Below are 115343 nucleotides of genomic sequence, written 5' to 3'. Positions count from 1 at the left end.
GCCGGCAGGTCGTGTGCGGGCGATTGCCCTCATAGCCCTTGGTCACCTCGACGAGGCCGGCGTCCTGGAGCACGGCGAGATGCCGGCTCAGATTGCCGTCGGTGAGGCCGCAGAGCTGCTTGAGGTCGGCGAAGGCCAGGCCCTTCGGATGCGCCATCAGCGAGGTCAGAAGCCCGAGCCTCGCCTTCTCGTGGATCACGCGGTCGAGTCCTTCGTAGGAGAACGGCGCGCTGTCAGTCTTCGACATCATGATCTCCGGAGGCGAAATACAGAATGCCCGCCATCACCGACTGCCCGATCACGAAGGGCAGGCCCATGGTCCACGGCGACAGCGTGTGAGTTTGGCTCGCGAGCACCACCACGGCAAAGCCGGACATGAAATACCAGGCGCCGGCGAGCGCAACAGTGCGCGGCAGCGAGCGGATGGACGCGAAGATGCCGAGCGAGACCAGGATCTGCCACAGGCCGGGTAGCAGCCACAGCGTCTCGGCCGCGAACTTCCACATCACCACTGCAAGCAGCACGCCGGCAATGCCTGCCGGCAGGAACTGCTCGACCGCCTGGTGGATCATGGCATCGCCAAGGCCCGAATGATGGCGGCGCGAGCGCGCGCGCATCTCGATGCCGATGATCAGGCCGGAGAGCGCGGCGGCCATGAACCAGCCGAAAAAGAAGCCGAGCGGCTCGCCGGTGGGATCGCCAAGCAGCCAGAATTGCAAGATCGCGGTGAGAAGCGCAATGGCACCGGTCGCAGCCATCGTCGCCGGGCCGTAGCCGCGGAACGCCGTGCCGGCCGCAATCTGGCTGCGGATCGCCACGATGTCGGCCAGTGCCTTGTCGAGATCGCGCATCGGCAACGCCAAACCCTTGCTCCGTCCAATTGCCCGGGATTGTTCGCCCGTCACTTTGTATCGCAAAGTATATCGCATCGCAAAGTAAAGGCAAGCCGGAAAGTCGCAGCAAACGGGCCCCGCCCCGAATCGACAACTGCCGGTTGCGCCCCACCTCCTCCCATGGATAAGATGGATCCAAAAGCATTCCGGGGGGAAGGAAGTATGTGGCTCAAGTCATTTATCGTTGCGTGTTTGTTGCAGGTGAGCGTCGCCGGAATCGCGCATGCGAAAGGACCATTCGGCAGCGTCAATGTCGGCAACTGGATCGGCGGCGCTTTCAGCAATGACGAGACAGACGCCTTCTCGCATTGCGCGGCCACGACGCCCTACGCGAACGGTGTCATCCTCGTGGTAAGCCAAAATGCCGCCGGCACATGGTCGCTGGCCTTTGCGAGTCCCAGCTACCGATTCAACAAGGGCGAGAACGCCGCGATCGACGTGACCTTTGACGGGCGGGAGCAGGCCAGACTGTACGCTACGGCGTATCAATCCAACATGCTCACGGCCGTCATGCCGGTCAATGTCGTGCGTACGTTTCAAAAGGCGAGCCTGATGGTCGCAACGGCCGGCCGCTCGGTCCTGAATTTCGACCTAACCTCGACCGGCCCGGTGATCGCGGCCTTGGCCAATTGCGTGGCCAAGGTGAAAGCCGACGGGCTCAACAAGGCTGGCGACTTCACCAAGGTTGCCGCCAAGCCGCAGCCTGCACCGGACAAGCAAGCGCCCCCGGCAGGCGGCAAACCCGCCAGGGCCAAGAGCGGAACCGGCTTCGTGGTCAGCGCGAACGGCCACGTCGTCACCAACAACCATGTCATCGATGGCTGCGTCGGCGACATCAAGGGCAATCTCACCGGCGAGGCCGCGATGGTGCTGCGTGTCGTGTCGAGCGATGCCAACAACGATCTCGCCTTGTTGCAGGCGCCGTCGACGACGACGTTCAAGGACTTTGCCCGGATCCGCGACCGCTCGATCCGCTCTGGCGATTCCATCGTCGCGATCGGCTTTCCCTACCATGGCTTGCTCACGTCGGATTTCACCGTGACCACGGGCATCGTCAGCTCACTCAGCGGCATGCACAATGATTCGCGCTTCCTGCAAATCAGTGCGCCGGTGCAGCCCGGCAATAGCGGCGGACCGCTGTTCGACACCACCGGGCAGATCGTGGGCGTGGTTACTGCGAAAATTCCCGTACTGCGCATCGCCGCCGCGACCGGCAACATTCCCGAGAACATCAACTTCGCCATCAAGACCGGCGCGCTGCGCGACTTCCTCGACAATTCCGTGGTGCCCTACCAGACGGCCGAACCGAAGAGCGAGCTCAAGACCACCGACATCGCCGGCAATGCGCGACCCTATACGATGCTGATCTCGTGCAACGGCACGGAGCGGGCTGCCGACGCGAAGAGGTAGGGCATCGGTACAAGGGCACGCTGTCGCGCCACCACTGCTGTCATTCCCCGCGATCCGGCTACGCCAAGGCTTCGCCGCGGCTGAGGTCAAGGGCCGCCGAAGCTTTAGCGTAGGCGGCAGGCGCGGAATCCAGTACACCGCAGCTTCTCGATTCAAACACTGCCGCCTCGGAATAGTGGACCACCCGGTCAAGCCGGACGATGACACCTTTGATTTGGGCCGCGCGTGGCCGCCCCCTCACCCGTGACAGCACGCTTCCCTCGCCGCCTGCGGTTCGTACTGGTCGCGCAGGCGGACCCAGTCCATCGGATAGGGCAGGCCGTCCTCATGGCGGCCGAGCGGGGTCAGGTCGAGATATTGATAGGCGGCGTTCATCATGTCGAGGCCCCGGGCGAAGCAGGAATAGGTGTGAAAAACCTCGCCGGCCTCGTTGCGGAAGAACACGCTGATGCCGGGCAGCTCGGGGCCGTAAAACGGCGTGGTGCCAAAATTATACCTTGGCACGCCCTTGTCGATCTGCTCATGCGTGAACGAGACCTCGTAATCATAGTTGAAGTCGTTACCGCCTGAAGAGACCCAATCGAACGTCCAGCCCATCCGCTTCTTGAAGGCCTCGAGCTTTGCGCTGGGGGCCAGCGAGATCGCAACCGTCGTGGTGTCTCGCGCGGCGAGATGCGGCACCATGCGATCAAGTCCGTCGGCCCAGAACGAACAGCTCTTGCAGGCAGCCTCCCAGTCGGGCGCGAACATCACGTGCTGCACGACGAGCTGCGAGCGCCCCCTGAAGAGATCGCCGAGCGTGACCTTGCCGTTCGGGGCGTCGAAGACATACGCCTTGTCGACCTTCACCCAGGGCAAGGCGCGCCGCTCCTCGGCGAGGCGCTCGCGCGCCTGGCTCAGCTCCTTCTCATGCGCCAGATGGGTTTTACGGGCGGCGATCCATTGCTCGCGCGAGACGATCTGATGTTGTTGCATGATGTCCTCCCTGAGGTCAGGCGACGAAGGCGTCGAGCTTGTCGAAGAACGAGGTCCAGCCGCGCTTGTGATTGTCGCGTGCGGCCTCGTCGAAGAACTGGGCGTGGTGGAAGACCATCAGCGTGCCGACGCCGTCCGGCTTCAGCGTGATCGTCACGAGCGATTCGCGTTCCGGCGTCGAATGCCAGGCCCATGTGAAGACCAGCCGCGCGTTCGGCACGACCTCGCGATAGACGCCGCCGGCCTCGAAATACTCGCCGTCATCGCGGGTGAAGCTGATGCGAAAGCTGCCGCCGGTGCGGACGTCGAGCTCGGCTTCGAGCGTCGCCGGGGTCATGTTCGGCGGCCCGAACCATCGCACTAGCTGCTCGGCTTGCGTCCAGGCGGCATAGACTTTTTCCGGCCGCGCGCGGAGCCGGCGCGTGAGCGTGAGGCTCGGCGGTTCGGCCGTGCGGGGATCGGTGTTGACGGCTGCGTTGGCCATGTCTCTTCCTCCACGAAGGCAGCAAGGCGGTCGAACCTGTCGGACCAGAACTGCGCATAGCGATTGAGCCAGTTCATCGCCTGCTCCATCGGCTGCGCGGTGAGCCGGCAGGAGACCGTTCGCCCGGTCTTCTCCCGCACGATCAGGCCGGCATCCGTGAGCACGTCGAGATGCTTCATGATCGCCGGCAGCGAGACCGGAAACGGTGCGGCGAGCTCGCTTACTGACAGGCTCTGCTGCTCGCCGAGGCGCGCAAGCAGCGCCCGCCGCGTCGGATCCGACAGCGCCGCAAACGTCCGGTCGAGCGTCTCGGTCTCATACTTAACCATTAGGTTTAGTATAGACGCGAACGGAATGACGTCAAGCCGGAGCCCGCAGGCGCGGGTCCGCACGACTGCGTGATCAGGCTGCGATCGCACGAGGCGCGATCAGTACGGCGCGACCGGCCGCGTGCGCCGGTGCGGTTGCGGGACCTGTTGCTGGCCGTAGGCCAAGCGAGGGTTGCGATCGCAGAATAGCAATCGGCCGGAGACGCTCGCCTGGCATTGCTCGTAGGTGCTGTAGGCGCATTCGCCGGGATAATCATACTCGCCGCCCTGGGCGCACCAGGGATAGTCGCGAGCCGCCGCAGGCGTGATGGTGGCGACGCCGGCAAGGACCGTCGCGCCCAGCGCCAGCAGCACCAATTGCGTGTTGCGCATGTCCCAACTCCTCTCTTCACGACGCAGATACGCGCCATGTATCATCAGGTTTCGTCGCGCCGCTTTATTCCAGACCAACGAGGCAGACCACGCAAGAAAAAAGCCCCGCCTCGCGGCAGGGCTTCGATCGCAGGGATCACAACACCGCTACTCGACCTTCAGGCCGGCGAACTCGACGACCTTTTTCCACTTCTCGGTCTCGGCCTTGATCTCCTCGCCGAACGCCTCGGGCGTCTGCACCCGCGGCTCGCCGCCGAGCTCAACCAGGCGCTTGGCCATGTCGGGCTCCTTTATCAGCGTGTTGACCTCGCTGTTGAGCTTGGCAATGATCTCCTTCGGCGTATTCTTCGGTGCCCCCATGCCGAACAGCGCGCTGGCCTCGTAGCCCTTCACGGTCTCGGCGATCGGCTGCACGTCAGGCAGTTGCGGCGAGCGCTCTGTGGTGGTGACGCCGATGGCGCGAAGCGAGCCGGAGCGGATGTGCTGGATGATCGAGGGCATGTTGTCGAAGATCACCTGCACCTGGCCGCCGAGCATGTCGGTGATCGCGGGCGCAGCGCCGCGATAGGGCACGTGCTGCATCTTGCAACCGGTCATCGCCATGAACATCTCGCCGGACAGATGTACCGAGGTGCCGTTGCCGGACGAGGCCATGTTCACCTTGCCGGGATTGGCCTTCACATATTCGATGAACTCGGCGACGGTCTTGGCCGGCACGTCCTTGTTGACGGTCATCACGTTCGGCACGCGCTGGAACGAGGCGACCGGCGCGATGTCGCGGACGAAGTTGAACTTCAGATTGGTATAGAGCGAGGCGTTGATGTAGTTGGCCGGGTTGATCAGCTGCAGCGTGTAGCCGTCCGGCTCGGCGTTGACGACCGATTCGGTAGCGATATTGTTGCCGGCGCCCGGCTTGTTCTCGATCACGAATTGCTGGCCGAGCTTTTCCGACAGGCGCTGGCCGATCAGCCGCGCCAGGATGTCAGTGGCCCCGCCCGGCGGATAGCCGACCACCCATTTCACCGGGCGGGCCGGATAATCGGCGGCAAGGGCCTTCGACAGCGGGGTGGCTGCAAGCGGACTGGCGGCGAGCAGGCCCAGCGCGGTACGGCGAGTGATCATCTCAAGGGTTCTCCCACGTGTTGTTCTTGAAAGCCGGACATCTGGCCGGACATCTTGAAAGCGTCGTCGGCGCGGTTGTAACAAAGCTTGCCGCGGGCGGAAAGTGCGTGCGGCGCATCACGACGAAAGGATAAGGCATGCCGGTCAAGGTCGAAGCCCTGGATCATCTCGTGATCAACGTCACGGACGTCGCAGCCACCGCCGAGTGGTACCGCAAGGTTCTCGGGATGGAAGTCAAGGTGTTCGACCCCGGCGGCGGCAAAGCGCCGCGGACTTCGTTGCAATTCGGTAACCAGAAGATCAACGTCCGGCAGCGCGACGCCGACAAGGCCGAGTGGTTCACCGCGGACCATGCGACCGCCGGCAGCGAGGATCTGTGTTTCCTCACCTCCGCCGCCCCCGACGAGGTGGTGGCGCATTTGCAGGCACATGGCGTCGCGATCGAGGAAGGCCCGGGGCCCAGGCAGGGCGCCCGCGGCACGCTGCGCTCGGTCTATTGCCGGGATCCCGACGGGAGCCTGATCGAGATATCGTCGTACGAAAGCTAGAGTCCCCCCGATTGCCCTCCGCGTCATCCGGTGGCAGGAAGACGCAATAAAGAAAATGCAGCCGCCATCAGGATGCAGACTGCGCGGGGAGGATCCATGCCACTTCAACAGACCGCAGCCGGAATCGTCGGCCCGTTCGACGGGCTCGATGTGCCCTGGCTGCTGAAGATGCGGGCCGAGGTGCGCAGCTCACATCCGTTCCTGATCTGGGCGCCGTTCGACGCGCCGGCGCGGCGCTGGAGCTATGGCGAGTTTCACGAGCGGGTCGGCGCGCTCGCGGCGGGGCTTGCCAGGCGCGGCATCAGGCCCGGCGAATATTTGCTCATTCATCTCGACAATTGCATCGAGGCGCTGCTGGCCTGGTTCGCCTGCGTCGAGCTCGGGGCGATCGCGGTCACCACCAACACCCGCTCGGCGCCGGCGGAGATCGAATATTTTGCCGATCATTGCGGCGCGGTCGCTGCGATCACGCAGCCGGCCTATGCGGAACTTGTCGCCCAGAACTGCCGCAACATTCGCTGGCTGGCGGTGACCTCGCATGATGCGGGCGCAGCGCCCGCGCAACCCGTCTCGCGCGGCGACAGTTTTGAATCATTGTTCGCCGACAGCGCCGACCGTCCCCGCCGACCGACCGACCCGCTGGCGCCGTGCAGCGTGCAGTACACGTCGGGCACGACCTCGCGGCCGAAGGCGGTGCTGTGGACCCACGCCAATGCGCTGTGGGGCGCCAGGATCAACGCTGCGCATGAGGACCTGCATGCGGGAGACGTGCACCAGGCCTATCTGCCGCTGTTCCACACCAATGCGCTGGCCTATTCGATGCTGGCGGCGCTGTGGGTCGGCGCCACCTGCGTGATCCAGCCGCGCTTCTCGGCGAGCCGGTTCTGGCGCGCCGCGCGCGAGCATGGCTCGACCTGGACCTCGACCATACCGTTCTGCATGAAGGCGCTGCTCGAGCAGGAGATCCCGAAGGATCACACATTCCGCCTGTGGGGCACCGCCATCAACGAGCCGCCGGCGTTTGCCGCCTTCGGGGTCAAGATCATCGGCTGGTGGGGCATGACCGAGACCATCACCCACGGCATCGTCGGCGAGGTCGACCAGCCCAACATCCCGATGTCGATCGGCCGCGCCGCGCCGGAGTACCAGATCCGGATCACCGACGACGACGGACGGCCGACCGGGGTCGGCGACACCGGCAATCTCGCGATCAAGGGCATTCGCGGCCTGTCGCTGTTTGCCGAATATCTGCACAACGAGAAAGCCACCCGCGAGAGTTTCGACGAGCACGGCTTCTTTCTCACCGGCGACCGCGTCGAGCGGCTGGAAAACGGCTTCATCAAGTTCGGCGACCGCGCCAAGGACATGCTGAAGGTCGGCGGCGAGAACGTCGCGGCCTCCGAGATCGAGCAGGTGATCGCAATGGTGCCCGGCGTGCGCGAGGCCGCCGTGGTGGCGAAGAAGCATCCGATGCTGGACGAGGTGCCGGTGGTCTTCATCATCCCGCACGGCGGTGTCGAAGGCGCGGCGCCCGATCTGCATGACCGCGTGATGGCGGCCTGCCGCAAAGGCCTCGCCGACTTCAAGGTGCCGCGCGAGATCAGGCTGGTCGACGACATGCCGCGCTCGACGCTGGAGAAGGTGGCGAAGGCGGAGCTGCGGAAGATGGTGGGGTAAGTTTTTTCTGTCGTTCCAGGGCGGTGCGAAGCACCGAGCCCGGAACCTCGAGATTCCGGGTTCGCGCTTCGCGCCCCGGAATGACTCCCAAATCAGAACGATCCCAGCGCCACGGGCCTGAACGCCTGCAGCAGCTGCTGATCCAGCTTGCCGCCCATGCCTTCCATCATCGCGAACGCGCGCGAATGGGTGAAGGGCATGCGGTAGGCGCGCTTCTCCACCAGCGCGGCGTAGATGTCGACGATCGTCGTGACCCGGACGATGTCGCTGATCTGGTTCGACGACAGGCCGTTCGGATAGCCCGAGCCGTCGAGGAATTCGTGGTGATGCAGCACGACATCGAGCATCTCCGGCGGGAAGCCGCCTTGCGCCGCAAGCGCGTCATAGCCGCGGCGCGGATGCTGGCGGACCTCGGCCATCTCCTCGTCGGTGAGCTTGCCGGGCTTGTCGAGCAGCACGGAGGGCACGAAGGCCTTGCCGACGTCGTGCAGCAGCGCGGCGCGGGTGAGCCGGCGCTGGTCGTCCTCGCGCATGCCGAGATGCTGCGCGAACGCGACGGCGAAGCCGGTGACGAACAGACAGTGCCGGTAGCTGCCGACATGGTGGCAACCCACCGTGGTGAGCCACTCGCGCAGCGAGGAGTGCTTGATCGCCTTGAGGATCTTGGTCTCGGCGGCGATGACGTCATCGAAGGTCAGGGGCACGCCGAGCGGCAGCTTCTCGAACATCCTCTTCAGAATCGCATGCGCCGCCTCGACGCCGCGGTTGAGCGTCTTGCCGCGATCGGTGGCGTCATAGGTGGCCGTGTCGGGGAACGCGGCGCGAATGCGCTGGAGGATGTCCTCGGGCTGAAGCGGGCGCGAGATCGTGTCGGTGGCGCCGAGCGCCCAGGCCTGCATGGTGCCGTGATGCAGCGCGTCGGCAAGCACGAACAGCCGCGGCATCGCGCGATAGGCGTCGCCGCGCAGCTTGTTGCGCACCCGCTGCACGCTCTCGGGCGAGCGCAGATTGATGTCGACGACGAGGCCTGAGAGATCGCGCGAGGGCTGCTCGGGAATCTTCTCGGTCGTCACCGTCGAGACATCGCCGACCGCCTTCAAAATGCTGGCGAGCTCGGTGCTCGCGTCGCTCCGGTCGGAGGCGAGCAGAAGCCGGCGTTTGGCGGCGGATTTGGCTGGCGCGTTCATGGCTTCCCCAAGAGCACGGGAGTGCAGTTGGCGTCAGCCTAGATCGGATCAGGTTCTCCGGCCCTTAAGAGGCGTGCTCAACGGAACCTTCCGCAATTGGGGACAATTTTATCGGCTCCCTAGCCTCTCATCAAAAACGGCGAAAACAACCCCATGCACAGTAGAATAGTCATTGAAAATAAAGGGAAATTTTTGACACAGTCCGTCCCTCCCACCGCCGTCGTCGCCCGGCTTGACCGGGCGATCCAGTACTCCGAGACGGCGCCGCTAGAACCGAGAAGCCGCGGCGTACTGGATGCCCCGCTTTCGCGGAGCATGACAGTGAATATGCGGATGTGGTGCATCACGCACAAACAAATCCGTCGGAGGTTGCCCTCCGACGGATCATCTCGCCTCGCGATCGCAGCCAGCTTACGCCTTCATCGCGCCCTTCACCGCTTCCGCCGTGATCGGCAGGGCCCGGACGCGGGCACCTGAGGCGTTGAAGATGGCGTTGCCGATGGCAGGGGCGACCACCGTCACGGCGGGCTCGCCGACACCGGTGGCTTTCTCGCCGTTGGCGATCACGGCGACCGCGACCTCCGGCATCTGGCTCATGCGCAAGGGCGTATAGCTGTCGAAATTGGTCTGCTCGATGCCACCGTCCTTCAGCGTCGCCTTCTCGTACATCGCCAGCGACAGGCCCCACAGCGCCGCGCCCTCGACCTGGGCGCGGATGTTGTCGGGATGCACCTGGGTGCCGACGTCGGTGGCAACCGTGAGCTTCTTCACGGTCACCTCGCCCGAGGGCGCGACGGCAACGTGCGCGACGCAAGCGGTCCAGCTTGCGGTAGCACGTTCCTGCGACGACACGCAGGCAACGCCCATGCCCTCGCCTTTCGGCAGTTGCCTTGTGCCGTAGCCGGACAGGCCCATCGCCGCGAGCAGCGTGTTGCGCAGCCGCTGCGCGCCGCCGTCGTTCTTGCCCTTGCCGTCGAGCAGCGCGATGCGGAACTGGGCCGGGTCCTTGCCGGTCGCGGCCGCGATCTCGTCGATCATGCTTTCGACCGCCCAGAATGTCCAGCCGGGTGCCACCGAGCGGAGCTGGCCGGACGGCGTCGCGTTGTGCGCGAGCTCGTTCTTGATCGCGCGCACATGATGGTTGGGCACGGTGTAGAAGAAGTCGGCGCCGTTCACCGTGAAGGAATCGAGCGGCCCCTTCTTGTCGACCGAGGGCGTCAGAAAATCGGGGATTCCCCAGCGCTGAGTCGGCCAGGCCGAGACCACGTCGTGGCTGAGCGCGACAAGCTTGCCGTCGCCGTCCACGCCCGCCTTCACTTTCTGGTAGGTGAGCGGCCGCGAAAAATCCATCGTCATGTCGTTCTCGCGCGTGTAGATCACCTTCACCGGCTTGCCGATCGCCTTCGCCGCCTGCACCGCCGGAATCATCATGTCGGCATCCAGCCTGCGGCCAAAGCCGCCGCCGAGCCACATCTGGTGCATGACGACGAATTTTGGATCGATCCCGGCCGCACCTGCGGCGATCGCGCCGGAGCGCGTCGCGAACTGGTTGCCGGAATAGATGTGCAGGATGTCGCCCTTGAACTCCGCGGTGGCGTTCATCGGCTCCAGCGGCGCATGGATGTTGATGCTGGTGGTGTATTCCGCCTCCACCACCTTGGCCGCCGTGCCGAACGCCGCTGAGGGATCGCCGTCCTTGACGAAGAACTGGCCGGAATCCTCCAGCTTCTGAAGCCGCATGGCCTCGTCGAGCAGCGACTGGCTCGAGACTTTCGCGTTCGGACCGCCGTCATAGGCGATCTTCAGCGCCTGCGCCGCCTTCTTGGCGTTGGCGTAGGTGCTCGCGACCGCGACCACCCAGCCGGTTGTCGTCTCGGTCTTGTCGTCGAGGGTGACGGCCTTGATGAAGCCCGGCACCTTCTTCGCAGCGGAGTCGTCGACTGATTTCACGGTAGCGCCATAGCGCACCGGCGGCGTCACCACCGCGCCATAGGCCATGCCCGGCAGCATCACGTCGATGCCATATTTGGCCGTGCCGTTGGTCTTGGAGGGGATGTCGAGCTGCGGCACCGACACGCCGATCATGGTGTATTGATCCGGGGTCTTCAGCTTGATCGCCTTCAGCTCATCCGGCGTGAAGGTTTTCGTCGCCTTGCCGCTCTTGACGACATCGGCGAACGACATCTGCTTCTTCGACTTGGGATGCACGATCATGGAATCGCGCACCACGAGCTCGGAAGCCGGCACGCCCATCGCGGCGGCCGCGCCTTCGGTCAACGCCATCCGGCCGGCGGCACCGGCCCGGCTCATGGCATCGAAGTTCATCATGGTCGACCAGCTTCCGCCGGTGATCTGCGCGCCCAGCACGGGGTCGTTGAACTTCGGGTCGTTGGAGGCAAGTGCGACGCGCATGTCGCTCCACTTCGCGCCCAGCTCCTCAGCCACGATCTGCGCCATGGTGGAGGCGATGTGCTGGCCCATGTCGGCCTTGCCGCAGGTCACGGTGACGAGACCGTCCGGCGAGATCGCATACCAGACGCTCGGCTCGAAATTCGAGGGCGCGGCGAGCGCCTCACTGACGCCGGGTACGCCGGCATAGCCGAGCACGAGGCCGGTCGCGGCGGTGCCGACCAGGAACGAGCGGCGGCTGAGATCGGTCGTCTCAGCTGTGACGGACTTGATGTGCTTGTTCATGTGGGCCTCCGTTCGTTGCCGGAGGCGGACGCGGTGCGCATCTCGGATGCGGCGCGCATGATCGCCTTCTGGATCCGCGAATAGGTCATGCAACGGCAGAGATTGCCGTCCATATGCGCGACGACCTCTTCCTTGGTCGGGTTGGGATTCTTCGCGAGCAGCGAGGCCGCCTGCATGATCTGCCCGGACTGGCAGTAGCCGCATTGCGGCACCTGCTCGGCGATCCACGCCTTCTGCAAGGGATGATCGCCCTTGGACGCAAGGCCTTCGATCGTGGTGATCTTCTTGCCGGCGACGTCACCGACCATGGTCTGGCACGAGCGCACGGCTTCGCCGTTGACGTGAACGGTACAGGCCCCGCACAGCCCGGCACCGCAGCCGAACTTGGTGCCGGTCATCTGCAATTGCTCGCGGATTGCCCAGAGGAGCGGCGTATCGTTCGCCGCATCCACGGACATACTCCGCCCGTTGATGGTGAGAGTTGGCATAGGCGTCTTCCCCTGCCGGTGCATGAAGCCGCTTACGGCGGCAACTTGTATTGGCGGACGCCCACCGGACTAGCGTCAGCCTTGGTGACAAGAATGATCGCGTTCAGTCGCAGAGGCAAATGCAATTTGGAATCGATCGAAACAAACGCGGCACGCTCATCTTGTGCGTTGCGAGAACAGCGGCGATGCAGCGGCTGAACGCAACAGAGTGCACACTAAGCATGCAGGCCATCGCGGCACGGCGGTTTCTTCGAGGTAACTTGGCGGGCTAGGATGCGCGAGGAGACAAGACAAACAATAAGGGTGGGCGGAATGCCGAAGATCGATCGCGACGGCGTCGGAATCTATTACGAGGTTCACGGCGAGGGTCCGCCATTGCTGCTCACCCACGGCTACTCATCGACCTCGGCGATGTGGCATGGGCAGATCGCTGCGCTGGCGAAAGAGCACAGGCTGATCCTGTGGGACATGCGCGGCCATGGCGAGTCGGACTACCCCGATGACCCCAACGCCTACAGCGAAGCGCTCACGGTCGGTGACATCGCGGCGATCCTCGATGCCGCCGGCGCCGAACGCGCCATCATCGGCGGTCTCTCGCTCGGCGGCTATATGTCGCTCGCGTTTTATCGCGCACATCCGGAGCGCGCCCGCGCGCTGCTGATCATCGACACCGGGCCGGGCTTCAAGAAGGACGATGCACGCGAAGCCTGGAACATTCGGGCGCTCGGCACGGCCGACAAGCTCGATCGCGAAGGTCTCGACATGCTGAAATCGGCGACGCGCGAGCGCGCCACCGCCAGCCATCGCAATGCCAGGGGACTGGCGCTTGCCGCGCGCGGCATGCTGACCCAGCGCGACGCACGCGTGATCGAGCTGCTGCCCGACATCAAGGTGCCCTGCCTGATCGTGGTCGGCGCCGACGACACGCCGTTCCTAGCCGCGCCCGACTACATGGCCGCAAAAATCCCCGGCGCACAAAAAATCGTGATTCCCGCCGCCGGGCACGCCGTCAACATCGATCAGCCCAAGGCTTTTGTTGACGCGGTGGTGCCTTTCCTGAAGAACTTGCCGGAATAGGACGGACAGGAACTCAGACAATGAAACGGGCATTGTTGGCTGCGGGTGCGGTGTTGCTGTCGATATCTGCGTCTGCGCAGGCCGAACCGTTCGGCATGGCGACACCGCGCCGCCCCTTCGTCGAGACCTTGTCGAACAACATTCCGCTCGCCTTCGGCATGGATGCCCGACAGACCGCACAAGCGCTGGGACAGCCCTTGCAATATGTGCGCGGACGTCCCGGCAACGAGATCTACCTCGCTTTGCGAAACATCGGCGGCAGCGGCCTGATTCCCTATCGCCATCGCCTGTTCCTGCAATTCCGCCATGGGCGGCTGGCGGGATGGAAGGAGGACTATGGCGAGAACTGGATGTGGGAGTGAGAGCGGTCGCCCATGGCGCAGACCAATCGCATCTGCGCCATCATGCGTCGAAGTTGCCACATCGTCATGGCCGGGCTTGTCCCGGCCATCCACGATCCTTCGTGCCGCGCCAAGAACGTGGATGCCCGGGACAAGCCCGGGCATGACGAGTTTTTGGGGGCGAGCGGAATTCAATCAACGACCAACAACAAGGACAACCCGCGTGGGACAAGACATCAAGCTGACGGCCTCCGACAATTTCCAGCTCGGCGCCTATCGCGCCGATCCCGCCGGCAGCCCGAAAGGCGCCGTGGTGGTGGTCCAGGAGATCTTTGGGGTCAATCATCACATCCGCTCGGTCTGCGACCGCCTCGCCGGGGAAGGCTATGTCGCGATTGCGCCGTCGATCTTCGACCGGACCTCGCCGGGCTTCCAGTCGGGCTACACGCCCGACGAGGTCGCCGAGGCGCGCAAGTTCGTCGCCAGTCCGGACTGGGAGGCGATGCTGCGCGATACGCAGGCCGCGATCGATGCAGTGAGAAGTGTCGGCCCGGTCGGCGTCATCGGCTTTTGTCTCGGCGGCAGCATTGCCTTCGTCGCGGCGACGCGGCTGTCGGGCCTGAAGGCCGCGATCGGCTATTACGGCGGCGCCGTCGTGCGCTTTGCCGACGAGAAGCCCAAGGTGCCGACGCAGCTGCATTTCGGCGAGAAGGATGCCGGCATTCCCCTGACCGACGTCGAGGCCGTCAAGGCGAAGCGGCCGGAGGTGGAGGTCCTCATCTATCCCGGCGCCCAGCACGGCTTCCATTGCGACGAGCGCGCGAGCTACGACAAGGCCAGCGCCGACATCGCCTGGCCACGCAGCATGGCGTTTTTCGCGAAGCACTTGAGGTAGCCAAATCCGTCATGCGCGGGCTTGACCCGCGCATTCATCAAGCGACGCGTTTTCGCCAAGTTGATGGATTGCCGGGTCAAGCCCGGCAATGACACATCGAGCAGGAATCGGGTGGCTGCTGCCTGGCGCCCGGCGATAGAGCTGGCCGATCAAGCAACCCACGCCGGAAGATCCGCCATGCAGCAGACCGATACGAACATCGTCATCCGCAATCCGTTCGGCGCCATGGACGTGCCCGCGCCCGACGATCGCGAAGTCATGGACTATGCCGCAATCGCCACGCTTGCCGGCGATGCAGCCGACGTCAACGCAGCGGCATGGGCCCCCATCGCCACGCCTTCCGATCCGCTCGACGGCATCTGGGCGAGCCGCTGGAACGGCGGCGCCGATCCGACCATTGCCGGCGATACGCCGGAAAAATGGAAGCAGGGTCGCGCGGAAGTTCGCGTCGCGGGGAACCGGATCTATCTGCGTTTCGACTGGGACAATGGGCGTCGGCACGGACTGATCGATGCTGCGCGGCAGGGAGAGCGTCTGGTCGGCAAATACATCAACCTGACCAACCCCGCGATCGCGCGGCCATGGGTCGGACGCGTGGTCGACGCGGCGCGGATCGACGGATGCTTTCCGAACGGACGGCTTGATTTCAGAAGGTGAGCTGGAGCTTCGGTTCTGATTGCATCAGAACCGAAGCTCTACATTCTTTTTTTGACGCGGTTTCTTCACGCGAACCGGTATCCACTTCGCTCGAAAACGCTTTAGAACCAGCGCTCGCCGACGAACACGGTGTCGCCCGGAGCCAGGGGCGTGCCCAGCGGCACGATGGCGCGCATGGCGCCGCCGGCTTCGGTGTGCGTGACGGTGACCACGTCGCGCTTGGCGCGGGGCGAGAAGCCGCCGGCGATCGCAACGGCGCTCTCGACCGTCATGTTCGGTACGTAAGGATACTGGCCGGGCGCCGTGACTTCGCCGAGAATGAAGAACGGGCGATAGGACTCGACTTCGACGGCGACCGAGGGCTCGCGGATATAGCCGTTGCGCAACCGTGCGGCGATCTCGCCCGCGAGACCCGCCGGAGTGCGGCCGCGCGCCGGCACGCCACCGATCAGCGGCATGGTGATCGAACCGCCGGCATCGATGGCGTAGCTGTTGGTGAGACCTTCCTGTCCGTAGACCACGACGCGCAGCTTGTCGCCGGCGTCGAGATGGTAGGAGGAGTCGTAGCGGGCCCGCGCCGCCATGGGTGCGGCGTAGCCGACCGGCATGGGCGCGGGCGAGGAGGCAAAGGAATTGCGCAGCGCGCCGATGGCGCCGCCACTGTCGGCGACGACGACCGGCTGCGGTGCGCTGTAGGGCTGGCCATAGGCCATGGAGTCGAGATCGGGGCGCGGCTGCACATAGGCGACGGGGCCGGCGGTCTGCATGCAGCCGCCAAGGGTCAGCGCGGCGGACGCTGCCAGGGACGCTGCCAAGATCGACCATCGAAACGCGCGTGCAACCGGCACCGGACCTATCCCTCGGAACGAGACGGCTCCAGTCATGCACCGGTTATGGTTAATAAAGCGTTGAGGGGGCTGGGCGTGACAATGTGAGCCGAACACTCCGTCATGCCCGGGCTTGTCCCGGGCATCCACGTTCTTGGTGCCGCACGAAAGATCGTGGATGGCCGGGACAAGCCCGGCCATGACGAGGGACCTGCTTACGCGCTCACGCCGACGCCGATCGGACAGGACACGCCGGTGCCCCCTAAGCCGCAATAGCCGGCGGGGTTCTTCGCCAGATATTGCTGATGGTAATCCTCGGCGAAATAGAACTCACCGGCGGGCGCGATCTCGGTGGTGATGGTTCCGAGCCCCTTGGCGGCGAGCGCCTTCTGATAGAGCGCCTTCGAGCCGTCGGCCGCTTTCTTCTGCGCATCCGAATAGGTGTAGATGGCGCTTCGGTATTGCGTGCCGACGTCGTTGCCCTGGCGCATGCCCTGCGTCGGGTTGTGGCTCTCCCAGAAAATCTTCAGCAGCTTCTCGTAGGAGATCTTGCGCGGGTCGAACACGACCAGCACCGCTTCGGTGTGGCCGGTGCGCCCCGAACAGGTCTCTTCATAAGTCGGGTTCGGTGTGCGGCCGCCGGCATAACCGACAGCGGTGGCGTAGATGCCGTCGCCGAGCTCCCAGAATTTTCGTTCGGCGCCCCAGAAGCAGCCGAGTCCGAACACGGCCTGCGCGAGGCCGGCCGGATAAGGCGGCTGCAGCTTGCTGCCGTTGACGAAATGAGTGGTTGCGGTGGGAATGGCCTGCGCACGGCCGGGCAGCGCTTCCGCGGCGCTCGGCAATGCGGTGGTCTTGCGCATGAACAGCATGATCGGGTCTCCGCAACGAGCGATCCGTCGCCCGAGCCAACTCGAAAAGCCAAGGGCTCAGGCGGCGTGCTCGCGATCAGGTGGGAATATAGGCGTCTACGCAGGGAACGGCAGCCCTGTTACGCAGGCGCCAGCGCGAGGTTCAATCGCGGGAATAGCCGATCAGCGGCTTGCGTGGCCGGAACAGGATCATCAGCAGGATGCCCAGAATGCCCAGGACGGCAAAAACCGGCTGGTCCAGCACCAGGCGGATCACCGAGGTCCAGAGCCAGGGGACCTTGGCCTCGACCCAGGTCCGGAACGCCGTCTGGCTGGCCTGATTGATGTCGTTCCAAAACTGGCCGAACCGGGTGAATTTGAGGGTCTGGTCGGCGACCCAGCGGGCACCGTCATAGACCATGAAAATGAAACCACCGGCGAGCAGCAACAGCCCGATCAGTCGGAAAAAGCCACGGATCATGCCTCACCTTATATGGTCGTCCGATCGGACGACCCCCGGAACGCCGCCAGCCAATAGCCGGGAGGCGGCAGAAATTCAACCTCTTCAGGGCGTTACGGCACGATCTCGAGCGCCCGCGCCTTGTTTTCCAGCCCTCGAAAGCGTTGACGGTGCCGCAGACCCTCTCTATAAGGGCGCCAACTGGCGGCGGGCGCAATCCTGCCGCCGCTGTTCTTTGAGCAGTTGCAGGCTCCTTGGAGCCTTAGAGACAGCCGCAAGGCGGTCGCTCATGTTCCGGGAATAACCTAGCAACCGAACACCCTAAATCCGAGCGTCGATTCAGCGGTCAAGCAGCCGGCGCTACCCGACCAAGACGCGACCGGTACCGCAAAGGATATTGAGACCATGGCCAATACCACTTCCGCCAAGAAAGCGACGCGCAAGATCGCCCGCCGCACCGCCGTCAACAAGTCGCGCCGCACCCAGATGCGCGGCGCCGTCCGCACCGTCGAAGAAGCCATCGCGACCGGCGATCGCGCCGCTGCCGTGAAGGCGCTGGCGAATGCCGAGCCCGCCTTGATGCGCGCCGCGCAGCGCAGCATCGTTCACAAGAACAACGCCAGCCGCAAAGTCTCGCGTCTCACCGCGCAGATCGCCAAGCTCGCCAAGTAAATTTCGAGGCGTAAGTTTCGCGAAGTAAATCTCGCGAAGTGATCTCGCAGTGTCATCCGATCGGTTGATCCGATCGGAACGTCAAATCAGCCCGGCCTCGTGCCGGGCTTTTTGTTGCCTGTCGTCATATTCCCGCAAGCAGTCACGCGACGTCCGATCTTCGGCCGGAGGATTTGCATCGTCGGCACGATGATGCATTCCGTAGTTTTACTGCGAGCGATTTTGCAACAGCGGAAACTTCCACCGCGGTGCAAAAAGTCGCTGCGACGCGGGCTCAACTTGAATTCGGGGCGCCGCGAGTTTTGCACACCGTAGATTCACCGGATCGCATCTACCGGTGGAGTTACCCTGCGAAACGAGACTCAAAAAACGATGTCTCGCTAATCACTTATCAACATAGCGCCGCCAAGCATTTGGAAAATTCGCTCGCGCATCGCGCGCGTGACGCTTTTGTAAAAAATTTTTGGCGGTGGGGGAGTCGTTGTCACATGACGCGCCGCATTTTCGAATCTGTGCACGAATCCAGAAACTTGCTCCCAAGCCTGTGAACAACTCCCGCGCGGCGTTAACGCTGGTCAAGTTTTTTGATGCCTCAAGTGTGAATCAATTCCGTTGCGAGTCTTTCCGCTTAGTGTATTCCTTAAGTCGTTCGCGGCGCCCACGATCTTGAGACCAGCGCGGTTTTGGAAACGGGGCGAGCGTGCAAATCGGCGGCGGTGTGCACGTTGGCGACGCTTCAACAAGCGATTGTCGGTTCAAAACCCACAGCAATGTGGGAATGGTAGCTCTTTGTCTGAATGTCTCCAAGCGGATTTATCCCGCTCGCGCCAGGCGCAAATGAGAGATGTCATCAAACTACCCCGACACCCGTGATGGCGAAGCCGAGCGGACGAAAAGTGCAGACGGGCAGGGCATCGGTGACTTCGGTCGCAGGTGTCTTCAGGACACGCAGGACCTTGCCGTGAGCAATCACGGCAGGACGGGGAGGTATCATGTCTTACGGACTCAACGCGGTATTGAAACAAGTCTCCTATTCCAACGATGCCGTTCCAAATCCGTCGGACGTCCAGCCTCCCGCGTGTAACGGAGCGCCGAGTACGCGCTGACCTCGCGACCCCTCAATCTCTGACATCGCTGATCCGACCCGCGGCGTTCGCGCCGAACGGCGAAGCTGTGTCCGACGATGGAATCGCTTGAGGTCGCGCCATCCAGGGTCCTGGCAGGAACCCTGCATGGCGCTCACAACGCAACTATATCTCTGAAGAAAAGTTCTCAAATGATGACAACACCGGAACAGGATCGCTGGTCACGCGTGAAGAGTCGGCTGCGCTCGAACGTTGGCGAAGACGTCTATACGAGCTGGTTTGCGCGGATGGATCTGGAAGGCGTACAGGACGAGAGCGTGCGGCTCTCGGTGCCGACCCGCTTCCTGAAGAGCTGGATCCAGGCTCATTATGCCGAGCGCGTGCTGTCGTGCTGGCAGGCCGAGATGCCCGAAGTGCATCGCATCGATCTCACCGTTCGCACCGCGGTGCGCCCGGTGGTGCAGTCGAAGGAAGCGCCCGCCGCGGTCGAGGCACGCCGTACCCCTGCGCCGGAGCTGCGCTCGACCGCGACCGCGCCGGTCTCGGCCAATCACGACGCGCTCGGCGGCTCGCCGCTCGATCCGCGCCTGACCTTCGCAAGCTTCGTCGTCGGCCGCTCCAACACGTTGGCGCATGCCGCGGCACGCCAGGTTGCCGAGGGACGCCGCGGCGACCCCGTCATGTTCAACCCGCTCTACATTCATGCGGGCGTCGGCCTCGGCAAGACGCATCTGCTCCAGGCCGTGACCTGGTCCGGCAATTCCGGCAACGAGCGCAAGGTGCTGTACCTCACGGCCGAAAAATTCATGTACGGCTTCGTCGCCGCGCTGAAGACGCAGACCGCGCTCGCCTTCAAGGAAGCGCTGCGCGGCATCGACGTGCTTGTGATCGACGACCTCCAGTTCCTGCAGGGCAAGTCGACCCAGGCCGAGTTCTGTCACACGCTGAACGCGCTGATCGATGCCGGCCGCCAAGTCGTGATCGCGGCCGACCGTCCGCCGTCCGATCTCGAAAGCCTCGACGATCGCGTACGCTCGCGTCTGGCCGGCGGCCTCGTGGTCGAGATGGGCTCGCTCGGCGAGGAGCTGCGGCATGGCATTCTCAAGTCGCGCGTCGCGGCGGCCCGCGCCCATCATGCGACGTTCGACGTGCCGGAGGAGGTGCTGCATTATCTGGCGCGCACCATCACCCATAACGGCCGCGACCTCGAAGGCGCGATCAACCGGCTTCTCGCTCACTCGAAGCTGAACAACCAGCCGGTGACGCTGGAGATGGCCGAGCGCGAGGTGCGCGACCTGATCCGCCCGCAGGAGCCGAAGCGGATCAAGATCGAGGACATCCAGCGCGTGGTGGCGCGGCAGTATAATGTCAGCCGCTCCGACTTGCTGTCCTCGCGCCGCACCGCCAACGTGGTCCGTCCGCGCCAGGTGGCGATGTACCTCGCCAAGACGCTGACCCTGCGTTCGCTCCCCGAGATCGGCCGCCGCTTTGGCGGACGCGACCACACCACGGTGCTGCATGCCGTGCGCAAGATCGAGGCGCTGGTTTCCAAGGACACCGCCTTGTCCGAGGAAGTGGAGTCGCTGAAGCGTCAGCTTCAGGAATAAACGCCTATTGAGCGCAACGATGCTGCCACAGCGTCATGGCCGGGCCTGTCCCGGCCATCCACGTCTGTCCCCGCAGCCAAGAACGTGGATGCGCGGGCCTTCGCCGCGCCGAAGCGGCTTCGGCCGCGCAGGCGGGACAAGCCCGGGCATGACGACCCCTTGGGCGACTTGGCTTTGGGCGATCTGGGCCTTGGGGCAAGGGAGCGCAGCCCCGCCGCGGCGGCCCCGAAACGTCGGTAAATCGTGGGGAACTGCCTCCGATCCCTTGAATCCGGGGGCCATCCGCGCCACCTTGCGCGACCCTGACAGCTTTGGTCATATCGGCTGGATGATCCGGCTTTTCGGGGTCTTCGGTGCCGTGGCGCGCGTCCCGCCGCCCGGCCTTCTCATCTTGGGGATCGGGCGAGTAGTGCAATGAAGGTTACGGTCGAACGCGCGCAACTCCTGAAGTCGCTGGGCCATGTCCACCGCGTGGTCGAACGCCGCAACACGATTCCGATCCTCGGCAACGTGCTGGTCCGCGCCGAGAACGCGAAATTGTCGTTGAAGGCGACCGACCTCGACCTCGAGGTGACGGAGACGCTGCCGGCGGAAACCGCCACCGCGGGATCCACCACGGTGCCGGCGCACATGTTCTACGACATCGTGCGCAAGCTGCCGGACGGCTCGCAGATCGTGCTGGAAGCCGATGGCGATCGCGCCGTGCTGGCGATCCGCGCCGGCCGCTCGCGCTTCACGCTGCAGACCCTGCCGGAGAATGATTTCCCGGATCTCGCCGCCGGCGACATGTCGCATTCGTTCAACCTCGCCGCCAAGGACGTCAAGCGGCTGATCGACCGCACCCAGTTCGCGATCTCCACGGAAGAGACGCGCTACTATCTCAACGGCATCTATCTGCACGCCGCCGGCACCGCCAAGGCCGCCACCCTGCGCGGCGTCGCCACCGACGGTCACCGCCTCGCCCAGCTCGATTTGGTCCAGCCCAAGGGCGCCGACGGCATGCCCGGCGTGATCGTGCCGCGCAAGACGGTCGGCGAGGTGCAGCGCCTGATCGAGGACGCCGACGCCGAGATGACGATCGAGCTGTCGCAGGCCAAGATCCGCTTCACCATCGGCAATGTGGTGCTGACCTCGAAGCTGATCGACGGCACCTTCCCCGACTACAGCCGCGTCATCCCGCAAGGCAACGACAAGGAACTCGTGGTCGACAAGAAGGATTTCGAGAGTGCGGTCGACCGCGTCTCGACGATTTCGAGCGAGCGCGGCCGCGCCGTAAAGCTGTCGCTGTCGCCGGGCAAGCTGGTGCTGTCCGTCACCAACCCGGATTCCGGCAGCGCGACCGAAGAGCTCGAGGTCGAGTACGCCTCCGACGCCCTCGATATCGGCTTCAACTCCCGCTATTTGCTCGACATCGCCGCCCAGATCGAAGGCGACGTCGCAACCTTGAGGCTCGCCGACCCCGGCTCCCCGACGCTGGTGCAAGACCGCGACGACAAGAGCGCGCTGTACGTGCTGATGCCGATGCGGGTGTGAGGGTATTTCCCCTCTTGTCATGGCCGGGCTTGACCCGGCCATCCATCAAACAACATGACCTATTGGGTGTACATCCTCGCCAGTAAGCCCGGTGGAACGCTCTATATCGGCGTCACCAACAATCTGATCCGACGCGTCTACGAACATCGCGAAGGTCTGGCGGACGGTTTCACCAAGCGCTACGGGGTGAAGACCCTGGTCTATTTTGAGGCTCACGACACGATCGCCGCTGCCCTCCAGCGCGAAAAGAACATGAAGCACTGGTCGCGCGAGTGGAAGATCGATCTGATCGTGAAGAACAATCCCGAGTGGCGCGACCTATATGATGAAATTGTCCGCTGAGGCGGATGATGGATTGCCGGGTCAAGCCCGGCAATGACAAGGCACATGACCCCGTCCCGCATTCATCGCCTGACGCTGACGCATTTTCGCAACTACCGGGCGGCGGGGCTCGAGACGGCGGCTGACATGGTGGCGCTGGTTGGCCCGAACGGGGCGGGCAAGACCAATTGCATCGAGGCGATCTCGTTCCTGTCGCCGGGACGCGGGCTGCGCCGCGCGACGCTCGAAGACGTCGCCGACAATCAGGGCGACGGTTCCTGGGCGGTCTCCGCGCAGGTCGAGGGCGCGCTGGGCCTTGCCACGCTCGGCACCGGCATCGACGCGCCGCTGCCCGACAGCGCGGTCAGCCGGCGCTGCCGCATCGACCGCGAGCCGGTCAATTCGGCCAACGCCTTCGGCGACCACATCCGCATGGTCTGGCTGACGCCGGCGATGGACGGGCTGTTCATGGGCGCGGCGTCCGAGCGGCGGCGTTTCTTCGACCGCCTGGTGCTGGCCATCGACAGCGAGCACTCCAGCCGCATCTCGGCACTGGAACGCTCGCTCCGTTCGCGCAACCGCCTGCTCGAGACGCGCAATTACGACGACCATTGGTGTGATGCGATCGAGCGCGAGACCGCCGAGCTTGCGGTCGCGGTCGCCGCCACGCGGGGCCAGACCGCGGCAAGGCTGACCGGCATGCTGAACGGACGCGCGCAGGCTTCCGCCTTTCCGTCGGCGCAGATCGCGCTCGACGGCTGGATGGAGAACGCGCTGCTCCAGGAGACCGCGACCTCGGTCGAGGACCGCTACCGCCAGATCCTGCGCGACAATCGTCCGCGCGATGCCATCGCCGGCCGCACCACTGACGGCCCGCACCTCACCGATCTCCGGGTCGTCTATGCACCCAAGAGCATGCCGGCGCGCGATGCCTCGACCGGCGAGCAGAAGGCGCTCCTGATCGGCCTCGTGCTGGCCCATGCGAGCCTGGTCGCCGAGATGACCGGCATCGTGCCGCTGCTGCTGCTCGACGAGGTCGTCGCGCATCTCGATCCTAACAGGCGCGCGGCGCTGTTCGACGAGCTGCGCAAGCTCGGCGCGCAGGTGTGGCTGACCGGCGCGGACCCCGCCGCCTTCGCCGAGATCGGCGCCGGGAGCGAAGTCTTTGACGTCGAAAGCGGACACGTCTCCGCCCGGCGATAGACCTCGCGGTTGAACCCCGCCGTTTCCCGCCGCGACTAGCTTTTTGAGGCCGCGCAACGAAGGTGACGCGCGAATTCCCTGGAGAGTGAGATGCGGACGGTGAGGATCGGGGCGCGAGTCCCGACACGATGGCTGGCGTTTGCCTGCGGCTTCTTCCTGCTCGCGAGCTGCATGCTCGCGGCAAGCCCGAGCGCCTGGGTGCCGCATCTGTCGCCGCTGTTCTCCGCCGCGCTCACGCCCGACCCGGATACCAAGCTGCCCGCGCCGACGCGCTACAGCTATCGCGAGATCGGTCTCACCACGATGCTCGGCGTCGAGGCTCCGCTCCGCACCAAGCTCATCGCCCGCATCCCCGCGGAGCTCAGCGACGTGCTCGCGTTCTACCGCGCGGAGCTTGGAAAGCTCGGCTGGCAGGAGCAGCACGATGGCGCGGTGATCTCAGCCGATCACGTCCAGCTCGCCTTCGTCTCCCCGCTGGGACCGGCGGCGCTGGAGCTTAGCCGGAGGGACAGCAACACCTCGGTCCATCTGGTGCAGAAAAACCAGGAGGCTGCGACCAGGGCGCAGATTATGCCGAGGCCCGGCCGCGCCGCGTTGATGTTCACCAATCTCGCCGACAAGGAAGCCGTCTTCATCATCGACAACCGGACCGTCCCACTCCCTGCCCGCGCCGGCAGAGAGCGCCCCGAGGCGCCGCTGTTCAATATGCCTCCCGGCAAATACCGTTACACGTTGAAGATGGAAGGCCGTCCGGACCGCGACACGGCGATCGACCTTGTGGCCGGCGATGCCTGGGACGTCACGGTCGGGCCCGATGGCAATCCGTGGTCGCCGATCCAGCTCTACTGACCTCCGAACCGCTTTGAACCTGCCCGGTTCCCGCCGCGACTTCTCGTCTGAGGCCGCGCCGATGGTGTCGCAGCCATTGCGATCGTGCGCGGGGCCTGACGCGGCGCGCGGCATCCTGGAGACCTGACGATGGCGATGATCCCGCACGGGGCCCAAGTCCCGGCACGATGGCGACTGCTTGCATGCGGCCTTGTCCTGATGGCGAGCAGCTCGATCGCGGCCGCCGCCGACGGAGGCGTCGTCGACGTCCATTCCCTCCCGCAGCTGGAGGGCGCGGTGGAAGACACTTCGCGCCCCGATCCCTACCGCGTCGAATACCGCATGCCGACGCCGGAAGCGGTGACATCGCCGGCGGTGAAAAAACTCCTGAGCGCTGACGGCTGGGTGCCCTATGTGCGGCCGCTGGAGGAGAAGAGCGCCACGCTGAATTTCAGGAAGGGCCGGCAGGGGCTTTTCGTCTATCTCACCCAGGCGCCCGGCCGACCCGACCAGTCGGTGGTCCACTACTCGACCGACCGGATCTATTCGAACGTGCCGTTTCCGGACGGGGCGAGCGACATCGTGTTCGATGGCACGAGGCCCTATCTCGGCTGCATCGCGCCCGGCGCGCTCGATGCGACATCGGATTTCTTTGGCCGCGAAATGGCTGCGATCGGCTGGCAGAAGCTCACGCCGGAAACCGCCGCGCGCTGGACGACCAGCCTGGACGAGACCGTTCCCAACGGCCTGCGCGCCTTCTACGCGCACCCGGACAGCAAGGAAGGCGGCTTCTACCAGCAGAAGCCGGTCATGCTGACGCTGACGCGGCGCGACGATGGCCGCGCCAATGTGGAGATCCGGGTCGCGCCCTTCGCCCTGCCCGGCGAGCTCAAGGCCGATGACGACCTTGCCGGCCTGCCGCGGCCGAGCCCGACCAAGACGGCCAGGGGCCTCGGCAGCGCGAGCTCAAACAAGCGCGAGATGTCGGCGGCCGCGATGGCCGAACTGCCGGCGGTGCTCGCCTTCTATCATCGCGAGCTCGCCGCCCGCGGCTGGCAGGAGGATGGCAGCGCCCCGCTCGCACCCGGTGACGAAGTCACAATCAAAATCTCCAACGCAGAGGAAACCGGCGTGCTGCGGCTCGGCCGCAAATATGATTTCACGATGGTCAGCATCAACGTGCAGGTAAAGGAGGCGGCGCTTGCCGCTCGCGCCAAGGCGAAGAAGGAAGCCGATGAGAAGTTTCTTGGTGATGCGCTGGGTGCGGCCAAGCAACTCATCACCGCCGACGAAGCGCGGCGCAAGGTGCAGGCCGCAGCCCTGTCCGACGCGCCGCTCAATGCGCTCGCCGACAGCAAGACGCCGGTGCCGCTGCCCGAGACCGCCGAGGGCGTGACGTTCGAAGGCGGCGACGGCCGGCTCGAATTCTCCTCCACCTCGAGCGTCAAGGCCATCGGCGCCTTCTACCGCGCATCGCTGAAGAACGCGGGCTGGAAGGAGCAGCCCTCCGTCATCAACCAGCCCAACATGGCGGTGATGTCGTTCTCCAAGAGCGGCAAGTCGATCTCGATGACCGTGATGCAGATGGGCCCGAAGGTGAATGTCAGCGCCAACGGCTCCGGTCTGGTCGTCGCCGCAGCGAAGCCGGTCGAGACCAAATCGTCGGAAGCAAAAACTGTGCAGGCCAAGGCGTCCGAGCCGCTCAAGCCCGATCCCGATGCCACCCTGCCGGTGCCGACGCAACACAGTTCGAGCGGCGTCAGCTCGACCAAATTTCCCGGCAGCAACCAGTCGTTCCGCACCGAGCTCGAAGCCAGCATCCCCGCAGATCTCCCGGATGTTCTCGCGTTCTATCGCGCGGAGCTGACCAGGCGGGGCTGGCAGGAAAAGGCCGACGGCGCGATGGTGACGACCGAGCGTGCAGAGCTCACGTTCACCTCGCCGGACGGACCGGCCATGCTGAAGCTCGGCCGCGCCAGGGGGGAGACAACGGTCAGCTTGGTGCAACGGAATCCGCAGGCCGCAATCAAGGCCGACATCATGCCTAGGGCGGGCCAGGCAAGGCTCGTGCTCGGCAATATGGGGGCGAAGGAGGCGTCGCTGACGATCAACAATCAGACCGTGAAGATCGCCGTCGGTGCCGGCGGCCCGCAATCGCCGAAAGGCCCGATGCTCGACCTGCCGCCGGGCAAGTACCAATACGCGCTGCGCCTGCCCGGGCGTCCCGCTCGCACCGAAACCCTGACGGTTGCCGCCGGCGATGCCTGGGGCCTTCTGGTAGGGCCGAGCGGCGACGTGCTGCCGCTCCAGATGTATTGAGCCGCGAGACAACAGGTGCGCTCCCTCTCCCGTTTGATTGTGGGAGAGGGCACTTCGGAACCAGCCTTCCGACCCGCAAAAACCACGCCCTTGCGAGCCCCAGAACAGCCTTTCGAATCGCGCTTTTCGCACCCCCTGAAATCGGCCTTCAACAGCCTTGAAAACCGGCCCAAAAGTCCTATCTGATCAAAGGGTTGCCGGAGGATACTTTGCGCTAGGCGCAAGCGGTCTTTCATGGCACAAATAGCCTGCAAATCAGCGCCTTTTGCGCGGCTGATTCGGGCGACATCTCGAAGGCCTCTCATGACAGAACCTGCTCGGCAGACGCCTGCCGAAAACGAGCCCTCAAATCCAAGCGATTACGGGGCGGAATCGATCCGCGTGCTCAAGGGTCTCGACGCCGTCCGCAAGCGCCCGGGCATGTATATCGGCGACACCGACGACGGCTCGGGCCTGCACCACATGGTCTACGAGGTCGTCGACAACGCCATCGACGAGGCGCTGGCGGGCCACGCCACGCGCGTCGACGTGATCCTCAACGCCGACAATTCCGTTACCGTGCGCGACGACGGCCGCGGCATTCCGGTCGACATCCACAAGGGCGAAGGCATCTCGGCGGCCGAGGTCATCATGACCCAGCTGCACGCCGGCGGAAAGTTCGACCAGAATTCCTACAAGGTTTCCGGCGGCCTGCACGGCGTCGGCGTCTCCGTGGTGAACGCGCTGTCCAGCAAGCTCGGCTTGCGGATCTGGCGCGACAACAAGGAGCACTACATCGAATTCGCCCATGGCGATGCGGTGGCACCGCTCAAGGTGGTCGGCGACGCGCCCGGCAAGCGCGGCACCGAGGTGACGTTCCAGGCCTCGACCGAAACCTTCAAGAACATCGAGTATGATTTCGCCACGCTGGAGCACCGGCTGCGCGAGCTCGCCTTCCTCAATTCCGGCGTCAACATCGCGCTCTCCGACATGCGCCACGCGGTCGAGAAGCGCGAGGAGATGTACTATTCCGGCGGCGTCGAGGAGTTCGTCAAATATCTCGACCGCAACAAGAAGGCGATCGTGCCGGCGCCGATCATGGTGCGCGCGGAAGCTAACGGCATCGGCGTCGAGGCCGCATTGTGGTGGAACGACAGCTACCACGAGAACGTGCTGTGCTTCACCAACAACATCCCGCAGCGTGACGGCGGCACCCATCTTGCCGGCTTCCGCGGCGCGCTGACGCGCCAGGTCAACGGCTATGCCGAGGCCAATGCGAAGAAGGAAAAAATCGCGCTGACCGGCGACGACTGCCGCGAAGGCCTCACCGCCGTGCTGTCGGTGAAGGTGCCGGATCCAAAATTCTCGTCGCAGACCAAGGACAAGCTGGTGTCCTCGGAAGTGCGCCCCGTGGTCGAGAACGTCCTCAACGAGGCGCTTCAGGCCTGGTTCGAGGAGCATCCGAGCGAAGCCAAGATGATCGTCGGCAAGGTGATCCAGGCTGCCGCCGCGCGTGAAGCTGCGCGAAAGGCGCGCGAGCTGACCCGCAAGAGCCCGCTCTCGGTCTCCTCGCTGCCCGGCAAGCTCGCCGACTGCCAGGAAAAGGATCCGGCCAAGTCCGAACTCTTCATCGTCGAGGGTGACTCGGCCGGCGGCAGTGCCAAGCAGGGCCGCAACCGCGAATTCCAGGCGGTGCTGCCACTGCGCGGCAAGATCCTCAACGTCGAGCGCGTCCGCCCGGACAAGATGCTGCACAGCGAGCAGATCGGCACGCTGATCACTGCGCTGGGCACCGGCATCAGCGACGAGTTCTCGATCGAGAAGCTGCGCTATCACAAGATCATCGTGATGACGGACGCCGACGTCGACGGCGCCCATATCCGCACGCTGCTGCTCACCTTCTTCTACCGGCAGATGCCCGCCATCATCGACGGCGGCTATCTCTATATCGCCCAGCCGCCGCTCTATAAGGTCAATCGCGGCAAGTCCGAGCAGTACCTGAAGGACGAACGGGCGCTGGAAGATTATCTGATCGATACCGGGCTCGACGACTGCGTCTACATCCCCGGCAACGGCGGCGATCGCACCGGCCGCGACCTGCGCTCGCTGGTCGACGACGCCCGCGCCGTCCGCGGCATCCTGCGCAGCCTGCACACCCGCTACAATCGCAAGGTGATCGAGCAGGCCGCCATCACCGGCGTGCTCAACAAGGCGATCTACGGCGATCCGGAGAAGGCCGCAGCAGCCGCGCAATACATCGCTGCACGTCTCGACACTCTCGCCGACGAGGTCGAGCGCGGCTGGATCGGTCAATATTTGGAAGGGCAGGGATTCCAGTTCGAGCGTACGGTCCGCGGCGTCAAGGAAGCCGCGATCATCGACGACGCCTTCTTAGGCTCAGTCGAAGCCCGCAAGCTCGACGAATATACGGTGAAGCTCCAGGACGTCTACGCCCGCCCCGGCAAGCTGCGCCGCAAGGACATCGAGCACATGGTCTACGGGCCGGTCGATCTGTTCGAGGCCGTCACCGACGCCGGCCGCAAGGGCGTCACGCTGCAGCGCTACAAAGGGCTGGGCGAGATGAACCCGGAGCAGCTCTGGGAGACGACGCTGGACACCAATGCGCGGTCACTGCTTCAGGTGAAGGTCAAGGAGGTCGACGAGGCCGACGACATCTTCACCAAGCTGATGGGCGACGTGGTCGAGCCGCGCCGCGACTTCATCCAGGAGCATTCGCTCAGCGCGACGATCGATATCTGAGGCCGCTTGGCTCTGGGCGGTCGTCATGGCCGGGTTTGTCCCGCCTGCGCGACCGAAGCCGCTTCGGCGAGGCGAAGGCCCGGGCATCTACGTTCTTCTGTGCATGCGGCAAAGCCGTGGATGGCCGGGTCAAGCCCGGCCATGACGCGGAGACAGCTCGGCTGAACCTCCCCACCCGGCATCGCGACGAAGAGGCATGAACCATTGGCCAGTTCCGGCCGGGAAATGTCACGCCATGACCAGCTCAACAGCGACCAGTTCCGCCGTGCCGTCCCGCAGGCTTGGCATCATCGGCAGCATTGTCGGCGTGCTGGCGCTGATGGCGGCTGTGTTGCCGCACTGGGTCGTGCCGATGGTGTTTCCGCCGCCACCGGCGGACCAGGTCGTCGTCGACACCGGGCATCGCATCAAGGACCGCGTCATCGCCCGTGTGAAGGGCGTCGAGTATCAGGCTCCCAAGCTCGAGAAATCGCCTGGACGCAGCTGGAGCGAAACCGCGTCAGCCACAGCGATCTCGCTCGGCCTGCTCGCGATCCTGCTCTCGGTCCTCTCGCTGATTTTCCGCGAGGAACGGCTCCTCGCTGGCGTCGCCGCCATCCTCGGCACCGGCGCCATCGCGATCGAGATCTCCTTCGTCATGATTGGCGCCCTGATCCTGATCGCAATCCTCTATGTGGTGGGGAATATCATCGGGCTGTTTTGACCGCCCGCTACAAGCACCAGGCCTCATCCTGAGGAGCCCGCGAAGCGGGGGCGTCTCGAAGGATGGCCGCGGGCGAGAGCCGGGCCTGCACGGTTCGAGACGCGCGTTCCGCGCTCCTCACCATGAGGGATTAGCAGCCTTCTCGGGCCGGCAGCCGCAGCCAGCACAATTGCTACCGCGCTCAAATCTCTGTAGTTTCCGCCCGAAACAGCCGCCCACCCAACAGGACAGCGAGAACTCAAGTGGCGCCCATCCAGTACATCGTCGAGGGCGGTCACCGGCTCTCGGGCTCGATCGAGCCGTCCGGCAACAAGAATTCGGCGCTGCCGATCATCGCCGCCGCCCTGCTCACCGAACACCCCGTGACGCTGGAGAACGTGCCGCGCATCCGCGACACCGAGACGCTGGTCGAGCTGATCCGCTCGGTCGGCGCGTCCGCGGAATGGACCGCCCGCAACACGCTTCATATCCACGCCAAGAGCGTCCGCGCCGCCGATCTCGACCCTGAGCTCTGCGTGCGGATCCGCGCCTCGATCCTGCTCGCCGGTCCCCTGCTCGCCCGCTGCGGCGAAGTGATGCTGCCGCCGCCCGGCGGCGACGTCATCGGCCGGCGGCGGCTCGACACGCATGTGCTCGCCCTCGAGCAGCTGGGGGCCAAGGTCACCGCGACCGACCGGCTCGAATTCCGCGCCGCACGGCTTGCCGGCGCCGACGTGTTTCTGGATGAGCCCAGCGTCACCGCAACCGAGAACGCGCTGGTGGCGGCGGTCGCCGCCGACGGCGTCACCTATTTGCGCAACGCGGCGTCCGAGCCGCATGTGCAGGACCTCGCCAACTTCCTGGTCGCGCTCGGCGCCAGGATCGAAGGCATCGGCACCAACACCATGATCGTGCATGGGCCGGCGACGCTCGGCGGCACCACCTACCGGATCCAGCCCGACCATATCGAGGTCGGCTCCCTGATCGGCCTTGCCGCCGTGACGCGCTCGCAGCTTCGCATCACCCGCGCCGGCGTCGAGCATCTGCGGTCGATTCGCATGGGGTTCGAGCGCCTCGGCATCGTCTGCCGCGTCGAGGGCGACGATCTGATCGTGCCCTCGAACCAGACGCTGAAGATCCAGGACGATTTCGGCGGCCACGTGCCGAAGCTGGAGGACCAGCCCTGGCCGGCCTTCCCGGCCGATCTGATGTCGATCGCGATCGTCACCGCCACGCAATGCGAGGGCGTGATCCTGATGTTCGAGAAGATGTTCGAATCGCGGATGTTCTTCGTCGACAAGCTGATCGCGATGGGCGCGCGTATCGTGCTGTGCGATCCCCACCGCGCCATCATCGCCGGCCCCAGCCGTCTGCGCGGGGCATCGATGATCTCGCCCGACATCCGCGCCGGCATGGCGATGCTGCTCGCGGCGGTCTGCGCCGAGGGCACCTCGACGATCAACAACGCCGACCAGATCGAGCGCGGCTACGAGCGCATCGACGAACGACTGAACGCGCTGGGTGCCAAGATCAAGCGCGTGCCGGAGCGGAAGGGCTGAGGCGTTCCGCCTCCCCATCCCAAAATGGTCTCGTGCCCCGGACGCAGCGCAGCACGTCAGTGATGCGCTGCTGAGCCGGGGCCCATGCGGCCCGAAGCCGTGCTCTCAACTTCTGGGTCCCGGCTCGCGCTTCGCGCGTCCGGGACACGAGAGCCATGTTTTCGTCGCCCGGCCGTGTTAATGAGCCCACCATGCTCGACACCGTCCAACGTCATTCGCAGCCGCAAGCCGGCGTGGCGCAAAACCATCTCGCCGAAGAGTTCGTCGAGACGCTGCGGCTGGCCGTGCCGATGATGCTGACGCAACTCGGGCAGATCGCGATGATCACGACCGATCTGGCGATGATCGGCCGGCTGGGCGAGGATGCGGTCGCCGCGGCCGCGCTGGCTCACACCGTCTATTTTGTCAGCTTCACCCTCGGACTGGGATTGATGTCGGCGGTGTCGCCGCTGGCTGCACAGGCATTCGGCGCCGGCGACGTCAAGCTGATCCGGCGCTCCCTGCGCGTCGGCCTGTGGGCCGCGCTGCTGATCTCGCTGCCGATGATGGCCTCGCCGCTCTATGGCGAGCGCATCCTGCTCGCGCTCGGCCAGGCATCGCAATCGGCCGCGCTCGCGCAGCACTATCTGAATGGCCTTGCCTGGGGTATCGCACCGGCGCTCGGCTTCATCGCGCTGCGCAGCATGATGAGCGCGGTGAACCGGCCGCAGGCGCCGCTGTGGATCACGCTCGCAGCGATTCCCGTCAACGCCGCACTGGTCTATGTGCTGATCCACGGCCTGTTCGGCTTGCCGGAGCTGGGCCTGTTCGGCGCCGGGCTTGCGACCACGCTGGTCAATCTCGGCACGTTCCTCGCCACGCTCGCCATCGTCGCGTGGCGAAAGCCATTCGCGGACTATCGCCCGCTCGCCCGGCTCTGGCGGATCGACTGGCCCCTGATGCGCGAGCTGATCGCGATCGGCGCTCCGATCTCGTTCTCGCTGCTGCTGGAATATGGCCTGTTCTCTTCGGCGGCGCTGCTGATGGGGCTGATCTCGACCGCCGCGATCGCCGCGCATCAAATCGCGCTCCAGATCACCGCGGTGTTGTTCATGGTGCCGCTCGGCATCGGCATGGCCGCGACGGTGCGGGTCGGCCACGCCTTCGGCCGCGGCGATCCGCTCGCGGTGAGACGCGCAGGGCTCGTCGCGGCCCTGCTCGGCGTCGCGCTGGTCTCCGCGCTGACGGTCGCCATCATCCTCGGCCGCTATGAGCTCGGACGAGTGTTCTTCGGCAGCGGTGCAGAGAGCGTCGCCACGGTCGAACTGACCGCAACGCTGCTGGTGGTCGGCGCGACCTTCTTCATCGCCGACGGCCTCCAGACCATCGTGGGCGGCGCGCTGCGCGGCATCAATGACACAAGGATGACATTGCTGTTCGCGGCGATCGGCTATTGGGGCGTTGCCTTTCCCGTCGCTTGGGTGCTGGCGTTCAACGCCGGGCTCGGCGCGGTCGGCGTCTGGGTCGGATTCTCGGTCGGGACGTTTGTCTATGCCGGCCTCCTGATCTTGCGCTTCCGGATGCTGACGCGCAAACTGGCGGGATGATCGGGACCGTCCGCGAAGTCACCCCCAATGTCGATGCCGGCGCGCTGCTATCGGGCGCCCAGTTCATCGATGCGTTTCGCGTGGAGGTCGGCGCGGCAGCGGTGAATGCCCGCGAGGCCTGCACGAGGATGGTGCTGCACGGGCCGCGCTGGATCGACGTGCTGCTGCGGCTGCGCAACATGCTGGTGACGCCATTCGGATTGAAGACGTCGGGCGAAGGCGCGCCGGCGCCGTACGGCCTGATCGGCCTGTTTCCCGTGCTCAGCGAGACGCCGGAGCGGCTGATCGCGGGCTTCGACGATTCCCACCTCGATTTTCGTCTCGTGGTCGATGTGACAGACGAAGGGACGGGACGGCAGGTGACCTCGACCACGCTGGTGCGGACGCATAATTTGCTCGGTCGGACCTACCTGGCCGTCAGCATGCCCTTCCACAAGCTCGTGGTCCGCAACATGATGGGGCGCATTGTGGGGCCGGCGCTTAACTAATCCGCCAATCGCGCGGGCTTGTCGCTTGCGGCCTCCGACCATTCGCCGACGACGCGATCGAGATCGCTGAGATTCTGGTGCATCTGCTCCAGCGAGAAGCCAATCGCGAAGAAACGCTCGGCGGTGTCGCCGGAATGGCCGCGGATCAGACCATCCTGGCGGACGGCGGCAACGGCCTCCGCGTAGTGCTGAAGCGCGACATGCACGGGATGGATCGGCGGCGCGCCGGCGCCGGCCCGCAGCGCTTCGGCCGCGGACTTCAGAAAGCGTGCGATTGCCGCACTGACCTCCGCGAGCGGCGCGGCGAGCCTGATCTGCACCTCCGCGGGCAGCGGCACCACGGTGGCGCGGCCGATCATCACGACGTCATGACGCAACCGCAAGATCGTGCGCAGCAGCGGGCCGGTGTCGGGACCGCTCGACAGCCGCGCGGCACGCTCACGCTCGGCTTCTGCGCCGATCGCATTCATGCCTACCATCGCGGTACCGATGCCGTCCTGGATCCGGTGCAGTGCGTCGTTGTCGCGGCCGCGCGTGAGACCCGCGAGCAGTTCTGCGAAAGCATCCGCGATCAGTTCGAGCAGTTTTGCCGCGCTGGCGCGGATCTGCCGCACCGCGCGCGAGGGCAGCACCAGGAAGGAGACGAGGAGCCCGGTGACGGCACCGACCCCGACCTCGCTGACGCGGTCGATGGCCGACGTCATGGGATCGGAGTGATGCATGGTCGGAACCAGCAGCACGATCACGGCCGTCACCGTTGCCGCGCTGAGGCTCGGATTGATCGCGGCGATGAAGGCGAGCGGGGCGACCGACAGCACCAGCAAACCCAATAGCCCGGCCTCACTGGAATAGGGAATCAGGATCGCGATGGCGCCGCCATAGATGGCGCCGCCGATGGTGCCGAGCACGTAGTCGCGCGTCGCCTTCAGCGAGCGCCCGACGCTCAGCTGGGTCACGATCAGCGAGGTCAGCACCGCCCAGAGCGGCAGCAGCAGATGCAGCGCGGTGGCAATGGCGTAGGCCGCTGTCGCGGCGACCGTGACCCGGATCGCGAGCCCCAGCTGCGTCCGGCGCGACCGGACCCGGTCGAACAGCTGTCTTGCGAGTGCCATGGTCAAATGTCCCGATCCTCGTGGCCGACCATAAGCATAGCTGATGCCCGCGGCTGCAAGGCCGCTTGAAAGGCCAAATCAGCCCGCCTAACTTGCGCGCCAAAACGAGGAAACACGATGGCCTTTGAAACCGCAACGCTCGCCGCCTATGTCTTCAACCTGAAATACCAGGATATTCCGGCGGAGGTGCTGGATCGCGCCAAGGTGCTGACGCTGGACTTCCTCGGCAGCGCCATCCGGGCCCGCAGCGAGGCGGAATCGACCCCGTCGATCCTGAAGATGCTGGAGGCGCTGGCGCTCGACACCAGGGGCGGGTCCACCGTGTTCGGCGACAGCAAGACCTGGACCCCGGCGGTGGCGGCGCTGCTCAACGGCGCGCTCGGCCACTCCCTCGATTTCGACGACACCCATGCCGATTCCTCGCTGCATCCGAGCGCGCCGGTGGTGCCGGCCGCCTTCGCCGTCGGCGAGATGGTCGGCGCGTCGGGCCGCGACGTGCTGACCGCGATCGTGGCGGGTTATGAAGTCTGCTGCCGGCTCGGCAACGCGCTCGATCCGACCTCGCATTATGCGCGCGGCTTCCATCCGACCGCGACGGCCGGCACCTATGGCGCGGCGGCGGCGGCCGGCAAGCTGTTCGGTCTCAGCGAAAAGCAGATCATCGCCGCTTTCGGCGTCTCCGGCAGCCAGGCCGCGGGCTCGCTGCAATTCCTGGTCAACGGCGCCTGGAACAAGCGTTACCAGGTCGGCGCCGCCGCCATGAACGGCGTGATCGCCGCGACGCTGGCGCGCAACGATTTCGTCGGCGCGACGGAGTCGGTCGAGGGCAAGCACGGCCTGCTCGCCGGCTATACCGACGATGCGCATCCGGACAAGGCGGTCGCCGAGCTCGGCAAGACCTATGAGACCATGAAGATCGGCGTAAAACCGTATCCGAGCTGCCGCTACACCCATGCCGCGATCGACGCGCTGATCGCGATGCGGCGCGAGCACAATCTGACGCCGGACCAAGTCAAGCGCGTCGAGATCGGTTTGCATCGGAACGGCATCACGCTGACCGGCGACGCCGCGACCAAGCGTCATCCGACCTCGATCGTCGGCGGCCAGTTCTCGATGTTCTTCACCGGCGCGCTCGCGCTCGACCAGGGCTCGTTCGGCTGGGACGATTACAACCGCCTCGGCGATGCCGCCATCGACGCGCTCGCCGACAAGTTCGACGTGGTGCAGGACGACCGGCTTGAGATCGGCCGCACCCATCCCTTTGGCGCGCGCGTCAGCATCACCACCGACGACGGCGTGCACGAGCGGCTTTATGCGGATCCTTCGGGAGAGCCGAATTCGTTCCCTGATGCGCAAGCCATGCAGCAGAAGTTTCTGACGCTGGCCCGCCCGGTGCTGAATGCGCGGGCAGAGAAGTTCGCCGACGCAATCATGACCCTGGAGCGGTTTGATCGCGTGGCGAAGGCGACGGAGCTGGGGCGGTAGTAGCCGCCTAATTCGCTCCCGCCAGCTTCCCCTGCTCGCGCGTTGTCGCCACGACATCGCGCACCAGATCGAACACGCCGTCCGCCTCAGCCGGCCAGTTCGGCGAGCGGCCCATCCGCACGATCACCAGACGCTCCGAGGGGATCACGATCATGTACTGCCCGATGGTGCCCTTGGCGAAGAAGGCATCGCGCGGCCAGCCGTGCTCAACGCGATAGGTTGCGCCAAAGCTGTCGCCCCGGTTGGTCCAGAAGCCGGCGCCGATGCCGACCCAGGCATTCGGCGTTGGTGAGGCCGAGTAGTTCGCCCAGCCCTCCGGCAGGATGCGCTTGCCGCCGGCGATACCGTCATTGAGATAGAGCTGGCCGAAGCGCGCCCAGTCGCGTGCGGAGGCCAGCATCTCGCTCGAGCCCTCGATCGTGCCGGCGCCGTCGAGCTGGAGCGTGGCATGGCGCATGCCGAGCGGGGCGAACAGCTCGCGGCGCGCGAAGCGCAGCGCCTCTGCGGGACTGCCGCCCGCGGCGTTGCGAATGAGATGCGAGAGAATGAGCGTGTTGCCATCGTGATAATTCCAAGCGGTGCCCGGCACGGTCGCAAGCGGAACGCTCTCCGCAAAGGCGGCCATGTCCCGCTCGACGAACTTCATGCGATTGACCGGCTCGAACGCCGAGCCGAGCGAGGCCTGCAACGAGCTTCCAAGGGCAAGGCCGGCAGTGTGGCGTAACAAATGATCGATGGTAATGGCATGACGCGGATCATCCGGATCCTGCCAAGCGCCAACCGGCGCGGGTCCGGCGAGCTTGAGCTTGCCCTGGCGCACGAGAATGCCGGTCAGCGCTGATATCACCGACTTGGTCATGGAGAAGCCGAGCAGCGGCGTTTCCGGTCCGATGCCGTCGGCATAGCGCTCGGCAATGATGCGGCCGGCCTTCATGACGACGATGGCGCGGGTGCGGCGGTATGGCGGGTGCGCGGGCTCGGTGAAGGCGCGGTCGACGGCGGCAGCGAGCTCAGGACTTTGCGGCGGCACGATCGCTGGGCCGGCGATCTCGGCGAGCAATGCGGGCTGCTCGTCATCCGGCGGCGACGCGACGTCGGCGATCCCCGCGCCATGTTCGAGCGTGCAGCCGAGGCCCTCGCGATAGACGGCATGGCTGCGGCCAATGCCGAACAGCGTCACCGTGACGTCCTTGCGCACGCGGTCGACCTGAAAATCCATCGCCCAAGTCAGAAGACCCACGCCCGGCATCGCGTCGGTGGTCTCGGCGAGGTTGCGCACGGGATCGAGGCCGGAGACGAACGTCTCCGAGCAGAGCGTGTCGGCGATGAAGCCGGTGGCAACCTTCGGCACGTCGCGAGCCCGCGCCGCGCCGAGGGCGAGGCCGGCAAGGGCGATGGCGGTAGTAGCGAGGATGATCTTGCGGCGGCGGGTCACGGGCTTTCTCCAGCTTCGGGGCGAGTGGCGGAGAAGGAGCCGGATGCGGGCGAAGCGTGCTCGCCGGATTTGAAATACGACCTCGTCGAAACTGACCGGGCCTAGTCGAATTTGAAATTATGCTGTGATTTCAACGAGCTAATAATCTAGGCCGCATTCACCTTGAGCCGCCGATACTCCGTCGGCGTCACGCCCGTCACCGCCTTGAACGCGCGATTGAACGGACCGAGCGACTGGAAGCCCGCGTCCATGGCGATGGTGATGACGGGGACTTCCGCCTGGGCGGGATCGGCGAGCGCGGCCTTGGCTTCCTCGATCCGATGGTTGTTCAGGAACACATTGAAGTTGCGATAGCCGAGCCGCTGGTTGATCAGCCGGCGCAGGCGGTATTCGGGAATTTTGAGCCGGCCCGCCAGGACGCCGATGGTGATGTTCTCCTGCCGATAGATCCGCTCGTCGGCCATCAGGCGCAGCAGCGCATCGATCAGACGCTGGTCGGCGGCATCTTCGGCGGGTAGCGGCTCGCTTGGCGCGGCTTCCGCGGCACCCGGAAACAGGTCGGCGCCATCCACGCGCATCACCGCGTAAGCAATGACCGCGACGACTGCGGCGAGCACACCGGAATTGATCGTGTTGGCGATGTCGCCGACGTCACTGCCCGCAAGGACGATCTGGAGCAGCGCATTCAATCCGCCATAGAGCGCGGCCGCGCAGACGATGAAGACGCGAACGCGGCGGCGGCGCTCGACCAGGTCGGCCGGCCACGAGGCGATCGTCTGCCACACCGCGAGCGCGATGAAGCCGAGCACGATCAGGTTGACCACAGTGACGGAGAACCGCACGTTGCCTCCAGGCGCGATCCAGACGCACCCGACGAAGCTGAAGGCGGTCACCAGCGCCCAGATCAATCCATGCCACGGGCGCAAGCGAAGCTCGTCGTCGAACAGCGCGCGCGTGAACAGCCAGAACACCACGATGTTGCCGGTCGACAGCGCAATCAGCGGTGCGTGCCAGCCCATGACCAGCGAAGAAACCCCGACCGAATAGCTCGCCGCATGCGCTGCAGAGCCGAGCGCGAAGGCGGCGCCGAGCCGGGCCGCCGGCACGTTGCGGAAGTCCGAGAGCAAGGACGCCGCGAGCATCAGCAGCAGCGCCACGGACGCGGCGCGAAAGACGAGTTCGGTTGCGGCAAGCGTCATCGGGCAATGCGATCGGGCGCGGTTGACATCAGCCGAACATCCTTCGTCAGGCCGCGCTTTTCAAGATGGATGATGCCGGATGACGCGGTCTCGATCCCGGGATCGTCGACCTCGATCAGGTTTGCGCTGGCTTGATCAGAGAAACCATCGCCCGCCCCTGTTTCCACATTAGGTATCGCCGATATCGCACGATGACGGCAAATAGACCATCGCGGCAATGCCGGCGGGGCGCCGCGACGGGGTCATCAAATCCTGTTAGGGTCGCCGCAACAAAGAAGGAGTCCACCATGAGCTGGCAGCCCTCGAACGATCCTGTGCTCGGCGATCCCATGTCCTGCGATGCGCTCGATCTCGTCATCGTGCCGCGCACGCGCGATCTCGGCGACGGATTCGCGGTGCGGCGCGCACTGCCGCACCGCAAACGGCAGATGGTCGGGCCCTTCATCTTCTTCGATCATTTCGGCCCGGTGCAGTTCGTCTCCGGCAAGGGCATGGACGTGCGGCCGCATCCGCATATCGGGCTTGCCACCGTCACCTATCTGTTCGACGGTGCGATCATGCATCGCGACAGCGAGGGCAACATTCAGGAGATCCAGCCCGGCGCGATGAATCTGATGACGGCCGGGCGCGGCATCGCGCATTCCGAGCGCACGCCGGACGTGCAGCGCGCCTCCGGGCAGAAGATGCTGGGCCTGCAAAGCTGGATTGCGCTGCCGGCCGGATCGGAAGAAATCGCGCCGTCGTTCCAGCATTATGGCGCCGGCGATCTGCCGATGATTTCCGAGCGCGACTTCACCGCGAAGGTGATCGCGGGCTCGGCCTTCGGCATCACCTCACCTGTAACGATGGTGTCGCCATGGTTCTACACCGAGGTCACGGCGGTTGCGGGCGCGAGCGTGCCGCTCGACCCCGACCATGAGGAGCGTGCGATCTATGTCGTAGATGGCGAGGTCGAGATCGCGAACGAGCGCTACGAGGGACCGCGGCTGCTGATCTTCCGCCCCGGCGACCGCATCACCGTGAAGGCACTCAAGGCCACGCGGATGATGTTTCTCGGCGGCGATGCGCTGGAGGGCCCGCGCCACATCTGGTGGAATTTCGTCTCCTCCAGCAAGGAGCGGATCGAGCAGGCCAAGCAGGACTGGAAAACCGGCCGCTTCGCCGCGGTTCCGCAGGAACATGAGTTCATTCCGCTGCCGGAATAGGCTAATCCGGTGTCCGGCCGTGCCATCGGGCGCGGCCGGATTTCCTGCGCGAAGGCCTGCCTGCGAAAGTTTTGCCGATGACCACCATGCTCTCCAGCGACCTGCCCCTGCCCAAGATCGGCCGCGGCAAGGTGCGCGACATCTACGCCGTCGACGACGACCGCCTGCTGCTCGTCACCACCGACCGCATCAGCGCCTTCGACGTCGTGATGGGCGAGACCATCCCGATGAAGGGCGCGGTGCTGACGCAAGTGAGCGCGTTCTGGTTCAATGAGCTCGAAGGCGTGGTGCCGCATCACATGATCAGTGCCGACACCGACGAGATCATCGCGGCCGTGCCGGCCTTGACGCCGCATCGCGCCGAGATTCTCGGCCGCGCCATGCTGTGCAAGCGCACCACCGTTTTTCCGATCGAATGCGTGATCCGCGGCTATCTCTCGGGCTCGGCCTGGAAGGAATACGCCGCCAGCGGCACGCTCGCGGGCGAGAAGCTGAAGCCAGGTCTGGTCGAGAGCGAGAAGCTGGAGCCTTCGATCTTCAGCCCGGCCACCAAGGCCGAGACAGGACATGACGAGAACATCACCATCGCGAAGATGCGCGAGGTCGTCGGCGACGAGACAGCCTATACGCTCGAGAGCATGAGTCGCGCCGTCTATACGCTCGGCGAGGAGCTGGCGCGCGAGCAGGGCATCATCATCGCCGACACCAAATTCGAGTTCGGCCGCGACAAGGACGGCCGCATCATCCTGATCGACGAAGTCATGACGCCGGACTCCTCGCGCTTCTGGGCGGTCGATGCCTACAAGCCCGGCCAGCCGCAGGCGAGCTTCGACAAGCAGCCCTTGCGCGACTATCTCGACGTCGAGCGCCGCGCCGGCCGCTGGAACGGTGACGCTCCGCCGCCGCCACTGCCGGCCAGCGTGGTGGATGCGACCAGCAAGCGGTATCTGGAAGCGTACCGGCGCGTGACGGGGAAAGAGCTGAAGATCTAGCCACGGTTATCGCCGCCAACTCCGTCATTGCGAGCGCAGCAAAGCGATCCAGCGTGTCTGCGCGGCGGGATTCTGGATTGCTTCGCTGCGCTCGCAATGACGTGGAGGGACCCGGCCCTCTAAATCGCTGCCGTCATCACCCGAAACTGTCGGATAACTCATACTTGCAAGAATCCTGTTGCGCTAGGCTCGCAGTCGTCTACGTCTCGAACAGGAATTTTCATGAGCGAGTGTCACGGCGTGACCGATCCCGCAATTGGCTTCACTCCGTCGGCCGGGCTCAATCCGGCCCTCAAGCGTGCGCTGAATGACATATTGGGCGGAAGCGCCGCCAGCGTCCTGACCGTCACCTTCGGGCTATCCTACGCGCTGCTGATCTTCGCCGGCCCACTGTCGCCTTTTCTGTCCTACGGCATTGCCGCGACCTTCATCAGTTCCGCCGTGCTCGCGGCTGTCATCGCGCTGGGAAGCTCCCTGCCCTTCGCAGTCGCCGGCCCCGACAGCTCGACCGCCGCAGTCACGGGCATTCTGGCCGCCTCGCTCGTTGAACGCATCGAAGCGGCTCATTTGCCCCTGCTCCCGCCCGTCCTGCTCACGCTTGGCTTGTCGACCGTGCTGACCGGGATCGTGCTGGGCGGATTGGGGCTGACCCGAATGGGCCGCGCCATCCGCTACGTACCCTACCCGGTGGTCGGCGGCTTCCTGGGCGCCACCGGCCTCTTGATTGTGTTGGGTGCGATCCGGGTGATCACGGATCATCCCGTGCAGCTGGCCACCCTGCTGCACCTCACCAACGGCGTCACGCTTTCGGAATTGGCGGCCGCTTGCGTGATGGCGCTGGTGCTGTATCTCACTTGGCACCGCTCGCGCAGCCCGTTCGGATTGCCGGTCATCCTGATCGCCGGCATGCTCACGGCACATCTGGCGTTCTGGATCACAGGCACCTCGCCGGAGCAGGCGCGAGCCATGGGCTGGACCTTCCAGCCCCCGCCGCCGGCGGCGTTCATGCTGCCCTGGCACGCCGAGGATCTGGCCCGCTATCCCTGGTCCGCGGTACCGGACCTGCTCGGCAATCTTGTCGCCGTCATCTTCGTCACGGCCTCCAGCACGTTGTTCAACACGACGGGAATTGAGGTTGCCGTGCATCGCGAGGCCAATCTGGAGCGCGAGCTGAACGTCACCGGCGTCGCCAACGTCCTGAGCGGCGCACTGGCCGGCTATGCCGGCTGCGTCTCGGTCAGCCGCTCAATCCTCAATTTCTCCAGCGGCGGCCGCGGGCGCCTGTCCGGCCTCACGGTTGCCGCGATTTCGCTGCTGCTGCTCGCGGTCGCACCGGAACTGCTCGGCTTCATGCCGAAATTCGTGCTCGGCGGCCTCCTGCTTTATCTCGGCGCCGACCAGCTGCACAAATGGATCATCGAGTCGCGCAAGCGGCTGTCGAAGCTCGAATATCTCTCGCTCATTGCCATCATCGTCATCATCGTCGGCTGGGGTTTCGTTCCGGGTATCCTGATCGGCGTCGTCATCGGCTGCGCGACCTTCGCGTTCAGCGCGGCGCGGGTCGAATCGATCAAATACAGTTTTGACGGCTCCGAATATCGCTCCTCGCTCGACCGCTCCCGCGACGACCAGCAGGTGCTGCTGGCCCATGGCGGCAAGATCCAGGGCCTCAACCTGCAGAGCTATCTGTTCTTCGGCTCGGCCAACCGGCTCTACCAGCACGTCAAGCATCTGCTCCAGGAGCGGCCGGAGTGCCGCTATCTGCTGTTCGATTTCAAGCTCGTCACCGGCGTGGATTCGTCGGCCGCCTACAGTTTCGCCCAGATCAAACGCAGCGCGGCCGATCTCGGCGTCGAGCTGATCCTGGTGCATCTGTCGGCTGCGGCCGAGAAGGTGCTGCGGTCCAGCGACTTCGTCGGCGAGGGCGTCGCCATTATCCCCGAGCTCGATCGTGCGCTGGAATGGTGCGAGAACGAGCTCATCTCGCAGCATCAGGAGCTGGCGCAGGAAGAAGCCAGCCTGCGCGACTGGTTCACGGGGATGCTCGACAGCGAAGACGACGCCGACGCGCTGATCCGCCGCTGCCACCGCATCGAGGTCGATGCCGGCGAGATCATCGTGCAGGCCGGCGACCCCGCCGATTCCATGCACTTCATCCTCGACGGCCGCGTCGGCATCATGGTCCCCGCCGACGAAGATCGCACCACGCGTGTGCGCAGCCTCGGCCGCTACACCACGATCGGCGAGATGGGCCTGGTGTCGAACACCCCGCGCAGCGCGACGATCCAGGCCGAAGTCGACAGCGTGCTCTACGTGCTCAACACCCACCAGTTCGACGCGATCAAGGCGGAGGATCCAGCGCTCAGCCACAAGCTGCTGACCTATTTCGTATCGGTGATGGCCGAACGGCTGACGTTCGCGAACCGGACGATTGCGGTGCTGCGGCGGTAGCTGACGCGACTGCGGCCTACACCCCCGCCATCATCACATATTTGATCTCGACATATTCTTCCATGCCGTGATGCGAGCCTTCACGGCCGAGGCCGCTTTCCTTGACGCCACCGAAGGGCGCGACTTCGGTGGTGATGAGGCCAGTGTTGACGCCGACCATGCCTGATTCCAGCGCCTCGGCGACGCGCCAGACGCGGCCGAGGTCGCGGGAGTAGAAGTACGACGCCAGACCAAATGGCGAGGCGTTGCACATCGCGATGACATCGGCCTCGTCCTTGAAGCGGATCACCGGGGCGAGCGGGCCAAATGTTTCCTCCTGCGCCACCAGCGAGTCCGGCTTGACGTCGGCAAGCACGGTCGGCTGGAAGAACGAGCGTCCGAGCTCGCTGCGCTTGCCGCCGGTGACGACCTTGGCGCCGCGCTTGACGGCATCCGCGATGTGGCGCTCGACCTTGTCGACCGCTTTCAAATTGATCAGGGGCCCCTGCGTGACGCCGCTCTCGGTGCCGTCGCCGATCTTCATCGTCGCGACCTTCTTCGACAGTTTCTGCACGAACTCGTCGTAGATCCCGTCCTGGGCGTAGAGGCGGTTGGCGCAGACGCAGGTCTGGCCCATGTTGCGGTATTTCGAGACGACGGCGCCTTCGACCGCAGCGTCAATATCGGCGTCGTCGAATACCACGAACGGGGCGTTGCCGCCGAGCTCGAGGCCGAGCCGCTTCACGCCGACGGAGGCCTGCTGGTAGAGGATCTTGCCGACCGCGGTCGAGCCGGTGAAGCCGACGAAACGCACCGCCGGATGCTCGCACAGCACCTTGCCGATCGGCGGCGCATCGCCGGTGACGATGTTGAACACACCCTTGGGCACGCCGGCCTTCTCGGCGAGCGCTGCCAGCGCCAGCGCCGACAGCGGTGTTTCATTCGCAGGCTTCAGCACCACGGTGCAGCCGGCGGCGAGCGCCGGCGAAACCTTGCGCGTGATCATCGAGTTCGGGAAATTCCACGGCGTGATCGCGCCGCAGACCCCGATCGGCTGCTTGATCGCGAGCAGGCGCGCATCGGGCCGCTGGGTCGGGATGGTCTCGCCATAGACGCGGCGGGCTTCCTCGGCGAAGAACTCGACATAGGCGCCGCCGATGTCGACCTCGCCAAGCGCTTCGGAGAGCGGCTTGCCCTGCTCGGAGGTGAGGATCAGCGCGAGATCCTCGCGGTTGGCGATGATCAGCTCGAACCATTTGCGCAAGATGTTGGAGCGCTGCTTGGCGGTGTGCTTGGCCCAGGCCGGGAATGCGCGCTCGGCGGCTTCGACCGCCTTGACCGTATCGTCGGCACCAAGCTGCGGGACCTTTGCAAGCTCGACGCCGGTCGCCGGATTGTTGACGGCAAAGACCGGCGTGCCGACCCAGGCGCCGTCGATATAGCAGGCCTCCTTCAGCAGCGACGGATCCTTCAGTCGGTCGCGCAGATTGGACGTGGCTTGCGGGGCGCGGGCGGCAGCGGTCGGGGTCATGGCGTTTACTCCCTGGGGCGATCCATTGGGGCGATCGGATCGGCCCGGAATATAGGGACAAGCTGCGCGCAATGCACCGTCCCGCAACGCACATCTGCCTATGACGAAATTGGGAGCCGCAGCGTCAGGCCGCGCCGCTCATATAGGTCTCGCGCCGGCCGATCATGCGCTCGGCGGCCGCCTTGGCGTCGGCCTTCGAGGACGTCGCGCACGTCCGGTATTCGAGCTCGGGCGCGCCGGAGGCATCGCGGCGGCCGAACCAGGACCTTGAGCCGACCGGAAGCAGCGCCAGCGACTGCGCCAGATTGTCGACCGCGCCGAAGGAATACAGCGCGCCGGTACCGGCGATCCGAACCTCGTAGATGCCGGGCGAGATCGGCGCCTCGAGGTTCTCGCCCCGTCCGGGACGAGGATAGCGCTTCCATTCGCTCCAGGTCGAAATCATCTGAGGTCCCCTCTCGCGGCCGATCGAAGGCCGCCAAAATTTGCTTCAAGTCTTAACGACGGCCGTCGATTGGGCCGGGTGCTGAACGCCGCAACGCACAAAATGTTTCAGGTGCTCGGAAACTTTCGAAACATAATGCCCAGGTCCATCCAAAGGTCACGGCTCGTTGCGAGCCATCCACCGCAGATTGTGACGGTTTTGCGGTTCAGCCCGTTGTCGTCCTGCGTAGGTGACGGAGCGTCAAGTCACGACATCGCGACCGACGAAGGTACGTAGATGCGCTTGCCGCGCGGAGCGCGCAGGAGGACAATCGATCGCTTCCAACAATAATCAAACCGGAGGAAACGCGGATGCCAAGCCAAGCCCAGATCGACGAGATCCTGCGCCAGAAGAGCGACGCAAAAGAGATTCCCGGCGTCGTCGCCATTGCCGCCAGCGGCAGCGACGTGATCTATCACGGCGCGTTCGGCAAGCGCGACCTGTCCAAGCCTGACGCGATGACTGAGGACAGCGTATTCTGGATCGCCTCGATGACGAAGGCGGTGACGACAGCGGGCGCGATGCAGCTGGTCGAGCAGGGCAAGCTGTCACTGGACGCGCCGATCGGCGAGATATTGCCGGACCTCGCCACGCCGCAGGTGCTCGAAGGCTTTGACGCCAACGGCGAACCAAAACTGCGGCCTGCGAAGGGACCGATCACGCTGCGCCAGCTCATGACCCACACCGCCGGCTTTGCCTACAACGTATGGAACGGCGACTGCGCGCAATATCTGGAGAAGACTGGAACCCCGAACATCTTCTCCTGCCAGAACGTCGCGTTGAAGACGCCAATCATGTCTGATCCCGGCACCCGCTGGGAATATGGCATCAACATCGACTTCGTCGGCAAGGCGGTGGAAGCCGTAAGCGGCAAGCGCCTCGACGCGTACCTGCGTGATCATCTCTTCACGCCGCTGGGCATGAACGACACCGGCTTCAAGATCACCGACAACATGCGCCAGCGGCTGGTCGCCACGCATGCACGCGGCGAGGATGGATCGCTGGCGCCGATCCCGTTCGAGATCGAACAGAGTCCGGAATTCCATATGGGCGGCGGCGGCCTTTACGGCACTGCCGGCGACTACATCAAGTTCACCCAGATGATCCTGAACAAGGGCCGCGGCAACGGCAACCAGGTGCTGAAGCCCGAGACGGTCGCTCTGATGGGCCAGAACCACATTGGCGATCTCACCATTGGCAAGATGACGACGGTGGCGCCCATGTACACCAACGACGTCGATCTCTTTCCCGACATCGTGAAGAAGTGGGGGCTCTCCTTCCTGATCAACACCGCCAAGACGGCGGAAGGCCGCAGCGCCGGCAGTCTCGCCTGGGCTGGTCTCGCCAACACCTATTTCTGGATCGATCCGGCGCGCGATGTGTCCGGCGTGATCCTGATGCAGGTGTTGCCGTTCGTCGACGCCAAGTGTCTGGAGGCGTTCGCGGGCTTCGAGCGCGGCGTTTATGCCGGCCTCGATGCAGGCAGCGGACAGAAGGCGGCGTGAGGGGCGGCTCTCACCACACCAAGACTGTCAGTCCCCGCGAAAGCGGGGAATCCAGTGCACCGCGGCTTCTCGATAAACCACTAACGTCTCGGAGTACTTGATCGCCCGGTCAAGGCCGGGCGATCACAGCGGAGTTAGGCCGTCAGCCCGCGCTGCTGGGCGAGTTCCTTCAGCGACACTTGCGGACGCGCGCCGATGTGCTGGATCACTTCGGCGGCGGCGAGTGCACCGAGCTCGCCGCACTGCTTGTAGGCGAGGTTGCGCGCCAGGCCGAACAGGAAGCCGGCGGCGAAAAGGTCGCCGGCGCCGGTGGTGTCGACCAGCTGCTTGATCGGCGAGGCGGGCGCGGCGACGGCGTCTTCGGCCGAGACCACCACGCAGCCCTTCTCGCTGCGGGTGACCACGCCGAGATTGACGTCGTTGCGCAGCTGCTTCAGCGCCGTTTCGAAATCCGAGGTCATGTAGAGCGAATGCAACTCGGACTCGTTGGCGAAGACGATGTCGACGGTGCCGTTGCGCATCAACCCCAAGAACTCGTCGCGATAGCGATCGACGCAGAAGGAATCCGACAGCGTCAGCGCCACCTTGCGCTTGGCGTCATGCGCGATCTTCGCCGCCTTGACGAAGGCGTCCTTGGCGTTCTTGGGGTCCCAGAGATAGCCCTCGAGGTAGACGATGCCGGCAGACGCGACCTCGGCCGGGTCGATGTCGGCAGGCGACAGGTCCTGCGCCGCGCCCAGATAGGTGTTCATGGTGCGCTCGCCGTCATCCGTGACCAGGATGTAGGAGCAACCGGTGGCGGGGCCGTCCGTCGCGGCCGGGGTGTTAAAGGCAACGCCGGCGGCGCGGATGTCGTGAACGTAGAGCTTGCCGATCTGGTCGTCCTTGACCTTGCCGACATAGGCCGCGCGCGCCCCCAGGCTGCCGATGCCGACGATGGTGTTGGCGGCCGAGCCGCCCGAGACTTCCGTGGCCGGGCCCATGTCCTTGTAGATGGCGGCCGCCCGCGCCTCGTCGATCAGGGACATGCTGCCCTTGGTCATGCCGTGCTTGGCCAGAAAAGCCTCGTCGGTCCTGACCAGCACGTCGAACAGCGCGTTGCCGATGCCGAGAACGTCATATTTCACGTCAGCCATTCACCTTGATCCTGTTTGGCGGATTGCGATACCTGCGGAAATCCGCTTCCTGTCGGCCAGAAATCCGGCTCGCGGCCTATCACGACCGGCCCTCCGCGGGCAAGCAACGGTATTATTAAGAAGCAATGATCCGCTCCTTTCTGACGGTATCGACGGGAACACTGGCCTCGCGGCTGCTGGGCTTCGCCCGCGATTCCCTGATCGCGGCGCTGCTCGGCACCGGCGCGGTTGCGGACGCATTTTTGGCCGCATTCCAACTCGTCAACGTGGTGCGGCGGCTGCTCAGCGAAGGGGCGCTGAATGCGGCGCTGGTCCCGGCCTGGCTGCGTGCTCGCGACCGCGATGGCGAGGCGGCCGCGTCCGCCTTCGCGGGACGCGTGCTCGGCACGGTCAGCGCGGCCCTGATCGCGATCTCCGTCGTCATTGCGCTCGCGATGCCGCTGATCATCGCGATCATCGCGCCCGGCTTCCTCGGCAGCAACACGCTGGATCTCGCCGTCGCGAACGCGCGGCTGATGCTGCCCTATCTTGCCTTCGCCGGGCCTGTGACGGTGCTGATGGGATTGCTGAACGCGCAAGGGCGGTTTGCGCTCACGGCATTCTCGCCGCTGCTGTTCAACATCGCGCTGATCACCGCGGTCGCGATGCTGCTCGTCTGGCATGCCGATGCCAGCTTCGCCGCATGGATGCTGGCGGCGGCCGTTGGCGTCGCCGGGCTGCTGCAATTGCTGATGCTGCTGTCGCAGCGAAGCGCGCGTCTCGCCACGCCGCTGCGCGTGAGCTTCGACAAGGAGATGCGCGGCTTCTTCGCAAAAGCCATTCCCGGCATGATCGCAAGCTCGGGGCCGCAATGGCTCATGGTGGCCGGCGCGATCACTGCCTCCGCGACGCCGTCCGCCGTGTCGTGGCTCTATTTCGCCAACCGCCTGATCGAGCTGCCGCTCGGGATCGTCGGCGTCGCCATGGGCACCGTGCTGGTGCCGGAGCTCACGCGCGCCGTCACAGGTGGCGACCGCGAGGCCGTGGCGCATGCGGAATCGCGCGCGCTGGAGCTCGCGGCCGGGCTCGCGCTGCCGGCCACGCTCGGCCTGATCGTGCTGGCCGAGCCGATCGTGCGGCTGCTGTTCGAGCATGGCGCTTTCGGCGCCGATGACAGCACGGCGACGGTGCATGCGCTGATGTGGCTGGCGCTGGGCCTGCCGGCCCACGTGCTGATCAAGGCGCTGTCGCCGGCCTACTTTGCCCGCAGCGATACGATGACGCCGCTGCTGGCGACGGCCAAAGGATTCGTGGTCGCGGTCGTCCTCGCCGTCGTGCTTGGACACTTCTTCGGCGCGAGCGGAATTGCCGCAAGCATCGCAGCCGGCGCCTCGAGCAGTGCGCTCTCGCTGCTCCGGAAAGGCACCAGCGAATTCGGCTTCTCGGTCGATGCCGCCGCCCGCGAGCGGCTGCCGCGGATCGTGCTGGCCGCGCTCGCCATGGGCGGTTTGCTCTGGCTGTCGACGGGTCTCGTACCCGCCGAGGCGCATGGCCTCATCCGCTTGATTGTGCTGGGCCTGCAGATCGCGGCCGGGATCGCCGTCTATGGCCTGCTCCTCCAAATCCTCGGCGCGGCCTCCTGGCGCGAGGCGGTCAACGCCTTGAGGCGCCCTGCCTAGCCGGCCCGCCGCGCGGGACCATCGAATTGTCCTTGACGAGGCAGCGCCGCTGTTGGAAACGACGGCCGAATACCTTCCAGGAAAGCTGACCATGGCATTCGTCGAACGGGTTTTTTCGGGCGTCCAGCCGACGGGCAATCTGCACCTCGGCAACTACCTCGGCGCGATCGTCAACTTCGTGAAGATGCAGGAAACCCACAACTGCATCTATTGCGTCGTCGACATGCACGCGATCACGCAGGGCGTGGACGTCTGGGGCGGCCCGGTCGAGCTCGCGCGCAACACCCGCGAGGTGACCGCGGCGTTCATCGCGAGCGGCATCGATCCGAACAAGCATATCGTGTTCAACCAGAGCCAGGTCTCGGGCCATGCCGAGCTCGCCTGGATCTTCAACTGCGTCGCGCGCATGGGCTGGCTCGGCCGCATGACCCAGTTCAAGGAGAAGGCCGGCAAGGACCGCGAGAACGCCTCCGTCGGGCTGTTCGACTATCCGGTGCTGATGGCGGCCGACATTCTGCTGTACCGCGCCACCCACGTGCCGGTCGGCGAGGACCAGAAGCAGCATCTCGAGCTCTCGCGCGACATCGCGCAGAAGTTCAACAACGATTTCGGCGATTCCATTCGCGCGCAGGGCGCCAATGACGGCCTGTTCTTCCCGCTGCCGGAACCGCTGATCACGGGACCGGCGACGCGCGTGATGAGCTTGCGCGACGGCACCAAGAAGATGTCGAAGTCGGATGCCTCGGACAATTCGCGCATCAATCTCACCGACGACGCCGACACCATCGCGCAGAAGGTGCGCAAGGCCAAGACCGACCCGGAGCCGCTGCCGTCCGAAGAGAAGGGTCTGGAAGCGCGTCCCGAGGCCGACAATCTCGTCGGCATCTTCGCCGCGCTCTCCGGCCGCTCGAAGGCCGACGTGCTGCGCGAATTCGGCGGCGGCCAGTTCTCCAGCTTCAAGAATTCGCTGGTCGAGCTGTGCGTGACGAAGCTCGCGCCGATCGCCGGCGAGATGAAGCGCCTCGTCGCCGACCCCGGTCACATCGACGCCATCCTGAACGACGGCGCCGACCGGGCTCGCGCCATCGCCGAAGAGACCATGAATCTCTCGAAGGACATCGTCGGCTTCATCCGCCGGCGCTGATTTCCGCACTCGCGAAACACGGCCTGCGCCGCGCGCCGGCCGCTTCCCCTCTCCCCAACGTTGCGGGAGTATGGCAGCATGCCGGCCGTGCACATTCCGGGACATGCATGACCAGCAAGCGCCTTTGCTTCGAGCCGGGTCACAAGCCCAAATGCCTCGTCATCGTCGATGACACCGCCGAATGGGATCGCGCGGTCTATTACGCAAGCCGCTGGGCGATCCGCGCCGGCGGCGGCGTGGTGATGCTGCGCATCATCGAGTCCGAACAGCAGACCCAGGAATGGCTTGGTGTCGCCGATATCATGCGCGCCGAAGCACATGAAGCGGCGGAAGCCGCGCTCGACCGCGCCGCCGGCCGCGCCAATGGCATTGCCGCCATCACGCCCGAGCGGGTGATCCGCGAAGGCGCGGCGATGGAACAACTGCTCGCCGTCATCGACGAGGACCCCGATATCGCCATGCTGGTGCTCGCCGCCAATCCCGGCGCGGAGGGACCGGGGCCGCTGGTCAACCTGCTGGCGCATGCGCTGGGCACGTTCCCGATACCGGTGACGATCATTTCCGGCGCACTCAGCGACCAAAGCGTGGATTCGCTGTCGTAGCCCGCTCTCACCCTCCCCTCCATGGGCTGGTAAGAACCGCCCTAACCCCCTTGACCGTGCGCTCGCCGTCGCCATCTGCTACTGGATGGAGCACGCGCCGGCCTTGAACCGGCGACGTCTGGAGAAAACCATGTTCATTCAAACCGAAGCCACTCCCAATCCCGCCACGCTGAAGTTCATTCCCGGCCGCGTCGTGGTCGACGGCGGCCCGATGGAATTTGCGAGCCGCGAATCGGCGGCGCGCTCGCCGCTCGCCGAAAAGCTGTTCGATGTGCCCGGCGTCACCGGCGTGTTCTACGGATCGGATTTCATCACCGTGACCAAGGCGAACGGTGAATGGCAGCAGCTCAAGCCCGCGATCCTCGGCGCCATCATGGAGCACTACATGTCCGGCGCGCCGCTGCTCGCCGACGGTGCTGCCACCAGCGATGCCGATCTCGACGACGAGGACGAGTTCTTCGACGAGGCCGATGCCGAGACGGTCGACATGATCAAGGACCTGATCGAAACCCGGGTGCGGCCGGCGGTCGCCAATGACGGCGGCGACATCACCTTCCGCGGCTTCAAGGACGGGATCGTCTACCTCAACATGAAGGGCTCCTGCGCCGGCTGCCCGTCATCGACCGCGACGCTTCAGCACGGCATCCAGAACTTGCTGAAGCATTTCGTGCCCGACGTGGTCGAAGTCCGGCCGATGTGAGCGCACGTTCGACCCGTCAATTTGAACTCCGTCATGCCCGGGCTTGTCCCGCCTGCGCGGCCGAAGCCGCTTCGGCGCGGCGAAGGCCCGGGCATCCACGTTCTTGGGGCGCAAAGTCGTGGATGGCCGGGTCAAGCCCGGCCATGACGACCGGGATGATGCTATGATCGTTCCATGCTGATCCTTGCCATCGATACCGCGCTGGAGGCGTGCGCGGCGGCCGTGCTCGACACCGACGCCGGCCAGCTCCTTGCGCAGGAGCAGCTTCTCATGACGCGCGGCCACGCCGAAGCGCTGATGCCGATGATCGCGCGCGTGATGCAATCGGCCGATCTCGCCTTCACCTCGCTCGACCGCATTGCCGTGACCGTCGGCCCTGGAAGCTTCACGGGTCTCCGCGTCGGCATTTCGGCGGCGCGCGGCCTTGCACTCGCGGCCAAGCGGCCGGCCGTCGGGCTGACGACGTTGTCGGCCTATGCCGCCACAATCGTCGGACAGAGCGGAACGGCGCCGGTGATTTCGGCGATCGATGCGCGGCACGATCACGTCTATTTCCAGATCGTCGCCGGCGACGGCAGCCAGCTGGTGCGGCCGGGGGTCGCGTCCATCGACGAGGTGATCGCGGCTTCGCAATTCGGCGCGCCGCATCTGGTCGGCAATGCCGCAAAGATCCTGGCCGATCGCTGGCCGAAGGACGGGCCGCAACCCGTCGCCGTCGATGCGCAGCCCGCGCCCGACATCGGCTGGGTCGCCTGGCTCGGCGCCGCGGCCAATCCCGACACCACGCCGGCGCGGCCGTTCTATCTGAAGGCGCCCGACGCAAAGCCGGCCGCACGGCCGCCGCTCGCACGCGCCGCAAGCTCATGTTGAGATGGTTGTCGGAATGGTGGCGCGGCGGCACGGCCGCCGTCGAGCCTGCATCCGCGCGCGACGCCGCGCGGCTGGCGCAGCTTCACGGCGAGTCCTTCGCCCGCGGCTGGGGCGAAGGCGAGTTCGAGGGCATGGTCGGGGAGCGCAACACGCTCGTGCATCGGTTGCGGCTCGGCCGCAAGACCGTCGGATTCGCGGTCTCGCGGATCGGCGCGGACGAAGCGGAAATCCTCTCGATCGCGGTCGACCAGGCCTATCGCGGCCGCGGTCTTTCCCGCACGCTGCTGATGGCGCATCTCGGCCACCTCGCCGGGCGCGGCGTGCGCACAATATTTCTCGAAGTCGAGGAAAACAACCAGCCGGCGCGGCGGCTCTACGATCGAGCCGGATTCATGGTGGTCGGCCGCCGCGAACGCTACTATAAGCAGCCCGACGGGGAACAATTGAACGCACTTCTGATGCGACGTGACTTGTCGTAGTATTGATGGCAGAAAGCGCCCCGTCAGACGGACACGCTATGACCGGACTTAAACCTTCCTCCGCATCCAAGACGACCGGCATCGAGGCGCGCTGTGCCGCCACCGGCATGCGCATGACCGAGCAGCGCCGCGTCATCGCCCGCGTGCTGGCGGAATCGGTCGATCACCCCGACGTCGAGGAATTGTACCGGCGCTGCGTCGCCGTCGACGACAAGATCTCGATCTCGACCGTGTATCGCACCGTCAAACTGTTCGAGGATGCCGGCATCATCGAGCGTCATGATTTCCGCGAGGGTCGCGCGCGCTATGAGACGATGCGCGACAGCCATCACGACCACCTCATCAATCTGCGCGACGGCAAGGTGATCGAGTTCACCTCCGAGGAGATCGAGAAGCTGCAGGCGGAGATCGCCCGCAAGCTCGGCTACAAGCTGGTCGACCACCGGCTCGAGCTCTATTGCGTCCCGCTCGACGACGACAAGCCGACGTCCTGATCTGGTGTCAGTAGATCTCATCATCTTCGATTGCGATGGCGTGCTCGTGGACAGCGAGGTGATCTCCTGCCGCGCGCATGCGGATGTGCTGACCCGGCACGGCTATCCGATCACGTCGGAGCAGGTGTTGGTCCGCTTTCTCGGCGTCTCCGAGAAAGACGCGCGACAGATGGTCGAACAGGAAATCGGCCGCAGCCTTCCCGATGATCTGGAGAGCCAAGTAAATGCAGCCACGCTGCAGTTCTACGCCAGCGATCTGCAACCGATCATCCACGTGGCCGCGGCGATTGCCGCTATCGATCTGCCGAAATGCGTCGCATCGAGCGGCTCGCCGGAGAAGATCCATCACGGCCTGACATGTGCCGGGCTCTACGACCTGCTCGCTCCGAACATCTTTTCGGCGAGCCAGGTCGCACGCGGCAAGCCCGCGCCCGATCTGTTCCTGTTTGCCGCCGAACAGATGAAAGCCGCGCCGGAGCGGTGCGTCGTGATCGAAGACAGCGTCCCCGGCGTCACCGGCGCGCGCGCCGCCGGGATGACCGTGCTGGGCTTTTGCGGCGGCAGCCACTGCCCGCCGGGTCACGCCGAAAGGTTGCGGGCCGCCGGCGCCGGATTGACGTTCGACGATATGCGGCAACTGCTGGAGCTGGTCCGGCAGGTCGCGGCGGACGCCCTGACGGGCTGATTTCGTCCTCTCGGCGTCATTCCGGGGCGATGCGCCAGCATCGAACCCGGAATCTGGAGCCAAAACCTCTGGATTCCGGGTTCGCGACTGCATCGCGCCCCGGAATGACGGCCGAAAAGACCCCCATTTGCTGGCTTTTCGCCGCTCCAACCTATATCTGAGGGGCGTCCTCCACCACAGTTCTGAGTTCCATGACGCCGCCGCGCAAGCTGCACATCAAATCTTATGGCTGCCAGATGAACGTCTACGATGCCCAGCGCATGGTGGACACCCTGGCTCCGGAAGGATTCGTGGAGACGGCCAGCGCCGAGGATGCCGATCTCGTCATCCTCAACACCTGCCATATCCGCGAAAAGGCCTCCGAAAAGGTTTATTCCGAGCTCGGGCGGCTGCGCCTCGCCAAAGAGAAGGCCGCGCGCGAAGGCCGCGCCATGCAGATTGCGGTCGCCGGCTGCGTCGCACAGGCCGAGGGCGAGGAGATCGTGCGCCGGGCGCCGGCGGTCGATGTCGTCGTCGGACCCCAGAGCTATCATCATCTGCCTGATCTGCTGAAGCGCGCCGGCAACGAAGGCCGCGCGATCGAGACCGAATTTCCGGCCGCGGACAAGTTCGGCTTCCTCGCCCAGCCGAAACCCGATGCGATCCGCGCACGCGGCATTTCCGCGTTCGTCACGGTGCAGGAAGGCTGCGACAAGTTCTGCACCTTCTGTGTGGTGCCGTACACGCGGGGCTCGGAAGTCTCACGCCCGGTTGCGAAGATCGTCGACGACGTGAAGCGGCTGGCCGACAACGGCGTGCGCGAGCTCACGCTGATCGGGCAGAACGTCAACGCCTATCATGGCGAGGGACCGGACGGAAAAGCCTGGCCGCTCGGCAGGCTGCTCGAACATCTGGCCACAATTCCCGGCATCGCGCGGCTGCGCTATTCGACCAGCCATCCCCGCGATGTCGACGACCGTCTGATTGCGGCCCATCGCGATCTCGATGCCCTCATGCCGTTCGTGCACCTGCCGGTACAGTCGGGCTCGGACCGGATTCTGGCCGCCATGAACCGGAAACATACCGCCGATGATTACCGGCGGGTCGTCGACCGTTTCCGGTCCGCACGCCAAGACATTGCTTTCTCATCAGATTTTATCGTCGGCTTCCCCGGCGAGAGCGAGCAAGATTTTCTCGCCACCCTCGCGCTTGTCACGCAAATCGGCTACGCTGCGGCATATTCGTTCAAATACTCCGCCCGGCCGGGAACGCCGGCCGCGGACATGCAGGAGACGGTGTCCCCCGCCGAGATGGACCAGCGATTGGAGCGGCTCCAGGAACTGATCGACAGCCAGCAATCGGCCTTCAACAAGGCTGCGATTGGCTCAACGGTCGACGTGCTGTTCGAACGTCCCGCCCGGAAGGACGGCCAGATCGTCGGCCGCACCGCATTCCTCCAGCCGGCACATGTGATGGCTTCGCCCGACATCATCGGACAAATCCTTCCGGTGCGGATCGACAGCCTCGAACGCTATAGTTTCCTCGGCGAGCTCGTGTCGCCGCGCATCACGCGCGAGCCCGCTTTATCGCAAGCCAGTGGAGCCTGAACCCTTGCCAAAAAGCGCATCGGATTCGTCTTCTATCGCTCCCAGCCGCAAATTTGACCGCGACATGCAAGTTCCGCCCGAAACCCAGGTCGTCATCGACTTCGACGATAATCGCGCCGCCTCCGCGCTGGTCGGCCCCTACGGCCAGCATCTCGCGCAGATCGAGCGCCGGCTCGGCGTCGTCGTCGATTCCAAGGGCAACCACATCACCATCGGCGGCTCGCGCGACGGCTGCGATGCCGCACGCCGCGTGCTGGAGACGCTCTACGCCCAGGCCGCGAAGGGCCAGGATCTCGACCAGGGCGAGGTCGAAGGGGCGATCCGCGCCGTGATCGCGCAGGGCTCGCTGTTCGAGTTCGACGCCAAGTCGGCCAAATCGACCTTCGACAGCATCAATTTGCGCAAGCGCCCGGTGCGCGCGCGCACCGCCGCGCAGGATTCCTACATCCGCGCGCTGAAGCGCCACGAGCTGGTGTTCGGCATCGGCCCCGCCGGCACCGGCAAGACCTGGCTCGCGGTGGCGCATGCCGCGCAATTGTTCGAGCGCAAGGAAGTCGACAAGATCATCCTGTCGCGCCCGGCGGTGGAAGCCGGCGAGCGGCTCGGCTTTTTGCCCGGCGACCTCCGCGAAAAGGTCGATCCTTATCTGCGCCCAATCTACGATGCGCTTTATGATCTCATGGATGCGCGCATCGTCGAGCGGGCGCTCCAGACCGGCGAGATCGAGATCGCGCCGCTCGCCTTCATGCGCGGCCGTACGCTGACCAATGCCGCCATCATCCTGGACGAGGCACAGAATACCACGTCGATGCAGATGAAGATGTTCCTGACCCGTCTCGGCGAGAACAGCCGCATGATCGTGACAGGCGATCCCTCGCAGATCGACCTGCCGAACGGCCAGACCTCGGGCCTTGCCGAGGCGACGCGCCTGCTGACCGGCGTCGAAGGCATCGCGCAGGTTCATTTCAAGGCCGAGGACGTGATCCGCCACGAGCTCGTGGCGCGGATCGTCTCTGCCTATGAAGGACAGCCGCAGCGGCCGGCCGCCGGTAAATCCTGACGAGACAACAACCGGACCATATGGGCGCGGAACAGCGCCCCTTCGTTCCGAACAAAGAGAATGTCACACCCCAACCTTCCCATGACCGAGGTCCTCGTCGTCGCCGATTGCTGGCAGCGCGAGCCCGATTCCGAAGCCGTGATCCAGCGCGCGGTTGCGGCCGCCGCCGAGAGTGTCGACGAGGACGTTGCCGACGTCGAAGTGGCCGTGATGCTGACCGATGATGCCGGCATCCGCACCCTGAACAGCAACTGGCGCGGCATCGACAAGCCGACCAACGTGCTGTCGTTTCCAGCGCTCCAGCCCGAGGGCGAGTGGAAGCCGGGCGATGCACCGCGCATGCTGGGCGATATCGCGATCGCCTACGAGACCATGCGGCGCGAGGCGGACGAGGAGCAGAAGCCGTTCGACCACCATTTGAGCCATCTTGCCGTGCACGGCTTCCTGCACCTGATCGGCTACGACCATGAGAACGACGACGACGCCGAGGAGATGGAAGCGCTGGAGACGCAAATTCTGGCTCATCTCGGCATCCCCGATCCCTATGCCGACCGCGCAGGGACGCACTGAGATGCCGGATTCCGAGCCAACCCACGACAATCCGCGCAACCCGGCCAATCTGCCGGCCGTGGTAACGCAACGCGAGGTGGCTCGCCCGACCGCGGAAGGCTGGCTGCTGCGCGCCATCCGCACGCTGTTCGGCTGGAAGGCCGGATCGGTGCGCGACGATCTCAAGGTCGTGCTCGACGCCACGACGCCCGACGACACCGGCTTCTCGACCGTCGAGCGCACCATGCTGCGCAACATCCTCGGTCTGCACGAGCGCCGCATCGCCGACGTGATGGTGCATCGCGCCGACATCATTGCGGTGAAGCGTGACATCCCGCTCGGCGAGTTGATGGACCGTTTCGAAAGCGCCGGCCATTCGCGCCTCGTGGTCTACAACGAGACCCTCGACGATCCCGTCGGCATCGTCCACATCCGCGATCTGCTCGCCTTCATGACCGCGCGCGCGCGTGTATCCGAAACCACCAAGACCAAACGCAAGAAGCCGCTGCCGGCCGGGCTGGACTTGCGCGCGGTCGATCTCGCGCTGCCGCTCGAGGATGCCCGCATCATCCGCAAGCTGCTTTACGTGCCGCCGTCGATGCGGGCGATCGACCTGCTCGCGCAGATGCAGGCCACGCGCATCCATCTGGCGCTGGTGGTCGACGAATATGGCGGCAGCGACGGGCTGGTTTCGCTCGAGGACATCGTCGAGCAGATCGTCGGCGAGATCGACGACGAGCATGACAGCGACGAGCCGCCCTCGATCGTGCGCCTGCCCGACAACGCCTTCATCGCCGACGCCCGCGCCAGCCTCGAGGACGTCCGCACGGTGATCGGCGAGGATTTCGTCACCGGTGAAGCCGGCGAGGAAGTCGAGACGCTCGGCGGCTATCTCGTCAGCTTCGTCGGCCGCCTGCCGGTGCGCGGCGAGGTGATCTCGGGTCCCGGCAACTACGAGATCGAGGTGCTCGACGCCGACCCGCGCCGCGTCAAGCGGCTGCGCATCTCGACGCGGAAGGAACGCCCGGCGCCGCGCACCCAGCGCGAAAGCCGTCGCCGCGAGGCCGCGCCGGAGAGCGGTCAGCCGCCATCCGGCGATACGCCCACCCCGCCGCCGAGCGACGGGGCCGGCCCGCAGTGAGCGCCTTCCAGCGATTTCGACAGATTGCGCTTGCCATCATCCTCACCTGGGGATGGAAGCGCGCGCTGATCGCGATGGGCTGCGGCGCGCTGTCGGTGCTGGCGCTGGCGCCGTTCAACATCTTTCCGGTGCTGTTCGTCACCTTGCCGGTCATGGTCTGGCTGATCGACGGCGCGGGCGCCGGACGCCATGGCGGCGTCCCCGCCGCGGCGCTGACCGGCTACTGGTTCGGGCTCGGCTATTTCGTCCCCGGCCTCTACTGGATTGGCTACGCTTTCTTCGTCGATGCCGATGTGTTCGCCTGGCTGACACCTTTCGCGGTGCTGGGCCTGCCGGCCTATCTCTCGATCTTCACGGCAATCGGCTTTGCGCTGGCCCGCCTGCTCTGGTCCAAGGATGCCACGCGCATTCTCGCGCTCGCCGCAAGCCTCACCATCGCCGAATGGCTGCGCGGACACGCATTGACCGGCTTCCCCTGGAACGCGTTCGGCTATGCCCTGTCCGAGCCGCTGCCGCTGGCGCAGACGGCGTCGCTGATCGGCCTGTGGGGCATGACGTTCCTCAGCATCGCGATCTTCGCGAGTCCTGCGGCGCTGATCGACCGCACGCACGATCACCGACCCGCGTGGCGCGCGCCGGCCGCGGCAATTGCGCTTCTGATTGTCATGAGCAGCTTCGGCGCGATCCGCCTGTCCCTGCATCCGACCACGATGGTCGCGGGCGCCAAGCTGCGCCTGATGCAGCCGGACCTCCAGCAGGACGCGAAATTCAACTATGCCGCCAAGGCGCAGGTGATGAAGAAATATCTGGCGCTGTCGGATCGCGCCTCGGGGCCGCAATCGACCGGCGTGCGCGATGCCACCATCCTGATCTGGCCTGAATCAGCCTTTCCGTTCTTTCTCACCCGCGAAGCCGACGCGATGGCGCAAATCGCCGAGCTTGTGCCGAAGGGCACCGTGCTGATCACGGGCTCGGTCCGCGCCCCCGATCTGCCGCACGGCACGCCAATCACCCGCGCCTATAATTCGATCTACGTGATCGACCACGACGGCAGCGTGCTCTCGGTCTACGACAAGCTGCACCTCGTGCCGTTCGGCGAATTCCTGCCTTACCAGGGCCTGATGGAAAAGCTCGGCTTCGAGCAGCTCACGCGCGTGCGCGGCGGCTTCATTCCCGGCACTGTGCGGCATGCGCTGCCGGTGCCCGGCGCACCGCCCGCGCTGCCGCTGATCTGCTACGAGGCGATTTTTCCAGGCGAGATCGCCGGCCACAACGAGCGTCCCGGCTGGATCGTGAACCTGACCAATGACGGCTGGTTCGGCAGCTCGACCGGCCCCTATCAGCATCTGGAGCAGGCGCGGATGCGCGCGATCGAGCTCGGATTGCCGCTGGTCCGCTCCGCCAATACCGGCATCTCCGCTGTGATCGATCCGGTCGGACGCACAATTGCCAGCCTCGGCCTCGGCGTCGAAGGCATTTTGGATGCAAACCTGCCCGTCGCAATCCCGCCGACCGTCTACGCGCGGGTGGGCGACGTGCCCGCAGCCATGCTCGTTGCCCTGACCGTCATTCTGGCGATCCGCCGACGTGTTGCCAAACGGCACCCCTGATTACGCCCTCGCCGCCGCAACGACCGGAATCCTTTGACAACCGTAGTACCACGGTTGACAGACTGCACGCGCCCTCCTCATTCTGCACCGGCTGCAAAAGACAGTGGGCGTTGCTAAATTTCTCCGCAATGTTTTCCAATAACAGGGTTTGATTTTGACGATGCTGGCACCTGAGGCATCCTCGTCGATTGCGCCAAGGGTGATGTTTGGAGGCTGAGGAAATGTCGAAAGCGCCCAACCCTGTTGACAAATATGTCGGCAGCCGCGTGCGCATGCGCCGCATCATGTTGGGCATGAGCCAGGAAAAGCTCGGTGAAGCTTTGGGCCTGACTTTCCAGCAGGTCCAGAAATACGAGAAGGGCACGAATCGCGTCGGCGCGAGCCGTATCCAGCAGATTGCCGAGATTCTCCAGGTGCCGGTGTCGTTCCTGTTCGAGGGCGGCCCGAGCGGCGTGGCGGGGCCGGACGGCTTCGCAGAAGGCGCTTCGCCGTCTTATGTCTCGGACTTTCTGGCGACCTCGGAGGGTCTCGCTTTGACCAAGGCGTTCACACGAATCACCGATTCGAAGATGCGCCGCTCCATCGTCGATCTCGTCGAGCAGATCGCGGCCCGCGAAGGCCCCGACAAGCGCTGAGGCGCCATCTCGATCCGATTTGAGACCGCGTCAAATCTGGCTTATGTCCTCATTTGCGGTCGCGCCTTGATGCGTGTCCTCTCCAATGATGCGGTTCAAAGGCATAGATGCGTCCATGGCGAGCTCCAGTTGGTTCGATTCCCAAACTATTCTCGACGGTATCCGCCACTGGGTGGAGATCGAGACGCCGACGGAAGCGCCTGAACAAGTCAACAGACTGATCTCGGTGGTCGCGGAGCAATATCGCGATCTGCCCGTCACGCTCGAGCGTGTCGCCGGCGTCGATGGCTGCGGCGATCATCTCATCGCGCGCTCGTCCTGGGGCCAGGACGGACCGGGTATTCTGGTGCTGAGCCACCTCGATACCGTTCATCCCATGGGATTCATCGAGCGCCTGCCGTTCAAGGTCGAAGGCGACAGCGCGTTCGGCCCCGGCATCTACGACATGAAAGGCGGCGCCTACATCGCCCATCACGCCTTTCGCGCGCTCTGCGCCGCCGGCGATCGTTCGCCGCTCGGCATCACGCATCTATTTACCTCCGACGAGGAGATCGGCAGCCCCACCTCCCGCGCGCTGATCGAGACGGAGGGGCGCAAGGCCAAATACGTGCTGGTGACGGAGCCCGCGCGCGACGGCGGCAAAATCGTCACCGGCCGCAAGGGCGTCGGACGTTTCAAGGTATTCATCAGGGGCGTGCCCGCGCATGCCGGCACGCGGCCCGAAGACGGCCGCAGCGCCGTCCGCGAGCTCGCCAACGTCATTCTGGCGCTGGAAGGGATGAACGATCTGAAGCGCGGCGTCACCGTCAATGTCGGCGTGGTGCGCGGCGGCACGCGTCCCAACGTGACGCCGGAAGAGGCCCATGCCGAAGTCGATCTGCGCGTGTTGAGCTTAAGGGACGCGGACGAATTCGTCGGCAGGATCCTCGGACTGACATCGAAGACCGAGGGCGTCACCGTCAAGGTCACGGGCGAGCTCAACCGTCCGCCTTACGAGAAGAGCAATGCCGGCGCCTCGCTGTACGAGCATGCGAAGACGCTCGCCACGGAGATCGGTTTCGAGCTGGTCGACACCCACACCGGCGGCGGTTCGGACGGCAATTTCACCGCTGCGCACACCGCGACGCTCGACGGGCTCGGCGTCGACGGCAAGGGCGCACACACCCACTATGAGCAGCTCTACGTCTCGTCGCTCGAGCCGCGCGCGCGGCTGCTCCATCGCCTGTACCAGACGCTGCGATGAGCGAGCGCAAATCAGATCCCGACCGCGATGACAGCGAGCGCGCCTTCTTCGGGCGCCGCAAGGGCCACAAGCTCAGGCAGCACCAGGCCGAGCTGATCGATCATCTGCTGCCGCATCTTGCGCTCGACATCGACGGCGAGGCGCCGGCGAATGCCGGCGAGATCTTCGATCCCGCGGCCGACGATGTGCGGCTCGAGATCGGCTTCGGCGGCGGTGAGCATCTTGCGGCGGAAGCGCAAAACTTCGCCACGACCGGCTTCATCGGCTGCGAGCCCTATGTCAACGGCATGGCGAAAATTCTCGCGCAGATCGAGGCCGCCAACATCGTCAACATCCGCCTGTTCGCGGGCGACGCCGCCGAGCTCCTGGCCTGGCTGCCGCCGGCATCGCTGTCGCGGATCGACCTGATCCATCCCGATCCCTGGCCGAAGCGGCGGCATTGGAAGCGACGCTTCGTCCAGGACCGGACCATCGCTGCGATGGCGCGCGTGCTCAAGCTCGGCGGCGAATTCCGCTTCGTCTGCGATATCGACGATTACTGCGCCTGGACGCTGTCGCATCTTGCGCGCTCGCAGGACTTCGTCTGGCTTGCGGAACGCGCCGACGATTTCCGCCAGCCATGGGCCGGCTACACCATGACGCGTTACGGCCGGAAGGCCACGCGCGAGGGGCGCAAGACGGCGTATCTGCGGTTTCGAAGGCTCTAGATCGTCTGCCGGTTGCGCCAGAACTTCACGACGCGTTCGGCGGTCGCCGGCATCAGGCGCGTGAAGTTCACGCGAGCCTGCTCAAGATCGGCATCGGCCGGCGTGCGATGCGGGCCGTACCAGAGCAGGATGAGTGCGCGCACCGTGGGCCAGCCGAGATTGAGCAGGCGCCCCACAATCAAGATCGGATCGTAGCGGTCGCCCGCGATCAGGCGGACGAGGATCGAGAGGCGGATGCCGGCCATCGCCGAGAGCGAGGCGATCGATTCCTCGTATTTGTGTGCCTTGGCAAAACCGAGCAGCGCGCTCTCGCCGAGATGACCCTCGCGATGCAGGGCGAGCACCGTGCGCTGTGCCGCCGAGAAATCGCGACGCGGCCCCGGTGGCAGCGCGGCCTCCTCGATTGCCTCCATGGCGCGTTTGATCTCGACCTGGCGCGCGGGGTTGACCACGATGGAAAGGCGCCGGCGGATGACATCGAGCGTGCCGTCGAGAAGCCTTTTCAGGTGCTCGCCCGAGAGATCATTGCGCTGGCCGATTTTCAGCGTCAGCACGCCGTCCTGCGCCGCGCGCTTGATCAGCTCGGAATAGCTGTCCGGCGAGAACACCGCACCGGCATTGCCCGCGACGCGGCGCACCACATCGCGATCGCCGCGCTCGACCAGCACATCGGTGATGACAGACGACAAGGCCGGACGCTCGGTCAGCGCCAGCAGATGCCCCTGGCCCTTCAGCCGCGCAATCTCGACCAGGGCGGCGTCGTCGAGCACCGGCGAACGGCGCAGCACGGGGCCGGCCACCATGATCTCGTTTTCGCGCGCGAGCTGATTCACCAGATGCGGCGGCGCGTTGTTCAGGTGCGAGAAGCGCTCGGCAAGATCGGCGCGCGAGGCAAGCTCGGCATGCGGGACGAGATCGATCAGCAGATTGTCGAAAAGATCGACGAGATCGGGACGGAGCTTCTCGGCGTCCTGGAAGAACAATTGGGCGATCGCGCGCGCGAGCTCGCCACGACGCCTCGGGTCGCCGCGTTTGACGATATCATCCAGTCCGGGAATGAGCGACGTGGCAACGGTCATGGAAACGCAAACTCGTATGGGGCACGCCGCGGGTGCGCCCTTGGTCCAAGCCGCCCCACAATCAGAGAATCTAGGCCTGGGAGGTGAAGGAAGCGTTGCGCCGAGGGACCGCGGACCAGGCGCAAAAAGCCTTCTCCGCCCCGCGATGGGCCTTGTCGGGGAGGGCGGAAAGGGCTATATCAGCGCCAATTCATCTTCTCATACGATCCGCGTAATGAGAGTGGGCCCGAAAGGACCCGCTCTTTTTTATTACCTGAACGCGGCTTGGCGGAAGATGTGGCCCGGCGAGATGTCGGGAGAGTTCCGAAGCGGGTTGACGTCTTAACCAAGCCTTAACCCAAGCCTTATCCAACGAGCGCCTTGACCCCTGCTATGACCGAACCGACCGCTGGTTCCACCGATGCCGAATTGCTGGCCGAGCCGAGGCTCGTGGTCGAGCCCGGCGTGGCGGCACGGGTGTCGGCGGTCGCAGGCCCGGTGCTCGAGGGCATGGGCTATCGCCTGGTGCGGATCCGCATTTCCGGGGAAGCCGGCTGTACCGTGCAGATCATGGCCGAGCGGCCGGACGGCTCGATGCAGCTCGAGGATTGCGAGGCGATCTCGCGGGCGCTGTCGCCCGTGCTCGATGTCGCAGACCCCATCGACCGCGCCTATCGGCTGGAAATCTCCTCGCCGGGGATCGACCGTCCGCTGGTGCGGCGCTCCGATTTCGAACGATACACGGGTCATCTCGTCAAGATCGACATGGCGGTCGCCCATGAGGGACGGAAACGGTTCCGCGGCAAGATCACGGGCGTCGAAGGTGACAGCGTCCGGCTGACCCGCGACGACGTCAACGCCGGCGGCGGCGATGCCGAGGTTCTCCTGGTCATGGAGGATATCGGCGAGGCACGGCTGGTGCTGACCGACGAGTTGATTGCGGACTCGATGCGCCGCGGCAAGGCCCAGGCGCGCGAAATGCGCCGCAATCTCGGCCTGGAGCCGCCGGCTGCACCGCACGCCGAGATCAGTGCGAAGATCACCAAGAATACCAAGCCGACAAAGAAGCCGGCCCCGACCAATACAAAGAAACATCGCTTGGCCGCCGAACGCGCGCGGCGCGGCGAGATCGAGCCTGACGAAGGAGACTAGCCATGGCAGTCAGCGCCAATCGACTTGAATTGCTCCAGATCGCCGACGCCGTTGCGCGCGAGAAATCGATCGACCGCGGCATCGTCATCGCGGCGATGGAGGACGCCATCGCCAAGGCAGCGCGGGCGCGTTACGGCAGCGAGACTGACGTTCATGCCGAGATCGACCCGAAAAAGGGCGAGCTGCGGCTGTCGCGCCACATGCTGGTGGTCGAGAAGGTCGAAAACCACTCCAACCAGATCTCGCTGGTGGACGCACAGCGCGCCAATCCCGGTGCCCAGGTCGGCGACACCATCGCCGACACGCTGCCGCCGCTGGAATACGGCCGCATCGCCGCGCAGTCGGCCAAGCAGGTGATCGTGCAGAAGGTGCGCGAGGCCGAGCGCGACCGGCAATATCAGGAATTCAAGGACCGCATCGGCGACATCGTCAACGGCGTCGTCAAGCGCGTCGAATATGGCAGCGTGATCGTCGATCTCGGCCGCGGTGAAGCCATCATCCGCCGCGACGAGATGCTGCCGCGCGAAGTGTTCCGCAACGGCGACCGCGTCCGCGCCTATATCTTCGACGTGCGCCGCGAGACCCGCGGCCCGCAGATCTTCCTCTCCCGCACCCATCCGCAGTTCATGGCAAAACTGTTCGCGCAGGAAGTGCCTGAGATCTATGACGGCATCGTCGAGATCAAGGCGGTGGCCCGCGATCCCGGCTCGCGCGCGAAAATCGGCGTGATTTCCCGGGATTCCTCGGTCGATCCGGTCGGCGCCTGCGTCGGTATGCGCGGCTCGCGCGTGCAGGCGGTGGTGAACGAATTGCAGGGCGAGAAGATCGACATCATTCCCTGGTCGCCCGACATCGCGACCTTCGTGGTCAACGCGCTGGCGCCGGCCGAAGTCTCCAAGGTCGTCATCGACGAAGACCGCGAACGCATCGAGGTCGTCGTCCCCGATACCAACAACCAGCTCTCGCTGGCGATCGGCCGCCGCGGCCAGAACGTGCGCCTGGCCTCGCAGCTCACCGGCTGGGACATCGACATCCTGACCGAGCAGGAGGAATCGGAGCGGCGCCAGGCCGACTTCGAGAACTCCACCCGCGTCTTCATGGAATCGCTCAACGTCGACGAGGTGGTCGGTCAGCTGCTGGCATCCGAAGGCTTCACCTCGGTCGAGGAACTCGCGATGGTGGACCTCAAGGAACTCGCCGGCATCGAGGGCTTCGACGAGGAAACCGCGCAGGAGCTCCAGAACCGCGCCCGCGAATATCTCGAGCAGCAGGAAGCCGAGATCGAGGCGAAGCGCGTGGAACTCGGCGTCGAGGACGCCGTCAAGGACGTCCCCGGCGTCACCTCGAAGATGCTGGTGAAGTTCGGCGAGAACGACATCAAGACCGTCGACGACCTTGCCGGCTGCGCCACTGACGATCTGGTCGGCTGGACCGAGCGCAAGGAAGGCGGCGAGCAGACCAAGTTCGCCGGCGCACTCGATGGCCTCGACGTCTCCCGCGACGATGCGGAAGCCATGATCATGCAGGCCCGCGTCAAGGCCGGCTGGATCACCGAGGCTGATTTGGCCAAGCCGGCCGAAGAGGCTGAGGCGGCTGAAGATCAGCCGGCTTAAGGGCAAAGGAGAATGTCGCCCGGATGCTCGCAGATACCGACCACGATCTCGACAATGGCCCGCGGACCGAAAGGTCCGCGACCATGCGGATGTGCGCGGTCAGTCGCGAGGTCCGGCCGATCGACGAACTGATCCGCTTCGTCGTATCGCCGCAAGGGCAGATAGTTCCCGATCTCAAGCGCAAGCTGCCCGGGCGCGGCATGTGGATTACCACCTCGCGCGAGGTGGTTGCGGAAGCCGCGCGGCGTAACCATTTTAGTAAGGCCTTCAAGCGCGAGCTGCGCATCCCCCAGACGTTTCCTGCCGATATCGAGGCGCTTCTGGTTCGGAGCGTGACTGAAGCCCTTGGGATTGCTGCCAAGGCGGCCCAGGTCGTGGCAGGCTTCGGCAAGGTCGAGAGCGCCCTTCGGGAAGGCACGGTCGAGGTCCTGATCCACGCCAGCGACGGGGCCGCGGACGGAATCCGCAAATTGGACATGCTGGCACGCCAAAATGGCGGAAATCGCGGCACCAAGCCGCAGATTGCCGTCGTTACCGCACTGAAATCGATAGAATTGGATTTGGCACTGACCCGGTCAAATGTGATACATGCTGCCCTGCTCGCGGGCCCGGCGAGCAAGTCATTCCTGTCACGTAGCCAGATGCTGGTCCGATACCGGATGGCGGACGATGACAAGACTGCCGAAAAGCCCGGCCAGGATTTCTGAGAGACAACGACGACCCAATAGGACTGTGCGGCGACGCACAACGCTAACAGATCAGGATTAGGACTGCTGAATGGTTGATACCAAGACCCCTGACGACAAGAAGCTGAGCGTTCCGAGCAAGACGCTAACGCTCAAGCCGCGTGTCGAAACGGGCACCGTGCGCCAGAGCTTTAGCCATGGCCGCAGCAAGCAGGTCGTGGTCGAGAAGCGCGGCAAGCGCCGCATCGACGGCAGCCCCGAGCCCCAGGCTCCCGCGGTTGCTGCGAAGCCGGCACCGGCTGCGCCCGCCCCGTCGCGCCCGTCGCCGCCCGCCCAGCCGCGCAACGCCGGCTCCGGCGTGGTGCTGCGCACGCTGACCGAGGACGAACGTTCCGCCCGCGCCAGCGCGCTGGCCGATGCCAAGGTGCGCGAAGTCGAAGAGCGCCGCCAGGCCGAGGAAGAGGCCCAGCGCCGCGCTGTCCGCGAAGCCGCCGAGCGCGCCGACCGCGAAGCCGCCGAATCCCGCCGCAAGGCCGAGGAAGAGCGCCACCGTCACGAGGACGAGGCCAAGCGCAAGGCCGAGACCGAGGCCAAGAAGCGTTTCGGCGAAGGCGAGCAGCCCTCCGCCGCGCGCCCCGCAGCTACAGCTTCGGCCGCTCCCGCGCCGCGTCCTGGCGCGCCCGCAGCACGCCCCGGCACCACTACGACCACAGCACGCCCGGGAACAACGACCGCGCGCCCTGGAACGACCACCGCGAGGCCGGGAGGCGGCCCGTTGGGTCGCGCTCCCGCGGTCGCAGCCGGACCGGACGAGGACGAGGGTCCACGCCAGATCCGTCGCGGTCCCGGCGGCGCCGCGCGTCCCGTGGTAGCCCCAAAGCCCACCCACAAGCCCGGCCCGCAGAAAGAGCGCGGCCGCCTGACGGTCGTCACCGCATTCAACGCCGACGACGTGCGCGAGCGCTCGATCGCCTCGTTCCGCCGCCGCACCCAGCGCCTGAAGGGCCATGCCGCGAACGAGCCGAAGGAAAAGCTCATCCGTGAGGTGGTCATTCCGGAAGCGATCACGATCCAGGAGCTCGCCAACCGCATGGCCGAGCGCGCGGTGGAAATCATCCGCATGCTGATGAAGCAGGGCGCGATTCACAAGATCACCGACGTGATCGACGCCGACACTGCGCAGCTCATCGCCGAAGAGCTTGGCCACACCGTCAAGCGCGTTGCCGCGTCCGACGTCGAAGAAGGCCTGTTCGACGCCACTGACGATTCCACCGACACCGAGACGCGTTCGCCTGTGGTGACCGTGATGGGTCACGTCGACCACGGCAAGACCTCGCTGCTCGATGCGCTCCGTCATGCCAACGTCGTCTCCGGCGAAGCCGGCGGCATCACCCAGCACATCGGTGCCTATCAGGTGCTGTCGCCCGAAAGCGGCAAGAAGATCACCTTCATCGACACTCCCGGCCACGCCGCGTTCACCGCGATGCGCGCCCGCGGCGCCAAGGTGACCGACATCGTGGTGCTGGTGGTCGCGGCCGACGACGGCGTGATGCCGCAGACGATCGAGGCCATCAACCATGCCAAGGCGGCGCGGGTGCCGATCATCGTTGCCATCAACAAGATCGACAAGCCCGATGCCAAGCCCGAGCGCGTGCGCACCGAGCTGCTCCAGCACGAGGTGCAGGTGGAATCCTTCGGCGGCGAAGTCGTCGACGTCGAAGTGTCCGCCAAGAACAAGACCAATCTCGACAAGCTGCTCGAGATGATCGCGCTCCAGGCCGACATCCTCGACCTGAAGACCAATTCGGAGCGTCCGGCCGAAGGCACCGTGATCGAAGCCAAGCTCGATCGCGGCCGCGGCCCGGTCGCGACCGTGCTGGTCCAGCGCGGCACGCTCCGTGTCGGTGACATCATCGTCGCCGGCGCCGAGATGGGCCGCGTCCGCGCGCTGATCTCGGATCAGGGCGAGACGGTGCAGGAAGCCGGCCCCTCGGTGCCGGTCGAGGTGCTCGGCTTCAACGGTCCGCCGGAAGCCGGCGATCGTCTCGCCGTGGTCGAGAACGAAGCCCGCGCCCGTCAGGTCACCAGCTACCGCGCGCACCAGAAGCGCGAGAACGCGGCTGCCTCGATCTCCGGCATGCGCGGCTCGCTCGAGCAGATGATGTCGCAATTGAAGACGGCGGGCCGCAAGGAATTCCCGCTGATCATCAAGGCCGACGTGCAGGGCTCGCTGGAAGCGATCCTCGGCTCGCTGGAGAAGCTCGGCACCGATGAGGTCGCCGCGCGCATCCTGCATGCCGGCGTCGGCGGCATCTCGGAATCCGACGTGACGCTCGCGGAAGGCTTCAACGCCGCGATCATCGGCTTCTCGGTTCGTGCCAACAAGGAGGCCGCTGCGGCCGCCAAGCGCAACGGCATCGAGATCCGCTACTACAACATCATCTACGACCTCGTGGACGACGTGAAGAAGGCGATGAGCGGCCTGCTCGCGCCGACCCTGCGCGAAACCATGCTGGGCAATGCCGCCATCCTGGAGATCTTCAACATCTCCAAGGTCGGCAAGGTCGCCGGCTGCCGCGTTACCGACGGCACCGTGGAACGCGGCGCCAATGTGCGCCTGATCCGCGACAACGTCGTCGTGCACGAAGGCAAGCTGTCGACGCTGAAGCGCTTCAAGGACGAAGTGAAGGAAGTCCAGTCCGGTCAGGAATGCGGCATGGCCTTCGAGAACTACCACGACATGCGTGCCGGTGACGTGATCGAGTGTTATCGCGTGGAGACGATCCAGCGCTCCCTGTAAGTCCAAATCTTACCGAAGCGCCCGGATCTTTTTTGAGCTGAAATTGCGGGAGTGCGATGGCCGGATTTTTTCCGGCCATCCGCGCCGCATTCGTTTCAACGAGACAAATGACAATGTTCGTGTCCCAAACGCGGGCATGACGAGGTGATTTTCAGAGATGCCCCGCCACCATCAGAAGAAAAGTTCCGCGCCAGGCGGAGGCTCGCAACGTCAGTTGCGCGTCGGCGAGCAGGTTCGCCACGCGATGGCCGAGATTCTGGCGCAAGGCAATGTGCATGATGCGGACCTCGAAGGCCACATCATCACCGTGCCGGAGGTACGGATGTCGCCCGACCTGAAACTCGCGACAGTGTATGTGATGCCGCTCGGTGGCCGCGACACCGAGATCATCATCGCTGCGCTCGAGCGCAACAAGAAATTCCTGCGTGGCGAAGTCGCGCGGCGCGTTAACCTGAAATTTGCACCTGACCTTCGCTTCCGCGTCGACGAACGATTCGACGAAGCGGAACGGATCGAGAAGCTTTTGCGAACACCTGCGGTGCAGAAGGACCTGGAACAGGATCCGGATTCGGATCGGGAAGAAGAACGATGACGATGGACCCGGCTCACGGCACGATCGGCGGCGAAGAGGCCGATCAGCGCGACGTGCAGAAAAATAATTTTGCGGATCTGGGCGGCGACTCCCAGCCGCATCAGGAGCCGCGCCGCGTCAACAACGATCCGCGCACGGGCAAGCAGAAGGGCAACCAGCCGCGCCGCGACCGCCGCGACGTCCATGGCTGGGTCGTGCTCGACAAGCCGATCGGCATGACCTCGACGCAGGCGGTTGCCGTGCTCAAGCGCCTGTTCAACGCCAAGCGCGCGGGACATGCCGGCACGCTCGATCCGCTCGCCTCGGGCGGCCTGCCCATTGCACTTGGAGAGGCCACCAAGACGGTTCCCTTCGTGATGGACGGCCGCAAGCGCTACCAGTTTACCGTGTGCTGGGGCGAGGAACGCGACACCGACGATATCGAGGGCCGGGTCACCGCGACCTCCGACCAGCGCCCGACCCGGGAGGCCATCCTGGCCCTGCTGCCCCGCTTCACCGGGGTGATCGAGCAGATCCCGCCGCGCTACTCCGCGATCAAGGTCCAGGGCGAGCGCGCCTACGACCTCGCCCGCGACGGCGAAATCGTGGAGCTGGCCCCGCGCCCGGTCGAAATTCATCAGTTAACCCTTGTAGATCAATCAGATAGCGACCGGTCCGTGTTCGAGGCCGAGTGCGGCAAGGGCACCTATGTCCGGGCGCTGGCCCGCGATATGGGCCGGATTCTCGGCACTTACGGCCATATCTGCGCGCTGCGGCGGACCTTGGTCGGCCCATTTGACGAGAACGACATGATTCCACTGGATCAGTTGGAGGCTTTGTGCGATAGAGCCGCGTCCGGCGAGGGCAGCCTCGCCGACGCGCTTATGCCCGTTGAGACCGCGCTGGACGACATCCCGGCACTGGCCGTCACTCGGGCTGATGCGGCAAGGCTCCATCGGGGCCAAGCCGTTTTGTTGCGCGGACGGGATGCGCCCACTTGTAGCGGCACAGTCTATGTCACGGTGGCAGGCCGCCTTTTGGCGCTTGCTGAAGTCGGCAATGGCGAAATCATCCCCAAGCGTGTGTTCAACCTGACCGGCCTGACTGCCAGCTCCGGTCGCAACGAGAGAAATTGACGATGTCGATTGCCGCAGAACGCAAAGCGGAAGTCATCAAGACGAATGCCAACAAGGCCGGCGACACCGGCTCGCCGGAGGTTCAGGTCGCGATCCTGTCGGAACGCATCAACAATCTCACCAGCCATTTCAAGACCCACGTGAAGGACAACCATTCGCGTCGCGGCCTTTTGAAGCTGGTTTCGACCCGCCGCTCGCTGCTCGATTACCTCAAGAAGAGGGACGAGGCGCGTTACAAGGCGCTGCTCGAGAAGCACAACATTCGTCGCTAAGAGTTCTTGCGCGCGCCAAACGGCGCGCGTTTTCGCGCGTGGTTTCGAACGAAAGCGTTTGCTTAAAGGTTTTTGATCGAGGCTGCGTGCGCGTCCGGTGCGGGCCAAGGATGGTCCGTATCCGGGGCATGATGGGCGAAGACCGCAGTTCGGTGTTCGCATTCGTGCCGACTGACAGTCCAGCAGCAATCCGGCGGCTGGGCGCAACGGGCAAGGCGCCCGTATGACCCGAAAGGATGGACGCCATCCGAAATCCGAAAACCATGGCAGGATCGCAGGACGCTGATCGCCCGCTCCGATCAGCGTCCTGCAATCTTGACATGGTTTTTGTTTTTCGGGCCGTCCCTTCTTTCGAGAACCCATGAAAGAAGACCTCTATGTTCAATAAGCATTCAGTCGAGATCGACTGGGGTGGACGTCCCCTCAAGCTGGAAACCGGCAAGATCGCGCGCCAGGCCGACGGCGCCGTCGTCGCCACCTATGGCGAGACCGTGGTGCTCGCCACCGTCGTCGCAGCGAAGTCGCCGCGTGAAGGCGTCGACTTCCTGCCGCTGACCGTCGACTACCAGGAGAAGACCTACGCTGCTGGCCGCATTCCCGGCGGCTATTTCAAGCGCGAGGGCCGTCCGACCGAGAAGGAGACGCTGGTCTCCCGCCTGATCGACCGTCCGATCCGTCCGCTGTTCGTCGACGGCTGGCGCAATGAGACCCAGGTGATCGTCACCGTGCTCTCGCACGACATGGAGAACGACCCGGACATCGTCGCGCTGGTGGCCTCATCGGCTGCACTGACCCTGTCGGGCGCCCCCTTCAAGGGTCCGATCGGTGCGGCGCGCGTCGGCTTCGCCAATGACGAGTTCATCCTCAACCCGACGCTCGACGAGATGGTCGACACCCAGCTCGACCTCGTCGTCGCCGGCACCGCCGACGCCGTGCTGATGGTGGAATCGGAAGCCAAGGAGCTGAACGAAGACATCATGCTCGGCGCCGTGATGTTCGGTCACCGCCATTTCCAGCCGGTCATCAACGCGATCATCGAGCTCGCCGAGAAGGCCGCCAAGGAGCCGCGCGAAGTCACCGTCATCGACAATTCGGCGCTCGAGAAGGAAATGCTCGGACTCGTCGAGCAGGAGTTGCGCGCCGCCTACGCCATTCCGATCAAGCAGGATCGCTACGCCGCGGTCGGCAAGGTCAAGGAAAAAGTGATCGCTCACTACTTCCCTGAAGGGCAGGAGCCGAAATACGACAAGCTGCGCATCGGCGGCGTGTTCAAGGAGCTCGAAGCCAAGATCGTCCGCTGGAACATCCTCGACACCGGCAAGCGCATCGACGGCCGCGATTCCAAGACTGTGCGCAACATCATCGCCGAAGTCGGCGTGCTGCCCCGCGCCCACGGCTCGGCGCTGTTCACCCGCGGCGAGACACAGGCGCTGGTCGTGACCACGCTCGGCACCGGCGAGGACGAGCAGTACATCGACGCGCTGTCGGGAACGTATAAAGAGACGTTCCTGCTGCACTACAACTTCCCTCCCTACTCGGTCGGTGAGACCGGTCGTCTCGGCGGCACCAAGCGCCGCGAGATCGGCCACGGCAAGCTGGCCTGGCGCGCGATCCACCCGGTTCTGCCGCCGCACCATGAATTCCCCTACACCACGCGCGTGGTGTCGGAGATCACCGAGTCGAACGGTTCGTCCTCGATGGCTTCGGTCTGCGGCGCTTCGCTCGCGCTGATGGATGCCGGCGTGCCGTTGAAGCGGCCGACCGCGGGCATCGCGATGGGTCTGATCCTCGAAGACAAGCGCTTCGCGGTTCTCTCGGACATTCTCGGTGACGAGGATCATCTCGGCGACATGGACTTCAAGGTCGCCGGCACGGAGCAGGGCATCACCTCGCTCCAGATGGACATCAAGATCGAGGGCATCACCGAGGAGATCATGAAGGTCGCGCTCGGCCAGGCCAAGGATGGGCGTATCCACATCCTGGGCGAGATGTCCAAGGCGCTCACCAACGCCCGCGCCGAGCTCGGTGAATACGCACCGCGCATCGAGACCTTCAAGATCGCCACCGACAAGATCCGTGAAGTGATCGGTACCGGCGGCAAGGTGATCCGCGAGATCGTCGAGAAGACCGGCGCCAAGGTCAACATCGAGGACGACGGAACCGTGAAGGTCGCCTCCAGCGACGGCGAGGCGATGAAGGCCGCGATCAAGTGGATCAAGTCGATCGCGTCCGATCCGGAAGTCGGCCAGATCTATGACGGCACCGTCGTCAAGGTGATGGAGTTCGGCGCCTTCGTGAACTTCTTCGGCTCCAAGGACGGTCTCGTCCACATCAGCCAGCTTGCGTCGGCGCGCGTGCAGAAGACCTCGGACGTCGTCAAGGAAGGCGACAAGGTCAAGGTCAAGCTGCTCGGCTTCGACGACCGCGGCAAGACCCGCCTCTCGATGAAGGTGGTCGACCAGACCACCGGCGAAGACCTCGAAGGCAAGGGCGGCGACGGCGAGAAGGCCCCGCGCGAAGCCGCGGGCGAGTAAGCCTCGCTCTCATCAGAAACACGAAGGGCGGCCGAAAGGCCGCCCTTTTTGTTTGTGTTCGCTTTGGCCGGCGCCCTCTCCCGCTTGCGGGAGAGGTGCAAGCCATCACGCCGCGATGTCGTACCGGTCGAGGTTCATCACCTTGGTCCAGGCCTTGGCGAAGTCCTTCACGAACTTCTGCTTCGAGTCCGCGGTGGCATAGACCTCGGCAAAGGCGCGGAGCTGCGAATGCGCGCCGAAGATCAGGTCGACGCGCGTGCCGGTCCACTTCACCGCATTGGTCTTGCGGTCGCGCGCCTCGTAGCTGCCGTCAGCCGCCGACGTCCACTGCGCGCTCATGTCGAGCAGGTTGACGAAGAAGTCGTTGCTCAGCGTGCCCACCTTCGCGGTGAATACGCCGTGCTTCGAACCGTTGGCATTGGCGCCGAGCACGCGCAGGCCGCCGACAAGCACCGTCATCTCAGGACCGGTGAGCCGGAGCAGCTGTGCACGATCGACCAGCGCCTCCTCGGGCATCATGAACTGATGCCGCTTGCCGATGAAGTTGCGGAAGCCATCGGCCCGCGGCTCCAGCGGCGCGAAGGACTCGGCGTCGGTCTGCTCCTGCGAGGCGTCCATGCGGCCCGGCGTGAAGCCGACCTTCACCTCGACGCCGGCATCCTTCGCGGCCTTCTCGACCGCGGCAGAACCGCCGAGGACGATGAGGTCCGCGAGCGAAACCTTCTTCGCGCCGGACGACGCGTTGAAGTCCTTCTGGATCGTTTCGAGCTTGCCGAGGACCTTCGCGAGCTGAGCCGGCTCGTTCACCTCCCAATCCTTCTGCGGAGCAAGCCGGATGCGCGCGCCGTTGGCGCCGCCCCGCTTGTCCGAGCCGCGGAACGTCGAGGCCGACGCCCAGGCGGCCGACACCAGCTCGGAGACCGAGAGACCCGAAGCCAGGATCTTGGTCTTCAGCGCGGCGATGTCCTGCTCACTGACCAGCTCATGGTTCACGGCCGGAATCGGATCCTGCCAGATCAGCGTCTCCTTCGGCACCAGCGGGCCGAGATAGCGCTGGATCGGGCCCATGTCGCGATGGGTGAGCTTGAACCAGGCGCGGGCGAAGGCGTCCGCGAACTGATCCGGATGTTCGAGGAAGCGACGCGATATCTTCTCGTAGGCCGGATCGAGGCGCAGCGAGAGGTCGGTCGTCAGCATCGTCGGCCGATGCTTCTTCGACTTGTCGAAGGCATCCGGAATGATCGCTTCGGCGCCCTTGGCCGTCCATTGGTTCGCGCCGCCCGGGCTCTTCGTCAGCTCCCATTCGTACTTGAACAGGTTCTCGAAGAAGTTGTTGCTCCACTTCGTCGGCGTCGTCGTCCACGTCACTTCGAGACCACTGGTGATGGCGTCACCCGCCAGGCCCGTGGCGTGCTTGCTCTTCCAGCCGAGGCCCTGATCTTCCAGCGCGCCCGCTTCCGGCTCCGGTCCGACCAGCGAGGGATCACCCGCGCCATGCGTCTTGCCGAAGGTGTGGCCGCCGGCGATCAGCGCGACGGTCTCTTCGTCGTTCATCGCCATGCGGGCGAAGGTCTCGCGGATGTCCTTTGCCGCGGCGACCGGATCGGGCTTGCCGTTCGGACCTTCCGGATTGACGTAGATGAGGCCCATCTGCACCGCGCCGAGCGGCTCGGCGAGCTGGCGTTCGCCGCTGTAGCGCTCGTCGCCCAGCCAGGTGCCTTCCGGTCCCCAATACAGCTCCTCCGGCTCCCAGACGTCGGCGCGGCCGCCGGCGAAACCGAAGGTCTTGAAGCCCATCGATTCCAGCGCGACGTTGCCGGCGAGCACCATCAGGTCCGCCCAGGAAATCTTGCGGCCGTATTTCTGCTTGATCGGCCAGAGCAGACGGCGCGCCTTGTCGAGGTTGGCGTTGTCGGGCCAGCTGTTGAGCGGCGCGAAACGCTGCTGACCGGCGCCGGCGCCACCGCGGCCGTCCGTGATGCGATAGGTGCCCGCGCTATGCCAGGCCATGCGGATCATGAGGCCGCCATAGTGGCCGAAGTCGGCGGGCCACCACTCCTGCGACTCCGTCATCAGGGCGGTCAGGTCCTTGATGACCGCATTCAGGTCGAGCGACTTGAATTCCTTCGCATAGTCGAAGTCCTTGTCCATCGGGTCGGACAGCGCGGAATTCTTGTGCAGCATCTCGATGCTGAGCTGGGTCGGCCACCAGTCGCGGTTCACGCGCGTGGGTTTTCCGCCCGAAAACGGGCACTTCGAAGTGTCGTCCATGAATACCTCCTCTGGTGGCGTCGAACTCGCGCCTTTGACCAGGTAGAACTACTCTAAGCTTCGTGTTCGATCAGGGGAAGTTGACTTTAATGATCGCTGCGATAGGATTTTCTGATGGTCAACGTGACAATGCGCCAGCTCAGGTATTTTGACGCGCTGGCGCGCCACGGCCATTTCGGCCGTGCGGCGGAGGCAAGCTCGATCTCGCAGCCGGCGCTGTCGATGCAGATCAAGGAACTGGAGGAAGCGCTCGGCGGTCTGCTGCTGGAGCGCAGCGCCCGGCAGGTTGCGCTGACCCGGTTCGGGGAAGAGTTGGCGCCGCGCGTCCGCGACATCTTGCGCTCCGTGGACGAACTCGGCGATTTCGCACGCGCCTCGCAGGACCGCTTTGCCGGGCGGCTTCGCATCGGCATGATCCCGACCATCGCGCCGTATCTTCTGCCCAAGATCACCAAGAATCTGACGCGCATGCATCCGGAGCTCGACATCCGCGTGCGCGAGACGATGACGCCGCGGCTGATCCAGGAGCTGGTCGAAGGCCGGCTCGACACCGCCATCGTGGCGCTGCCGGTGTCAGAGCCCTCGCTCACCGAGGTCGCGCTGTTCGACGAGAAATTTTTACTGGTGCGGCCGGGCTCGGACGAAGGCACGCCGGTGCCATCGCGCGAGATGATGCGCGAGATGCGGCTGTTGCTGCTCGAGGAAGGGCACTGCTTCCGCGATCAGGCGCTCTCCTTCTGCAACATGCAATCGGCGCCGCCGCGCGAGATGCTGGACGCGAATTCGCTGTCGACCCTGGTCCAGATGGTCAGCGCCGGCATCGGCGTTACGCTCATTCCGGAGATGGCCGTGCCGGTGGAGACGCGATCCGCCTCGGTCTCGCTGGCGCGCTTCCGCGACCCCGAGCCCTCGCGCACCATCGGCATGGTTTGGCGCAAGACCAGCCCGCTGGCGCGCCAGCTCCTGCAGATCTCCGAAGTGGTGTGCCTGTCGGCCGGCAAGGTACGCGCACGGCCATCCGCGCGCAGCCGCCAGGCCTGAGCCTTGATGCCCGCCCCCATCATTCGCCCGGCCCGCGCCGACGAATATGACGAGGTCGGCCTCGTCTGGATGGAGAGCTGGGTCTCGACCGGACTCGGCGAAGCGAGCGCCTTTCTGCTGGCAAACCTGCGTGCACGCATCCGGCGCGAGATCGAGGACGGCTGGAGCCTGTTCGTCGCCGACGACAACGGCACGATGGCCGCGATGCTGGCGCTGCATGTGCCAAAACTCTATCTCGACATGCTCTTCGTCGCGCCTGCCTATCAGGGTCAATCGCTCGGACGGCAATTGCTCGCCTTTACGCGCACGCAAATGCCCGATGAAATGTTCCTGCGCTGCGTCCGCGAGAACGAAAAGGCCTGGCGCTGGTACGAGCGCGAGGGTTTTGTGTTCGAGAAGGAGGAGATCGAGCCGTCGAACGGGTTCGTGATGAAGTATTATCGGTGGAAGCGGCCCATCGGGTAGGCACCGAACTCCGGACGCAGCTTGCGGTTGTCACAATCCCAACCTAGTGTGGCATGTCCGCCGTCCTCCTGCCTTTGATCTCCCGAAAGCCATGTTTCGAATTGCTGTCGCTGCCGTTGCCCTGCTGTCCCTTTTGACTCCGGCAGCTGCGCAAACTCCCCCCGCAACCACTGCGTCTCCCGCTCAGGCCGCAACGCCGGCAAAACCAGCAGCCAAGAAGGCGGCGAAGGCCAAACCTGTTGCGAAGCAGCCAGTCGTGGTGGAGAGCGGCCCCTGCCGGGTCGGCGTGATCTCGGTGATCGGAGACCGTTACTCCGTCCAGAAATTTGGCCTCACGATCTTCGAGAACGAGGCAAGCGAGGTCCCAATCGACTGGGCCCTCGATGATCTCGTCTTTGCACGGGGGCGTGCGGCAACGAGCAACGATCCCACGGTGCGCAGGATCGCCTCTCCCAAGGGCGTCTTCGAGCCCTTCTATAATCCGAAAACGATCCTCATCCGGGATCCCGGCGAGCGACTGCCGGTGATTGTGCGGAGCTTCACCGCGAATGCGAATTGCGATCGCTATCTAGTCGCAACCACGTTCAAGGCGGAGTTGCCAAACACGCACATGATGCTGAACGGCATCGGCACCTACAATCAGGGTCTCGGCAGCCTCCTCCGGCACTCGCACCTTTTCGCCAATATTGCGATCACGCTGATCGACGGCCGAAGCTACGAGGAAATCAAGCGCCCCTTTGTGAATTTCGGTGCTAACTTCGCCGCAAATATGCGACTGACCGAAGATCCGCTCACCAAGCTCGACAACTCGCTGTTCCCTGACCCACCCGCGGCAGCTTCGGCCAGCGCGGCGTTGCGCGAGAGGACGCGCGCACTCGTCGCCGACAGGCTCGACAGGGGCCTGCCCGGTTATCTCAAGGAAGACTGAGCCGGAGCATTGATCCCGGGCGAAGTCGTCGAAGCCCGGGCGATCTATACCTCGGCGTAGAGCGTTGCGGATTCGTTGCAGACGCGTCATGAATCCGCCTCGGCTCGCCTCGTGCCGACAAAAGGTCCCTCGCCATGATCAAGCTCTATTGGTCGCCCCGTTCGCGCTCGTTCACGACGCTCTGGCTGATGGAAGAGAGCGGCCTGCCCTATGAGCGCGTGCTGACCGACATCTCGACCGGCGCGCAGAAGGCGCCGGACTATTTGAAGGTCAATCCGATGGGCAAGGTGCCGGCACTCAGCGACGGCGATGCCGCGCTCGGCGAGGCCGCGGCGATCTGCGCCTACATCGCGGACCGCTATCCCGAGACCAGGCTGGCGCCCGCCGTCACCGATCCGCGCCGTGCGCGCTATCTGCAATGGCTGTTCTTTTCGCCGGGCTGCATCGAGCCCGCCATCATCCAGATCTTCACCAAGATCGAGGTGCCGACCTCGACCGCGGCCTGGGGCAGCGCGACGCAGGTGTTCGACGTGCTGGAGGCCGCGCTCGAGAAAGGACCGTGGATTCTCGGCGAGGAATTTTCAGCCGCCGACATCACGATTGGCTCGGGCCTGAATTTTGCGGTGCGCCGGTTCAAGATGGTGCCGTCGCGCTCCGCCTTCGATGCCTATCTCGCGCGCTGCATGGCGCGGCCGGCCTTCCAGCGCGCAGAGAAGATCGCGGCGGGGTAGTGGCCCGCCCTACTCCGTCGACTTCAGATCGTCCGGCCTCGGCATCAGCACGATGTTGTAGCCGGAATCGACATAGTGGATCTCGCCGGTCACGCCGCCGGAGAGATCCGACAACAGATACAGCGCCGAGCCGCCGAGCTCGTCGAGCGTGACGCCGCGGCGGAGCGGCGCATGCTTCTGCTGGAACGCGAACATCGCGCGCGCCTCGCCGATGCCGGAGCCGGCGAGCGTGCGGATGGGGCCGGCGGAGATCGCGTTGACGCGGATGCCGCGCGGTCCGAAATCGGAGGCTAGATAGCGCACCGAGGCTTCCAGCGCCGCCTTGGCCACACCCATCACATTGTAGTTCGGCATCGCGCGCATTGAGGCGCCGAAGGTCAGCGTGATCATGCTGCCGCCTTCCGTCATCAGCTCGGCGGCGCGCTTGGCGACCTCCGTGAACGAGAAGCAGGAGATCACCATGGTGCGCGAAAAATTCTCGCGGCTGGTGTCGGCGTAGCGGCCCTTCAGCTCGTTCTTGTCGGCAAATCCGATCGCGTGGATCACGAAATCGAGCCGGCCCCATTTTTCGCGGAGCACGTCGAAGGTGGCATCGACGCTGGCGATGTCCTCGACGTCGCAAGGCAGCACCATTTTCACACCGAGCGATTCAGCCAGCGGCTTGACGCGTTTGCCGAGGGCCTCGCCCTGGAAGGTGAAGGCAAGCTCGGCACCGTGGGCATGCAGCGCCTTCGCCATGCCCCAGGCGATCGAATGATCATTGGCGATGCCCATGATCAGACCGCGCTTGCCTTTCATCAGTCCTTCCATCTCGCAATCACCTTCAGTTTTCATCATGTCCGGGGATAGCCGTCCAAAGGACGGCGTCGCTTCGTTCGCCTATGTCCCGGGCATCCACGCCCTTCCAAGCCTGAGGCGAAGACGTGGATGGCCGGGCCTTCGCCTCGCCGAAGCGGCTTCGGCCGCGCAGGCGGGACAAGCCCGGCCATGACGAAATAATCAGCAGTCGCCGACAGCAGCGTCACGCATCCAGCCGGCTGAACACCAGCGTGGCGTTGGTGCCGCCGAAGCCGAAGGAGTTCGACAGCACGGTGCCGATCTTGGCGTTGTCGATGCGCTTGCGCACGATCGGCATGTCGGCGAACACGGGATCGAGCTCCTGGATGTGCGCGCTCTCGCAGATGAAGCCGTTGTTCATCATCAGCAGCGAGTAGATCGCCTCCTGCACGCCTGTCGCGCCGAGCGAATGGCCGGTCAGCGCCTTGGTCGCCGAGATCGGCGGGCACTTCTCGCCACTTCCGAACACCCGGCGCAGCGCGTCGATCTCCGGCGGGTCGCCGGCCGGCGTCGAGGTCGCGTGCGGATTGATGTAGTCGACCTTGGTCTTCACGGTCGACATCGCCATGCGCATGCAGCGCTCGGCGCCTTCGCCGGAGGGTGCAACCATGTCATAGCCGTCGGACGTTGCGCCGTAACCGACGATCTCGCCGTAGATGCGCGCGCCGCGCGCCTTGGCATGCTCGAGCTCTTCCAGCACCAGCACGCCGGCCCCGCCGGCGATCACGAAGCCGTCGCGGTTGACGTCATAGGGACGCGAGGCGGTGGCGGGTGTGTCGTTGTACTTCGAGGACATCGCGCCCATGGCATCGAACAGCACGGAGAGTGACCAGTCCAATTCCTCGCAGCCGCCGGCGAAGATGACGTCCTGCTTGCCGATCTGGATCGTCTCATAGGCGTTGCCGACGCAGTGGTTCGACGTCGCGCAGGCCGAGGAGATCGAATAGTTCACGCCCTTGATCTTGAACCAGGTCGCGAGCGTCGCGGAGGCCGTGGACGACATCGCCTTCGGCACCGCAAACGGACCGACGCGCTTCGGTCCCTTGGTGCGGGTGATGTCGGCGGCTTCGACGATGGTGCGGGCGGACGGCCCGCCGGAGCCCATGATGATGCCGGTGCGTATGTTGGAGACGTCTTCGGGCGACAGGCCGGAGTCCTGGATCGCCTGCTCCATCGCGATATGATTCCACGCGGCGCCCTGGCCGAGAAAGCGCATCGCGCGCCGGTCGACCACCGTCGCAGGATCGATCGTCGGCGCACCCTGCACCTGCGAGCGGAAGCCGAGCTCGGCATATTTCTCAGCCCGCGAAATGCCCGACTTCGCCTCGTGGAGGCTCGCAAGCACTTCCTGGGTGTTGTTTCCGATAGACGAGACAATTCCCATCCCGGTGACCACAACCCGCCTCATGACAGCCTCGCCTTAATCGTTGTCTTTCTTGGTGTGATGCGCTCAGCCCAGGCTCACGCCCTGCTTGAACAGGCCGACCTTCAGATCCTTCGCGCGATAGATAATCTGGTCATCGACCGAAAGCCACCCGTCGGCGATACCGAGCACGAGCTTTGCACGCATCACGCGCTTGATGTCGACGTTGTACACAACCTTGCGGGCCTCAGGCAGCACCTGACCGCTGAACTTCAGCTCGTTAAGGCCGAGCGCGCGGCCGCGACCTTCACCGCCGCTCCAGCCGAGATAAAAGCCGACCATTTGCCACAGCGCATCGAGGCCGAGGCAGCCGGGCATCACCGGATCGTTCTTGAAGTGGCAGCCGAAGAACCAGAGGTCCGGCTTCACGTCGAGCTCGGCGCGCACCACGCCCTTGCCGAACTCGCCGCCCTTGTCGTTGATGTCCGTGATGCGGTCGAACATCAGCATCGGCGGCAGCGGCAGCTGGGCATTGCCCGGGCCGAACATCTCGCCGCGGGCGCATGCCAGCAGATCTTCATATTCGTAACCGTTACGCCTGTTCAGCATGCGGAAGCCTCTGTTCAAATCCCGATTGAGCGGCGTTCTTGGCGAAAATGGGCTCCGCTTCGTTCGAAAGCTGCGCCAGCAGCCGTCCCAGGCGCGACTGCCAGGAGCCCGGATGGACTGCGTGCCGGGCCTCAATGCCAGGCTGCGCCATCATCGGCTAAGCGGAACCGCGCGCTCTCTAACACAGGCATTTCGGGTGGCAAAGCAATCTCATGAAGGTAAAATGACCCGGCGCTCGCCCGGTTCCATAACTGATTAGAACCTCTCTAGTTGCGAGAAACTTGCACCTGCATCTATCTGTCCATATATTACATAGTGATAGTGTTCACGCGTGCCCGAAATCTGGAAATGAACGAGAATACCGCGCCCCATCACGACGACGACGTCCATGCCGCGGCCCTGTTGTCGGGCCGCCAGCCGGCCCTGACCGGTTGCCCCTGGCACGACGTCAACGAAATGCTCCAGTCCGCCGGGCTCCGTCCGACGCGCCAGCGCATGGCGCTGGGCTGGCTGCTGTTCGGCAAGGGCGCACGCCACCTCACGGCTGAAATGCTGTACGAGGAGGCGACGCTGGCCAAGGTCCCAGTCTCGCTGGCCACCGTCTACAACACGCTGAACCAGCTCACTGATGCCGGCCTGCTGCGTCAGGTCAGCGTCGACGGCACCAAGACCTATTTCGACACCAACGTCACCACCCACCACCACTATTACCTCGAGAACAGCCATGAGCTGGTCGATATCGAGGATCCGCATCTGGCGCTGTCCAAGATGCCGGAGGTGCCGGAGGGTTACGAAATCGCGCGCATCGACATGGTCGTGCGCCTGCGCAAGAAGCGCTGAGCATTGGTCGTAAATTTCTGATTTCGTCGTCGTGGTCGGGCTTGTCCCGGCCATTGCCATTTACACTGTCATTCTGGGATGGTCCGAAGGACCAGACCCGGAATCTCGAGATCCCGGGTTCGATGCTGCGCATCGCCCGGGGATGACGCCTGCGGCGTCAGTTGACCTGCTCGTCCGAGTAGACGCCCCAGAGGCGCTCCTGCTGGATCCAGCCATCAAACCCGTTGCCGGTGACGCGGCACCAGTTTGCAGTGCACTTCTTGACCTGGGTGACAACGCCGGCCTGGAGCTTTGCTGCAACCGCGCTGTCGAGATCGGGACGGTCGTAGATCGGCGCAAGGTCGTCCTTGTGCTTCATGGTGACGACCGCGGTGCGGCGGCCTGACAGCAGCGAGTGATAGACCCAGCCCTCGGCGCCTTCGGAATCGCGCACCCGGCGCCAGTTCTCGAACTCGGCGGTGATTTCGACCGGCAGGCCCGAGCGGGTGTAGACCCAGGCGACGTCATTGTCCTTGGTCGGGCCGGCGCGGACGTTCACGTGATCCGATTTGAGACTGACATAGCGCGGCACCGGGAGGCCGCTGGCGGTCTGGGGGGTGCTGTCCTTGGCCGAATGCGAGGGGCCGACCGAGGCGCTCAACCAGGTGCAAACGAGCGCCATAACCGAACAAAACCGCCCCAACGCCATCAACCCGTCTCCTGTCGAGGATCCCGCCGAGCCGGATCCTCACCCCAAAATTCCAAAAACCCGGCCGCGCACGTCCCTGACCCGCCCCCACGCGGATGGTTCCGCCAAGTCTGACCCGTGGTTCTTGTCTTGGCCCGGCCTTCTGCTAGGAAGGACGGACATCTGAACAACCAGTTTGCCCCGATTTTCCGGCCGGAAATGTCGGGAGAGCTTGAAGGAAACGCCGGGGACGACACGGCAAAGGCAGTGTCGAACAACCGGGTTAATGGGGCCTCAACGGCCGGCCTTTGGCGACAGAGGCGGCCTGCAACGCCTCATGAGGGCAGGACATGTCGGTGAAGAAAAAGCCGCTCGTCGTAGTGACGCGCAAGCTGCCGGACTCGATCGAGACCAGGATGCGCGAGCTGTTCGACGCGCGGATCAATCTCGACGACACACCGATGTCGGCCGAGCAGATCGCAGAAGCCGCGCGCACCGCCGACGTGCTGGTTCCGACCGTCACCGACCACATCACCGCCGACATCGTCAACCAGCCCGACTGCAAGCTGAAGCTGATCGCGAATTTCGGCAACGGCGTCGACAATATCGACGTCGAGGCCGCGCATGCCCGCGGCATCACGGTCACCAACACGCCGAAAGTTCTGACCGAAGATACCGCCGACATGACCATGGCGTTGATCCTGGCCGTGCCGCGCCGAATGATCGAAGGCGCCTCGATCCTGACGGAAGGAAAACCCTGGCCGGGCTGGTCGCCGACCTGGATGCTGGGCCACCGCATCGGCGGCAAGCGGCTCGGCATCATCGGCATGGGCCGCATCGGCCAGGCGGTCGCCCGCCGCGCCCGCGCCTTCGGCCTGCAGATCCACTATCACAATCGCCGTCCCGTGGCGCCGAAGATTGCCGAAGAGCTTGGCGCGACCTATTGGGAAAGCCTCGACCAGATGCTGGCGCGGATGGACATCATCTCGGTGAACTGTCCGCACACGCCGGCGACCTATCACCTGCTGTCGGCAAGGCGGCTGAAGCTGATCCGCAAGGACGCCTACATCGTCAACACCGCGCGCGGCGAGGTCACCGACGAGGACACGCTGATCAAGCTGATCGAAGGCGGCGAGATCGGCGGCGCCGGGCTCGACGTCTACGAGCACGAGCCGGCGGTGAACCCCAAGCTGGTGCGGCTCGCCAAGGCCGGCAAGGTGACGCTGCTGCCGCATATGGGCTCGGCCACGATCGAAGGCCGCGTCGAGATGGGCGAGAAGGTGATCATCAACATCCGCACCTTCCTCGACGCCCACAAGCCGCCGGATCGCGTGCTGCCGAGCATGCTCTGACTGGCGCCCTCATCCCGAGGAGCCGCGTAGCGGCGTCTCGAACGATCGCCACAGGTGAGATCCGGGCCTGCATGGTTCGAGACGCGCGTTCCGCGCCCTCACCATGAGGGTTTAGGGTCGCGCCGTGCCTCGCCTGCGCCACCCCGCAACGAAGTCAATGAACGCGCGCAGCGCCGGCGGCATCTGGCGCCGGCTCGGATAGTACAGGAACGGTCCCGGAAACGGCTCGCACCAGTCCTGGAGCAAGCTGACCAGCGCGCCGGACTTCAGGGCGTCGCCGACATAGCCATCGAGGGTTGCCCATACGCCTGCGCCGTCGAGCGCAGCCCGCATGGCAAGGTTCATGTTGGTCGAGATCAGCTTTGCCGGCGGATCGACCTTCATGATCTGGCCGGCCTTCTCGAATTCCCAGTCGTGCATGACACCGCTCGAGTAGCGGGCGCGGATGCAATCATGGTCGAGCAGATCCTTCGGATGTTTCGGCGTGCCGCGGCGCGCGATGTAGTCCGGAGATGCGACCACGACATAGCTCTGCGGGCCGCTCAGCGGGATCGCCACCATGTCCTGCGCGAGATGCTCGCCATAGCGCACGCCGGCGTCGTAGCCCGCGCTGACAATGTCGACGAAGCCGCTCTCGGAGACGATGTCGAGATCGACCTGCGGGTGCACCTGAAGGAACGGCCCGACCATCGGCGCCAGCACGAGGTCGACCGCCGGCGGCGGGGCGTTGATGCGCAGGCGGCCCGAGGCCACCTCGCGCAGGCCGCGGACCTGATCCAGGGCGTCTCCGACGTCCCGCAGGGCTGGGGCGACACGCGACAGCAGCAGCTCACCCGCCTCGGTCAGCGCGACGCTGCGGGTGGTGCGGTTCATCAAGCGGACGCCGGGGCGCTCCTCCAGATCCCGCAACCGCTGGCTAAGGCTCGATACCGACACGCGAATTTCAATCGCCGCGCGCCTGAAATTGCGGGTGCGGGCGACCGCTGCGAAGGCATCGAGATCGCGCAGGTCAGGGCTGGCCATTGTTCGCCAGCATGAACAAGCCGTTCTGGATTGTCCAGCTTATCGGCGCAATGGAATGACCGCATATCAGCCCGTCACGCGGCGCAGACAGCTTGCCGCCTTTCGAGGAGAGCTACCATGGAACAGCGCAAACTCGGTTCAACCGGCCCGACCGTCTCAAGCCTCGGTCTCGGCTGCATGGCCATGTCGGACGCCTACGGTCCATCCGACCGCGGCGAGAGCATCGCCACCGTCCATGCGGCGCTCGACGCCGGCATCACGCTGCTCGACACCGGCGATTTCTACAGCATGGGCCATAATGAAATGCTGCTCCGCGAGGCGCTCAAGGACGTGTCACGCGAGAAGGTGCAGATCAGCGTCAAGTTCGGTGCGCTACGCGGTCCTGCCGGCGACTTCACCGGCATGGACTGCCGGCCCGCCGCAACGAAGAATTTTCTCGCCTATTCGCTGCAGCGCCTGGGCACGGACTACATCGATATTTATCGGCCGGCGCGGCTTGATCCCAACGTTCCCATTGAAGAGACCATCGGCGGCCTCGCCGATCTCGTGAAAGCCGGCTACATCAGGCATATCGGCCTGTCGGAGGTCGGCTCCGACACCATCCGCCGCGCGCATGCGGTACATCCGATCGCCGATCTCCAGATCGAATATTCGCTGATCGAGCGTGGCATCGAACGCGACATCCTCAAGACCTGTCGCGAGCTCGGCATCGGCATCACCGCCTATGGCGTGCTGGCGCGCGGCCTGATCAGCGGCCATTGGTCCAAAGATTCCGGCAAGACCGGCAAGGACTATCGGCTGATGACGCCGCGCTTCCAGGGATCGAATCTCGATGCCAATCTGTCGCTCGTGGAGCAGCTCCGCGCCATCGCCGCCGGGATCGGCGCAACGCCGGCGCAGGTCGCAATCGCCTGGGTGGCCGCACAGGGCCAAGAGCACGGTCAAGCGATCGTGCCACTGGTCGGCGCCCGCACCCGCAATCGTCTTGCCGAGGCGCTCGGTGCAACGAAGGTCACGCTGACGCAAGCCCATTTCGCGGCGCTGGCGAAGGCGTTTCCGCCCGATGTCGCCGCCGGCACGCGCTACGCGGCCGAGCAGATGGCGCATCTCGACAGCGAGAAGCCAGCCACCAGGTAACGGCGGCAGTCAGGTGCGATGGGCGCTGAGGTCGGTGACGACAGGCCCATCGCCGTTGAGCGGATTGGCGGGATCGCGCCCGTAGCGCAAGGTCTCGAAGCGCATCGCACGCGCATCTATCATCAGGAGGCGGCCGACGAGGCCGTCGCCGAACCCGACGATCTCGCGGATCGCCTCCAGCGCCATCATCGAGCCCATCACGCCCGCGAGCGCGCCCATGACGCCGGCCTCCGCACAGGCCGGGACGGTGCCGGGCGGCGGCGCCTCCGGAAACAGACAGCGATAGGTCGGATTGAAGTCGCCCTGCTCGTTCGTCTCATGCGCGCGGATAGTGGTGAGCGAGCCGTCGAAGGTGCCGAGCGCCGCGGTGATCAGCGGTCGCTTCGCGAAGAAGCAGGCGTCGGAAACCAGATAGCGCGTCGAGAAGTTGTCGGAGCCGTCGAGCACGAGATCGTAGTCGCCGATCAGGCTGAGCGCGTTGTCGACATTGAGCCAGGTGGCATGGCCGACGAAGCGGACATGCGGATTGAGCGCAGCGATCCGTTCGGCCGCGCTCTCGACCTTGTGCCGGCCGATGTCGGGCGTCGTGTGAATGACCTGGCGCTGGAGATTGGACAGCGACACCACGTCGTCGTCGACCACGCCGAGCGTGCCGACACCGGCAGCGGCCAGATACATCAGGGCCGGCGCGCCGAGCCCGCCGGCACCGATCACCAGCACGGAGGCCCGCTTCAGCGCGGCCTGGCCGGGACCACCGACATCGCGCAGCACGATATGGCGGGCATAGCGTTCGAGTTCGTCCGGGCTCAGCATCGTCGTCCTTCGTTCTCTCAACCCTCATGGTGAGGAGCGCGGAACGCGCGTCTCGAACCATGAAGGCCCCGATATCGTCCGCGGCCATCCTTCGAGACGCGGCCGATTGGCCGCTCCTCAGGATGAGGGCATGGGTGGTTCAGCTGTTAGCCTGAACCACCGCGACATTGTTCGCGACCAACGAGATGTGCTTCAATGGCGGCACGTTCAATGGTCAATTTGCAATGGGCTGGCTGGATTTGTCATGAGATCGATGCTTGCGGCAACACTGATGTTCGCGACCGCCGCAGGCGCGAACGCCCAGATGACGACGCCACCCGTCCCCGGCACCAAGCCGAAGCCGGTCCAGACCGTGCCGATCAAGCCGCCCGCCCTGCAGACGCCGTCGGAAACGGCGGACGCCATGGCGCAGGCGCAGCGCCTGTCGCTCCAGTCCGACCTCGCCTGGGTCGGCCAATATAACGGCGCCATCACCGGCGACATCAGCGCGCGCATGGTCGAGGCCATCAAGGAATACCAGAAGCTCAAGGGAGGCAAGCCGACCGGCGTGCTCAATCCGCAGGAACGCGCCGCGCTCGCCGAGACCGCGCGGCGCAAGCAAGACAGCGTCGGCTGGAAAATCGTGACGGAGATGACCAGCGGCGCCCGGCTCGGCATTCCCTCAAAACTGGTGCCGCAGCAGGCGACCGACGCCAACGGCTCGAAATGGACTTCGCCGACCGGCACGGTGCAGGTGCTGCTCAGCCGGCGCAAGGAAGCGAACCCGACCACGGCGAAACTCGCCGATCTGGAGAAGGAGCCGTCTGGGCGCAAGATCGACTACACCGTGGTGAAGCCCGACTTCTTCGTGCTGTCGGGTTTGCAGGGCCTCAAGAAATTCTACGTGCGCGGTACCTTCAAGGGCGATGAAGTCCGCACCATGACGATCCTCTACGACCAGGCGACCGAGAACACGGTCGAGCCGGTCGTGATCGCAATGTCGAGCGCGTTCAACGCGTTTCCGTCAGGGCCGCAGGCCGGCCCGCCGCCGCGCAGGACCGTCGAATACGGCACCGGCATCGTCGTCAGCGACGACGGCGCGATTCTGGCCGACCGCCTCGTCACTGATGGCTGTCTCGCGATCACCATTGCCGGCTATGGCAGGGCCGACCGCCTCGCCGAGGACAAGCAGCACGATCTCGCGCTGCTGCACATCTACGGCGCGCGCGGACTGCAGCCGCTCGGCCTCATCGGCGTTACGGCGAAAACGAGCGTCGATGTGATCGGGATTGCCGATCCGCAAAGCCAGGGCGGCGCGGCCGGCGTGTCGAGCGTCAAAGGCGCGCTGGCGCCGGTGACATCAAGCGATTCCGCGCTGTCGCCGCCACCGGCCGTCGGCTTCTCCGGCGGCCCGGCCATCGACAGCGACGGAAAATTCGCCGGTGTCGCGCTGTTGAAACCGGCAATGGTGGCGGGGCCCGCGACGTCGGTGCCGGCGTCACAGGCGGTGATGGTTTCGGCGGATACGGTCCGCGATTTCCTGAAGGCGAATGGCGTCGCGGCGAACGGCACCTCGACAGATGCGAAGGCAGCCATCGTGCGCGTGATCTGCGTGCGGAAGTAGGACGAGCGCCAAACATAACTCTCGTGTCCCGGACGCGGTGCGGCATGAAATGCCGCGTCGCTGAGCCGGGACCCATGCATCTACATTCCGTGCAAGCAATGCTGGGCCCCGGCTCAGCAGCGCACCGCTTTGCCCTGCACCGCGTCCGGGGCACGAGACTACGCGAGTCTGAATCTCACCCCGCTCTTGGCGAGCCCACCCGAAATCCCGACCGGCGTGCCGTCCGCGCGCCAGCAGGCGGCGCCGATCATGGTGCCGTCGCCATGGAAGGCGATTGCATTCATGCCGCCGGCAACCGTCGCGACGGGCTGGACCTTGTGGCCGAGGCTGGCGAGTTTCGCGCGCACGGCTTCCGGCACTTTCTGCTCGACTTCGAGCGCGTTGCCCTCGGTCCAGACCCGTGGCGCCTCGACGGCTTCCTGCAGGCTCATGCCGTGGTCGATCAGATTGACCAGCGCCTGCATCGCGCTCGGGAAGATGCGTTTTCCCCCGGGCAGGCCAAGCGCATAGCGCAGCTTGCCGCCGTTGAGCGCCATCACCGGCGACATCGAGGTCGTCACGCGCTTGCCCGGCGCCAGCGACAACGCATGGCCCGGACGCGGATCGAACAGGTTCATGTAGTTGTTGGCGATGGCGCCGAGACCCGGGATCATGATCTTGGCGCCGAACAGATTGTTGATAGTCTGCGTGCTCGCGACCACATTGCCGAAGCTATCTGCCGCTGTCATGTGCGTGGTGTGCGCGCCTTCGAGCGGCGACACGCCGGCGCCCCAGGCCTGCGCGCGCGACGGGTCAATCGCACGGCGGCGCTCCTCGGCATAGGTTTTCGAGGTCAACTTCTCCACGGGCACGCCGACATAGTCAGGATCGCCGCTGGCCGCGGCGCGATCGGCGAAAGCGATCTTCAGGACTTCGGCGAGATAGTGGATGGTCTCCGGCGTGCCGAAGCCAAGGCCGCCGACGTCGTAGCCTTCCAAAATGTTCAGCATCTGCGCGATATGCACGCCGGAAGCCGCGGGCGGCGGTGGTCCGAAGATAGTCCAACCGCGATAGTCGGCGCGGATCGGCTGCCGCTCGACGGTCTTGTAGCTGGTGAGATCGTTGCGGCGGACAAAGCCGCCGGTCTTCTCCATGTAGTCCGCGAGGATGTCGCCGAGCGGCCCCTCATAGAGCGCGGTCTCGCCATGATCGGCGATATACCGCAGCGTCTCGGCATATTCGGCCTGCACCACGCGCTCGCCGATCTTCAGTGGCTCGCCATCAGGCAAATAAATCGCCGCGATCGGCCTGTCCTTGCGCATCTCGGCCGCGCTCTCGCTGATGCATTCGTGCAAATAGGGCGTCGCCGCATAGCCGCGTGCGGCGTGCTTGATCGCGGGCTGCATGACGTCGGCGAGGCTCATGGTGCCGAACCGGCGCAGCGTCTCGCACCAGGCCTTCAGCGAGCCCGGCGTGGCGACTGCCTTCGGACCGTTGAGATTTTCGTTGCCGACGGTGTCGAACACGTCGTGCGCGGAGCCCGGCTTCGATGTGTAAGTGGTGTCGCGCACCGCCGCCGGCACGGTGCTCTGCCCGTCGATGAAGCGGTGGCTGCCGTCAGCCAGACGTATGTGCGCCATGCCGCCGCCGATGATTCCGACCATCATCGGTTCGACCACGGTCAGCGTGAACAGGGTCGCGATCGCGGCGTCGATGGCGTTGCCGCCGCCGCCAGCATCTCGGCGCCGGCGCTGGAAGCCAAGGGATGGTTGCTGACCACCATGCCGCGGCTCGCGACCGCCGGCATTTTCTGGCAGTCGAAGGTCGTTGCCGTCCGCTCACGCCAGTTTCCGCTCATGCCGCTTGCCCCTTTTTATTGATGGTGGCGAGCACATCACACGCACGATTACGGGTCCAGTAATGGTACGGATTAGCTGGCATTCCCGATTCTGCCATCATCATTAATGTTGATTCGGACCTCCGCGATCCCCTTTGGATCGGGCCGGCACGTCCTGAGCGAGAAGAGCTCAGCATCGAGAAGCGATGCACGTTCGCGTGGCGTTATCCCGAGACCCAAGCACTCCAAAGGATTGATCTTCAAATGCACACGATCGTACTGGCCACCCAAAAGGGCGGCAGTGGCAAGAGCACGCTTGCCATCGGCCTCGCGCTGGCGGCCAAGCAGGCCGGCTTCACCGTCCGCCTGATCGAGACCGACCCGCAGGGCACCCTGTCCAACTGGCAGCGCCGCCGCAACAATGACGATCTCGTCGTCGAGCCGATCTATCACGCCGCCGACATCGCGCCGCGCCTGAAGATGCTGGCCGACAGCGGCCTTCAGCTCGCGATCGTCGACACCGCGGCCGGCCTCAGCGCCGCCACCACCGCCGCGATCCGTCATTCCAATCTCTGCCTGATCCCGGCCCGCCCGAGCGTCGCCGACATCGAGGCGACCGTCTCCACCCTCAGCGTCGCGCGCGCCTGGAAGCGGCCCTACAGCTTCGTGCTGAACCAGACGCCGATCCGCGGCCAGCGCATCGACAATGCCGCCAACACGCTCGCCGAGGAAGCCGCCCTCGATCTCGCCGAGGTGCTCGCGCGCCCGCTGGTCGTGATGCGCAACGACCACCAGGACTCGCTCGCCAGGGGCCTGGCAGTGAGTGAATTCGCGCCGAACGGCAAGTCGGCGGACGAGATCCGCGGCCTCTGGCGCTGGATCGAGACCCGGCTCGAGCTCGAGGCCACGACCAATGCGCTGATCGACCAGGTCGTCTCGGCCGCCGACGGCATGGTGCACGTCGCCGCCGAGCTTGCGGTCGACGAAACACTGGCGTCCTGAGCGGGGCGATCGCTCAGACGACAGCCGGGCTCTTCGCCATCCGGTAAGGGCCCAAGCGACGAAGCAATCCGGCCACCAGCCCGGCCGGATGCTTCGCTGCGCTCGCAATGACGCGCGTGGTGGGTTCGTCGCTTCGCAGAGACTCACAGCGCCGCGGCCGCGAGCCTTCTCACTTCTGACATTTCTGGCACCAGAAGGTCGACCGTCCGTTCTGGATAAAACGCTTCACCGTGCCGCCGCAGCCGGGCGTCGTGCATTTCTCGCCTTCGCGGTCATAAACCCTGAACGAGTGCTGAAAATAGCCGAGCTCGCCGGAGGTCTGGCGATGATCGCGCAGTGACGATCCGCCGGCCTTGATGGCGTCATTCAGCACGGTGTGGATCGCACTCACCAATCGTTTCGCATGATCGGTCGGCTCGCCCCCGCCGACGCCCTTGCGTCCCTTGGTAGCGAGCGTCGCGGCAATGCGGCGCGGCGACAGATGCGAGCGGTGCAGGGCTTCGCAGACGTAGATATTGCCGAGGCCTGCGACCACGCGCTGATCAAGCAGCGCGGCCTTCAGGCTTGTGGTCTTGCCTTCGCAGGAGCGCGCCAGCATCGCAGCATCAAATTCGTTGCCGAGCGGCTCGGGGCCGAGATCGCGCAGCAGAGGCTCGTCCTCGAGCGCGTTGCGCGCGATCACTTTCATGTAACCGAAGCGACGCGGATCGTTGAAGACGATGTCGGCGCCCGAGGACATCCGAAACAGCACGTGGTCGTGCGTGGAATCCTTACCCTTCGGATAGTGAAACTCGCCGGGTGCCGCCTCGTTGTCCGGCTTGATGACACGGAACGAGCCCGACATGCCCAGATGCATCAGCAGCACGTCGCCGGAGGCGAGATCTGCCATGAGATATTTTGCACGGCGGCCGAGCCCCGTGACGACCTGCCCCTGGAGCCGGGCCACGAAATCCGGCTGGAACGGAAAGCGCAGGTCCGGCCGGCGGGCCTCCGCGACCAGGATTTTCGCACCCTCCATGACCGGCTGAAGGCCGCGGCGGACGGTCTCGACTTCGGGCAATTCAGGCATGGTCAGGCATTCACCTTATGAGGGCGGTGTGATAGCGCCATTGCGGCGGGCGCGCTATGGTCCGCCCCGTGGAGTAGAGTAATGGATCGGCCGGGCGAAACCACGCATTTTGGCTTCAAGGACGTTCCCCTGGGGGACAAGCAGACGCTGGTGAACGATGTGTTTCACAGCGTGGCGTCGCGCTATGATTTGATGAACGATTTGATGTCCGGCGGCCTGCACCGGGTCTGGAAGGACATCATGATCAACGCGCTGAACCCGCCCAGGGGCGACCGGCCGTTCGCGCTGCTCGATGTTGCCGGCGGCACCGGCGACATCTCGTTCCGCGCCGCCAAGGCCGCCGGCCCCGGCTTCCGTGCCACCGTCTGCGACATCAATTCCGGGATGCTCGACGTCGGCCGCGAGCGTGCCGCCAAGCGCCATCTCGACACCCAGGTCGATTTCGTCGAAGGCAATGCCGAGGCGCTCGCCTTCGCCGACCGCAGCTTCGATGCATATACGATCGCTTTCGGCATTCGCAACGTGCCGCGGATCGACCTCGCGCTGCGCGAGGCCTATCGCGTGCTCAAGCCCGGCAGCCGCTTCCTGTGCCTGGAGTTCTCCACCGTCGAGATGCCCGGGCTCGACCGGCTCTATGACCTGTTCTCGTTCAAGGTGATCCCGCCGCTCGGCCGGATGATCACGGGTGATGCCGAGTCCTACCAATATCTCGTCGAATCGATCCGCAAGTTTCCAAGGCCCAACGCCTTCGCCGACATGATCAGCGACGCCGGCTTTTCCCGCGTGAGCTGGCAGACATTGTCCGGCGGCATCGTCGCACTGCATTCGGGCTGGCGTTTGTGATCTCTGCCATTACCCACATTGCGCGCCTGATCCGCGCCGCGTTCGTGTTTGCGCGCGAGGGCGTGTTCGGCTCGGTCGATCCGAGCCTGGTGCCGCCGCCCGGACAGCTCGCGCTGAAGCTTGCCCGCATCATCGAACGGCGCGGTCCCAAGGATGGGCCACGGATGTCGCGTGCGCTGACCCGGATGGGCCCGGCCTATCTCAAGCTCGGACAATTTCTGGCCACGCGTCCCGACGTGGTCGGCGTCATCATGGCGCGCGACCTGGAAAGCCTCCAGGATCGCCTGCCGCCGTTTTCGCAGGCCGAGGCGGAAGCCGTGATCGCGGCCTCGCTGGAGCGGCCGCTGACGGACGTGTTCACCAAGCTCGGCCCGCCGGTCGCGGCCGCCTCGATCGCACAGGTCCATCGCGGCGAAGTCCTGCGCGACGGCATTCGCAAGGCGGTCGCCGTAAAGGTGCTGCGGCCCAACGTGGCGGCGCGCTTCCGCCGCGATCTCTCCGACTTCTTCTTCGTCGCGCACAAGGCCGAGGCGTACTCGTCCGAGGCGCGCCGGCTGCGCCTGATCGAGGTCATCAACACCATGTCGCGCTCGGTCGCGATGGAGATGGATCTGCGGCTGGAAGCGGCCGCGCTGTCGGAGATGGCGGAGAACACGCGCGACGATCCTGACTTCCGCGTGCCGACCGTCGATTGGGACCGCACCACGCACAACGTGCTGACGATGGAGTGGATCGACGGCATCGCGCTGAACGATCACAAGCGTCTGGCAGAGTCGCAGGTCGACCTGCCCGATCTCGGCCGCAAGGTGATCCAGAGCTTTCTGCGCCACGCGCTGCGCGACGGCTTCTTCCACGCCGACATGCATCCGGGCAATCTGTTCCTGGACGACGCCGGCCGCCTCGTCGCGGTCGATTTCGGCATCATGGGCCGGCTCGGCATGAAGGAGCGGCGCTTTCTCGCCGAAATCCTGCTCGGCTTCATCACCCGCGATTATCGGCGCGTCGCCGAAGTACATTTCGAGGCGGGCTACGTGCCCGCGCATCATTCGGTCGAGAATTTTGCGCAAGCCATCCGCGCCATCGGCGAGCCGATCCACAACCGCACTGCCGAGGAGATCTCGATGGCGCGGCTGCTGACGCTGCTGCTCGAGGTCACCGGCCTGTTCGACATGACGACGCGCCCGGAGCTGATCCTGCTTCAAAAGACGATGGTGGTCGTCGAGGGCGTGGCGCGTGGGTTCAATCCCAGGCTCGACATCTGGAAGGTCGCCGACCCCGTGGTGCGCGAATGGATCGAGCGCAATCTCGGCCCGATCGGCCGGGTGCAGGGGGCGCTCGCCGGTGGCGGCGACCTCGCCCGCGTGCTGATGCGCCTGCCCGATATCGCGCAGCGCTCAGTCTCGGTGCTCGAGCAGCTCGAGACCATGACGCGGGACGGCATCAGGCTGTCGCCGGAGAGCATCGCCGCGATGGGCCGCAGCGAGGGCCGCAAGAACCGCTGGCGCACCGTGGCGCTCTGGATCATCGCCGCGACTTTCATCGGAATCCTGATCGCCGTCCGGAATCTATGATTGCACTGCAATCACGCAACTGATAGCATCGCTATCATTCCGTGCTGGAGGGGCTCATGGCAAGCCTGACCATCCGCAAGCTCGACGAGGGCATCAAGACCTATCTGCGGCTGCGCTCGGCCAGAAACCGCAGGTCGGTCGAGGAAGAGGTCCGGGTCATCCTCGGCGAGCTGATCGAAGGCCGCGAGGAGCCGCTGACGCCGTTTGCGGTGCCGCCTGCCCCATCCGTCACCCCAACGCCCCAGCGCACCGGTGCCCTCCCCGAGGCCAGCGTCACCCTGATCATCGGCGGCGGGATCGCAGCCTACAAATCCCTCGACCTAATCCGAAGACTGAAGGAGCGCCGCATCGAGGTCCGCTGCGTGCTGACCAAGGCGGCGCAGCAATTCGTCACGCCGCTGGCCGTCAGCGCACTCTCGCACGAGCGCGTCTACACCGACCTGTTCGATCCCCAGAGCGAGTTCGACGCCGGCCATATCCGCCTGGCGCGCGAGTGCGATCTGATCGTGGTCGCGCCAGCGACCGCCGACCTGATGGCCAAGTTGGCCAATGGCCATGCCGACGATCTCGCCAGCGCCATCCTGCTCGCGACCAACCGCAAGGTGCTGCTGGCACCGGCGATGAATCCGCTGATGTGGAACAATGCGGCGACGCGGCGCAACGTCGCGCAGCTCCAGCGTGACGGCCTCGTGTTGATCGGACCGAATTCCGGCGAGATGGCCGAAGCCGGCGAAGCCGGTGTCGGCCGCATGTGCGAGGCGATCGAGATCGCCACTGCCGCCGAGCGCCTGCTGCGGCCGCCGGTGCCGCGCCCGCTCGCGGGCAGGCGCGTGCTGATCACCGCAGGACCGACGCACGAGCCGATCGATCCGGTGCGCTACATCGCCAACCGCTCGTCCGGCAAGCAGGGCTTTGCCATCGCCGCCGCCGCGCAGGCCGCAGGCGCCGAGGTGATTTTGGTCAGCGGCCCGGTCGATCTCAGCGATCCCCCGGGCGTGACGGTGAAGCATGTCGAATCGGCCCGGCAGATGCTGGAGCAGGTTCAGGCCGCGCTTCCCGCCGACATCGCGATCTTCGCCGCCGCAGTCGCCGACTGGCGTGTCGCCAATGAAGGCGAGCAGAAGCTGAAGAAGACATCGGCCGGCATGCCGCCGCTGCAATTGGTCGAAAACCCCGACATCCTCGCCACGATCTCGAAGCTGACCGACAAGCGCCCGCCGCTGGTGATCGGCTTCGCCGCCGAGACCGAGCATCTCATCGACAACGCCAAGTCGAAGCTGGCCCGCAAGGGCTGCGACTGGATCGTCGCCAACGACGTCTCACCGGCCACCGGCGTGATGGGCGGCGACCGCAACACTGTCCACCTCATCAGCCGCAAGAACGGTGAGGAGAACGGTGAGATCGCGGTTGATTCCTGGCCGGTGATGACCAAGGAACAGGTCGCCATCGAGCTGGTCGCGCATGTCGCCAGAAGCGTGACCGACAAATCCCGGGAGCCGGCATCTTGAGCACGAAAGTCACGGTCGAACTGCAGCAGCTGGCCCATGCCGAAGGCCTGCCGCTGCCGACCTACCAGACCGCGGAGGCCGCCGGCCTCGACCTGATGGCCGCAGTGCCGGACGGCGAGCCGATGACGCTTGCCCCGAGCCAATATGCGCTGGTGCCGACGGGCCTTGCGATCGCCCTGCCGCCCGGCCACGAGGCCCAGGTGCGGCCGCGCTCGGGGCTTGCCGCCAAGCACGGCGTCACCGTGCTGAATTCGCCGGGGACGATCGACGCGGACTATCGCGGCGAGATCAAGGTGATCCTGATCAATCACGGCGCGGCGCCCTTCGTGATCAAGCGCGGCGAGCGCATCGCGCAGATGGTGATCGCGCCGGTGCTGCAGGCCGCATTGGTTCCCGTGACGACATTGTCCGCGACCGATCGCGGCGCCGGCGGCTTCGGCTCGACCGGCCGCTAACACACCGCAAATCCAACCGAATCATCCGCGGAACTACGTGGACCTGGAACCCCGTGCCCGGCATTTTTGTGGGGCCGCCTTTGCGTTCACGATCTGGACTCTTACCGGTGGAGTCGCGGTGAGGGTATTGTCTTTTGATTCGCGCGCGACGGGGGTCGCCGCGCGCAAATTCGTGCGATCTTGGGGCAACTATGTCAGGCGTGATCGTGTCGATGCGTCGGACGCTGCTGTCGTGCACATCATTGGCGCGCGCCGGCCTGATGGGAAGCGTTCTGGCGGCGCTGCTGCCGGCTGCGCCGGCCGAGGCTGCCGACCTCGTCGACACACTCTCGATAATGCTGGACTTCAACCGGCAGGAACTCGCAGTGCTCGCCACCGCGCTGGCGCTGCTGGGTTTCTCGGTCATGGCCGCGATCCTGTTGATGCGCACGCGCGTGCGCACGGCGAACAACGAGGCGCGGCTGCGCGCGCGAATCGGGGAACTGCAGCTCCAGTCCGATCGCTTCGGCGCGCTGCTGTTCGCCGAGCCGCAGATCCTGATCTCCTGGCCGGCCGGCGACAACCGTGCGCAGATTTCCGGCGATACCTCCATGGTGCTGCCGCGCGACTCCTCTCCGCAGCGCGTGCTCGCCTTCGGAACCTGGCTGCCGCCGGAACCCGCGCTCCAGATGGACCACGCCGTTGACGCGCTGCGTGACCGCGGCGACGGCTTCCAGCTCACGCTGACCACCGCGCATGGCCACACGCTCGAGGCCATCGGACGCGCCATCGGCGGCCAAGCCATTGTCAGGATTCGCGAACTCTCAGGCCTGCGGCGCGATCTGGCCGAAACCAATCTGCGCTACAAGGCGCTGTCCGACGAAACCGAGATGCTGCGCGGCTTTGCCGCTGCCGCACCTTGGCCGATCTGGGGCAAGGCCGAGAACGGCGCCCTGATTTATGCCAATCCGGCCTATGTGCGCGCGACCGAGGCGAACAGCGTCACCGATGCCCAGGAACGCAAGCTCGAGCTGCTCGACAGCGCCGATCGGACCGCGATGGACCGGGGGCTGAAGGACGCTGCCAAGTTCACCTCGCGGCTGCCGATCGTGATCGGCGGCGAGCGGCGCATCTACGACGTGCGCGCCGTCAATGTCGGCAGCGGCAGCGTCGGTGTCGCGATCGATGCCAGCGAGGCGGATGGGCTGAGCTCGGCGCTGGTGCGGATGGCGGAGGCGCATCGCCGGACGCTCGACCAGCTCTCGTCGGGCGTTGCCGTGTTCGACAGCCAGCGCCGGCTCGCCTTCTACAACGATTCCTACCGGCGGCTGTGGGACCTCGACCGTACCTTCCTCGACGCCAACCCCGACGATTCCAGCGTGCTCGACCAACTCCGCGCCGCGCGCAAATTGCCGGAGCAGCCGGACTTCCGTGCCTGGAAGGCCAAGCTGCACGAAGCCTATCGCGCGGTCGAGGCTGCCAAGGACACCTGGTACCTGCCCGACGGCCGCGCGCTCTCGGTCGTCACCACGCCGAATCCGGAAGGCGGGGTCACCTATCTGTTCGACGACGTCACCGAGAGCCTCGAGCTCGCCCGCCGCTTCGACGGCATGATCCGGGTCCAGCGCGAGACGCTGGACAGCCTCGCCGAGGGCGTCGCCGTGTTCGGCAGCAATGGCAAGGCGCAGCTGTTCAACCCGGCCTTCGTGCGGATGTGGAAGCTGTCCGCCGATGCCATGCGCGACGAGCCCCACATCCAGACCGTCGAAGGCTGGTGCCATCAGTTGTTCGACGACCCCGTGGTCTGGCGGCAGATCCGCGAGGCCGTCACCTCGATCGAGAGCCGCGCCGACATTCCGCTGAAGCTGGAGCGCAAGGACGGCAGCGTGCTCGACGGCATGATCCGGCCGCTGCATGATGGCGCGACCATGCTGACGTTCCAGGACATCACCGACACCGAGAATGTCGAGCGGGCGCTGCGTGAGCGCAACGAGGCACTGGAGGCGGCCGACCAGATGAAGGTGGATTTCGTCCACCACGTCTCCTACGAGCTGCGCTCGCCGCTGACCACTATCATCGGCTTCGCGCATTTCCTCAGCGATCCCTCGACCGGACCGCTGACGCCGAAACAGGCCGAATATCTCGACTACGTCACCAAATCGACCAACGCGCTGCTGGCGCTCACCAACAACATCCTGGATCTCGCCACGATCGATGCCGGCGCCATGAAGCTGGAACTCGGCCCGGTCGACGTCAGCAAGACCATCGAGCTCGCCGCCGAGGGCATCCAGGACCGGCTCGCCACCGACCGTATCCGCCTCAAGGTCGAGATCGCGCCCGATATCGGCAGCTTCATCGGCGACGAGAAGCGCGTGGTGCAGGTGCTCTATAACCTTCTTGCCAACGCCGTCGGGTTTTCTCCACAGGATTCCACCGTCGGCATCAGCGCGCGCCGCACCGAGCACAGTGTGGTCTTCACCGTGACAGATTCCGGGCCTGGAATACCTGCCGACATGAAGGACAAGGTGTTCAACTGGTTCGAAAGCCGCTCGCAGGGGTCCCGCCACCGTGGCGCCGGGCTCGGGCTGTCGCTGGTGCGCTCCTTCGTCGAGCTGCATGGCGGCAAGGTGCGGGTGGATTCGATCGTCGGCCGGGGCACGGTCGTGATCTGCGATTTCCCGACCGAGCAGGCGGCGCGTCGCGACGCCGCCGAATGACCGCGCCCGCCACATTTTCCGTCGCGCTTCCCAACGAGACGGCCACCGCGCGATTGATGGCCGATCTCGCGCTGCTGGTCGGCCCCGGCGACATCATCACGCTCACCGGCGATCTCGGCGCCGGCAAGACCGCCGCCGCCCGCGCCATGATCCGTTACCTCGCCGGCGACGAGGAGCTGGAAGTGCCGAGCCCGACCTTCACGCTGGTGCAGGCTTACGAGCTGCCGCCCTTCCCCGTGACGCATGCCGACCTCTACCGCGTGGAGGACGACAGCGAGCTCGAGGAGATCGGGCTGTCGCCGCTGCCGGATGCCACCCTCGTGCTGATCGAATGGCCGGAGCGTGCGCCATCGGCAATGCCAGCGGACCGCATCGACATCGCGCTAACGCACCGGCCTGCGCTGGGCTCGAATGCGCGTGCCGCCGATATCACCGGTTACGGCAAGAGTGCCGCCACCGTTGCCCGGCTGCAGATGCTGCGCGAATTCCTCGACGCATCCGGCTACATCGATGCGACGCGCAAGCGCATGGCCGGTGACGCTTCGACCCGTTCCTATGCGCGGCTGCTGCGCGACGACGAGATCGTCATCCTCATGAACTTTCCGCAGCGGCCTGACGGTGGGGCCCTCTACAACGGAAAGTCCTACAGCGCCGCGGTGCATCTCGCCGAAAACGTCAGACCCTTCGTCGCCATCGACGAAGGCCTGCGCGCGCAAGGCATCTCGGCACCCGCGATCCACCATTCCGATCTCGACCATGGCTTCCTGATCACCGAGGACTTCGGCAGCGAGGGCGTGATCGAAGGCAATCCGCCACGTCCGATTCCCGAGCGATACGAAGCTGCGACCGACGTGCTGGCCGTGCTGCACGGCAAGACGCTGCCGGAGACGCTGCCGCTGGACGGGCAGACCTATACCATTCCGGTCTTCGACGCCGAGGCGCTGCTGATCGAGATCGGGCTGATGCCGGAATGGTATCTGCCCGATCGCAACGCGCCGCTGAGCGACGACAAGCGCGCCGAATTTTTCGCGATGTGGCGCGGGCTGCTCGAGAAGCCGCTGGCTGCGCCGAAGACGTGGATCATCCGTGACTATCACTCGCCCAATTTGATCTGGCTTGGGACGCGCGCCGGCATCGAACGCGTCGGCGTAATCGATTTCCAGGACACCGTGCTCGGACCGAAATCCTACGATGTGGTGTCGCTGCTTCAGGATGCGCGCATCGATATGCCCGAGAGCATCGAGCTGACGCTGCTGTCGCGCTACATCAAGGCGCGCCGCACCGATGATGCGAGCTTCGATGCGGCCGGCTTCGCTGAGCTCTACGCCATCATGTCGGCGCAGCGGAACACCCGCCTGCTCGGCACCTTCGCCCGGCTCAACCGCCGCGACGGCAAGCCGCATTACCTTCGCCATCAGCCGCGGATCTGGACCTATCTGCAGCGCTCGCTGGCGCATCCGGCGCTCAAGCATTTGCGCGACTGGTATCTTGCCAACGTCCCGCCGCCCCAAAGACCATCTCAAGAGCCGTCCCAACAGCCTCGCCAAAGCTGATTCGCCGGCCGGTTTACCGGCTGTTAGCCATCGCATCGCTATCATCGCCCGCAGGCAGCCGGACAAATGCGGGCTGGAGCAAGGGCAGATGGCGGTCAAGACGGACCAGCGCGGCAACAGCCGGGTTGTTTTCGAGCGCGGGATCCCGGCCCAGATGATGGGCATCGACGGCACCTGGCGGCGCGAATGCACTATGGAGGACGTCTCCGACAGCGGCGCCAAGCTGACCATCGACGGTTCGGTCGAAGGCCTGCATCTGAAGGAATTCTTTCTCCTGCTGTCGTCCACCGGACTGGCGTACCGGCGCTGCGAACTGGCCTGGGTCAATGGCGACCAGATCGGCGTCAATTTCCTCAAGCTTGGCGACAGGAAGAAAAAGCCGCGTTCCACATCCGCCGGGGCCTGAGGGCAACACCCGTCGTACAACCGTCACGGCGGGTGGTTAAGGCGGTTGAGATGCGGTGCCACCGAACGAGGCCCGTGCTAGGATTGCTGCGAACGCGAAATCCGATGGATTTGAGAAAGCGAAGGATGTCCGTCAAGCCGACCAAAGCCATGGTGCTCGCCGCAGGGTTCGGCCTGCGCATGCGTCCGTTGACGGACAAGATGCCGAAGCCGATGGTGCCGGTAGCCGGCCAGCCGCTGCTCGACCACGTGCTCGACAAGCTCGGCCATGCCGGGGTGACCGAGGCTGTGGTCAACGTGCATTACCTGCCGGACCAGATCATCGATCACGTCGCATCGCGCCAGTCGCCGCGCGTGACCATCTCGGACGAGCGCGACCAGGTGCTCGGCACCGGCGGCGGCGTGGTCAAGGCGCTGCCGCTGCTCGGCGATGCGCCATTCTTCCACGTCAATTCCGACACGTTGTGGATCGACGGCGTGCGCTCGAACCTGGCGCGGCTTGCCGAAAACTTCGATCCTGAGCGCATGGACATCCTGCTGCTGATGGCGCCGACCGCGACCAGCATCGGCTATGGCGGCCGCGGCGATTACGGCATGCTGCCCGACGGCGCCCTGCGCAAGCGCAAGGAAAAAGAGGTCGTCCCGTTCGTCTATGCCGGCGCGGCGATCCTGTCGCCCGCGATCTTCGAAGGCGCGCCGCAGGGCGAGTTCTCGCTGACGAAATGTTTCGACCGCGCCAATGAGCAGGAGCGGCTGTTCGGCCTGCGTCTCGACGGCGTCTGGATGCATGTCGGCACGCCCGATGCCGTGCACGCCGCGGAAGAGGCGTTTCTGGAGAGCGTGGCTTAAGCCACTCTCGTGTCCCGGACGCGGTGCGGCGCCGAAAGCGCGTTCACGCGCGTCTTTGACGCGCTATGGTGCCGCTCCGCAGAGCCGGGACCCACACAGCCGCAGCCGTGATGACGCGGCCCGGGCCCCGGCTCAGCGGCGCATCACTGCGTGCTGCGCCGCGTCCGGGGCACGAGCGGCGCTGTCCGGCGAACAACGGGGACTATCCCACCTCCGCCCATGACCATTTGAGTCCCACTCCCTATATTGGCGCCTGATCCGAATCAGGCAGCCCATGCGCGTTTTCAGCGTTCCCATCTCAGTTCCGTTCCTGCGCACGGTCGTCACGGCCCTGCTCGACGGCCGGCTGGTCGACGGATTCGAGGCGCGCAAGGAGCCGGCGCGGCTGGCGGATGCCACGCTGTATCTGCCGACAAGGCGCGCCATGCGCGTCGTCCGCGAGATCTTTCTCGACGAGATGGCGGCCGATGCCGTGGTGCTGCCGCGCATCGTCGCGCTCGGTGACATCGACGAGGACGAGCTCGCCTTCGCAGATGAGGGCGAACAGTTTTCCGGCGCCACGCCGCTCGACATTCCGCCGCGGCTCGGCGAGCTGGAACGGCGGTTGACGCTGGCGCAGCTCGTCGCCGCCTGGGCCAAGGGCCCGGTGCTGTCGCCATTGGTGGTCGGCGGCCCCGCTTCGACGCTGGCGCTGGCTTCCGATCTCGCGCGCCTGATCGACGACATGGTCACGCGCGGCGTCGACTGGAGCGCGCTCGATGGTCTCGTGCCAGATATGCTCGACCGCTACTGGCAGCACTCGCTCGAATTTTTGCGCATCGCGCGCATCGCCTGGCCCGGTCATCTCGCCGAGATCAACCGGATCGAGCCCGCCGCGCGTCGCGATCTTCTGATCGCGGCGGAGGCGAAACGGCTGACCACGCATCCCAACGGTCCCGTGATCGCGGCCGGTTCGACCGGCTCGATGCCGGCCACCGCAAAATTCCTGCATGCGGTCGCCTCGCTGCCGCATGGCGCTGTCGTGTTGCCGGGCCTCGACACCGATCTCGACGACGACGCCTGGCGGACCATCGGCGGCGTGCGCGACTCGCTCGGCAAATTCGTGGAACACCCGGCCTCGAACCATCCGCAATACGCCATGCATGCGCTGCTGGATCGTTTCGGCATCAAGCGCGGCGACCTCGACATTCTCCGGCCGCCTGCGGCAGGCGGCCGTGATCTGCTCGCATCCGAATCGATGCGGCCGTCGGCCAGGACGGAAGTTTGGCACGATCGGCTGAAGCAGCCGGATGTCGCGGCAAAGATCGCCGGCGGCATGAAGAAGCTTGCGGTGGTCGAAGCCCCCAACCCTGAAATGGAAGCGCTGGCGATTGCGATCGCGATGCGCGAGGCGCGGCATCTCGACAAATCGGCAGCGCTGGTGACACCGGATCGCGCGCTGGCGCGGCGGGTCATGGCCGCGCTCACGCGATGGGATCTCGCGTTCGACGATTCCGGCGGCGACGTGCTGATGGAGACCTCCGCCGGCGTCTTTGCGCGCCTCGCGGCAGAGGCTGCGACCAAGGGCCTGGAGCCGCCGACGCTGCTGGCAATGCTGAAACATCCGCTGTGCCGGCTCGGCCGGTTGCCCGGTGCATGGAAGGCAGCGATCGAGGGGCTCGAGCTCGCGCTCTTGCGCGGCACGCGCCCTCCCGCCGGCACTGCGGGCCTGTCGCGCGAATTCAATCGCTTTCGCGAGGAGCTGGCCAAGCTGTGGCGCAGCGAGGTCTCCGCGCTCCACAAATCCGAGCGGCGCGCGCGTCTCAAGGCCGAAGATCTCGATCGCATCCGGGCGCTGATCGACGCCTTGCAGAAGGCGTTGGCGCCGATCGAGAGCCTCGCATCGTCAAAGCCATTCGACTTCGCCGAGCTCGCGCACCGGCATCGCGAGATCCTGATCGAGCTCTCGCGCGACGAACAGGGCATTCCGCTCGCCTTCGAGGACCGCGAAGGCCTTGCGCTCGCCGCGGCCTTCGACGATCTGCTGCGCGGCGGCACCACCAGCGGATTGATGGTGCCGCTGCCGGACTATCCGGACGTTTTTCAAACCGCATTCGGCGACCGCGCGGTGCGGCGGCGCGACAGGCCCGGCGCACGCTTGCAGATCTACGGCCCGCTCGAATCGCGCCTGATGCAGGCGGACCGGATCATCGTCGGCGGCCTGATCGAGGGTGTCTGGCCGCCGGCGCCGCGCATCGACCCCTGGCTCAGCCGGCCGATGCGGCACGAGCTGGGCCTCGATCTGCCGGAGCGCCGTATCGGCCTCTCCGCCCACGACTTTGCACAGCTGCTCGGCGGCGATGAGGTGATCCTCACCCATTCCGCCAAGGCCGGCGGCGCGCCGGCCGTGGCCTCGCGCTTCCTGCATCGTCTCGAAGCGGTCGCGGGCGACGAACTCTGGAAAGCAGCCGTTGGCGCCGGCGAAAAATACGTGCGGTTCGCCGAAACGCTCGACCAGCCCAAACAGGTCACGCCGGTGAAGCAGCCCGAGCCGCGGCCGCCGCGCGCGACGCGGCCGCTCAGAATGTCGGTGACCGAAATCGAAGACTGGTTGCGCGACCCCTATACGATCTACGCCAAACGCATCCTGCGGCTTGATGCGCTCGATCCCGTCGACATGCCGCTCGCGGCCGCCGACCGCGGCTCGGCGATCCACGAGGCGCTCGGCGAGTTCACGGAGACCTATGCGACGAACCTGCCCGACGATCCCGCGCGCGAGCTGCGCGCGATCGGCGCGAAGTATTTTGCGCCGTTGATGGAACGCCCGGAGGCGCGCGCGCTGTGGTGGCCGCGCTTCCAGCGCATCGCGCGCTGGTTCGGCGAATGGGAGACGGCGCGCCGCGATGCGATCGAAGCGATCGCGGCGGAAACGCGCGGCGAGATTTCGATCGCGCTCGACCACGAGCGCAGCTTTAAGCTTTCCGCGCGTGCCGACCGCATCGAACGGCGCCAGGGCGGCGGCTACGCCATCCTCGACTACAAGACCGGCCAGCCGCCGACCGGCAAGCAGGTCCGCATGGGCCTGTCGCCGCAGCTCACGCTGGAAGCGGCGATCCTGCGTGAGGGCGGCTTTCCCGATATCGATGCCGGCTCCTCCGTGAGCCAGCTCGTCTATGTCCGCCTGAGCGGCAACAATCCGCCGGGCGAGGAGCGCATCCTCGAGCTCAAGTTCAAGCAGGGCGACGCGCCGCAGCCGCCGGACACGGCGGCCGCCGAGGCGAGAGCCAAGCTGGAAGCCCTGATCCGCGCCTTCGAGGACGAGAACCAGGCCTACACCTCGCTGAACCTGCCGATGTGGACCAACCGCTACGGCACCTATGACGACCTCGCCCGGATCAAGGAATGGTCCGCGGCCGGCGGATTGGGGATCGAGGAATGGTGAGGGCGCCGCGTCCCATCCCGGATGAGGTGCGCGCGCGGCAGGCGCGCGCGTCCGACCCGACGGCGTCGGCCTTCGTGTCGGCCAATGCCGGCTCGGGCAAGACCCATGTGCTGGTGCAGCGGGTGATCCGCCTGCTGCTGTCGGGCGTGCCGCCGGAAAAGATCCTCTGCATCACCTTCACCAAGGCGGCTGCGGCCAACATGGCCGAGCGCGTGTTCACCACGCTTGGTCATTGGGTGACGCTGGACGGCACCGCGCTCGACGCGGCGATCCGCGCGGTCGGCATCCCGCATCCCAACGCAAAGCTGCGGCGCGAGGCGCGAAAGCTGTTCGCCTGCGCGCTGGAGACGCCGGGCGGCTTGAAGGTGCAGACCATCCACGCGCTCTGCACCCGCCTGCTCCAGCAGTTTCCGTTCGAGGCCAATGTGCCGGCGCGCTTTTCCGTCATCGACGAGCGCGACCAGACCGACATGATGGAGCGCGCCAATCTGAAGGTGCTGCTGGAGGCCGCGCGCGACCCCGAAAGCGTCACCGGCCGCGCGCTGCTGACCGCGATGGCGAGCGCCGCAGACGTCACCTTCAAGGAAGTCGTGCGCGAGGCCTGTCTCAGCCGCGACCATTTCATGGCCTGGACCGATGAAGCCGGCAGTGCCGGGGCGGCAGCGGAACAGATGTCCGCGGCGCTCGGCGTCGATACGAGCGACCGCATTGAAGACATCGAGACGGAGATTCTCGACGGTCCGTTCCTGCCGCGATCGCGCTGGGACGACATCGCCTTTGCGCTGGAAGACGGCAGCAAGTCGGACAACGACCAGGCGGGCCGGCTGCGCGAGGCCAAGGTTTTTTCCGGCGCGGCGCAGGTCGATGCCTATCTCTGCGTCTTTCTGACCGACGAAAAGCTGCCGCGCAAGGCAGTGCTGACCAAGAAGTTTTGCGACCACAACCCCTCCGTCGCCCGCCTGTTCGAGAACGAGGTGCAGCGCCTCGGAGGATTGATGGAGAAGCGCCGCGCTGTCACCATGCGCGACCGAACGGCGGCCCTGCTGCATATCGCGACTGCCGCCGCCGCGAACTACCGCCGCGAGAAGCAGGAACGCGGGCTGCTCGACTATGACGACCTCATCGACAAGACCCTGGCGATGCTCGACCGCGTCTCCTCGGGCTGGGTGCATTACAAGCTGGACCGCGGCGTCGATCACGTGCTGATCGACGAGGCCCAGGACACCAGCCCGCGGCAATGGGACATCGTCGCGCACATCATCTCGGAGTTCACCGCCGGCGAGGGCGCGCGCGAAGGGCTGAGCCGCACCATCTTCGCCGTCGGCGACGAGAAGCAGTCGATCTTCTCGTTCCAGGGCGCGGCCCCGCACGAGTTCGACGCGCGCCGGCGCGAGCTGCACCGCAAGTTCACCGCCGCCGGGCTGAAATTCGATCCGGTCGCCTTCACCTATTCGTTCCGCTCGGGCGCTGCGATCCTGCACTCGGTCGACCACGTCTTCCGCGATCCCCAGATCTACAAGAGCATCCATTCGGTCGAGATCGGCCATCCCCTGCACAATGCGCTCGCCGATGCCGCGCCGAGCGTGATCGAGCTGTGGGATCTGGCAGAAGCCGATGACAGGCAGGAGATCGAAGGCTGGCGCGCGCCGTTCGACGGCGTCGCCGCCACCAGCCCCGAGGTCAAGCTCGCCCGTCGCATCCAGGCCGAGATCAAGCGGCTGGTCGAAAGCGGCACGCTGACGGGCCACGAAGGCGAGCGCCGTCCCCTGCGCTATGGCGACATGTTGATCCTGGTGCGGCGGCGCGGCAATGCGTTCGACGCCGTGATCCAGGCCCTGAAGCACGCGGGCGTTCCGGTCGCGGGCGCCGACCGGCTCAAGCTCACCGAACACATCGGCATCATCGACCTGATGAACCTTGCCGATGCGCTGCTGCTGCCGCAGGACGATCTCCCGCTCGCGGTTGCGCTGAAAAGCCCGCTGTTCGGCCTCGATGACGAAGACCTGTTCACGCTGGCCTGGGACCGCAAGGGATCACTGCGGCGCTCACTCGGTGAGCACGCGGCTGGAAGCGAGAAGTTCGCGACGGCGCTGCTGCGCCTTGAAGCCTGCGAGAGCCGTGCGCGCGAGGAGACCCCGTTCGCCTTCTACGCATGGCTGCTCGGCGGCGACGGCGGACGCGCGCGCATCCTGCGCCGGCTCGGCTTTGAGGCCAACGATGCGCTCGACGAATTCCTGGAGCTGGCACTGAACTACGAGCGCAAAGCCCCGGCCTCGCTGCAGGGTTTCATGGCGTGGCTGCGCTCGGCCGACACCGAAGTGAAGCGTGACATGGAGATCTCGCGTGACGAGGTGCGGGTGATGACCGTGCACGGCGCCAAGGGGCTTGAAGCCTCGGTCGTGTTTATGGTCGACACCACCTCGTCGCCAGCGGACTCGCAGCGGCTGCGGCTGATCCACGTGCCGCGCGGCAATGGCGGCGAGGTCGTGGTCTGGGCCGGGCGCAAGGCCGACGATCCCAAGCCCGTCGCCGAAGCGCGCAAGGCCATGATCGAGGAGACCGAGGACGAATATCGCCGCCTGCTCTACGTCGCGATGACGCGCGCGGCCGACCGGCTGATCGTCGGCGGCTGCATGCCCGGTAATATGAAGACGGTCCGCAAGCTGAGCTGGTACGACCTCATCGACACCGGGCTCGCCGGCTCGAGCCTAGAGAAGCAGACGATCGAGACACCGCTCGGCAAGGTGACCCGGTTCGCCCGGCCGGAGGATGTCGCCGCTCAGGGCACGCCGGCAAGCCCGGAGGATCAATCAATCACCCTGCCGGACTGGCTGCGCACACCGGCGCCGCGCGAGACCAGCGACGATGACGCCGTGCGTCCATCCGGCCAAGCCGCCGAGCAAGGCCGCAGCGTGCTGTCAGGCGAATCAGTTCAATCGCGCGCGCGGGCGCTGCAACGCGGCACGCTGGTGCACCGATTGCTGCAATCGCTGCCCGACATCGCCGCCGAGCGCCGGCGCGAGGCGGCGCTCGGCTTCGTGGCGCGCAACGCCGCGGAGTGGGCCGAGCCCGACCGTACCGCGCTGGCGGACAAGGTGCTCGCCCTGATCGCCGAGCCGCGCTTTGCAGCCGTCTTCGCCGCCGGCAGCCGGGCGGAGGTCGCCATCGTCGGTAAGCTGGACCGGCCGGGGCGGCCGCCGGCGCTGGTGTCGGGTCAGATCGACCGGCTGGTCGTTCGTCCCGATGAGGTTTTGATCGTCGATTTCAAGACCAACCAGACGGCGCCCAAAAGCGCGGCTGAGGCGCCTTCCGCCTATGTCCGGCAGCTTGCGCTGTACCGGGCGGTGCTGGCGCGGCTTTATCCCCAAAAGCCTGTTCGAGCCGCCCTGCTCTGGACCGAGACCCTTGAATATATGGAGATTTCAGCCCCCGCGCTGGACGCGGCACTGGCATCCCTTCATCTCGGTGTGAGCGTCCTTGACCCGGCAAGGGGCCGTTCATAGGTTGACGGCATGATCTTGGCGCGATTCCCGTCGCGCCCTTCTCTCAGGTACGAGGTAGTCCCATGGCCGTTGGTAAGGTTTCTGACACCGATTTCGAAGCCGAAGTGCTCAAGGCAAACGGCCCCGTCGTCGTTGATTTCTGGGCCGAGTGGTGCGGCCCCTGCCGCATGATCGCGCCCGCCCTCGACGAGATCGCCGGCGCGATGGGCGACAAGGTCAAGATCGTGAAGCTCAACGTCGACGAGAGCCCGAAAACCGCGTCGAAGTACGGCGTGATGTCGATCCCGACCCTGATGATCTTCAAGGGCGGCGAGATGGCCTCCCGCCAGGTTGGCGCGGCGCCGAAGGCGAAGCTGCAGCAGTGGATCACCTCCGCGGTCTGATCCTCGCCCCGACCGAAGAATCGTGCAGCGGCCGGCGTCACGCCGGCCGTTTTGTTTTTCAGGATTTGATCCATCCCGTCGCAAGCGCGTTCGCCAGCTCCGGCTGATTGTTGTGACGCGCGAGCGCGGCCATCGTCTTATGATCGTACACGACGTTGCGGAACGTCACCTGCCACGCGCCATCGACCAATTCGAGGATCGCATAGCGCGCATGCGGCGTGCCGGCTTCGACCACGTGCGGAAACGGATGCACGTCGCGATAGCCGGGGCTGCCGACACTGCCGGGATTGACGATCAGCCGGCCGTCGCGAAGCCGCACCGCGCGGGCAAGATGCGTGTGGGCGCAAAGGATCAGGCTCTGCGAGATGCCTTGTGCAAACTGCTCGATGCGATCGAGCGGCGATAGCGAGACGGTGCCGTCAGGATGCACGGTATCGAGCCAATAGACTTCGTCGTTCTCGGGTGTCGCGTGGCACAGGAATACCTTGTCGCGAAACACGCGCGTCGCCGGCTGCGCGCGCAGCCAGTCGAGCTGTGCGGAGCTAAGCGCTGCATGGGCCGGACGATCCCACGAGCCCATCTTCTCCGGGGGACGATCGAGCAGATAGCGGTCGTGATTGCCGAGCACATGGAGGGCGTCGAGCTGCGTCAGGATCTCGATGGTCCTGCGCGCATCGAGCGGGCCGCTCAGCATGTCACCGAGATTGACGATGTCGGAGATGCCCTGGGCGCGGATGTCGGCGAGCACCGCCTCCAGCGCGAATTGATTTCCGTGGATGTCGGCAATCGCGGCAAAACGCATGGTCGCTCTCATCACTCTCGTGCCCCGGACGCGGCGCAGCACGTAGTGGTGCGCTGCAGAGCCGGGGCCCATGTTGCGGCATTCTGGGTCCCGGATCAGCGCTTCGCTTCGCTGCGCTTGTCCGGGACAAGAAAGCCTATGCAGGAGGCGTGCCGTTGATCGCCAGCACGTGGCCCGCAAGATACAGCGAGCCGGTGATCAGGATGCGCGGCGGCACTTCGTAGGCGAGCTTCGACAATGCCCGCAGCGCGGCCTCGATGCCGGGCGCCGTCTCGACGCGCATGCCGAGGCTGCGTGCGGCGTCCGTGAGGCGATCGACCGGCATCGCGGCCTCGGTGTCGGGAATCGGCACGGCAATGATGTGACGGGTGAGTCCGGCGAAATTGGCGAGAAAACCCTGCGCGTCCTTGTTGGCCATCATGCCCGCGATCACGACCAGCGGCCGCGACACCCGCTCCTCAAGATCGCCGAGCGCGGCGGCCGCGACGCGTCCGCCCTCGGCATTGTGCCCTCCATCGAGCCAGATCTCAGAGCCCTGCGGGCCGAGAGCAAGCAGCTCGCCCGAGGCAATGCGCTGCATCCGTGCCGGCCATTCGGCGCCGACGATGCCCGCTTCGAACGCCGCCTGATTGACCTTGAAGGTCGACGTCGCGCGTAGCGTCGCGATCGCAAGGCCCGCATTGTCGAACTGGTGACGGCCGAACAGGCGCGGTGCCGCCAGATCCATCAGGCCGCGATCGTCGGAATAGACCAGGCGCCCGTGCTCGACATTGACATGCCAGCTCTCGCCCGCGGCAAACAGCGGCGCACGCATGCGCTTGGCCTGCGCCTCGATCACGGCGATCGCCTCGCCCGTCTGCTCGGCGCAAACCACGGGCACACCGCGTTTGATGATCGCGGCCTTCTCACCGGCGATCGACGCCAGCGTATCGCCGAGGAACTCCATATGGTCCATGCTGACAGGCGTGATCACACTGGCCGCCGGCATATCAATCACATTCGTCGAATCGAGCCGTCCGCCGAGACCGACTTCGAGCAGCACCGCATCGGCAGGAATTTGCGCGAACAGATGGAAGGCCGCGGCGGTCTTCAGTTCGAACAAGGTCGCGGCCTCACCGGCATTGACCCGTTCGACCTCCTCCAGCGCCGCGCGCAATTCGTCGTCGCCGACCAGCACGCCGCCGCCGACGCGGCCGATCCGGAAACATTCGTTGATGCGGACCAGATAGGGCGACGTATAGGCATGCACGCGCAGGCCGCTGGCCTCCAGCGTCGCGCGCAGATAGGCGAGCGTCGAGCCCTTGCCGTTGGTGCCGGCGATGTGGATCACCGGCGGCACCTTGCGTTCGGGATGGCCGAGCCGCTCGAGCAGGCGATGCATCCGCTCGAGCCCGAGATCGATGCGCTTCTGATGCAGGGCCGACAGCCGCCCGATCAATTCACCGAGCGGCGGCTTTGCGCTGTCAGGGTGCGCGTTCACGCGTGCGGCGAGGCCGGCGCCGTCTCAGCGGCCGATATGATCTGCGCCGGGCTGATGACGGCCTGCGCCGGCTTCGATGCGCTCTCCTGCGCCGGCGCCCTGGTCAGCAGGCGACAGAGCCGCGCCAGGGTCGGACGCAGCTCGTGGCGATGCACGACCATGTCGACCATGCCGTGCTCTTTCAGATACTCGGCGCGCTGGAAACCCTCCGGGAGCTTTTCACGAATCGTCTGCTCGATCACGCGCGCGCCGGCAAATCCGATCAGCGCGCCGGGCTCGGCGATCTGCACGTCGCCGAGCATCGCGTAGGAGGCGGTGACGCCGCCGGTTGTCGGGTTGGTCAGCACCACGATGTAGGGCTGCTTTGCTTCCCGCAGCATCTGCACCGCGACCGTGGTGCGCGGCATCTGCATCAGCGACAAAATGCCTTCCTGCATGCGCGCGCCGCCCGATGCGGCGAAGACGATGAACGGCGACTTCTTCTCGACCGCGAGCTCCAGCCCGCGCACGATGGCCTCGCCCGCAGCCATGCCGAGCGAGCCGCCCATGAAATCGAAATCCTGCACGGCGACGACGACGGCGGCGCCCTCGAGCCTGCCGTAGCCGACCTTGATCGCGTCGTTGAGGTTAGTTCGCGCGCGAGCATCCTTGATGCGGTCGACGTATTTCTTCTCGTCGCGGAACTTAAGCGGGTCGGGCGTGACGTCGGGCAGCGCGACGTCGAACCAGGTCTCGTTGTCGAAGATCGACTTCAGACGCGCCACCGCGCCCATGCGCATGTGGTAGTTCGAGCCGGGGATGACGAACTGGTTGGCCTCGACGTCCTTGTAGAACACGAGCTGTCCGGAATCCGGGCACTTGATCCACAAATTCTCCGGCGTCTCCCGCCGCAGCATGTT

At 65.4% G+C, this 115343-nt stretch carries 99 protein-coding genes and 1 pseudogene (2 of these 100 running past the window's edge); 68 read left to right on the top strand and 32 right to left on the bottom strand.

Going from position 1 to position 115343, the window contains the following annotated elements; translation table 11 throughout:
- Together QSV46_RS18880 and QSV46_RS18875 are read right to left on the bottom strand one after the other, a co-directional pair.
- Window positions 1–247, bottom strand: partial view of a transcriptional regulator gene (locus tag QSV46_RS18880; protein WP_314954392.1) — the 5' portion only. The gene continues 128 nt to the left of window position 1, outside the view; 247 of the gene's 375 nt are visible here — the first part of the coding sequence; the start codon lies at window positions 245–247; its stop codon lies beyond the left edge, outside the window.
- Window positions 234–851 (bottom strand): hypothetical protein, encoded by a 618-nt coding sequence (locus tag QSV46_RS18875; RefSeq protein WP_314954389.1) that lies wholly within the window; start codon window positions 849–851, stop codon window positions 234–236. The genes QSV46_RS18880 and QSV46_RS18875 overlap by 14 nt, the downstream gene beginning before the upstream one ends.
- A 204-nt stretch (window positions 852–1055) precedes the next feature.
- Here QSV46_RS18875 and QSV46_RS18870 point away from each other — a divergent pair, with 204 nt between their 5' ends.
- Entirely contained in the window at window positions 1056–2303 is a 1248-nt protein-coding gene (locus QSV46_RS18870; protein ID WP_314954386.1) for a S1C family serine protease, read from the top strand.
- 237 nt (window positions 2304–2540) lie between these two features.
- On the opposite strand, the gene QSV46_RS18865 is transcribed toward QSV46_RS18870, so the two are convergent.
- From QSV46_RS18865 to QSV46_RS18845, 5 genes are all read right to left on the bottom strand, one after another.
- Entirely contained in the window at window positions 2541–3278 is a 738-nt protein-coding gene (locus QSV46_RS18865) for a thioredoxin family protein (protein WP_314954384.1), read from the bottom strand.
- A 16-nt stretch (window positions 3279–3294) separates the two neighbouring features.
- The gene (locus QSV46_RS18860) at window positions 3295–3639 is read right to left on the bottom strand and encodes an SRPBCC domain-containing protein (RefSeq protein ID WP_314954443.1); all 345 of its coding nucleotides are present in this window, start codon (window positions 3637–3639) and stop codon (window positions 3295–3297) included.
- A complete protein-coding gene (locus QSV46_RS18855; protein ID WP_314954381.1) occupies window positions 3639–4091 on the bottom strand; it encodes a metalloregulator ArsR/SmtB family transcription factor in 453 nt (150 codons plus the stop codon). The genes QSV46_RS18860 and QSV46_RS18855 overlap by 1 nt, the downstream gene beginning before the upstream one ends.
- 99 nt (window positions 4092–4190) lie before the next feature.
- Window positions 4191–4463, bottom strand: a complete 273-nt coding sequence (locus tag QSV46_RS18850; protein WP_314954378.1) for a DUF3551 domain-containing protein — start codon at window positions 4461–4463, stop codon at window positions 4191–4193.
- 147 nt (window positions 4464–4610) lie between these two features.
- Window positions 4611–5585: a tripartite tricarboxylate transporter substrate binding protein gene (locus QSV46_RS18845; RefSeq protein ID WP_314954375.1), complete on the bottom strand. Its 975-nt coding sequence runs from the start codon at window positions 5583–5585 to the stop codon at window positions 4611–4613.
- A gap of 137 nt (window positions 5586–5722) precedes the next feature.
- Between QSV46_RS18845 and QSV46_RS18840 the strand changes: the two genes are divergently transcribed.
- Window positions 5723–6133: a VOC family protein gene (locus QSV46_RS18840; RefSeq protein WP_314954372.1), complete on the top strand. Its 411-nt coding sequence runs from the start codon at window positions 5723–5725 to the stop codon at window positions 6131–6133.
- Between the two features lie 96 nt (window positions 6134–6229).
- On the top strand, window positions 6230–7810 hold the full coding sequence (locus QSV46_RS18835; protein ID WP_314954369.1) for an AMP-binding protein: 1581 nt from the start codon (window positions 6230–6232) through the stop codon (window positions 7808–7810).
- Window positions 7811–7902: 92 nt separating this feature from the next.
- Here QSV46_RS18835 and QSV46_RS18830 read toward each other — a convergent pair whose 3' ends face one another.
- From QSV46_RS18830 to QSV46_RS18820, 3 genes are all read right to left on the bottom strand, one after another.
- Complete coding sequence (locus QSV46_RS18830; protein WP_314954367.1) at window positions 7903–8997, bottom strand: HD domain-containing protein; 1095 nt, start codon at window positions 8995–8997, stop codon at window positions 7903–7905.
- A 411-nt stretch (window positions 8998–9408) separates the two neighbouring features.
- Window positions 9409–11691: a xanthine dehydrogenase family protein molybdopterin-binding subunit gene (locus tag QSV46_RS18825; RefSeq protein ID WP_314954364.1), complete on the bottom strand. Its 2283-nt coding sequence runs from the start codon at window positions 11689–11691 to the stop codon at window positions 9409–9411.
- Window positions 11688–12179, bottom strand: a complete 492-nt coding sequence (locus QSV46_RS18820) for a (2Fe-2S)-binding protein (RefSeq protein ID WP_314954361.1) — start codon at window positions 12177–12179, stop codon at window positions 11688–11690. Before QSV46_RS18820 ends, QSV46_RS18825 begins: the two co-directional genes overlap by 4 nt.
- Window positions 12180–12491: 312 nt before the next feature.
- Between QSV46_RS18820 and QSV46_RS18815 the strand changes: the two genes are divergently transcribed.
- The 4 genes from QSV46_RS18815 to QSV46_RS18800 all read left to right on the top strand — a co-directional run bounded on the left by QSV46_RS18815 (window position 12492) and on the right by QSV46_RS18800 (window position 15149).
- Window positions 12492–13256: an alpha/beta fold hydrolase gene (locus QSV46_RS18815; RefSeq protein ID WP_314954359.1), complete on the top strand. Its 765-nt coding sequence runs from the start codon at window positions 12492–12494 to the stop codon at window positions 13254–13256.
- Between the two features lie 20 nt (window positions 13257–13276).
- Window positions 13277–13618: a hypothetical protein gene (locus QSV46_RS18810; RefSeq protein WP_314954358.1), complete on the top strand. Its 342-nt coding sequence runs from the start codon at window positions 13277–13279 to the stop codon at window positions 13616–13618.
- A gap of 202 nt (window positions 13619–13820) precedes the next feature.
- Window positions 13821–14492: a dienelactone hydrolase family protein gene (locus QSV46_RS18805; protein WP_314954355.1), complete on the top strand. Its 672-nt coding sequence runs from the start codon at window positions 13821–13823 to the stop codon at window positions 14490–14492.
- A 177-nt stretch (window positions 14493–14669) separates the two neighbouring features.
- A complete protein-coding gene (locus tag QSV46_RS18800; RefSeq protein WP_314954352.1) occupies window positions 14670–15149 on the top strand; it encodes a hypothetical protein in 480 nt (159 codons plus the stop codon).
- Between the two features lie 101 nt (window positions 15150–15250).
- On the opposite strand, the gene QSV46_RS18795 is transcribed toward QSV46_RS18800, so the two are convergent.
- The 3 genes from QSV46_RS18795 to QSV46_RS18785 all read right to left on the bottom strand — a co-directional run bounded on the left by QSV46_RS18795 (window position 15251) and on the right by QSV46_RS18785 (window position 17308).
- Window positions 15251–15997, bottom strand: a complete 747-nt coding sequence (locus QSV46_RS18795) for a polysaccharide biosynthesis/export family protein (protein ID WP_314954349.1) — start codon at window positions 15995–15997, stop codon at window positions 15251–15253.
- A gap of 194 nt (window positions 15998–16191) precedes the next feature.
- Window positions 16192–16848 carry a peptide-methionine (S)-S-oxide reductase MsrA gene (gene msrA, locus QSV46_RS18790; RefSeq protein ID WP_314954346.1) on the bottom strand — a complete coding sequence of 219 codons (657 nt, stop codon included), beginning with the start codon at window positions 16846–16848 and terminating at the stop codon, window positions 16192–16194.
- A gap of 142 nt (window positions 16849–16990) precedes the next feature.
- The gene (locus QSV46_RS18785) at window positions 16991–17308 is read right to left on the bottom strand and encodes a hypothetical protein (RefSeq protein ID WP_314954344.1); all 318 of its coding nucleotides are present in this window, start codon (window positions 17306–17308) and stop codon (window positions 16991–16993) included.
- Between the two features lie 384 nt (window positions 17309–17692).
- On the opposite strand from QSV46_RS18785, the gene rpsT reads away from it, so the two are divergent.
- From rpsT to QSV46_RS18725, 12 genes are all read left to right on the top strand, one after another.
- Window positions 17693–17959 (top strand): 30S ribosomal protein S20, encoded by a 267-nt coding sequence (gene rpsT, locus QSV46_RS18780; protein WP_314954341.1) that lies wholly within the window; start codon window positions 17693–17695, stop codon window positions 17957–17959.
- A gap of 1279 nt (window positions 17960–19238) precedes the next feature.
- Complete coding sequence (dnaA, locus tag QSV46_RS18775; RefSeq protein ID WP_314954440.1) at window positions 19239–20651, top strand: chromosomal replication initiator protein DnaA; 1413 nt, start codon at window positions 19239–19241, stop codon at window positions 20649–20651.
- 414 nt (window positions 20652–21065) lie between these two features.
- Window positions 21066–22184, top strand: a complete 1119-nt coding sequence (gene dnaN / locus QSV46_RS18770) for a DNA polymerase III subunit beta (protein WP_314954338.1) — start codon at window positions 21066–21068, stop codon at window positions 22182–22184.
- Between the two features lie 54 nt (window positions 22185–22238).
- A complete protein-coding gene (locus QSV46_RS18765; RefSeq protein ID WP_314954335.1) occupies window positions 22239–22526 on the top strand; it encodes a GIY-YIG nuclease family protein in 288 nt (95 codons plus the stop codon).
- Window positions 22527–22571: 45 nt separating this feature from the next.
- A complete protein-coding gene (gene recF, locus QSV46_RS18760) occupies window positions 22572–23708 on the top strand; it encodes a DNA replication/repair protein RecF (protein WP_314954332.1) in 1137 nt (378 codons plus the stop codon).
- A gap of 90 nt (window positions 23709–23798) precedes the next feature.
- Entirely contained in the window at window positions 23799–24557 is a 759-nt protein-coding gene (locus QSV46_RS18755; protein WP_314954330.1) for a hypothetical protein, read from the top strand.
- 129 nt (window positions 24558–24686) lie between these two features.
- On the top strand, window positions 24687–26855 hold the full coding sequence (locus QSV46_RS18750) for a hypothetical protein (protein ID WP_314954328.1): 2169 nt from the start codon (window positions 24687–24689) through the stop codon (window positions 26853–26855).
- 303 nt (window positions 26856–27158) lie between these two features.
- The gene (gene gyrB / locus QSV46_RS18745; protein WP_314954327.1) at window positions 27159–29594 is read left to right on the top strand and encodes a DNA topoisomerase (ATP-hydrolyzing) subunit B; all 2436 of its coding nucleotides are present in this window, start codon (window positions 27159–27161) and stop codon (window positions 29592–29594) included.
- Between the two features lie 235 nt (window positions 29595–29829).
- The gene (locus QSV46_RS18740) at window positions 29830–30297 is read left to right on the top strand and encodes a hypothetical protein (RefSeq protein ID WP_314954325.1); all 468 of its coding nucleotides are present in this window, start codon (window positions 29830–29832) and stop codon (window positions 30295–30297) included.
- Window positions 30298–30539: 242 nt separating this feature from the next.
- Window positions 30540–31835, top strand: a complete 1296-nt coding sequence (gene murA, locus QSV46_RS18735) for a UDP-N-acetylglucosamine 1-carboxyvinyltransferase (protein WP_314954324.1) — start codon at window positions 30540–30542, stop codon at window positions 31833–31835.
- Window positions 31836–32026: 191 nt separating this feature from the next.
- A complete protein-coding gene (locus QSV46_RS18730; RefSeq protein ID WP_314954322.1) occupies window positions 32027–33421 on the top strand; it encodes an MATE family efflux transporter in 1395 nt (464 codons plus the stop codon).
- A complete protein-coding gene (locus QSV46_RS18725) occupies window positions 33418–33909 on the top strand; it encodes a DUF2867 domain-containing protein (RefSeq protein WP_314954320.1) in 492 nt (163 codons plus the stop codon). The genes QSV46_RS18730 and QSV46_RS18725 overlap by 4 nt, the downstream gene beginning before the upstream one ends.
- On the opposite strand, the gene QSV46_RS18720 is transcribed toward QSV46_RS18725, so the two are convergent.
- The gene (locus QSV46_RS18720; protein WP_314954318.1) at window positions 33906–35021 is read right to left on the bottom strand and encodes an FUSC family protein; all 1116 of its coding nucleotides are present in this window, start codon (window positions 35019–35021) and stop codon (window positions 33906–33908) included. The genes QSV46_RS18725 and QSV46_RS18720 overlap by 4 nt on opposite strands.
- Before the next feature lie 117 nt (window positions 35022–35138).
- On the opposite strand from QSV46_RS18720, the gene QSV46_RS18715 reads away from it, so the two are divergent.
- Window positions 35139–36506 carry an MmgE/PrpD family protein gene (locus QSV46_RS18715; RefSeq protein WP_314954316.1) on the top strand — a complete coding sequence of 456 codons (1368 nt, stop codon included), beginning with the start codon at window positions 35139–35141 and terminating at the stop codon, window positions 36504–36506.
- Between the two features lie 7 nt (window positions 36507–36513).
- On the opposite strand, the gene QSV46_RS18710 is transcribed toward QSV46_RS18715, so the two are convergent.
- Both QSV46_RS18710 and QSV46_RS18705 read right to left on the bottom strand, forming a co-directional pair.
- A complete protein-coding gene (locus QSV46_RS18710; protein WP_314954313.1) occupies window positions 36514–37941 on the bottom strand; it encodes a serine hydrolase in 1428 nt (475 codons plus the stop codon).
- A 146-nt stretch (window positions 37942–38087) separates the two neighbouring features.
- Window positions 38088–39140 carry a helix-turn-helix domain-containing protein gene (locus QSV46_RS18705; protein ID WP_314954309.1) on the bottom strand — a complete coding sequence of 351 codons (1053 nt, stop codon included), beginning with the start codon at window positions 39138–39140 and terminating at the stop codon, window positions 38088–38090.
- A 287-nt stretch (window positions 39141–39427) separates the two neighbouring features.
- On the opposite strand from QSV46_RS18705, the gene QSV46_RS18700 reads away from it, so the two are divergent.
- From QSV46_RS18700 to QSV46_RS18690, 3 genes are all read left to right on the top strand, one after another.
- Window positions 39428–40345: a pirin family protein gene (locus QSV46_RS18700; RefSeq protein WP_314954307.1), complete on the top strand. Its 918-nt coding sequence runs from the start codon at window positions 39428–39430 to the stop codon at window positions 40343–40345.
- 77 nt (window positions 40346–40422) lie between these two features.
- Window positions 40423–41337 carry a phosphoribosylaminoimidazolesuccinocarboxamide synthase gene (locus QSV46_RS18695; RefSeq protein ID WP_314954306.1) on the top strand — a complete coding sequence of 305 codons (915 nt, stop codon included), beginning with the start codon at window positions 40423–40425 and terminating at the stop codon, window positions 41335–41337.
- Between the two features lie 240 nt (window positions 41338–41577).
- Entirely contained in the window at window positions 41578–43788 is a 2211-nt protein-coding gene (locus QSV46_RS18690; RefSeq protein WP_314954438.1) for an SLC26A/SulP transporter family protein, read from the top strand.
- 16 nt (window positions 43789–43804) lie between these two features.
- Here the strand turns inward: QSV46_RS18690 and QSV46_RS18685 are convergent, their stop codons facing one another.
- Entirely contained in the window at window positions 43805–45298 is a 1494-nt protein-coding gene (locus tag QSV46_RS18685; protein ID WP_314954304.1) for an NAD-dependent succinate-semialdehyde dehydrogenase, read from the bottom strand.
- Window positions 45299–45422: 124 nt separating this feature from the next.
- A complete protein-coding gene (locus QSV46_RS18680) occupies window positions 45423–45743 on the bottom strand; it encodes a hypothetical protein (RefSeq protein WP_314954302.1) in 321 nt (106 codons plus the stop codon).
- A 350-nt stretch (window positions 45744–46093) separates the two neighbouring features.
- Between QSV46_RS18680 and QSV46_RS18675 the strand changes: the two genes are divergently transcribed.
- Window positions 46094–47287 carry a serine hydrolase domain-containing protein gene (locus QSV46_RS18675; protein ID WP_314954299.1) on the top strand — a complete coding sequence of 398 codons (1194 nt, stop codon included), beginning with the start codon at window positions 46094–46096 and terminating at the stop codon, window positions 47285–47287.
- Between the two features lie 134 nt (window positions 47288–47421).
- Here QSV46_RS18675 and QSV46_RS18670 read toward each other — a convergent pair whose 3' ends face one another.
- Window positions 47422–48423: an adenosine kinase gene (locus tag QSV46_RS18670; RefSeq protein ID WP_314954296.1), complete on the bottom strand. Its 1002-nt coding sequence runs from the start codon at window positions 48421–48423 to the stop codon at window positions 47422–47424.
- 125 nt (window positions 48424–48548) lie between these two features.
- On the opposite strand from QSV46_RS18670, the gene murJ reads away from it, so the two are divergent.
- From murJ to trmB, 16 genes are all read left to right on the top strand, one after another.
- Entirely contained in the window at window positions 48549–50081 is a 1533-nt protein-coding gene (murJ, locus tag QSV46_RS18665) for a murein biosynthesis integral membrane protein MurJ (protein WP_314954295.1), read from the top strand.
- A 91-nt stretch (window positions 50082–50172) separates the two neighbouring features.
- Entirely contained in the window at window positions 50173–51225 is a 1053-nt protein-coding gene (gene trpS / locus QSV46_RS18660; protein WP_314954293.1) for a tryptophan--tRNA ligase, read from the top strand.
- A gap of 107 nt (window positions 51226–51332) precedes the next feature.
- A complete protein-coding gene (locus QSV46_RS18655; RefSeq protein WP_314954290.1) occupies window positions 51333–51827 on the top strand; it encodes a universal stress protein in 495 nt (164 codons plus the stop codon).
- A 130-nt stretch (window positions 51828–51957) separates the two neighbouring features.
- The gene (locus QSV46_RS18650; RefSeq protein ID WP_314954287.1) at window positions 51958–52527 is read left to right on the top strand and encodes a NifU family protein; all 570 of its coding nucleotides are present in this window, start codon (window positions 51958–51960) and stop codon (window positions 52525–52527) included.
- Between the two features lie 174 nt (window positions 52528–52701).
- The gene (gene tsaB, locus QSV46_RS18645) at window positions 52702–53397 is read left to right on the top strand and encodes a tRNA (adenosine(37)-N6)-threonylcarbamoyltransferase complex dimerization subunit type 1 TsaB (protein ID WP_314954284.1); all 696 of its coding nucleotides are present in this window, start codon (window positions 52702–52704) and stop codon (window positions 53395–53397) included.
- Window positions 53391–53876, top strand: a complete 486-nt coding sequence (gene rimI, locus QSV46_RS18640; RefSeq protein ID WP_314954281.1) for a ribosomal protein S18-alanine N-acetyltransferase — start codon at window positions 53391–53393, stop codon at window positions 53874–53876. The genes tsaB and rimI overlap by 7 nt, the downstream gene beginning before the upstream one ends.
- A 38-nt stretch (window positions 53877–53914) precedes the next feature.
- Complete coding sequence (locus QSV46_RS18635) at window positions 53915–54370, top strand: Fur family transcriptional regulator (RefSeq protein ID WP_314954278.1); 456 nt, start codon at window positions 53915–53917, stop codon at window positions 54368–54370.
- A 4-nt stretch (window positions 54371–54374) separates the two neighbouring features.
- Window positions 54375–55055: an HAD family hydrolase gene (locus tag QSV46_RS18630; protein WP_314954275.1), complete on the top strand. Its 681-nt coding sequence runs from the start codon at window positions 54375–54377 to the stop codon at window positions 55053–55055.
- Between the two features lie 191 nt (window positions 55056–55246).
- Complete coding sequence (gene miaB, locus QSV46_RS18625; RefSeq protein ID WP_314954272.1) at window positions 55247–56641, top strand: tRNA (N6-isopentenyl adenosine(37)-C2)-methylthiotransferase MiaB; 1395 nt, start codon at window positions 55247–55249, stop codon at window positions 56639–56641.
- Window positions 56642–56705: 64 nt separating this feature from the next.
- The gene (locus QSV46_RS18620; RefSeq protein ID WP_314954269.1) at window positions 56706–57701 is read left to right on the top strand and encodes a PhoH family protein; all 996 of its coding nucleotides are present in this window, start codon (window positions 56706–56708) and stop codon (window positions 57699–57701) included.
- 60 nt (window positions 57702–57761) lie between these two features.
- Window positions 57762–58271 (top strand): rRNA maturation RNase YbeY, encoded by a 510-nt coding sequence (gene ybeY, locus QSV46_RS18615; RefSeq protein WP_314954265.1) that lies wholly within the window; start codon window positions 57762–57764, stop codon window positions 58269–58271.
- Window position 58272: 1 nt separating this feature from the next.
- Window positions 58273–59391 (top strand): hemolysin family protein, encoded by a 1119-nt coding sequence (locus QSV46_RS18610; RefSeq protein ID WP_314954262.1) that lies wholly within the window; start codon window positions 58273–58275, stop codon window positions 59389–59391.
- Entirely contained in the window at window positions 59388–61001 is a 1614-nt protein-coding gene (gene lnt / locus QSV46_RS18605) for an apolipoprotein N-acyltransferase (RefSeq protein WP_314954259.1), read from the top strand. The genes QSV46_RS18610 and lnt overlap by 4 nt, the downstream gene beginning before the upstream one ends.
- 221 nt (window positions 61002–61222) lie before the next feature.
- Window positions 61223–61636, top strand: coding sequence for a helix-turn-helix domain-containing protein (locus QSV46_RS18600; protein ID WP_007598327.1), 414 nt, complete (start codon window positions 61223–61225; stop codon window positions 61634–61636).
- An 85-nt stretch (window positions 61637–61721) separates the two neighbouring features.
- On the top strand, window positions 61722–62879 hold the full coding sequence (locus QSV46_RS18595; protein WP_314954245.1) for a M20 family metallopeptidase: 1158 nt from the start codon (window positions 61722–61724) through the stop codon (window positions 62877–62879).
- Window positions 62876–63586 carry a tRNA (guanosine(46)-N7)-methyltransferase TrmB gene (gene trmB, locus QSV46_RS18590; RefSeq protein WP_314954242.1) on the top strand — a complete coding sequence of 237 codons (711 nt, stop codon included), beginning with the start codon at window positions 62876–62878 and terminating at the stop codon, window positions 63584–63586. Before QSV46_RS18595 ends, trmB begins: the two co-directional genes overlap by 4 nt.
- On the opposite strand, the gene QSV46_RS18585 is transcribed toward trmB, so the two are convergent.
- Entirely contained in the window at window positions 63583–64665 is a 1083-nt protein-coding gene (locus QSV46_RS18585) for a DUF2336 domain-containing protein (protein WP_314954239.1), read from the bottom strand. The two genes, trmB and QSV46_RS18585, sit on opposite strands and share 4 nt — an antisense overlap.
- Window positions 64666–65037: 372 nt before the next feature.
- On the opposite strand from QSV46_RS18585, the gene rimP reads away from it, so the two are divergent.
- From rimP to pnp, 8 genes are all read left to right on the top strand, one after another.
- The gene (rimP, locus tag QSV46_RS18580; protein ID WP_314954236.1) at window positions 65038–65796 is read left to right on the top strand and encodes a ribosome maturation factor RimP; all 759 of its coding nucleotides are present in this window, start codon (window positions 65038–65040) and stop codon (window positions 65794–65796) included.
- 2 nt (window positions 65797–65798) lie between these two features.
- A complete protein-coding gene (gene nusA, locus QSV46_RS18575; RefSeq protein ID WP_314954233.1) occupies window positions 65799–67409 on the top strand; it encodes a transcription termination factor NusA in 1611 nt (536 codons plus the stop codon).
- Between the two features lie 23 nt (window positions 67410–67432).
- A complete protein-coding gene (locus QSV46_RS18570) occupies window positions 67433–68116 on the top strand; it encodes an RNA-binding protein (protein WP_314954230.1) in 684 nt (227 codons plus the stop codon).
- Between the two features lie 70 nt (window positions 68117–68186).
- Entirely contained in the window at window positions 68187–70895 is a 2709-nt protein-coding gene (gene infB / locus QSV46_RS18565) for a translation initiation factor IF-2 (RefSeq protein ID WP_314954226.1), read from the top strand.
- A gap of 157 nt (window positions 70896–71052) precedes the next feature.
- Entirely contained in the window at window positions 71053–71487 is a 435-nt protein-coding gene (gene rbfA, locus QSV46_RS18560) for a 30S ribosome-binding factor RbfA (protein WP_314954221.1), read from the top strand.
- Window positions 71484–72602, top strand: a complete 1119-nt coding sequence (gene truB, locus QSV46_RS18555; RefSeq protein WP_314954218.1) for a tRNA pseudouridine(55) synthase TruB — start codon at window positions 71484–71486, stop codon at window positions 72600–72602. Before rbfA ends, truB begins: the two co-directional genes overlap by 4 nt.
- A 2-nt stretch (window positions 72603–72604) precedes the next feature.
- Window positions 72605–72874 carry a 30S ribosomal protein S15 gene (gene rpsO, locus QSV46_RS18550; protein WP_247331566.1) on the top strand — a complete coding sequence of 90 codons (270 nt, stop codon included), beginning with the start codon at window positions 72605–72607 and terminating at the stop codon, window positions 72872–72874.
- 377 nt (window positions 72875–73251) lie between these two features.
- On the top strand, window positions 73252–75408 hold the full coding sequence (gene pnp / locus QSV46_RS18545; protein WP_314954209.1) for a polyribonucleotide nucleotidyltransferase: 2157 nt from the start codon (window positions 73252–73254) through the stop codon (window positions 75406–75408).
- A 105-nt stretch (window positions 75409–75513) separates the two neighbouring features.
- Here the strand turns inward: pnp and katG are convergent, their stop codons facing one another.
- Window positions 75514–77679 carry a catalase/peroxidase HPI gene (gene katG, locus QSV46_RS18540; protein WP_314954207.1) on the bottom strand — a complete coding sequence of 722 codons (2166 nt, stop codon included), beginning with the start codon at window positions 77677–77679 and terminating at the stop codon, window positions 75514–75516.
- Window positions 77680–77793: 114 nt separating this feature from the next.
- On the opposite strand from katG, the gene QSV46_RS18535 reads away from it, so the two are divergent.
- The 4 genes from QSV46_RS18535 (at window position 77794) to QSV46_RS18520 (ending at window position 80844) form a co-directional block, all read left to right on the top strand.
- Window positions 77794–78720 (top strand): hydrogen peroxide-inducible genes activator, encoded by a 927-nt coding sequence (locus tag QSV46_RS18535; protein WP_314954204.1) that lies wholly within the window; start codon window positions 77794–77796, stop codon window positions 78718–78720.
- A 6-nt stretch (window positions 78721–78726) separates the two neighbouring features.
- Window positions 78727–79185 (top strand): GNAT family N-acetyltransferase, encoded by a 459-nt coding sequence (locus QSV46_RS18530; RefSeq protein ID WP_314954201.1) that lies wholly within the window; start codon window positions 78727–78729, stop codon window positions 79183–79185.
- Between the two features lie 46 nt (window positions 79186–79231).
- Entirely contained in the window at window positions 79232–80113 is an 882-nt protein-coding gene (locus QSV46_RS18525; RefSeq protein WP_314954199.1) for a hypothetical protein, read from the top strand.
- Between the two features lie 134 nt (window positions 80114–80247).
- Window positions 80248–80844, top strand: coding sequence for a glutathione S-transferase family protein (locus QSV46_RS18520; RefSeq protein ID WP_314954196.1), 597 nt, complete (start codon window positions 80248–80250; stop codon window positions 80842–80844).
- 9 nt (window positions 80845–80853) lie between these two features.
- Here the strand turns inward: QSV46_RS18520 and fabI are convergent, their stop codons facing one another.
- The 3 genes from fabI to fabA form a co-directional block, all read right to left on the bottom strand.
- Complete coding sequence (fabI, locus tag QSV46_RS18515) at window positions 80854–81654, bottom strand: enoyl-ACP reductase FabI (protein WP_314954193.1); 801 nt, start codon at window positions 81652–81654, stop codon at window positions 80854–80856.
- A 211-nt stretch (window positions 81655–81865) separates the two neighbouring features.
- The gene (fabB, locus tag QSV46_RS18510) at window positions 81866–83089 is read right to left on the bottom strand and encodes a beta-ketoacyl-ACP synthase I (RefSeq protein WP_314954191.1); all 1224 of its coding nucleotides are present in this window, start codon (window positions 83087–83089) and stop codon (window positions 81866–81868) included.
- A 42-nt stretch (window positions 83090–83131) separates the two neighbouring features.
- Window positions 83132–83653, bottom strand: coding sequence for a bifunctional 3-hydroxydecanoyl-ACP dehydratase/trans-2-decenoyl-ACP isomerase (gene fabA / locus QSV46_RS18505; protein WP_314954188.1), 522 nt, complete (start codon window positions 83651–83653; stop codon window positions 83132–83134).
- Window positions 83654–84001: 348 nt separating this feature from the next.
- Between fabA and irrA the strand changes: the two genes are divergently transcribed.
- Entirely contained in the window at window positions 84002–84493 is a 492-nt protein-coding gene (gene irrA / locus QSV46_RS18500) for an iron response transcriptional regulator IrrA (protein WP_094894280.1), read from the top strand.
- Window positions 84494–84650: 157 nt separating this feature from the next.
- Here irrA and QSV46_RS18495 read toward each other — a convergent pair whose 3' ends face one another.
- Window positions 84651–85181 (bottom strand): SH3 domain-containing protein, encoded by a 531-nt coding sequence (locus QSV46_RS18495; protein WP_314954179.1) that lies wholly within the window; start codon window positions 85179–85181, stop codon window positions 84651–84653.
- A gap of 329 nt (window positions 85182–85510) precedes the next feature.
- On the opposite strand from QSV46_RS18495, the gene QSV46_RS18490 reads away from it, so the two are divergent.
- Window positions 85511–86512, top strand: coding sequence for a D-glycerate dehydrogenase (locus QSV46_RS18490; protein ID WP_314954176.1), 1002 nt, complete (start codon window positions 85511–85513; stop codon window positions 86510–86512).
- A gap of 111 nt (window positions 86513–86623) precedes the next feature.
- Here QSV46_RS18490 and QSV46_RS18485 read toward each other — a convergent pair whose 3' ends face one another.
- On the bottom strand, window positions 86624–87535 hold the full coding sequence (locus tag QSV46_RS18485; RefSeq protein WP_314954170.1) for a LysR family transcriptional regulator: 912 nt from the start codon (window positions 87533–87535) through the stop codon (window positions 86624–86626).
- 117 nt (window positions 87536–87652) lie between these two features.
- Here QSV46_RS18485 and QSV46_RS18480 point away from each other — a divergent pair, with 117 nt between their 5' ends.
- On the top strand, window positions 87653–88672 hold the full coding sequence (locus QSV46_RS18480; RefSeq protein WP_314954169.1) for an aldo/keto reductase: 1020 nt from the start codon (window positions 87653–87655) through the stop codon (window positions 88670–88672).
- Window positions 88673–88681: 9 nt separating this feature from the next.
- Here the strand turns inward: QSV46_RS18480 and QSV46_RS18475 are convergent, their stop codons facing one another.
- Complete coding sequence (locus QSV46_RS18475; protein ID WP_314954166.1) at window positions 88682–89485, bottom strand: molybdopterin-synthase adenylyltransferase MoeB; 804 nt, start codon at window positions 89483–89485, stop codon at window positions 88682–88684.
- Between the two features lie 244 nt (window positions 89486–89729).
- On the opposite strand from QSV46_RS18475, the gene QSV46_RS18470 reads away from it, so the two are divergent.
- Complete coding sequence (locus QSV46_RS18470; protein ID WP_314954163.1) at window positions 89730–91088, top strand: serine protease; 1359 nt, start codon at window positions 89730–89732, stop codon at window positions 91086–91088.
- A 158-nt stretch (window positions 91089–91246) separates the two neighbouring features.
- Here QSV46_RS18470 and ggt read toward each other — a convergent pair.
- Window positions 91247–92925, bottom strand: a pseudogene (gene ggt, locus QSV46_RS18465) (gamma-glutamyltransferase).
- A 243-nt stretch (window positions 92926–93168) separates the two neighbouring features.
- On the opposite strand from ggt, the gene QSV46_RS18460 reads away from it, so the two are divergent.
- Complete coding sequence (locus tag QSV46_RS18460) at window positions 93169–93906, top strand: ParA family protein (RefSeq protein WP_314954160.1); 738 nt, start codon at window positions 93169–93171, stop codon at window positions 93904–93906.
- Window positions 93907–94075: 169 nt separating this feature from the next.
- On the opposite strand, the gene mutM is transcribed toward QSV46_RS18460, so the two are convergent.
- Window positions 94076–94975, bottom strand: a complete 900-nt coding sequence (gene mutM, locus QSV46_RS18455) for a bifunctional DNA-formamidopyrimidine glycosylase/DNA-(apurinic or apyrimidinic site) lyase (protein WP_314954157.1) — start codon at window positions 94973–94975, stop codon at window positions 94076–94078.
- Window positions 94976–95056: 81 nt separating this feature from the next.
- On the opposite strand from mutM, the gene ubiE reads away from it, so the two are divergent.
- The 11 genes from ubiE (at window position 95057) to trxA (ending at window position 112162) form a co-directional block, all read left to right on the top strand.
- On the top strand, window positions 95057–95818 hold the full coding sequence (ubiE, locus tag QSV46_RS18450) for a bifunctional demethylmenaquinone methyltransferase/2-methoxy-6-polyprenyl-1,4-benzoquinol methylase UbiE (RefSeq protein WP_314954155.1): 762 nt from the start codon (window positions 95057–95059) through the stop codon (window positions 95816–95818).
- Window positions 95815–97389 carry a 2-polyprenylphenol 6-hydroxylase gene (gene ubiB / locus QSV46_RS18445; protein ID WP_314954152.1) on the top strand — a complete coding sequence of 525 codons (1575 nt, stop codon included), beginning with the start codon at window positions 95815–95817 and terminating at the stop codon, window positions 97387–97389. The genes ubiE and ubiB overlap by 4 nt, the downstream gene beginning before the upstream one ends.
- A gap of 56 nt (window positions 97390–97445) precedes the next feature.
- The gene (gene coaBC / locus QSV46_RS18440) at window positions 97446–98897 is read left to right on the top strand and encodes a bifunctional phosphopantothenoylcysteine decarboxylase/phosphopantothenate--cysteine ligase CoaBC (RefSeq protein WP_314954149.1); all 1452 of its coding nucleotides are present in this window, start codon (window positions 97446–97448) and stop codon (window positions 98895–98897) included.
- Window positions 98894–99352, top strand: a complete 459-nt coding sequence (dut, locus tag QSV46_RS18435; RefSeq protein WP_314954146.1) for a dUTP diphosphatase — start codon at window positions 98894–98896, stop codon at window positions 99350–99352. Before coaBC ends, dut begins: the two co-directional genes overlap by 4 nt.
- Window positions 99353–99543: 191 nt before the next feature.
- Window positions 99544–102048 carry a sensor histidine kinase gene (locus QSV46_RS18430; protein WP_314954144.1) on the top strand — a complete coding sequence of 835 codons (2505 nt, stop codon included), beginning with the start codon at window positions 99544–99546 and terminating at the stop codon, window positions 102046–102048.
- Window positions 102045–103601: a tRNA (adenosine(37)-N6)-threonylcarbamoyltransferase complex ATPase subunit type 1 TsaE gene (gene tsaE / locus QSV46_RS18425; RefSeq protein ID WP_314954141.1), complete on the top strand. Its 1557-nt coding sequence runs from the start codon at window positions 102045–102047 to the stop codon at window positions 103599–103601. The genes QSV46_RS18430 and tsaE overlap by 4 nt, the downstream gene beginning before the upstream one ends.
- Window positions 103602–103689: 88 nt before the next feature.
- On the top strand, window positions 103690–104007 hold the full coding sequence (locus tag QSV46_RS18420; RefSeq protein ID WP_314954139.1) for a PilZ domain-containing protein: 318 nt from the start codon (window positions 103690–103692) through the stop codon (window positions 104005–104007).
- A 125-nt stretch (window positions 104008–104132) separates the two neighbouring features.
- Window positions 104133–104855, top strand: coding sequence for a nucleotidyltransferase family protein (locus tag QSV46_RS18415; RefSeq protein ID WP_314954135.1), 723 nt, complete (start codon window positions 104133–104135; stop codon window positions 104853–104855).
- A gap of 274 nt (window positions 104856–105129) precedes the next feature.
- Window positions 105130–108276 carry a double-strand break repair protein AddB gene (gene addB, locus QSV46_RS18410; protein WP_314954133.1) on the top strand — a complete coding sequence of 1049 codons (3147 nt, stop codon included), beginning with the start codon at window positions 105130–105132 and terminating at the stop codon, window positions 108274–108276.
- Entirely contained in the window at window positions 108270–111779 is a 3510-nt protein-coding gene (gene addA, locus QSV46_RS18405) for a double-strand break repair helicase AddA (protein ID WP_314954131.1), read from the top strand. Before addB ends, addA begins: the two co-directional genes overlap by 7 nt.
- A 62-nt stretch (window positions 111780–111841) precedes the next feature.
- Window positions 111842–112162 carry a thioredoxin gene (gene trxA, locus QSV46_RS18400; RefSeq protein ID WP_007598398.1) on the top strand — a complete coding sequence of 107 codons (321 nt, stop codon included), beginning with the start codon at window positions 111842–111844 and terminating at the stop codon, window positions 112160–112162.
- 58 nt (window positions 112163–112220) lie between these two features.
- Here the strand turns inward: trxA and QSV46_RS18395 are convergent, their stop codons facing one another.
- The 3 genes from QSV46_RS18395 to accD form a co-directional block, all read right to left on the bottom strand.
- The gene (locus tag QSV46_RS18395; RefSeq protein WP_314954109.1) at window positions 112221–112964 is read right to left on the bottom strand and encodes a metallophosphoesterase family protein; all 744 of its coding nucleotides are present in this window, start codon (window positions 112962–112964) and stop codon (window positions 112221–112223) included.
- A 136-nt stretch (window positions 112965–113100) separates the two neighbouring features.
- Complete coding sequence (locus QSV46_RS18390) at window positions 113101–114444, bottom strand: folylpolyglutamate synthase/dihydrofolate synthase family protein (RefSeq protein ID WP_314954107.1); 1344 nt, start codon at window positions 114442–114444, stop codon at window positions 113101–113103.
- Window positions 114441–115343 carry the 3' portion of an acetyl-CoA carboxylase, carboxyltransferase subunit beta gene (accD, locus tag QSV46_RS18385; RefSeq protein ID WP_314954104.1) on the bottom strand. The gene runs 39 nt beyond the window's last position, so the window shows 903 of its 942 coding nt (coding positions 40–942); its start codon lies off the right edge, out of view; the stop codon is at window positions 114441–114443. Before accD ends, QSV46_RS18390 begins: the two co-directional genes overlap by 4 nt.

Source organism: Bradyrhizobium cosmicum (assembly GCF_032290525.1).
GTDB classification, from domain to species: Bacteria; Pseudomonadota; Alphaproteobacteria; order Rhizobiales; family Xanthobacteraceae; genus Bradyrhizobium; species Bradyrhizobium cosmicum_A.
The sequence above is the reverse complement of the archived record's forward strand: the minus strand, read 5'-3'. Positions and strand labels throughout refer to the sequence as shown.

Bases quoted from the DNA above. Each gene is read 5' to 3' on its own strand.
- QSV46_RS18875 (WP_314954389.1), bottom strand. From the start codon at position 851: ATGCGCGATCTCGACAAGGCACTGGCCGACATCGTGGCGATCCGCAGC.
- QSV46_RS18870 (WP_314954386.1), top strand. From the start codon at position 1,056: ATGTGGCTCAAGTCATTTATCGTTGCGTGTTTGTTGCAGGTGAGCGTC.
- QSV46_RS18865 (WP_314954384.1), bottom strand. From the start codon at position 3,278: ATGCAACAACATCAGATCGTCTCGCGCGAGCAATGGATCGCCGCCCGT.
- QSV46_RS18855 (WP_314954381.1), bottom strand. From the start codon at position 4,091: ATGGTTAAGTATGAGACCGAGACGCTCGACCGGACGTTTGCGGCGCTG.
- QSV46_RS18850 (WP_314954378.1), bottom strand. From the start codon at position 4,463: ATGCGCAACACGCAATTGGTGCTGCTGGCGCTGGGCGCGACGGTCCTT.
- QSV46_RS18845 (WP_314954375.1), bottom strand. From the start codon at position 5,585: ATGATCACTCGCCGTACCGCGCTGGGCCTGCTCGCCGCCAGTCCGCTT.
- QSV46_RS18840 (WP_314954372.1), top strand. From the start codon at position 5,723: ATGCCGGTCAAGGTCGAAGCCCTGGATCATCTCGTGATCAACGTCACG.
- QSV46_RS18835 (WP_314954369.1), top strand. From the start codon at position 6,230: ATGCCACTTCAACAGACCGCAGCCGGAATCGTCGGCCCGTTCGACGGG.
- QSV46_RS18830 (WP_314954367.1), bottom strand. From the start codon at position 8,997: ATGAACGCGCCAGCCAAATCCGCCGCCAAACGCCGGCTTCTGCTCGCC.
- QSV46_RS18825 (WP_314954364.1), bottom strand. From the start codon at position 11,691: ATGAACAAGCACATCAAGTCCGTCACAGCTGAGACGACCGATCTCAGC.
- QSV46_RS18820 (WP_314954361.1), bottom strand. From the start codon at position 12,179: ATGCCAACTCTCACCATCAACGGGCGGAGTATGTCCGTGGATGCGGCG.
- QSV46_RS18815 (WP_314954359.1), top strand. From the start codon at position 12,492: ATGCCGAAGATCGATCGCGACGGCGTCGGAATCTATTACGAGGTTCAC.
- QSV46_RS18810 (WP_314954358.1), top strand. From the start codon at position 13,277: ATGAAACGGGCATTGTTGGCTGCGGGTGCGGTGTTGCTGTCGATATCT.
- QSV46_RS18800 (WP_314954352.1), top strand. From the start codon at position 14,670: ATGCAGCAGACCGATACGAACATCGTCATCCGCAATCCGTTCGGCGCC.
- msrA (WP_314954346.1), bottom strand. From the start codon at position 16,848: ATGCTGTTCATGCGCAAGACCACCGCATTGCCGAGCGCCGCGGAAGCG.
- QSV46_RS18785 (WP_314954344.1), bottom strand. From the start codon at position 17,308: ATGATCCGTGGCTTTTTCCGACTGATCGGGCTGTTGCTGCTCGCCGGT.
- rpsT (WP_314954341.1), top strand. From the start codon at position 17,693: ATGGCCAATACCACTTCCGCCAAGAAAGCGACGCGCAAGATCGCCCGC.
- dnaA (WP_314954440.1), top strand. From the start codon at position 19,239: ATGACAACACCGGAACAGGATCGCTGGTCACGCGTGAAGAGTCGGCTG.
- dnaN (WP_314954338.1), top strand. From the start codon at position 21,066: ATGAAGGTTACGGTCGAACGCGCGCAACTCCTGAAGTCGCTGGGCCAT.
- QSV46_RS18765 (WP_314954335.1), top strand. From the start codon at position 22,239: ATGACCTATTGGGTGTACATCCTCGCCAGTAAGCCCGGTGGAACGCTC.
- recF (WP_314954332.1), top strand. From the start codon at position 22,572: ATGACCCCGTCCCGCATTCATCGCCTGACGCTGACGCATTTTCGCAAC.
- QSV46_RS18755 (WP_314954330.1), top strand. From the start codon at position 23,799: ATGCGGACGGTGAGGATCGGGGCGCGAGTCCCGACACGATGGCTGGCG.
- QSV46_RS18750 (WP_314954328.1), top strand. From the start codon at position 24,687: ATGGCGATGATCCCGCACGGGGCCCAAGTCCCGGCACGATGGCGACTG.
- gyrB (WP_314954327.1), top strand. From the start codon at position 27,159: ATGACAGAACCTGCTCGGCAGACGCCTGCCGAAAACGAGCCCTCAAAT.
- QSV46_RS18740 (WP_314954325.1), top strand. From the start codon at position 29,830: ATGACCAGCTCAACAGCGACCAGTTCCGCCGTGCCGTCCCGCAGGCTT.
- QSV46_RS18730 (WP_314954322.1), top strand. From the start codon at position 32,027: ATGCTCGACACCGTCCAACGTCATTCGCAGCCGCAAGCCGGCGTGGCG.
- QSV46_RS18725 (WP_314954320.1), top strand. From the start codon at position 33,418: ATGATCGGGACCGTCCGCGAAGTCACCCCCAATGTCGATGCCGGCGCG.
- QSV46_RS18720 (WP_314954318.1), bottom strand. From the start codon at position 35,021: ATGGCACTCGCAAGACAGCTGTTCGACCGGGTCCGGTCGCGCCGGACG.
- QSV46_RS18715 (WP_314954316.1), top strand. From the start codon at position 35,139: ATGGCCTTTGAAACCGCAACGCTCGCCGCCTATGTCTTCAACCTGAAA.
- QSV46_RS18705 (WP_314954309.1), bottom strand. From the start codon at position 39,140: ATGACGCTTGCCGCAACCGAACTCGTCTTTCGCGCCGCGTCCGTGGCG.
- QSV46_RS18700 (WP_314954307.1), top strand. From the start codon at position 39,428: ATGAGCTGGCAGCCCTCGAACGATCCTGTGCTCGGCGATCCCATGTCC.
- QSV46_RS18695 (WP_314954306.1), top strand. From the start codon at position 40,423: ATGACCACCATGCTCTCCAGCGACCTGCCCCTGCCCAAGATCGGCCGC.
- QSV46_RS18685 (WP_314954304.1), bottom strand. From the start codon at position 45,298: ATGACCCCGACCGCTGCCGCCCGCGCCCCGCAAGCCACGTCCAATCTG.
- QSV46_RS18680 (WP_314954302.1), bottom strand. From the start codon at position 45,743: ATGATTTCGACCTGGAGCGAATGGAAGCGCTATCCTCGTCCCGGACGG.
- QSV46_RS18675 (WP_314954299.1), top strand. From the start codon at position 46,094: ATGCCAAGCCAAGCCCAGATCGACGAGATCCTGCGCCAGAAGAGCGAC.
- QSV46_RS18670 (WP_314954296.1), bottom strand. From the start codon at position 48,423: ATGGCTGACGTGAAATATGACGTTCTCGGCATCGGCAACGCGCTGTTC.
- murJ (WP_314954295.1), top strand. From the start codon at position 48,549: ATGATCCGCTCCTTTCTGACGGTATCGACGGGAACACTGGCCTCGCGG.
- trpS (WP_314954293.1), top strand. From the start codon at position 50,173: ATGGCATTCGTCGAACGGGTTTTTTCGGGCGTCCAGCCGACGGGCAAT.
- QSV46_RS18655 (WP_314954290.1), top strand. From the start codon at position 51,333: ATGACCAGCAAGCGCCTTTGCTTCGAGCCGGGTCACAAGCCCAAATGC.
- QSV46_RS18650 (WP_314954287.1), top strand. From the start codon at position 51,958: ATGTTCATTCAAACCGAAGCCACTCCCAATCCCGCCACGCTGAAGTTC.
- tsaB (WP_314954284.1), top strand. From the start codon at position 52,702: ATGCTGATCCTTGCCATCGATACCGCGCTGGAGGCGTGCGCGGCGGCC.
- rimI (WP_314954281.1), top strand. From the start codon at position 53,391: ATGTTGAGATGGTTGTCGGAATGGTGGCGCGGCGGCACGGCCGCCGTC.
- QSV46_RS18635 (WP_314954278.1), top strand. From the start codon at position 53,915: ATGACCGGACTTAAACCTTCCTCCGCATCCAAGACGACCGGCATCGAG.
- miaB (WP_314954272.1), top strand. From the start codon at position 55,247: ATGACGCCGCCGCGCAAGCTGCACATCAAATCTTATGGCTGCCAGATG.
- QSV46_RS18620 (WP_314954269.1), top strand. From the start codon at position 56,706: ATGCAAGTTCCGCCCGAAACCCAGGTCGTCATCGACTTCGACGATAAT.
- ybeY (WP_314954265.1), top strand. From the start codon at position 57,762: ATGTCACACCCCAACCTTCCCATGACCGAGGTCCTCGTCGTCGCCGAT.
- QSV46_RS18610 (WP_314954262.1), top strand. From the start codon at position 58,273: ATGCCGGATTCCGAGCCAACCCACGACAATCCGCGCAACCCGGCCAAT.
- QSV46_RS18600 (WP_007598327.1), top strand. From the start codon at position 61,223: ATGTCGAAAGCGCCCAACCCTGTTGACAAATATGTCGGCAGCCGCGTG.
- QSV46_RS18595 (WP_314954245.1), top strand. From the start codon at position 61,722: ATGATGCGGTTCAAAGGCATAGATGCGTCCATGGCGAGCTCCAGTTGG.
- trmB (WP_314954242.1), top strand. From the start codon at position 62,876: ATGAGCGAGCGCAAATCAGATCCCGACCGCGATGACAGCGAGCGCGCC.
- QSV46_RS18585 (WP_314954239.1), bottom strand. From the start codon at position 64,665: ATGACCGTTGCCACGTCGCTCATTCCCGGACTGGATGATATCGTCAAA.
- rimP (WP_314954236.1), top strand. From the start codon at position 65,038: ATGACCGAACCGACCGCTGGTTCCACCGATGCCGAATTGCTGGCCGAG.
- nusA (WP_314954233.1), top strand. From the start codon at position 65,799: ATGGCAGTCAGCGCCAATCGACTTGAATTGCTCCAGATCGCCGACGCC.
- QSV46_RS18570 (WP_314954230.1), top strand. From the start codon at position 67,433: ATGCTCGCAGATACCGACCACGATCTCGACAATGGCCCGCGGACCGAA.
- infB (WP_314954226.1), top strand. From the start codon at position 68,187: ATGGTTGATACCAAGACCCCTGACGACAAGAAGCTGAGCGTTCCGAGC.
- rbfA (WP_314954221.1), top strand. From the start codon at position 71,053: ATGCCCCGCCACCATCAGAAGAAAAGTTCCGCGCCAGGCGGAGGCTCG.
- truB (WP_314954218.1), top strand. From the start codon at position 71,484: ATGACGATGGACCCGGCTCACGGCACGATCGGCGGCGAAGAGGCCGAT.
- rpsO (WP_247331566.1), top strand. From the start codon at position 72,605: ATGTCGATTGCCGCAGAACGCAAAGCGGAAGTCATCAAGACGAATGCC.
- pnp (WP_314954209.1), top strand. From the start codon at position 73,252: ATGTTCAATAAGCATTCAGTCGAGATCGACTGGGGTGGACGTCCCCTC.
- katG (WP_314954207.1), bottom strand. From the start codon at position 77,679: ATGGACGACACTTCGAAGTGCCCGTTTTCGGGCGGAAAACCCACGCGC.
- QSV46_RS18535 (WP_314954204.1), top strand. From the start codon at position 77,794: ATGGTCAACGTGACAATGCGCCAGCTCAGGTATTTTGACGCGCTGGCG.
- QSV46_RS18530 (WP_314954201.1), top strand. From the start codon at position 78,727: ATGCCCGCCCCCATCATTCGCCCGGCCCGCGCCGACGAATATGACGAG.
- QSV46_RS18520 (WP_314954196.1), top strand. From the start codon at position 80,248: ATGATCAAGCTCTATTGGTCGCCCCGTTCGCGCTCGTTCACGACGCTC.
- fabI (WP_314954193.1), bottom strand. From the start codon at position 81,654: ATGGAAGGACTGATGAAAGGCAAGCGCGGTCTGATCATGGGCATCGCC.
- fabB (WP_314954191.1), bottom strand. From the start codon at position 83,089: ATGAGGCGGGTTGTGGTCACCGGGATGGGAATTGTCTCGTCTATCGGA.
- fabA (WP_314954188.1), bottom strand. From the start codon at position 83,653: ATGCTGAACAGGCGTAACGGTTACGAATATGAAGATCTGCTGGCATGC.
- irrA (WP_094894280.1), top strand. From the start codon at position 84,002: ATGAACGAGAATACCGCGCCCCATCACGACGACGACGTCCATGCCGCG.
- QSV46_RS18495 (WP_314954179.1), bottom strand. From the start codon at position 85,181: ATGGCGTTGGGGCGGTTTTGTTCGGTTATGGCGCTCGTTTGCACCTGG.
- QSV46_RS18490 (WP_314954176.1), top strand. From the start codon at position 85,511: ATGTCGGTGAAGAAAAAGCCGCTCGTCGTAGTGACGCGCAAGCTGCCG.
- QSV46_RS18485 (WP_314954170.1), bottom strand. From the start codon at position 87,535: ATGGCCAGCCCTGACCTGCGCGATCTCGATGCCTTCGCAGCGGTCGCC.
- QSV46_RS18480 (WP_314954169.1), top strand. From the start codon at position 87,653: ATGGAACAGCGCAAACTCGGTTCAACCGGCCCGACCGTCTCAAGCCTC.
- QSV46_RS18475 (WP_314954166.1), bottom strand. From the start codon at position 89,485: ATGCTGAGCCCGGACGAACTCGAACGCTATGCCCGCCATATCGTGCTG.
- QSV46_RS18470 (WP_314954163.1), top strand. From the start codon at position 89,730: ATGAGATCGATGCTTGCGGCAACACTGATGTTCGCGACCGCCGCAGGC.
- QSV46_RS18460 (WP_314954160.1), top strand. From the start codon at position 93,169: ATGCACACGATCGTACTGGCCACCCAAAAGGGCGGCAGTGGCAAGAGC.
- mutM (WP_314954157.1), bottom strand. From the start codon at position 94,975: ATGCCTGAATTGCCCGAAGTCGAGACCGTCCGCCGCGGCCTTCAGCCG.
- ubiE (WP_314954155.1), top strand. From the start codon at position 95,057: ATGGATCGGCCGGGCGAAACCACGCATTTTGGCTTCAAGGACGTTCCC.
- coaBC (WP_314954149.1), top strand. From the start codon at position 97,446: ATGGCAAGCCTGACCATCCGCAAGCTCGACGAGGGCATCAAGACCTAT.
- QSV46_RS18430 (WP_314954144.1), top strand. From the start codon at position 99,544: ATGTCAGGCGTGATCGTGTCGATGCGTCGGACGCTGCTGTCGTGCACA.
- tsaE (WP_314954141.1), top strand. From the start codon at position 102,045: ATGACCGCGCCCGCCACATTTTCCGTCGCGCTTCCCAACGAGACGGCC.
- QSV46_RS18420 (WP_314954139.1), top strand. From the start codon at position 103,690: ATGGCGGTCAAGACGGACCAGCGCGGCAACAGCCGGGTTGTTTTCGAG.
- QSV46_RS18415 (WP_314954135.1), top strand. From the start codon at position 104,133: ATGTCCGTCAAGCCGACCAAAGCCATGGTGCTCGCCGCAGGGTTCGGC.
- addB (WP_314954133.1), top strand. From the start codon at position 105,130: ATGCGCGTTTTCAGCGTTCCCATCTCAGTTCCGTTCCTGCGCACGGTC.
- addA (WP_314954131.1), top strand. From the start codon at position 108,270: ATGGTGAGGGCGCCGCGTCCCATCCCGGATGAGGTGCGCGCGCGGCAG.
- trxA (WP_007598398.1), top strand. From the start codon at position 111,842: ATGGCCGTTGGTAAGGTTTCTGACACCGATTTCGAAGCCGAAGTGCTC.
- QSV46_RS18395 (WP_314954109.1), bottom strand. From the start codon at position 112,964: ATGCGTTTTGCCGCGATTGCCGACATCCACGGAAATCAATTCGCGCTG.